Genomic DNA, 82787 nt, shown 5'->3' on the forward strand with positions numbered 1-82787 from the left:
AGTCAAGGAGGAGGCCGCAGGCCGGGGGACATGAGAGAGACCCCTTTCCCCCACCTCGCCTCAACCACATCTGCGGGAAACGACTGCCATGGGCAGCTGTCAGCCCTCCGCCAACGCCTCGGTCGCCAGCAACTGCTCGTACAGCGCCCGCCGCGCATGCCAGCCGGGACCGGCCCACAAGGGATCGGCCTCGTTCTCGAAGGCCAGCACGGCGCTGGACTCGTCGGGCCAGACCCGGATCTCGTGGCCGGGTGGGCCGCCGACGGCGTCCAGCTTGGCCCGCAGGTCGTCAGCGTCGAAGGCGAACCAGCAGTGCGGGGGCGCGCCTACGGGCAGCTCGAGCAGGTAGATCACTCGGCGCCCTCTGCGAAGACCTTCTTCCAGCTGGCCTGGCGCAGGCGCTCGGCCACGGCCAGGGGCGAGCCGTCGAAGCGATCATGGAAGCGCCGCAGCGCCGCCTGGGCCACGGAAGCCTCGGCCAGCGTCAGCGGCAGCCGCCCGGCCATGTGCGTGGCCTTGGGGCAGGCGCGCAGGATGGCCTGGCGGTTGGGGTGCTCGTCCAGCACCACCAGTTCGTCGGTCTCGGGCACGCCGGCCAGGCACAGCCAGCCGTCGATCACCTCCACCGGACGACCGTCCAGCGTGGTCTTCACCAGGATCGCGTCAGGCATGTCGGGCCTCGCTCAGAAAGTGACCAGGATGTCCTCGTTGCGGACAACGAACTGGCAGGCCAGGCGCCAGGGCGGCGGCATGTCCTTGGTCTCGGCGTCCTCGATCTGCTGCGCCGTGATCTTGCCGGCGAAGCGCAGCACCGTCTTCTCCTTCTCGGTCAGGGCCAAGCCATAGGGCGCCTTGTCCGACAGGATGCCGACCTGCACCGAGCAGGACCCGCATTCGCCGTTCTCGCACTCGAAGTCCAGCGGAATCGCATGCGCCTTGGCCACCGCCAGCAGCGTCTTGGTGTCGCCCGCCACCGCATAGACCGTCAGGTCCTTCTTCATGCGCGGCGAGGTGAATGTCACATTGGCCATGATGGGATGTTCCGTGTGTCACTCCGACGGATAGGGTGCTGCAGCCGCCGTCGCGAGCGGGTCGAGCCGGGGATCGAGGCGCGCAGCCGTACACCCGTACGGCGAGCACCGCAGACCCCGGATCGGCCCGCGCAGCAGGCGGATGCAGTGCCCTATCGGATGATGTCGTAGGAGTAGTCGGTCTTGCCGGGGATGATGGTGTTGGCGTCCAGCGTCTCGAAGAACTCGTCGAGCAGCATGATCAGCGTGCGCATCGCCCCGTCGTAGCCCCAGGTGGGGTAGCGGTGGTAGTGGTGCCGGTCGAAGATCGGGAACACCATGCGCACCAGCGGCGTGTTGGTGTCGCGCTCCAGGTACTTGCCGTAGGTGTTGCCGATCAGGAAGTCCACCGGCTCCACGTTCAGCAGGCTGCGCATGTGCCACAGGTCGCGCTTCGGGTAGGCCTTGCAGCCGGTGCCGTAGGGCGAGCTGTCGAACAGCGCCTGGACCTTCTTCGCCCAGTCCTCGGTGCCGTTGGTGGACAGCACGTGGGCCGGCTCGGCGCCCAGCTCCAGCAGGAACTCGGTCAGGCCCAGCATCTGGTCCGGGTCGCCGTACAGCGCGAAACGCTTGCCATGCAGGTGGGCCTGGCTGTCGGCCATCGCGTCGACCAGCTGGCCGCGCTCCTTCTCCAGCTGCGCGGGCACCGGTTTGCCGGTCAGCTCGCTGATCGCCATGATGAAGCGGTCGGTGCCGGCCACGCCCACCGGGCAGTTCAGCACCACCACCTCCTGGCCCTTCTCCTTCAGGTACTTGATGGTCTTCTCGGAGCAGTACTCCTGGAAGACGATCGTCGCCTTGGCGTTCAGGGCCTTCTCCACCTCTTCCTTGGTGGTGCCGCCGGCGTACATCCGGAACTCGCCGTCAGTGGCGGTGTTCCAGACCTCGGACGGGTCGCACAGCAGGGTGTAGTCGACGCCGAACAGGTCGAAGATGCGGCGCACTTCCTTCATGTTGCCGACGACGAAGCCGTCGAAGCCGCCGATGAAGTTGATGCTCTCGCCGGGCACGCGGGTCAGCGGCTCGGTGGTGCCGGCCTTGCCGTCCCAGAAGTGCTTGAGCACGCCCAGCAGCGCGTTGTCGTAGCCGGTGATGTGGCTGCCGACGAAGGCCGGGGTGTGGGCGAAGGGCACGTCGAACTCGGCCGGGACCGAGCCTTTCTGCTTGGCGTTCTTGATGAAGGCGTCCAGGTCGTCACCGATCACCTCGGCCATGCAGGTCGTGCTGACCGCGATCATGTCCGGCTTGTACAGGTTGTAGGTGTTGGCCAGGCCGTCGATCATGTTGTTCAGGCCGCCGAAGACCGCGGCGTCCTCGGTCATCGACGAGCTGACGCAGCTGGTCGGCTCCTTGAAGTGGCGGCTGAAGTGCGAGCGGTAGTAGGCCACGCAGCCCTGGCTGCCGTGCACGAAGCTGAGCGTCTTGGCGAAGCCGTTGGCCACGTAGACGGCGCCCAGCGGCTGGCAGGCCTTGGCGGGGTTGACCACCAGCGAATCGCGGGCGAAGTTCTTCTCCAGGTAGTCCTTGGACTTGGTCCAGTCACGGATCTCCTGGACCTTGGCGTCGGCATGGTTGAACTCGAAGTTCTCCTTCTTGTTCTTGAACAGCGCCTGGTATTCCGGCTCGCGGAACAGCATCTCGTGGTCGATGACCTTGTCGGCGTTTTGAGGCATGGTGCTCTCCAGTCGAATGGTGTTGCGGGGGACTCAGGCGGCCTTCTTCCACGGGGCGGACTTGGCCAGGGCCCAGATCGGGCTGCTGATGGCCATGTCCATGTCCCGGGCGAAGATGGCGAAGCCGTCGTAGCCGTGGTAGGGGCCGGAGTAGTCCCAGCTGTGCATCTGGCGGAAGGGCACGCCCATCTTCTGGAAGACGTACTTCTCCTTGATGCCCGAGCCCACCAGGTCGGGCTTGATCGCCTCGGCGAACTTCTCGAACTCGTAGCCGGTCACGTCGTCGTAGATCAGCGTGGAGTCCTTGATGTAGTGGGTGGTGCGCTGGTAGTCGTCGTTGTGGGCGAACTCGTAGCCGGTACCCACCACCTCCATGCCCAGGTCCTCGTAGGCGCCGATCACGTGGCGCGGGCGCAGGCCGCCCACGTACAGCATGACCTTCTTGCCCTGCAGGCGCGGCTTGTACTTGGCGATGGTGGCTTCCACCATCGGGCGGTACTTGGCGATCACCTCCTCGGCCTTGGCCTTGATGGTGTCGTCGAAGTGGCTGGCGATCTCGCGCAGGCTCTTCTCGATCATCGTCGGGCCGAAGAAGTTGTATTCCACCCAGGGAATGCCGTACTTCTCTTCCATGTGCCGCGAGATGTAGTTCATCGAGCGGTAGCAGTGCAGCACGTTGAGCTTGGCCTTGGGGGTGTTCTCCAGCTCGGCGATCGTGCCGTCGCCCGACCACTGGGCGATCACGCGCAGGCCCATCTCTTCCAGCAGGATGCGGCTGGACCAGGCGTCGCCGCCGATGTTGTAGTCGCCAATGATCGCCACGTCATAGGGCGTGGAGACGAAGTCCGGGCGCTTGTTGGGGTCGGTCTTGTCGAAGACCCAGTCGCGGATCGCGTCGTTGGCGATGTGGTGGCCCAGCGACTGGCTGACGCCGCGGAAGCCCTCGCAGCGCACGGGCACGATGGTCTTGCCACCGTACTCCTTGCTCTTCTTCTTGCTGACGGCCTCGATGTCGTCGCCGATCAGGCCGATCGGGCACTCGCTCTGCACCGAGATGCCCTTGTTCAGCGGGAACAGAGCCTCGATCTCGTCGATGATCTTGTCGAGCTTCTTGTCGCCGCCGAAGACGATGTCCTTCTCCTGGAAGTCGGAGGTGAACTGCATCGTCACGAAGGTGTCCACACCGGTGACGCCGATGTAGTAGTTGCGGCGCGCGGCCCAGCTGTACTGGCCGCAGCCCACCGGGCCATGGCTGATGTGCACCATGTCCTTGATCGGGCCCCAGACCACGCCCTTGGAGCCGGCGTAGGCGCAGCCGCGGATGGTCATCACGCCGGGCAGCGACTTGATGTTGCTCTTGACGCCGCAGTCGGGCTTGCCGTCCTCGAAGACGCCAAGGTGCTTGGCGCGGCGCTTGGCCATCTTCTCGGGATAAGCCTTCAGGACTTCGTCGATCAGGGCCTTGTTCTCGGCCTTGCGGTCTTCAACGGTCATGCTCATGGGGTGACTCCATCAAGGATGGTTCGGGGGTGTTCGGTGGGAGCGACGCTTGGCCGGGGGCCTTGTCGTGGTGGGGAGCGTGGCGGGCGCCGCGGCGCCCGCCACGGGCTCATCAGGCGGCCAGTTCCGCGGCGGTCTTGCCGACCTGGCTTTCGTCGATGGTCTTCATGATCCCGTGCTCCATCAGCAGGTCTTCCAGCTCATCCATGGTGATGGGGGTGGGGATCTTGCCGTTGCCCGCGTTGGCGTGCACCTTCTGCGCCAGCGTGCGGTACTCGGCGGCCTGCGCGCTCTCGGGGGCGTACTCGATGACGGTCATGCGGCGCAGTTCGGCGTGCTGCACGATGTTGTCGCGCGGCACGAAGTGGATCAGCGTCGAGTTCAGCTTGGCGGCCAGCGACTGGGCCAGTTCCAGCTCCTTGTCGGTCTGGCGCTCGTTGCAGACCAGGCCACCCAGGCGCACGCCGCCCGAGTTGGCGTACTTCAGGATGCCCTTGGAGATGTTGTTGGCCGCGTACATGGCCATCATCTCGCCCGACATGACGATGTAGATCTCCTGCGCCTTGTTCTCGCGAATGGGCATCGCGAAGCCGCCGCAGACCACGTCACCCAGCACGTCGTAGGACACATAGTCCACGCCGTCGTAGGCGCCGTTCTCTTCGAGGAAGTTGATCGAGGTGATCACGCCGCGGCCGGCGCAGCCCACGCCCGGCTCCGGACCACCCGACTCCACGCAACGGATGTCGCGGTAGCCGATCTTCATCACGTCTTCCAGCTCCAGGTCCTCCACCGAGCCGGCTTCGGCGGCCAGCGAGAGGATGGTGTCCTGCGCCTTGGCGTGCAGGATCAGGCGGGTCGAGTCGGCCTTGGGGTCGCAGCCGACGATGAGGATCTTCTGACCCATTTCCGCCAGGGCGGCCAGGGTGTTTTGCGAGGTGGTGGACTTGCCGATGCCACCCTTGCCGTAGAAGGCGATTTGACGCAGTGCAGCCATTTCAGTTCTCCAATCCAGGTATGAAGTTGGTCCAGCGAAACCGTTGAGGTCCGGTTCAAGCGTTCGTCGCGATCTCGATGCAGCCTTGGGTGCCTCTGTGGTCTTCTTCTGAAGCCCTGGGGGCGATACACGGGTGCCGCGCAGACCCCTTACTGCAACGGCCGTGCCATGTCGCTTGAGATCACTCAAGTGCTTGTTTTTCCGAGGGAAGTGCGCCTGAAGGGGCGCTGGGCGGGGTCGGCTGTGGCGTGTGCGAAACCCGACAAAACCCGGTCGGCGACACGACAGCCGGGCCGCCCTCGTGCGCGCGGGCGGCGCGTCGCGCGTGGGCGCATCGCTCACCCTTGACGCCCGGTGCCGGTGGTCATGCGATGGCCCGTCCAAGCCGGGTGGTATGGCCTTTGCAGACAGGGCTGTCCATGAGCACCGCCCTGCCCATCGTCAGCGCCCCGCCCGCCAACCCGCATTACGCGCGCATCGGTGGGCACGAGGCGATCGTGCGCCTGGTCGAGGCCTTCTACCGCGCGATGGACACGCGCGCCGATGCCGGCGTGATCCGCGCGATGCACGAGCCCGACCTGGCGCGGACCCGGCAGGTGCTGGTGCAGTACCTCAGCGAATGGATGGGCGGGCCGCGCGACTACTCGGCCCAGCGCGGCACGCCGATGCTGCGCCGCCGCCACCAGCCCTTCGACATCGACGCCGCCGCGCGCGATGCCTGGATGGCCTGCATGCGCCAGGCGCTGGCCGAGTGCGTGCCGGACGAGGCGCTGCGCGCCGAGATCGACGCTGCCTTCTGGAAGATCGCCGATTTCATCCGCAACACCGAGGGCGGCGGCCAGCCGCGCCAGCACCCCGGCCGACCGATGGAGGTCGCGCCCCACACCACCCCGGCCACGCACGCCAGTGCGGCCGCCACCGTTTCATCCCCCCACCGGAGTTCGACATGACCGCGATCCAGGACACCGCCTTCGCCCGCCTCGACGCCGAGGGCCGCTTGCTCAACAGCGTGCTGAAGGCACCCACCAAGAAGGCCGGCCGCTTCGGCTTCCGGGGCGACATCGCGCTGAAGTTCCAGGCCAAGCTGGCCGACGAGGCGCGCCCGCCCGAGATCAGCAGCGACCAAGTCATCGCGGTGGCCGAGGCCGGCTCGCCGCACATCAGCTTCCTCACCGGCTTCCTGCTGAGCTTCGAATACGTCAAGCTGCTGGCCGAGGTGCTGGGCGATGCGCTGTCGCCCAGTGGCGTGTACATCCTCTTCTGCGACAACATCGACATCAGCAAGAAGTACACGATGGACTACGCCGGCACCACCTTCGTGATCCTGCCGATAGACGAGGCCACCGTCTACAACGAGCTGCTCGAGCTGCTGTACCTGGAAAAGGGCGACCTGAAGAAGCTCGACACCGCCGGCAAGACCGACGCGATTGCCGACAAGGCCGCCAGCTTCAAGGCCAGCTTCCCGAAGATCACCTACGAGGAAGGGCTGGCGCTGATGGGTCCGGTCCGCAACCTCTACGAAAACCGCCCGGTTTGAGCCCCGTCTTCCTGCTGCGCGGGCCGATCTGGCGGCTGTGATGCTCGCCGTACGGGTGTACGGCTGCGCTTCTCGCAGCCAGCTCGACCCGCTCGCGACGGAATCCGGGACTCAAACCCATCATGGCGCCTGATGAGTGCGATCAGCCGCAGCACTGGTACAGCACCAATCTGGTCGGCGTGCCGGCCCCGGTGCTGGCCAGCGCGGCCTACAACGCGCACCCGGTGCCGCTGCGGATTGCGGGCGCGCGCGAGACCCATGGCGGGCTGTTCGCGTTGCTCGGGCGCTGTGGTGAGCTGAGCGAGGCGCGCGAGGTGTTCGTGCATTACCTGGCCATCGTCTTCGGGCTGCAGCGGCCCGATGCGGACGATCACAGTCTGAGCGCGGCCGAGCGGCAGCGCTGGCGGCGCAGCTGGCGCGCGCTGCTGCAGGGCTGGGGCATGGATGCGAACGGTCCGGCCGGCGCGGTGCTCAAGGGCTGGGTGGAGAGCCGCTTCGGCCTGGTGCCGCGCTTCCATGGCGCGCCGCTGCGGCGCTTTCCGTCGCCGGCCTGGGTGGGCTACCTGGAGCAGAAGGTGGCCAGCCGCTACCACGGCAACGCGATCTTCCAGCAGCTGGACCTGCTCTACGAGTTCTGCCAGTGGAGCCTGCAGCGCTACCGGCCGGGCGTGAGCCACCTGCCGCTGTGGCGCGGCACCAACCGCTGCGACGAGCAGATCGTCGCCGGCCGGCTGGCCGACCGCCGCTGCACGCTGGCGCTGAACAACCTGGTGTCCTTCAGCCTGTCGGCCGACGAGGCCGGCTGCTTTGGTGACCGCGTGTTCGTCGCCGAGGTGCCGCTGACCAAGCTGCTGGTGTACCCGGGTCTGCTGCCCGGCCAGGTGCTGCAGGGCGAGCAGGAGGTGCTGGCACTGGGCGGTGACTACGACGTGGTGTTGTGCGATGTCTGACACGCGCGCGCTGTTCGACAGGGCCCTGGGCGCCTACCTGGGCCTGGCGATTGGCGACGCGCTGGGCGCGACGGTGGAGTTCATGCGCCCGCGCGAGATCCGCGCCCAGTACGGCGTGCACCGCGAGATGATGGGCGGCGGCTGGCTGAAGCTGGCCCGCGGTCAGGTGACCGACGACACCCAGATGTGCCTGGCGCTGGGCGACGCCCTGCTGCTGGCCGGCGCACCGCTGCTGGCCGCGCGCGATGACAGCGCCACGCGGCAGATCGCCGAGGCCTTCGTGCGCTGGCTGCGCAGCAAGCCGGTGGACTGCGGCAACACCTGCCGGCGCGGCATCCAGCGCTACCTGAGCGATGGCAGCCTGCAGGGCCCGGCCAACGAGGGCGACGCCGGCAAAGGCGCGCTGATGCGCAACCTGCCGGTGGTGCTGGCCACGCTGCACAACGAATCCCTGCTGGCCCACTGGAGCCTGGCCCAGGCGCGCATCACCCACCACCACCCGCTGTCCGATGCGGCCACGCTGGGCCTGGCCCGCCTGACGCGGGCCGCGCTGCTGGGCGCCGACACCGCCCTGCTGGCCCACCAGGCCCAGGACTGGATCCAGGCCTGGCCCGCGTTCCGCCACCAGCCCTACCCCGGCCGTGCCAGCGCCTACGTGGTGGACACGGTGCAGACCGTGCTGCACTTCGGCTTCACCCATCCCGACTTCGAGCAGGCGCTGGTCGCCACCGTCAACCAGGGCGACGATGCCGACACCACCGGCGCGCTGGTGGGCATGCTGGCCGGTGCCCGCTGCGGCGCCTCGCGCCTGCCGCGGCGCTGGCTGCAGCGCCTGCAACCGGCCACGGTGCAGGCGGTGACCGGCCAGGTCAGCCATCTGCTGGCGCTGGCCGACGAGCTGGCGGCGCCGTCCCCCGGATGAGCCGCATCCGAACCCGAGCGACCACAGGCCCGTGATGACCCACCTGATCTTCTTCGAGAAGCCCGGCTGCGGCGGCAACGCCCGCCAGCGCGCGGCGCTGCAGGCCGCCGGCCACACGCTGGCGGTGCGCAGCCTGCTGTCCGAGCCCTGGACCGCAGCCAGCCTGCTCGCCTTCCTGGCGCCGCTGCCGGTGGCCGGGTGGTTCAACCGCGCCGCGCCCCGGGTGAAGTCCGGCGAGATCGTGCCCGAGCAGCTGGACGCCGACACCGCACTGGCCCTGCTGCTGGCCGAGCCGCTGCTGATCCGCCGGCCGCTGATGCAGCGCTGCGACGACGGCAGCCGCCGCGTGGGCTTCGACACCGCCGCCATCGATGCCTGGGTGGGCCTGGCGCCCGCGACGCTGGCACGATCCTCGCTGGAAGGCTGTGCCCACCCCGCCGAACCCTGCGCCACCCCCGGGAGCTGACCATGCCGCTGTTCGACTACCACTGCACCGCCTGCGCCGCCGACTTCGAACGCCTGGTGCGCGCCAGCGACACGCCCACCTGCCCGCACTGCGGCAGCACGGCGCTGGACAAGCGCGTCTCGCCGCTCGCGCCGGCCGGCAAGATCGAGGCGATCCGCCTGGCCCACCGCCGGGTTGCCGACCGCCAGGGCCTGTTCAACCACTACTCGCCCAGCGAGCGCGCGCGACTGCTCAAGGGCAAGACGGTCTGAGCCCTGCTCAGCCGCCGAGCGCCCGCAGGCGCAGCAGCAGGGCCAGCGCCACCAGGCTGCAGCCGCCGGTGAGCCACAGCGCCGACGGGCCCCAGGCCTCCAAGGCCAGCCCGAACAGCCAGGGCGCCAGCGCCTGCGAGACCCGCGCCGGCATCATCAGCAGCCCTTGTCGCTGGCCATAGCCGGCAGGGCCGAACAGCACCAGCGGCAGCGTGCCCTTGGCAATCGTCAGGATGCCGTTGCCGGCGCCATGCAGCAGGCCGAACATCGGCGCGGCCACCGGTCCCAGCGCCAGCAGCAGGGCCGCGCCCAGCGGGTGCAGGCCGGCGGCCAGGCGCGCCGACAGCAGCGGATGCCAGTGGCGCAGAAACCCGAACTCGGCCAGTCGCGCCGCCACTTGCGCCGGGCCGATCAGGCCGCCGATCCACACCGCGGTGGACAGGCCCACGCCGCTGGCCTGAAGCAGCTGCGGCAAATGCGCCGCCATCGCGGTGGAGTTGAACCAGGCGATGGCGAACACGCCGGCCAGCGCCAGTGTCGTGCCCAGGCCGGGCGGCGCGGGCGCGGTCGTGGGCACCACGTCCGCATCCGTCACCGACGGGTGCGCCAGCGCAGCGCTGCGCGCCCGCGGCACGCTGGCGTGCAGTGGCAGCCCCAGCAGCAGGTGCAGCCCGGCCCAGGCCAGGCAGGCGTCACGCCAGCCGTAGCGCGTCAACAGCCAGGCGCTCAGCGGCCAGGCTGCGGTGCTGGCCAGACCGCCCAGCAGCGTGATGCCGGTGATGCCGCCGCGCGAATCGCTGCCCCACAGCCGCACCAGTGCGGCAAAGGCCGACTCGTACAGTCCCAGGGACATGCCCACGCCCAGCAGCGCCCAGGCCGCGAACAGGCCCGCCGGCCCGTGCACCTGGGACATCGCCGCCAGTGCCCCCGCCAGCACGACATTGCTGGCCAGCAGCACCGGCCGGCCGCCATGCCGGTCCACCCAGGCCCCCGCGCGCGGGCCGCACAGCGCCGACACCACCAGCGCCAGGCTGAACGCGGCAAAGGCCGTGCTGACCGACAGGCCCAGCTCGGCCGCCATCGGGGCGGCCAGCACCGCCGGCAGGTAGTAGGTCGAGCCATAGGCCAGCACCTGACCCAGGCCCAGGGCGATGACGAGAGGCGCGCGCGGGTCCACCCGCGCATTGTCACTTCAGCGCATCGAAGACCCGGGTCATCTCGTCGGCCGGCACATCGTCCAGGGCCGCGCCCGACAGCGGGTCCTGGCCGGCCAGCCAGGCCGCCTCGGTCGCATCGTCATCCAGCGCCAGCAGCAGCGCCGCATTGAGCTCATAGGCACCCCAGGCCAGGCCGGCGTCGCGCAGGGCCGACTGCAGCGCGCCCTGCACCAGCGCGCGCACCAGGCGGTGGCCGGGGCTGAAGGGCACCTCGTCGCGCCGCCCCGCGGCCGCCTCGGCACAGGCCCGCAGGTCGTGCGAGGCATGGCCCCGGCAGGCCAGCGGCCGCACCGCATAGATCACGCACACGCCCTGCGCGATGAAGGGGCAGCGCTGGCGCAGCGCGACGCGCTGGGCCTCGCCCAGGCCATGGGTGGCCGCGTCGGCGGCGCGCACCTGGCCGACCAGGTCGATGCCGCGCGACAGCAACCGCGGCTGCACCGCGCGCAGGAAGGCCGCCACGGCCAGCACCTCGGGCGCGGTGGCCGACACCCGCAGCGTGCAGCAGGTGGCGCAGCCGCGGCAACAGGCCAGTGGCGGCTCGTCGGCGCATTGCTGGGCCACGTTGGCGGCGAAGCTGTCGGCCGCCTGGGCCAGCAGCTGCGCCGCCAGGGTGGCGGCGCCGGCCTGCTGCGCCAGTGTGGCGGCAAAGGCTTGCTGCTGCTGGCGGAAGAAGTCAGGCGCGCTCATCGCTCAGGGGGCGGGCTCAGTAGTGGATCTGGAACCAGTCGGGTTCGCGCCGGTGCAGCTCATCCAGCAGCACCAGCGTGGCCGGCAGCGCGGCGCTGGCCACGTACCAGACGATCTCCCGGCGCGCGGTCTGCTGACGCTCCAGCGCGATGAGCACGGCGCTCCAGGCCGACCAGTCGACCTGCGGCAGGCGCAGCATCACCACCGGCGGCAGGTGGGCCAGCGTGCGGGCGATGTCCAGCAGATGGCCCTCGACCGCGGCGCAGGTGTTGGGGCTGGCGAACAACTCGTCGGCGCCGTCCTCCAGCCCCACCAGCAGGGCCAGCAGCGCATCACCATGGCGGTGGATCAGGTCGAACAGCGCGCGGGCGTACATGGCAGGGCAACGAGGGTGGGTCCGGTTTGTCGGAAGGTCGACAGACGGCAGCGCCACGCGGCGGGCCGACGCGGGGCTGCGTGCAAGACCCGTGCTCACCGGCCCCGGGGCCGTCCGGCCAGGGCTCAGCCCGCCTCGATCAGCCAGGCGAGGTAGGCCTGCAGCGCGCGCACCTGGCGCTCGCCGTGGCGCGCCAGCACGGCGCGCAGCGCGGCCCGGCGCTCGGGCGCTGTGTCGGCGCGCAGCGACAGGCCGTAGGCCTGCAGGGGCGAGCGCAGGCCGGGCTCGTCCAGCGCCTGCGCGCCCAGCCCAGGCAGCACCGCCCGCCACAGCGCCCGGGCCGACCAGGAGCCCGCCTGGTCGGGGTGGTAGGCGTGGGCCCGCCCCAGCGCGAACACATCGACCAGGCCGGCCGCCAGCGCCTCCAGCCGTGCCGCCTGCGCCGGCACGCGCTGCGCCAGTTCACGCAGCCGGTTGCGCTCGAAGCCGGCCTGGTAGGCGAACAGCGTGCCGCCGGGCGGCAGCGCCGCCAGCAGGCGCTGGACGACCTCGGTGCGTGGGTCGGACTGGCCCTCGGCCAGGTGCTGTTGCAGCGTCCAGCCGCCATCGGCGGTGGCCTCGCCCAGCGTCCACTGGAAGGGCAGGATCTGGTAAGGCCGGGTGCCCGACCAGATCGGCACCGCCAGGCCGATGGTCTCGATGCGCAGGAAACGCCAGGGCCGCGGCCAGTGGGCGGCCAGCGCGGCCACACCGGGCTCGCGCACCGGGGCGCCCTGCTGCACGGCGCGTGCGGCGCGACGCAGGCGCGGCTGTGGCAGCGCGGTCAGCGGCACGTCGAGCACGCTGCGGTGGCCCGCCAGCCGCAGTTGCTCGGCGCGCTCGCGGCCCAGGATCTCCAGCGCCTGCGCGGGTGGCACCGCCGCAGGTGCCGGCTCGCCGGCGTGGCAGTGGTCCGCGTAGGCGCAGCCGCCGTCGGCCGCGCAGGGCGCCACCAGGGGCATCGGCGGCTCGCGGCCGTGGGCGCTGCGCTGCAGCGCCACCAGCCACTCGGCCACCGGCCGGCTGCCCAGCATCGGTCCGACGTCGACCTCGCGGAACAGGCCGGCGTAGCAGCCCAGGCCCGGGTACAGGAAGTCGGTGTCGATCAGCAGCAGGCCCACCGACTGCAGCCGCCAGCCGGCCCGCGCCGCGACATGCGCGGCCCAGGCCAGCGCATCGACATCCGGCGCGTCAGCCACCGTGCCCAGGCGAAGGCGCCACAGCCGCCAGCCCCGGGCGCCGCGCTGCATCACGTCGATGCGGCAGCGTGCGCCATCGTCGCTGGCCAGGCAGGCGCCCAGCAGCGCGGCCTCGGGGTCGGGGCGCGCGCTCAGCTCGGCCAGGGCGAGCTGGGTCTGGGCGACGGCACGGACCCAGTCGGCGTCGTCGCGGGGCGCGGCGATCTCGCGCGCGCCGGCATAGGACGCCCGCAGCGCCGCCGCCGCTTCGGCGCTGTCGCCCACCCGTGGCGGTTGGCCGGTCGGCGCCGCGCCCTGGCGGTGCAGCCAGTGCAGGCGCGGGCAGGCGCGCCAGCGGCGCAGGTCCGGCTCGTCGAGGAAGGAGATCGGTGTCATCGTGCGGCAGCCCGGGCGCGACGCGCCCCGGCCTGGTGCCCGGTCGTGTCCGCCCGGCCGCCGACCATGCAGACGGCGTGCCAAGTCGGTGCGAGATCCAGGGTTTTCCCGAGCACGCTTTTTGCAGGTGACCAGGCAGAAACGCGCCTCAGGAGATCCCGCATGGGCCGACAGCTGCACGCCTACCTCGCCCCCACGGCACTGCCCGATGCCGCCGCGCTGCAGCGTGCGCTGGACGCGCTGCAGCTGGGCCTGGAACTGCGCGGCGCCTGGCCGCCTGCCGGCCCGACCGCCGAGCTGCCGCTGTCGCTGTACGGCCAGGACGCCTGCGTGCAGGTGGACTTGCAGGCGGCGCCGCACTGGCCCGAGGGGGTGCCCTGCGAGGTGGATGTGGCCACGCTGGAGCTGATGCTGGCGCTGCGCTGGAGCGGCGGCCCGCGCGAGCACCTGGCCGCGCTGGCCCTGGCTGCGGCGCTGGCCGAGGGCGCCCAGGCCCAGGTGCTGGAGCCCGAGTGCCGGCTGGCGGTGGGGCCCAGCGCGCTGCAGACCGTGGCGCGCGAGATCCGCGACGAGCAGCTCTGATCAGCCGCTCGGCGCCGGCCTGCGGCAGCCGGTGAAGGGTGAGACCGCCCGGCGTGTCGATTGGCACCGTGGATGCGGCGTGCCACGGCCGTGTGATGCCCTTGCGCAGGTCACGAGACACCCACCTGTCGACCCGTCCCGCCGAGCGGGAGGTGACCAGAAGCCCCCGATGCCCCGTGCCACGCGCTCCCCCACCCTGCCCCCTGCTGCCGCCCCCATGCCGCCCCGCATGGCGTGCGGCAGCTGGCGCTGGTGGCGCCGGTCAGGTGCTGGTCAGCGGCCTCAGGCCGGCACCGCCAGCATCACGGCGTAGGCCTTGAAGGTGGCGGTGGCCGCCTGGCCCACGGCCAGGCCCAGCGCATCGACCGCGTCATTGGTGACACTGGCGGTGATGGTGGCGCCGCCCGGCAGCGTGACGCCCACCAGCGAGCTGACAGCGCCCTTCTGCACCCGCGAGATCGTGCCCGCCAGCTGGTTGCGCGCCGACAGCTTGTAGCCGGCGAAGTCGGTCACCAGCACCACCTCGGAGGACTTGACCAGGGCCAGCGCCTCGGCGCCCAGCTTCAGGCCCAGGCGCGAGGCCGCCGCGGCGGTCATCGAGGCGGTGACGGTCTGCCCGTGGCCGATGTCCAGCGTGGCCTGGGTGGTGGCCGGGCCGTCATGCAGCTCGGTGACCAGGCCGGCGAACTGGTTGCGGGCGGTGGCTTTCATGGACAGTCTCCGAAGCAGGTTGGACAGGTGCGATTGCTGCAGCAGCCAGGCCTCCTGCTCGGCCAGGAAGCCGGCGTGGCGGGCCTGCAGCTGGTCCCAGGTCTCGAGCAGGTGGCGGGCGGCGTAGGTCAGGCGCGAGCCGCCGCCACCGCGGCCGCCGGTCTGGCTGACCAGCAGCGGCGAGCGCGCCAGGTTGCCGGCGGTCTCCAGGATCAGCCAGGCGCCCTTGTAGCTGTAGCCCGCGGCGCGCGCGGCCTTCTGCAGCGAGCCGCTGGCGTCGATCGCGCGCAGCAGGGCGAAAAAGCGCGCGTCGAGCCGGCCGGCCAGGCGCAGTTCGCCCTGCAGCAGGGTGGTGTCGCGCCGGGCACCGGGCTCGGTCGGGGCGCCGGGCAGGCTGTCGACAGCGGCGGGAGGTGTGGTTTCCGACAAATCGGACGCTCGTGATGTGCTTGTGTACTGTACGGCGTTGCAAGCAGAAATCACGCCCGGAGGCGCCATGGCTGCCTTTCTCCCAGGGAACAGCAGGCTGGCGTCGGCGTTGGCACGATCGCTGCAACCATGTTCGTGATGTCTTCGATAACATAACGCCACGACTCCGCCCGAGGCTGGCGTTCGACCGGGAGTCCCCGATGCCACCCCTGACCCTCCTGATCCTGCTGCTGGCGGCCCTGTGGGCCCCGGCCGCGGCGTGGGCCGAGAAGATCACCATCGCGGCCGCAGCCGACCTGAAGTTCGCGATGGACGATGTGGTGACCGCCTTTCGCCAGACGAACCCCGGCGATGAGGTGGAGGTGGTCTATGGCTCCTCCGGCAAGTTCTTCGCGCAGATCCAGAACGCTGCGCCCTACGACCTGTTCTTCTCGGCCGACATCGGCTATGCGCGCGAGCTGGCCAAGGCGGGCCTGGCCGCGTCCGAGGTGCGCCCGTATGCGGTGGGCCGGTTGGTGCTGTGGAGCGCCAGCCTGGATGCGCGCGGCATGACGCTGGCCAGCCTGGCCGACCCCAGGATCACCCGCATCGCCATCGCCAACCCGCGCCACGCGCCCTACGGCCAGCGCGCCGAGGAAGCGCTGCGCGCCGCCGGCGTCTGGGCCCAGGTGGAGCCCAAGCTGGTCTACGGCGAGAACATTGCGCAGACCGCGCAGTTCGTGCAGACCGGCAATGCCCAGGTGGGCCTGATCGCGCTGGCCCTGGCGCTGAGTCCCGAGTTGTCGGCGCGCGGCGGCCATGCGTTGGTTCCCGAGCGGCTGCACCAGCCGCTGGAGCAGGGCTTCATCATCACGCGGCGGGCGGCCGGCAGCGCACTGGCGCGCCGCTTCGCCGATTTCAGCGCCAGCCCGCCGGCGCGCGCCGTGATGGACCGCTACGGCTTCGTGCTGCCGGCCGGAGCGGCGGGGCGATGAGCGATCAGGACCTGCAGGCCCTGTGGCTCACGGCCCGCCTGGCCGCCACGGTGACGGCACTGCTGCTGCTGATCGGCACCCCGGTGGCGTGGTGGCTGGCGCGCACCGGCAGCCGCTGGAAGGGCCCGGTCAGTGCGGTGGTGGCGCTGCCGCTGGTGCTGCCGCCCTCGGTGTTGGGCTTCTACCTGCTGCTGGCGATGGGCCCCGAGGGCCTGGTGGGCCGGCTGACCCAGGCGCTGGGACTGGGGCTGCTGCCCTTCAGCTTCGGCGGCCTGGTGGTGGCCTCGGTGTTCTATTCCCTGCCCTTCATGGTGCAGCCGCTGCAGTCGGCCTTCGAGGCCATCGGCGAGCGGCCGCTGGAGGTGGCGGCCACGCTGCGCGCCTCGCCCCTGGATGCCTTCTTCAGCGTGGCCGTGCCGATGGCCGCGCCGGGATTCCTGACGGCCTCGGTGCTGACCTTCGCGCACACCGTGGGCGAGTTCGGCGTGGTGCTGATGATCGGCGGCAACCTGCCGGGCGCCACGCGCGTGGCCTCGGTGCAGATCTACGACCACGTCGAGTCGCTGGCCTACCCGCAGGCGCACCGCCTGGCCGCGGTGCTGCTGGTGTTCTCGTTCACGGTGCTGCTGGCAGTCTATGCCTGGCGGCCCGCCGCCCGGCGGGAGGCCTGAGATGAGGGACATCGAGGCCCGCTTCCAGCTCGAACGCCCGGGCTTCACGCTCGATGTCGACCTGCGCCTGCCGGGGCGTGGCGTCAGCGCGCTGTTCGGCGTGTCCGGCTCGGGCAAGACCACGCTGCTGCGCTGCATCGCCGGGCTGGAGCGCGCGGCGCGCGGCCGCCTGGTGGTGGACGGCGAGGTCTGGCAGGACGGCAGCCGTTGGCGCCCCACGCACCAGCGGCCGATCGGCTATGTCTTCCAGGAGGCCAGCCTGTTTCCGCACCTGTCGGTGCAGGCCAACCTGCGCTATGGCCTGCGGCGCAGCCCGGGGGCCTCGGACACGCCGCTGACGCAGGCGATTGAGTTGCTGGGCATCGGCCACCTGCTGGCGCGCCGGCCGGCGCAGCTCTCGGGTGGCGAGCGCCAGCGCGTGGCCATCGCCCGGGCGCTGGCCGTCAGCCCGCGCGTGCTGCTGATGGACGAACCGCTGTCGGCGCTGGACCTGCGCCGGCGGCAGGAGGTGCTGCCCTACCTGGACCGCCTGCACGACGAGCTGGCGATGCCGCTGCTCTACGTCAGCCACGCACCCGACGAGGTGGCGCGTCTGGCTGACCACCTGGTGGTGCTGGAGCAGGGCCGCGTGCAGGCCCAGGGACCGCTGCGCGAGACCCTGTCGCGGCTGGACCTGCCGATCCGTCTGGGCGAGGACGCCAGCGCCATCGTCGACGCCCGGGTGACCGAGATCGACGCGGCCTGGCACCTGGTGCGCGTCGACTTCGACGGCGGCCACCTGTGGGCGCGCGATCCCGGCCTGGTGCTGGGTCAGCGGGTGCGCGTGCGGGTGCTGGCGCGCGATGTCAGCCTGGCGCTGGCGCCCGGCACCAGCAGCATCCAGAACGTGCTGCCCGGCGTGGTCGACGCGGTGGGTGACGACGAGCACCCCGGCCTGGCGCTGGTGCGCGTGCGCGTGGGCGACGCCCTGCTGCTGTCCCGCCTGACCCGGCGCTCGGCGGCGGCGCTGCAGGTGGCGCCAGGCCAGGCGCTGTGGGTGCAAGTCAAGTCGGTGGCCTTGCTGGAGTAGCCCCGGGCCCGGCCCACCCGGCATGCTGGCAGGGCCCGCGTGCAGGTCGGCGTTCAGGCCAGGCCATCTGGCGCTCAGCGCGCCGAGCGCACCAGCCGCACGTACAGCGGGTTGCCGATGCCCGTCTGGTTCTGCACATAGCTGTCCGCGAAGTCCACCGTCCAGGCGATGTTGGGGCGCTGCGCGAAGGGCGTCGAGGACCAGGCCTTGTCCTGCGGTGTGGCCGGGAACACGCTGGCGTCGATCGCCGGCAGGCGGCAGCCCATGTCGAGCAGACTGGCCAGTTCCTTCACCTGGGGCAACCGCCAGCCGCTGGGGTTGTTGCCGGGGTTGGCCTGGCGGGCCAGTCCCAGCGCGTCGGCGTGGGTGTGGGTGGTGGCGGTGCCGGTGCAGGTGCTGCCGTTCCAGGTCTGGCCGGCACTGCAGCGTTGCCAGACCAGGCCGCTGCGCAGGTCGATGACCTGGTCGTCGTGCAGCTCGAAGCGCTGGGCTGCGGGCCAGGTGGGGCAGGCGGCATGGGCGTTGCAGGCCACGGCCAGCAGCGCCAGAGTCTTGATCGTGTTCATCATCACCTCCTTGAAGTCGTGGCGTCGCACATCGGTGGGGTGCCTCAGGAGCCCCCGCGGACCAGGCGCACCTGGTGCAGGTAGCCGCCGCCGCTGACAGGGCTGAACTCCGGCTCGTAGGCCTGGCTGCCGCTGGCCATGTCCATCACCCAGCGGTAGTTGCCGGTGGCATCGACGGTCGCCGTCCAGTGGAGGCCGCTGTGGCTGCTGTTGACGAACCAGGCCGGCGGCAGCGACGAGCCGGCCGTGGTGATGCCGTAGTCGATGATCGAGCGCATCTCCTCGGCCGTGGGCAGGCGCCAGTCCGAGAAGCCGCACAGGCGCACGCGGTTGACCTCGGCGATGTAGTCGTCCTTGGCCCAGAGGTTCGCGCCCGGGTTGGTGCCGGTGCCGAAATGGATGTTGCTGTCCGTCGAGCGCTGGCCGGTGACGGTCTTGCCCTCCCACACCAGGCCGGTGCGGTTGTCCTTGACGCATTCATCCAGCGCATGGGTGCCCACCCGCGTGAAGCTCATCTTCTGCACCGCAGCGCGGTGGCCGTCCTGCTGGCCGTTCAGCGCGATCGCGTCGGCCGCCGAGCAGGCGCCCAGCGTGATGCCGCCCGTGGTCGAGTAGCACTGGCTGCTGGTGATGCCGCTGTGCGGCAGCCGGGGGGCCGGCGCCGTCACCGCGGGCACGGCCACCGGCAGCTGCCAGGCGGCCAGCTGCGGGCCGGCCGCGTCGGTGGCATGCAGCACACCGGACTGGTTGCCCGCCGGGGTGGCCAGATCGATCGTGCAGCTGAACAGACGCTGGGTGGCGCTGGGCGTGCCGGTCTCGGTGGGGGCGGCGGTGCAGCCGTCCACGGCCATGGCCAGCACCGCGTCGGCCTGCAGCGCGGTGCCGCTGACCTTGAACTGCACCGTCTCGCCAGCGGTCACGGTGCCGGTGCCGAAGCCGCTGGTGCTGGGGCTGGACCAGGTGACGCCGCTGACGTTGCTGACCACGGCCACGGTGGGCTGGGCCACGGCCTGGCCGTTGAGGGTCAGCGCCAGCTGGCGCGTGCCGGGCAGACGGAAGCTGCAGCGCACGTCCATCGTCGTGTCGGTGACGTCGGTGGGCGCGTCGCAGCGGGCATCCGGGTCGTCGCTGACGGCCAGCTGCCAGCCACTGGCCGGCCAGCCGCTGCCGGTCAGGCGCAGCGTGGTCGGCGTCATGCGCACGGCCTGGGCCGGGGTCAGCGCCTGCCAGCGCACCGGGGCCACGGTCAGCGTGAACACCGCGCTGCGCACGCCGGTCAGGCCGTCGGCCCCAACCACCTGCGCGCTCAGACGGTGCTCGCCCGCGGCCAGCGGCGTGGCCGGTGTCAGGGTCCAGGTGCGACCCGACACCGTGGGCGCGCTGGCCAGCGCCAGATCGCCGTCGTAGACGCGCAGCGTCTGGCCGGCGCCCAGCGCGGCGGACAGGGTGCCGCTGATCGTGGGCGTGGTGTCGTCGGTGCGGCCGCCGCTGGTGACCGCGCCGGGTTGCGTGGCGCTGTCCGAGCGCACGCTGTCCAGCGTGGTCGAGGGCAGCACCACCGTGCCGCCGCCGCCCTGCGCAGGGTCGCTGGGCACCTCGCCGCCACCACCGCCGCCGCCGCAGGCGCTCAGCATGGCGCACAGCATCAGGGTCAGGGCAGACCGGCCGAACGCCGGGCTGGACTGGGCGGGTGCGGCTGTCGATGGCCGCTCAGGTTGGTTCTTGGGGGCGTGCATGTCAGGTCCTCCACATCGCTGGTCCCGCCACGACACGGGGCCGGGGCGGCGCTGGCGCGACTGTAGGAACCGGCACCGGAACCGTCTTCCTCAATCCTGCGGAGTGGCCCGGCAGCGGGCGGGCTGCCTGGCGTCATGCCGATGACAGGACCCGCTTCTAGCATCGCAGCCATGCTCGAACGCCTCGTCTACCGATCCACCGCCCGCCACGACCTGGGCACGCTGGCGCTGTTCCAACTGCTCACCGCCGCCCAACTGCGCAATGAGCAGTTGCAGATCACCGGCCACCTGCTCTACCTGGATGGCCAGTTCACCCAGTGCATCGAGGGACCGCCCGAGAGCATCGAACAGCTCTGGCAAAGCCTGCAGCGCGATGAGCGGCACCACCAGATCGAGCTGCTGATGCGTGGTCCCACCGAAGCCCGTCGCTTCAGTGAATGGAGCATGGCGTTCTCCACCTACGCCAGCTTCTATGTGCACGGCCTCAAAGGCTTCTTCCCGGTGGACGACAGCGGCCAGTCGCCGCTGGTGCCGCTGTGCCAGCGGGAGCACGCGCCCGGCGCCTGAGGCCGGCTCGCGGCGCGCCTGCTCAGCGCCTCAGTGTGCCGGCCCCTTGGCGGCCCACAGCGTGTCGACCTGTTGCTTCAGCCGCGCCGCGGCCTGCAGCGCGCCTTCCAGGTGGCCGGCATGGCGCCGGGCGGTTTCGCTGCCGCCCAGCAGCAGACGGCCCTCCCACAGCGGCTGGCGCAGCCACTCGCTGGACCAGGCGGGGCCGGCGTGGGCCTCGTCGGCCAGGTCGCGCTGGCTGCAGGTCAGCGGCTCCTGCGCCCAGTCGTGGTGGTGCCATTCACCGTCACCGGCGCCGGCGCCCCACAGCTGCTCCACCTGGCTGTCCAGCAGCAGGGCCAGGCTGGCCGCGAAGCGCGGGCGCTCGGCCGCCGGCAGCGCGATGAAGCCGGCCAGGGCGTCGCCGTCGCCGGACACGCCGGCGTCGAAGACCTCGGCCAGCACCGCCTGCGCATGCGGCACCCAGGCGTTGCCGCAGCCGCCGGACTGGCGCCATGGCGCGGGCCGTCCGGTGGGCGCGGCGAGCGCGGCCTTGGCGGCGGTGGCCATCCAGGTGGGCGTGTCGGCCAGGGCCTGGCTCACCGGCGGCGGCAGTGCGGGCGTGCAGACGATGTCCTGCGCCACCAGGCGCGGCGGCAGCGCCAGCACCACCTGGCGGGCGGACCAGACGTGGCGCTGTCCGCCCTGCATCACGGTGGCGCGGACATGGTCGGCCGCGTCGTCCAGCGACAGCAGCGTGCTGCCCAGGTGCAGGCGCTCACGCGGCAGCAGGCCGGCCAGCGCGGTCACCAGGGCCGCCATGCCATCGACCAGGCGCTGCGCGCCGCCATGCAGCGCGCCGGGCTGGGGCTGATCGGCCGGCGCGGGCTGGCCATCGGCGCCCAGCGCCATGGCCTGGCGGCGCGGGCCCTGGGCGGGATCGTCCAGCCACTGCAGCCAGCCGTCGTCGGGCTGCGGCAGCGTGGGCAGGCCCAGCTGGCGCACCACCTGGGTGATCGCCGGCTGACTGGCCGGCCAGAACCAGGTGGGACCCAGGTCCAGCGCCGGACCGGCCGAGGGCAGGCGCGTCAGCACCCGGCCGCCCAGGCGCGGGCGCGCCTCAAGCAGCTGCCAGTCCAGGCCGCGCGCCTGCAGGCCCTGGGCCAGTGCCAGGCCGCAGACACCGCCCCCGACGACCAGGACGTCGATCATGGCCCGGTGCCGCTCAACCCGACAGCGCGCCCAGCAACTCCACCGTCACCGGCTCGCTGCCCAGCGTGACCTGACAGGCCAGGCGGCTCTTGCTGCCCACGCCGACCAGGGTGTCGAGCTTGGCGTTCTCGGCCGGGGTCAGCCGGCTGATGGTCTTGCGGCCTTCGGTGACGAACAGGTGGCAGCCGCCGCAGCTGGCGTTGCCGCCGCATTGGCCGGCCAGCTGCAGGCCGGCGTTGATCAGGGTCTGCAGCAGGTTGGCGCCGGCGGCGAATTCGACCGTGGTGCCCGCGGGCAGGACGGTGAGCGTGGTCATCTCAAGACTCCTTCAAGGTTCGATGAAAGCCGGCGTGCGGCCGGTGAGCTGCGCGGCCACGTCGGCCAGCGGCAGCGCGATGCGGGTGATGCCCTGCTCCTCCAGGAAGCGGGCCTCCATGCGGGTGGGCTCGTCGGGCAGCACCGCGTAGTGCGGGCCGGCCGAGCGCTTCATGATCTGGCGCGCGAAGCTGCGCGGCAGCTGGTCGTTGAAGCGGCAGCCCAGGAAGACGAATCCCAGGCTGGCGCGGCGCTGCTGCACCAGGGCCGGGATCGGCGTCTGGATGTCGATCTCGGTCAGCACCTCGACGTAGTCCGAGTCGCTGACCAGGTAGTTGGACGCCGGCGCGTGGCCGCCCCAGGGTTTGTAGAACACCGTGCGCACGTCCACCGGCTCGTCGGCCAGCGCAGCGCCGTCAGCGCCGTACCAGCCGCACCAGGTGCCGAAGTGCTCGCTCTGCGACAGGCCCTGCACCTCGGCGAAGGAGGCAGCGGCATCGACCAGCGCCGTGCGCATCGTGTCGTCGTACCAGCCCGCCACGATCAGCGGGCTGCGCAGAGCCGCCAGCCAGCGGTGCAGCGCGCTGGGCAGCGGCTGCGCGGTGAACGCCGCGTCCATGCCGGCCACCAGGGTCTTGCGGTGCTTGAAGTTCTCGATGAACTGCGCCGCCTGCGTCAGCCGGTTCCTGATCTTGCCCGGCACGCTGTTGCGCGCGGTCAGCAGCGCCGCCAGCGCCAGCGGCTCGGCCGGCACCGGCGGGTTCTCGACCAACCCCAGCATCGCCGGCCCCAGATACGGCGCCAGCGTGCCGCCGGCCAGGCCCTCGCCCACGGCCTCGGGCAGATGTTCCAGTGTGTCAAAGCTCATATCGATCAACCTCGCTCTCGTGTACTGACTTCGCTCGACCAGCACCGCGACCCCATCCAGTCCCTGGCGCGGATCCGGCTTCGCCGGTCCGCTGCCAGAGCCCCCTCGGGGGGTGGCGAGCGCCAGCGAGCCTGGGGGCACCAATCAGCGAGCCTGGGGGCACTAATAGATCGCGGCACCCGCGCCGATGTTGGTGGCGGTGTCCTGCAGTGTGGCGACGATGAACTTCACCTCGTCGTCGTCCAGGTGGGCATGGAAAGGCAGGGCCAGCGCGCGGTCGCCGATGCGTTCGGCCAGCGGCAGGTCCCCGCGCTGCCAGCCCTGCTGCTGGTAGAAGAACTGCTGGTGCAGCGGCTTGCAGTAGGGCGCGGCCTCGATGTGCTCGGCGGCCAGGTCCTCGACGATCTGCTTGCGCGCGCTGGCCGTGAAGCGGGTGCCCAGGTGCACCACCCAGACCATCCAGTGCACGACGTCGACGCCCTCGCCGATGTAGGGTGGCTTGATGCCCTCGAAGCTGTTGGTGTGCTGCCGGTAGCTGCGCTCCACCGCCTGGCGCCGCTCGAGCAGGCCGTCGATGCGCGCCAGCTGCGCCACGCCCAGCGCCGCGCCCAGTTCGCCCATCGCCGCCTGCAGCGGCACGCGTGCACCCACCGCCACCGCGTTGCGGTCCTTGATCGAGCGCTGGCGCAGGTAGCGCAGCTCGATCGCCAGGCGGTCGTCGTCGGTCACCACCATCGCGCCCTCGCCGCAGCACAGCGCCGAGGGTTGCGAGAAGTCGAACACCGCCAGGTCGCCGAAGCGGCCCACCGGGCGGCCGCGGTAGCGCGAACCGATGGCTTCGGTCGAGTCCTCGATCAGGCGCAGGCCGTGGCGCTCGGCCAGCGCGCGCAGCGCGTCCCAGGCGGCCGGATGGCCGTTGACGTTGCCCGCCAGCAGGGCGCGGGTGCGCGGCGTGATGCGCGCCTCGGCGCGCGCGGCATCCAGGCAGCCGGTCCAGTAGTGGATCTCCGAGAACACCGGCGTCGCGCCGGCCAGCGTGATGGCCTGCGCCACCTGGTGCCAGCCATGCGGCGAGCAGATCACCTCGTCGCCCGGCCCGATGCCCAGCGCCCGCAGCGCCAGCCAGGTGCCCAGCGTGCCGCTGGCCACCGCCACCGCATGGCGCCGCCCCAGCCAGTCGGCAAAGGCGCGCTCGAAGCGCTCGACCATCGGCCCGGCGCTCAGGCGCGAGCCGCCCAGCGCGGTCTGCACCAGGGTCTGCTCCAGCTCGGAGAAGTCGGGGTCGGACAGCGGGATCCAGTCGTCGCCGAGCAGTTCGTCGGTCTGCGGCGTCTCGCCGGCCACCAGGCCGTCGGGGCCGATCAGGGCCTCGTCGGCATCGGGCCCCTCGGCGGCGGCGCCGGCGACCGTCCTGACGGCGGCCGTGTGAAGGGCGGCGTCCATCTCAGACATCCGCCAGGTAGAGGCCGGCCAGCGCGCCGGGATCGTGGCTGACGCTCCAGCAGTGGCCATCACTGGCCGCACCCCACAGCGCGCGGCGCGCACCCTGGGCCAGCGGCGCCTCGCCGCGCATGTCGAAGGCGTCCACCACCATCACCCGCAGCGGTGCCAGCTGCTGGCGCAGCACGGCCGCGGCCTCGCGCACCGTGGGCTGGGCCTCGGCCAGGCTCAGGGCCTCGTCAACGGTGGCCATCTCAGTCACCACTGAGGCGGCGCGCCTCGACCGTGATCGGCAGCGCGGTGCCATCGGGCATCTCGGGCAGGGCCAGCACCCAGTCGTTGCCCAGCGTCACCGTGCCACCCCACAGGCCCGGCTTCTCCTGCGAGACGATGGGCTCCTCCAGGTCCTTCTTGGCGACATAGGCCGACAACGCGCCGGTGGAGGTCTTGCGGATCATGACTTTCATGGGGTTCTCCAGGAGGTGTTCAGGCGGCGGCGGCCAGCTCGGCCAGCAGCGGCACGATGGCGCGCTCAACGGCGGCCAGCGTGCGGGCGATGTCGGTGTCGGTGGTGTCGCGGCCCAGCGAGAAGCGGATGCCGGCGCGCGCCTCGTGCGGCGTGCAGCCCATGGCCAGCAGCACGGCGGAGGGCTCGGTGCCGCCCGCCGCGCACGCCGCGCCGCTGCTGGCGACGATGCCCTCGCGCTCCAGCGCATGTAGCAAGCGCTCGGCGTCCAGCGTGCCGAAGCGCAGGCCCAGCGTGTTGGGCAGGCGCGGTGCGCCCTCACCGAAGACCACCAGCGCCGGCACGCGCTGGCGCAGCCCCTGCGCCAGGCGGTCGCGCAGGCCCTGGATGCGCGGCAGATCCGCCTCCAGCGTGGCGGCCACGCGGGTGGCGGCGGCGGCGAAGCCGGCAATGCCGGGCGCGTTCTCGGTGCCACCGCGCCGGTGGCGCTCCTGCCGGCCACCGATCAGCGGCGGCCAATCCAGGCCCTTGCGAATCACCAGCGCACCCACCCCCTTGGGGCCGTGCAGCTTGTGGGCCGAGACCGACCACAGGTCGGCCCCGCTGGCGTCAAAACGCAGCGTGCACTTGCCCAGCGCCTGCGTGGCATCCACATGGAAGGGCACGCCGTGCGCGCGCGCCAGCACCGACAGGGCCTGCAGCGGCATGCACACGCCGGTCTCGTTGTTGGCGGCCATCACCGACAGCAGCGCCACGTCGGGCCCGATCAGGCGGGCGGCAGCGTCGACATCCACCACCCCCCGCGCATCCACCGGCAGCAGATCGACCGGCGTGCCCTGCGCGCGCAAGCGTTCAGCCAGGCCCAGCAGGCCGGGGTGCTCGACTGCGGAGAGCAGCAGCCGCGTGCGGCCCAGCGACCGACCTCGCGCCAGCGCGCCCAGCACCGCCGCGTGGTTGGACTCGGTGGCGCCGCTGGTGAAGACCAGCTCGGCCGGCTGGCAGCCGATCACCCGCGCCAGCGCCGCGCGCGCGGCCCCCAGCCGCTGGCGCGCCGCCTGGCCGGGCGCATGCATCGACGAGGGATTGGCCCAGTCCTGGCGCAGCGCCTGCAGCATCGCCTCGACCGCCTCCGGGGCCGGCGCGGTGGTGGCGTTGTGGTCCAGGTAGACCGGCGACGCCACGCTCATTGCCAGAACTCCTTCAGCGGGTCGTCGACCAGCCGTGCGAGTGCCTCGGCCAGCGTCGCGGCGCGCAGCTTGAAGACCCAGGCGCGCCGACGGTGGTCGTGCGCGTGCAGGTGCCACTGGCCCGCCACCGGTTGCAGCCAGGCGATCTCGATGATGCCGCCCAGCGGGTCCACGCTGCGCGAGCAGTTGGGGCTGAGCACCTGCCAGCCCACGCCGCCCGGCCCGGGCTGGACCTGCGGCTGCACGTACTTGTAGCGGTGCCGGGCTTCCAGCGCGACCTCGATGCGCGCGCGGTCGAGCACATAGACCGCCGCCGGCTCGAAGCGGCCGGCAGGGGGCTGGAGCTGCCCGGCGGCCATGGCTCAGGCCTCGGACACCGCGGCGGTGGCCGGCGCGGCGCGCTCGAGCTCTTCCTCGAGGCAGCCCACCACCGTGCGGCCGAACTCGACCATGTAGACCGGCAGATTGGCCTCGGCATGGTGGCCGACCTGGACCACCTCGCCCAGGCTGCCGGCGCGCACCAGCAGCGCGCCCTCGTCGACATCCGGGTAGCTGCCGTCGTTGAACAGGTCGACCGTGGCGCGCACGGGCTGTCCCCAGGCGTAGATCGGGGCGCGGGGTTCGATCATCAGAGCTCTCCTGTCGGAACGGTTCAGCGCAGCGCGCGCAGGGAGTCGGCCCGCGCGCCCAGGCGCGCCAGCACCTCGTCGGGCAGGTGGTCCAGCGTGCACAGCTCCTTGGCCCGCATGCCCACCTGGTGGCCGCTGGCCGGGAACTCCACCGCGTAGATGTAGAACTGCTGCAGGAAGGTGCCGATCGAGCGCACGTAGCCGATGTCGCCGCGCTCGACCAGCACGTCGCCAATCGCCTTGCCGGGGTAGGTGCCGTCGTTGCGGATCACGCTGCGGCTGGCCACCCGCTCGCCCATCGCGTAGCGGGGCGGATGGGCCAGCTCGACCGTGTCGTCGTCACGCGCGATGTCCGCCATGAAGGGCCTCCAGTGGTTGCAATCCCTGCAGCCGCTCGCGGGCGCGGCAGCGCACCTCGGCGTCCTCATCGGCCGCCAGCTCCTGCAGCAGGCCGCGGTGGCGGCGCTCGTCCAGGCGGTCGGCCAGCACCCAGCGCACCGACCAGTCGGGGTCTTCGCTGAATGACACCAGCAGGTCCACCGGCGCGCGCTGGGCCACGGTGTGGCGCACCCGGGGCGACGCATCGTTCGCCAGGCGCCACAGGGTCGGCATCTCCAGCCGCTCGGCCACCACGCGGCGCACCTGCTCGTCAGGGTCACGGGCCAGCAGCGGCAGCAGCGCCGGCGGCAGACGACGTGCCACGGCGCTGCGGACCTCGTAGTCGGGGTCGTCCACCAGGGCGCTCAGGGCCGAGGGGTCCAGGCGCTGCGCGACGCGGATGCGCACCTCGCGGTGGGGATCGGCCACCATCGCGGCCAGCTGGCGCAGCGGCAGGCGCAGCGCCACCTGCAGGCGCACGGTCTCGTCGGGATCGTCGCGCAGCCGGGCCAGCTGGAAGACATCGACATGGCGCGCGGCGATCGCCCGCACCTCGAAGTACGGATGCGCCAGGTGGCGGTCGGCCAGCGTGGGATGGGCCCGGAAGAAGCGGTCGATGCGGCGCGCGTAGGCGTCCTGCATGCAGCTGTGGCCAGGCTCGCAGGCGCCGCTTCGGCGCAGCGCCGCGTGCGGGCAGTGGGCACAGTCCAGCGCCTGGCCTTGCCAGTCCAGCACCGGGATGTCGCCGGCGGGCGCACGCACGCGCAGCGCCAGTGGCGAGCGGGTGGCGACGGCGCTGTCCATCGTCCCTGTCCTCAGGCCGGGGCCAGGCGGGCCCAGGCCGCCGCGCCGGTCACTGGCGGCGCGCCAGCGTCGTCCGGGTCCTCGCCGACCAGCGCGCGCTGGCGCACCGCCTCGACCAGCGCGCCGCCGACCCGGTCGTCCGGGTCCAGGTGGCGCAGCAGCGCCAGCGCGTCGCGCGCCTCGACCGGGTCGTCCAGCCGCAGGCTCAGGTAGGCATAGCCCTTGAGCGTGAACAGGTAGAAGCGGGTGACCGCGTCGTCCTGGGCGCCGGGCAGCGGCTGGCGCGGCACCTCGCGCCAGGCCGCGGGCAGGCCCAGCGCCTGCGCCCCCACCAGCAGCGCACGACGCGCCACATCGCGCGCCAGCGACAGGCGGTGGCCGTAGAAGTGGTGGCGGTACAGCGCGATCAGCACCGCCGGGTGGCCCGGGGCCAAGGCCTGCGCACGCATCAGCGCAGCCATCGCGGCGGGCGGGTCGGCGCGCAGCCGACCGGCCTCGGCCAGCGCCGCCTCGGCCGCGCCGGGCAGGCCGCGGCCCAGCACCGCATCGTCGAAGCCGCTGGCGTCCACCACCGGCTCCGTCAGTGGCGCTTCAGCGAGGACAGCGGCACCGTGGCGGCCGCGGGCGGCGCGGCGTCGCTGGAACTGCTGCAGGCGCAGGGCCCGGCCGAGGGGTTGAAGAAGGTCAGGCCCGACGAGGTGGGCGTCTCGGCGAAATCGACCGTGACGCCGTCGAGCACCAGGCGGCTCTCGGCCGGCAGGAAGACCCGCACGTCGCCGAACACCATCTCGGCATCACCCGCGGCCGGCGACTCGGCCACGGTGAATTCCGACGCATAGCCCGAGCAGCCGCCCGGCGTGACCGTCAGCCGGAAGCCGCCAGCCGGGTGCGACGAGAAGCGCACCATGCGGCGCATGAACTTCGCCGCAGCCGGCGTGACGGTCACATTGGGAAGAATCATTCCAGTCTCCATGTGCAGAACAAAAGGGCCTGGGCAGTCAGCCGACCGAACCCAGTCGCGACGTGGATCCGGCTTTGCCGGTCCACAGACGCGGCCCCCCTGGGGGGGAGGCGCCGCAGGCGCTTCGGGGGGGTGGTCAGACCTTCTTGATGCAGCCGTCGACGGGGCAGACCGACACGCACTGCGGCGCGTCGAACTGGCCTTCGCACTCGGTGCACTTGGCCGGGTCGATGATGAAGGTGCCGCCCTTTTCGCGGATGGCAACGTTGGGGCATTCGGGCTCGCAGGCGGAGCAGCCGGTGCACATCGAGGCAATGATCTTCAGGGCCATGGTGAGTTCTCCTGGCGGGGTCGGGGAAAGGGCCATCAGGCGGCGAGTTCGGCCGCGTCGCCGGCAGCGCCGGTGAACGCGCCCTGGCGGATGCGCGCATCGCCGCGCGCCTGGTGGGTGATCTGGCCGGCGGCCACGCGGCCGCAGTAGTCGGTGAACCAGCTCAGCGCGGCCTTCTCGATGAACTCGTGCGCGTACTGGTCGACCGGCTCGATGCCGGCGGCCGTCAGCTCGTCACGCGGGCAGGCGCCGATCTTCGAGACCAGCACCGCATGGCAGTCGTTGATGGCGCCGACGATGCTGGGCAACTGCTCGTCTTCGCCATAGCCGCCCTGGCAGTACAGGTCCACGCGGCGGTGGCCCACAAAGAGCGCCTCCTTGCGGCTGACCTCGAAGATCTGGAACTCGGTGGCGTGGCCGAAGTGCTGGTTGACGCGGCCATGGCCCTCGGTGGCCACCGCCACCAGCACCTTCAGGTCCTCCTGGCCGGCGATCAGGGCGGCGTCCAGCGCGGCATCGAGCGCATCGACCTTGGCCTGGTGCTGGGCCTGGCGCTCGGCCTCGACCTTCTGCTGGTAGGCGCGGCGCTTATCCAGGTCGTAGTGGATGTCCATCGCCTCGATCTTGTCGAGCGTGAATTCCTCCGAGCGGTCTTCACCCAGCAGGCCCACCGCATCCGCGCGGCACTGGCGGCAGTGGCGCATCAGGTTGGCGCCACCCATGCAGGCGTCCTGCACCGCCTTGAGCTCCTGCGCGGTGGGGCCGCGCTGGCCGGTCAGGCCGAACACCGTGCCGTGCTCGGGCTCGGAGATCAGCGGCATGATGTTGTGCAGGAAGGCGCCGCGCTTCTTGACCTCGCGGTTCACCTCGATCAGGTGCTCGTCGTTGATGCCGGGAATCAGCACCGAGTTGATCTTGGTGAGCACGCCGCGCGCGGTCAGCATCTCCAGGCCCAGCATCTGGCGCTCGTGCAGGATCTTCGCCGCCTCGACGCCGGTGTAGCGCTTGTGGTTGTAGAAGATCCAGGGATAGATCTTCTCGCCCACCGCCGGGTCGACCATGTTGATCGTGATCGTGACGTGGTCGATGTTGTACTTGCAGATCTCATCGACCATGTCCGGCAGCGCCAGGCCGTTGGTCGACAGGCACAGCTTGATGTCGGGCGCCTGCTCGGCGAGCTGGCGCATGGTGTCGAAGGTCTTCTTCGGGTTGGCCAGCGAATCACCCGGGCCGGCGATGCCCAGCACCGTCATCTGCGGAATCTCGCTGGCCACCGCCAGCACCTTCTTCACCGCCTGGTCGGGCGTCAGCTTCTGGCTGACCACGCCGGGGCGCGATTCATTGCTGCAGTCGTACTTGCGGTTGCAGTAGTTGCACTGGATGTTGCAGGCCGGGGCCACCGCCACATGCATGCGGGCGAAGTGGTGGTGGGCCTCTTCCGAGTAGCAGGGGTGGTTCTTGACCTTCTCCCAGATCTCGGGCGGCATGTCATCGGCACCGGCCGAGGAGCCGCAGCTGGCCTTGCCCTCGCCGCCGGTGGTGGAGCAGCCGCCACCGGTCTCGATGACCTCACTGATGGCGCTGCGACCTTTCTTCAGGTCGGCGATCGAGACGAAGGCGGCGTTGGCAGACATGGGCACCTCGCGGTCGTGGGTTGAGTCCCCTATTGCGAGAGCCGTGCCAGTCAGAAAACACTGAAAAATCAAGCACTTGGATTGGCGCGTCGGCTGTGCCGGTCACGACAAAAGCGACAAGGCCGCCCGCCGGCGGCCTTGTCGACGTCAGCGCCGGGCGGCGCTCACAGCTTGCGCACCTCGATGCGGTGCTTCTGCAGCGCATAGCCCAGTTGGCGCGGCGTGACCTTCAGCAGCCGTGCGGCCTTGGCCTGCACCCAGCCGCACTGCTCCATCGCCCAGACCAGGCGATCACGCTCGCCGGCCGGGGCCTCGGGGCCGAAGTGGCGCGGCGGCACCGCGCCCGACTCGGCCAGGCGTTCGGCCGGGCCGATGGTCAGCACCTCGTCGTCGTCGGGCAAGGGGCTGCTGTGGCCGTTGACCCGGCCGGCGAAGTGGACCACCGCCGGCGCCACCGCATCGGCCTTGTCGATGTGGTGCAGGGTCTGGGTGAGGCAGCGGTTGGAGCGGCAGGGGAAGGCCAGGCCGTTGATCGAGCCGCCCTCCACCATCGTGGCAGTGCGCTCGATGCAGTTCTGCAGCTCGCGCACATTGCCCGGCCAGTAGCAGTTGGTGAGCACCTGCATGGCCTCGGGCGTGACCTTGACGTTGCGCCGGTTCTCCTTGTTGTAGCGGTCCAGGAAATGGGCCACCAGCGGCGGGATGTCCTCGCGCCGCTCCCGCAGCGGCGGCAGGAAGATGCTGACCACGTTGATGCGGTAGTACAGGTCGGCGCGGTACTCGCCACGCTGGACCATGCGCTCGAGGTCGCGGTTGGTGGCGCAGATCAGGCGCACGTCCACCTTCACCGGCCGGCTGCCGCCGACGCGCTCGAACTCGCGCTCCTGCAGCACCCGCAGCAGCTTGGCCTGGAAGCCGGCCGAGATGTCGCCCACCTCGTCCAGGAAGAGCGTGCCGCCATGCGCCAGCTCGAAGCGGCCCTTGCGCTCGCCCACCGCGCCGGTGAAGGCGCCTTTCTCGTGGCCGAACAGCTCGGACTCCAGCAGCGATTCGGTCAGCGCCGCGCAGTTGACCTTGATGAAGGGCGCTTCCTTGCGCGGGCTGAGGAAGTGGATGGCACGCGCGATCTCTTCCTTGCCGGTGCCCGATTCGCCGCGCAGCAGCACGGTGGCGCGCGAGGGCGCGGCCTGGTGCACCTCGGCGAAGACGCGCTGCATCTGCCGGCTCTGGCCCACCACGTTGTCCAGCGAACGCCGGCGCGGGATGTCCGCGGTCAGCGCCTTCTGCAACCGGGTGGTCTCCTGCTGCAGGCGCTGGTGCTCGGCGCTGACCGAATGGTGCAGCGCCACCGACTGCGCCAGCAGCGTGGCCACCATGGTCAGGAAGCGCTGGTCGTCGGACAGCCGGGCCACGCCCTGCAGCTCGCGCTGCGCCGCCAGCACACCCACGGCGTTGTGATCCGCGCCGGTGCGCAGCGGCACCACGATGAAGGACAGGCGCTTGCCTTCCTGGGGACCGAAGGCGCCGGTGCGGTCGATGAACTCGTCGCTGTCCTCGACGTTCGTCACCACCACCGGCAGGCCGGAGAAGTGCACCCGGCCGATTACGCCCTCGCCCGGCTGCCACTGGCCGCGTTCCATCTCGTCGCGGGTCAGCCCGACGGCGCTGTGCACGCGCAGCTGGCCGTCTTCGCTGACCGGCAGCACCACCATCGCGCGCAGCAGACCCAGCTGGGCGGCCAGGGTGTTCAGCGCGGCGCGGAAGGTGCGCTGCAGGTCGAGCGAGTCGCCCAGGATGCGACACACTTCATAGATGGTGGAGAGCTCCAGATGGGAGCGCTCCTGTGCGATGCGGCTGATCACGGTGCACCTCCTGTGTCCGGGGGCGCGCCGAGACGGTGCATCCGCCGCGGCGACCCGGTTGGAGGCGGTTCAGTGCAAGAAGCGCGCCGGTGGCGCGCGCTCACCAGACCGTGGCCGGTGCGCGCAGCCGCGCCACCGGGGTGCCACCCAGCAGGTGGCTGTCGAAGAGCTCGCCGATGTCGGCCACTGTGACGCCCTGGTACAGCACGCCTTCGGGGTAGACCAGCACGTTGGGGCCACCGTCGCAGGGGCCGAGGCAGCCGGAGTAGGTGACCGCCACCTGGTCGTAGCACTGGCGCTTCTGCACTTCGGCCCAGAAGGCCTGCAGCAGCGGGCTGGCGCCCTGGGCGGCGCAGCTGCCGCGCGGATGGCCGGGCGGGCGCTGCTGGCTGCAGACGAAAACGTGGCGGGTCGGCTGGGGCATGGCGTGATGAATCGGTGGAAAGAACGGTCAGGCGACGTGGGCGGCGATCAGCGCCTGCAGCTGGCGCAGGTGGTCGGCCTCTTCCTCGGCGAACTCGGCGGCCAGCGCACGCAGCTCGGGGTCGATCGTGCTGGCGGCCACCGCGGCGTACCAGGCATGGCCGCGGCGCTCGCTGTCCATGGCCAGCGCCAGCGCCGCGGGCGCGTCCAGCAGCGCGTCGACGCCGGCCCAGTCGGCCACCTCGGGCGAGACGCCGTCGGGCCACTGGAAGTCCTGCGGCGCGATCACCGGGATCTCGCGAAAGCCCCCGCGGGCCATCGCGTCGGCCAGGTGCAGGCGCGAGTATTTGGCCATCAGCGCGAAGAAGGCCTTGAGGTCGGCATTGCCCTCCGTCGCCAGTGCGGCGGAGAGCTCCTCGTAGCGGCGGGCGGCTTCGCGCTCCAGCTGGATCGCGTGGGCCAGGAAGGTCTCGACATTCATGGGTGCTTCATCGTGAGGTCTATCCACGGCCTCGCAGAGCTCGGCCGGTTCGGCAGGCGTTCGACCGTCCGCAGGGACGGTCTCACGTCCGGCCTCACCCAAACTTGAAGAGGATGCCGTGCCCGCCACGCGGGTACTCCCACGCGACGTTGGCGTGCTCGGTGCAGATCACCCGGCAGCTGCCGCACTCCAGGCAGCCGTCGGTGATCAGCGTCACCGAACGGTTGCCCTCGGCCTTGTAGCAGCTGGCCGGGCAGACGAAGGTGCAGCTCTGGTCCTTGCAGTCGTTGGCGCAGACCTCGGGCTTCCTGATCTGGATATGCGGGCGGCCGTGGTCGACCTTGTAGCGGTTCTGGAAGAGCTTTTCTTCGACGTTGACGACGAGGCTCATGATGGCTCCTTCGGGCGAGGGCGGGCAAAGGGTGTGCAGCAGCGGCTGGCGCGCTCAGCGCGAGGCACGCCAGAGCTTGAAGGCATCGCCCATCAGGCCGGTCAGGCTGCGCTTGCTGCGGAAGCTGCCCAGGATTTCCTTTTCCTTGGAGTGCTTGTCCACACCGTCGACGGTGAAGAAGGTCTTGGCGGCGCGGTTGACCAGCTCGGGGTAAGCGGTGAAGAACTGCGGACTGCTGTGCAGCACCTCGGGCAGCTTGCGGTACTTCTTCAGGTCCTTCATGACGAAGGACTCGTCCATCTTGTCCTTGTAGAGCTTCAGGCGGGCGGCCGAGGGTTCCTGGCCGGCGGCCTTCAGGGCGATGACCGTCTCGCCGGCCAGGCGGCCGCTGGTCATGGCCAGGTTGGAGCCTTCGCGGTGGGCGGCGTTGACGAAGCCGCCCGAGTCGCCCACGATCAGCCAGCCCGCGCCATAGATGCGCGGCACGGCGTTGAAGCCGCCTTCCGGGATCAGGTGGGCACAGTACTCCTTCATCTCGCCGCCTTCGATCAGCGGGGCGATGCTGGGGTGCTTCTTGAGCTTCTCCAGCAGCGTGTAGGGGCTGGTGCGCTGGGGGTTGGCCTTGAAGTCGCTGAGCATGCAGCCCACGCCGATGGTCAGCGACTCCTTGTTGGTGTAGAGGAAGCCGGTGCCCACCATGCCCTCGGTCACCTTGCCCATCAGCTCGATGACCACGCCCTCTTCGTCCTTGACGTTGAAGCGCGCCTGGATCACTTCTTCGGGCAGGAAGAGGATTTCCTTGACCGCCAGGGCCACGTTGCCTGCGTCCAGCTCGCCATGGAAGCCGGCCTTGCGCGCCAGCGTGCTGTTGACGCCGTCGGCCAGCACCACCACGTCGGCATAGACCTCGCCGCCCAGGCGGTCACAGCGCACGCCGATGACCTGCTCGCCGTCGAGCAGCAGCTCCTCCACCGTGGTCTCGCAGATCAGCAGCGCACCCGCCTCGCGGACCTTGGACGAGAACCACTTGTCGAACTGCGCCCGGATGATGGTGTAGCGGTTGTACGGCGGCTTGTTGTAGTCGTCGCTGCGGTAGTGGGTGCCGACGAAGCTCTCGTCGTCCATCATCCACATGCGCTGTTCGATGATGTGGCGCTCCAGCGGCGCGTCCTCGCGGAAGTCCGGGATGATCTGTTCCAGCGCATTGCTGTACAGGATCGCGCCCTGCACGTTCTTGCTGCCGGGGTATTCGCCGCGCTCGATCTGCAGCACCTTCAGACCCGCCTTGGCCATCGTGTAGGCCGCGGCATTGCCCGAAGGGCCGGCACCGACCACGATCGCGTCGAACTTCTCTTTGCTCATGACAGCCCCTCGTCCGACGGGTACGTCGCCCGATCCCCCAAGGGGATGCGGGCCGGCTTGGGAGCGGCCCGGCGCTCGGCCCGCCACGTCGATGTCGTGATGTCGTTCATCATGGCTCCTGGTGTTCAAGCGACCTTGCGGATGCGCTTGTCGAGGTGGGAACGGAAGGCGGCTGTCAGCACCGGCAGCACCTGCATCGCGTTGCCGACGATGCCGTGGTGGGCAAAGTCGAAGATCGGGGCGTTGGGGTCGGTGTTGATGGCCACGATCACGTCGGAGGCCTCCATGCCCACCCGGTGCTGGATCGCCCCCGAGACGCCGGCGGCGATGTAGAGCTTGGGGCGCACGGTCTTGCCGGTCTGGCCCACCTGCCGCTCGGCCTCCATCCAGCCGGCCTGGGTGACGGCGCGGGTGGCGCCCACCTCGGCGCCCAGCACGCGGGCCAGGTCCCACACCAGCTTGCAGTTGTCGGCGTTCTTCAGCCCTTTGCCGGCGGTGACGATGATGTCGGCATAGGCCAGGTTGATGTTGTTGCTGGTGGCGTCGGGGATGAAGCCCAGCAGCTTGGTGACGATGTCGGTCTCGATCATGCCGAGCGGCATCGTGATGATGTCGCCGGTGCGGCTCTCGTCACGCGGCGGCATGGGCGCGGTGCGCGGGCGCATGGTGGCCATCTGCGGCCGATAGGCCAGGGTCATGATGGTGCACAGCAGGCTGCCGCCGAAGGTCGGGCGGGTCGCGGCCAGCGCGCGGCCGTCGATGTTCAGCTCGGTGCAGTCAGCGGTCAGGCCGGTGCCCAGCGTCGTGGCCACCGAGCCGGCCAGGTCGCGGCCCATGGTGGTGGCGCCCAGCAGCAGGATCTCGGGCTGGTGGGTGTTGACCAGGTCGGTCAGGCCCTTGGTGAAGGGCTCGTTGCGGTAGCCCTGCAGCACCGTGTCGCGCATGATGTAGCAGTGGTCGGCGCCGTAGGTGTAGGCTTCCTTGGCGTAGTCCTCCAGCTTGTCGGCCGGGCCGCCGAGCAGCACGCCGCTGACGTCCACGCCCAGCTTGTCGGCCAGCTTGCGGGCCTCGCCCATCAGCTCCCAGCTGACGCTGTGCACCTGGCCGCGGTCGTGTTCGATGAACACCCAGACGCCCTTGTAGACCTTCAGGTGCTCGGGCAGTTCGGTGCTGCGGCCACTGCGGCCGGCGGTCCGGGCGGCACCAGCGGCCGCGGCGGCGGCCATCTGGGGAGCATTCGCGGGTTTGGCGGCGTCACTCATGGCGTGGCTCCTCAGGCGGACAGGCGATCGACGGTCTCTTGCTCGAGCGTCGGGTGGGTGGTGAAGATCTTCTGCAGCAGGTTCAGGCAGACGTCGTTGACGCTGGTGCCGTCGCCCACTTCCTGCATCTCGGCGCGCACGCTGCGCGCCTTGGGGGCAAACACCTTGCTGACGATGGTGGGGCTGCCCTTGAGGCCGATCTTGGCGATGTCCTCGATGCCGGCGTCGTCCTTGTTCCACTTGCGGATCTGGCAACGGCCGGCGCGCAGCATGTCGTCCATGGTGGCGAAGCGCATCGTGTTCGTGCCCTCCAGCATGGTGATGAGGCTGGGCAGCGTGGTCTGCAGGCGCTGCACGCCGCCTTCGGCCCGGCGTTCCACCGTCAGGGTGCGGCCGTCGAGGTCGACCTCGTTGATCTTGCTGACATAGGTCAGCAGGTTCCAGCCCAGGCGCTTGGCGATGCCGGGGCCGACCTGGGCGGTGTCGCCGTCGATCGTCTGCTTGCCGGTGAAGACCAGGTCCACCGCCTGCTCCTCGCCGATCTTCTTGATGGCGGAGTACAGCGCGTAGGAGGTGGCCAGCGTGTCGGCGCCGGCGAAGGCGCGGTCGGTGATCAGGATGGCGTCGGTGGCGCCGAAGCTGATGCACTTGCGCAGCGCCTCCTCGGCCTGCGGCGGGCCCATGCACAGCACGGTGACGCGGCCGCCGAACTGGTCCTTCAGCCGCAGCGCCTCTTCCAGCGCGAACAGGTCGTAGGGGTTGACGATGGCCGGCACGCCCTGGCGCATGATGGTGTTGGTCACCGGGTGGACGCGGATCTGCGCCGAGTCCGGGACCTGCTTGATGCAGACGACGATGTGCATGGAAGGACTCCTGCGGTGAGGGGGTCAGGCGCGCGCGGTGCGCCGCTCGGCCAGGCTGTCACGCAGGCGGCTGACCTGCACGTGCTGGGTGCCGCCAGCGTCCTGGAAGACCTTGAAGACCTTCTCGGTGGCAGCGTTGGAGGCGGTGAAGTCCTGGTAGGCGCGGGTCAGCAGCTCGCGGTAGCGGGTGAACATCGCCACCTCGTCCAGGCCGGCCAGGCCGTCGGCCTGGCGCAGGTACTGGTAGAAGCGCTTGAGGATGTGCAGGCGGTTCACGTTCACCACGTGCTCGTCGTAGGTGATCCCGAAGAACTCCAGGAACTCGTTGGCGCTGGACAGCGCCTTCAGGCGGGTGGTCAGGTCGTTCATGGCGTGGTCCTTCAGGCGGCCAGCGGGGTGGGGAAGCGGGCGAACAACTCGCGGTGCAGACGTCGCAGCTCGTCAGGTCGGGGCGAGCACTTGGTGGCCAGCACATGCCGGCGCACCGCGGCCAGCAGCACGGGTGCCTGGGCGTCGCCCAGCGGCAGGCCCAGGCTGTCGCAGACGGCGCGCAGCGCATGCGTGCCGCTGTGCTTGCCCAGCACGGTGGTGTGGCCGCGGCCCAGCTCAGCGGGGTCGAAGCCCTGGTAGTTGCGGGCGTCCTTCAGCAGGCCGTCCACATGGATGCCGGACTCGTGGCTGAAGACGCCCTCGCCGACGATCGCCTTGCCCACGGCCACCGGCCGGCCGGCGGCCTGGGCCACCAGGCGCGACAGCGCCGGCAGCGCCCGTGTGTCGACGCCGCACTCCACGCCGTGCAGGTGGCGCATCGCCATCACCACCTCTTCCAGCGCGGCATTGCCGGCGCGCTCGCCCAGGCCGTTGACGGTGGTGCTGGCGTGGGTGGCGCCGGCGCGCCAGGCGGCCAGGGTGTTGGCGGTGGCCAGACCCAGGTCGTCGTGGGCGTGCATCTCGATCGCGATGTCGACCTCGGCGCGCAGCTCGCTGATGCGCTGCCAGGTCTCGAAGGGATCCAGGATGCCCAGCGTGTCGGCATAGCGCACCCGCGACGCGCCGGCCCATTGGGCGGCGGCGGCGCAGCGGCGCAGGAAGCCGCTCTCGGCGCGCGAGGCATCCTCAAAGCCCACGCTGACGGTGGCACCGGCGTCCAGCGCCGCCAGCACGTGGCGGGTCAGGGTGTCCAGCACCCAGGCGCGGTCGCGCTGCAGCTTGCGCTCGATCTGCAGGTCAGACACCGGCACCGACAGGTGGACGATGTCGGCGCCGCAGGCCAGCGCGTCCTGCAGGTCGGTGCCGTGCATGCGCGCCCAGACCATGGTGCGGGCGCGCAGGCCCAGGCCGGTGATGGCGCGGATCAGCGCGCACTCCTCGGCCCCCATCGCTGGCACGCCGATCTCCAGCTCGGGCACGCCGGCCGCATCCAGTGCCCGGGCGATGGCCAGCTTCTCGTCGGCGGTGAAGGCCACACCGGCGGTCTGCTCGCCATCGCGCAGCGTGGTGTCGTTGACGGTGAAGGGCCAGGTGGGGTCGGCGCGCATGGGGCGGTCCTTGCGGGGCTGTGGGCAGGACTTCGCAAGCGCTGTGCCATCCCGGACCGACCACTCAAGTCATTGATTTGCAAAGAAAAAGCCCCGAACGGCGGCCTGCCGTCGGTGCTGTGGGAATTGTCGGGTTGCGCACAGGCGGCGCGCAGCCCGTGGGGCGGTCAGCCGCCGTCGGAGCGGTTGGCCGAGACCATCACCGCCACGTCCTCCCAGGGCATCACGAAGGCCATCTTGTCCACCGGCGTGCGGGTGACCGGGTGCCAGGAGCGGAACTCCAGCCAGCCCCCGCCCTGGTCGGCGATCGCCAGCGTCTGCTGCACCACGGCCTGCACGTCGACGCCCGGGGGCAGCACCGCCGGCTTGTTCGCCTTGCTGGGGTCGGCGCCGAAGGCACGGAAGTGGCCCTGGCGGTCCAGCACGATGACGAACAGGTCGCGGTCGATGAAGCCGCCGGCCTTGTCGTGAAAGCGCTGCACCGCGCGCGACAGGCCGTCGCTGCGCAAGGCGGCCACGGCGCGCTCGCACAGCGCGCGTGCCTCGTCGGCACAGCCCTGGCGCAGGCGCATCGTCAGCACGCCCTGCTTGAGGTTCGCGGCCTGCTGGCGCAGCTGCTCGGCCGCGCCGACCGAGTTGTCGACCATGATCATGTTGCGCTGGGTCAGCTGCTCGATGCCGCCCACGGCCTGGGCGATCTCGCCCACGCTGTGGCTCTGCCGCGCGGTGGAGGTGGCCACCTCGCGCACCCGGTCGGCCACCTGGCGCACGCCCTCGGCCATCTCGCCCAGCAGCTGGTCGACCTCGCGGATGCGCTGCACGCCGGCGCCCACCTCACCGGCCGAGGCCTGGATCAGCTGGCGCACCTCGGCCGCGGCGCTGGCGGTGCGGCCGGCCAGCGTGCGCACCTCGGTGGCGACGACGGCGAAGCCGCGGCCGGTCTCGCCGGCGCGGGCGGCCTCGACCGCGGCGTTCAGGGCCAGGATGTTGGTCTGGAAGGCGATGCCGTCGATGACGCCAATGATCTGGCTCATCTGCTGCGAGCGTTGCTCGATGCGCGAGACGGCCTCCACCGCCTGCTGCACCGCGCCAATGCCCCGCTCGGCGTTGTGGCGCACGCCGCTGGCCAGCTGGTCGGCCTCGCCGGCCGCGGCCGCGTTGCGCTGCACGCTGCCGGTCAGCTCGCTGACGCTGGCGCTGGTCTGCTCCAGCGTGGCGGCCTGTTCCTCGGTGCGCTGCGACAGCGCGCGGGCGTCGGCCGACAAGCGCTCACCCGCCAGCGCGGCCAGCTCGGCCTCGCTGCGGATGTTGGCCACCAGGCGCGACCAGGCGCGCTGCATGGCCTCCAGGCGCTCGCCCATCGGGCCCAGGCCGCCACGCACCGCCTGGGCGTCCAGCGTATGGGTCAGGTCGCCCGCGGCCACGCGCTCCATCGCGGCATGCAGATCGGCCAGCGCGGCACGCTGGCGGCGCTGCTGCCACGCGGCCAGCGCCAGCGCCGCCACGAGCAGCAGCGTCGCCGCGGGCAGCGCCGCGGCGCTCAGCCAGGGCAGCAGCGCGGCGCTCAGCACCAGGGTGGCCGGCAGCCAGGGCGAGGTGGCGCCCAGCCGCAGGGTCGACAAGCGAGGGACAGCGTTCATCGTGGGCAGTCGGACAGGGCCCCGGCGATCACCGGGGCAACACCGGCGAGTGTGGCCAGCCGGCGCGCCGATGAACGCTGGAACAGACCGGCTCCCGTGCCGCTGATCCGGCGCGGCGCTCAGCGTTCGCGCGCGTGATTCTTGGTATAGCGCGGCAGCTCGATCGTCAGCGGTGCCTCGCGCAGGGTCACGCAGCAGGCCAGGCGCGACTGGGCGTCCAGGCCCCAGGCCTCGTCCAGCTGGTCTTCCTCATCGGGGCCAGGCGTTTTCAGCGAGGCACCGCCGCTGCGCACATGCACATGGCAGGTGGCGCAGGCGCCGACCTTCTCGCAGGCATGCTCGATCGCAATGCCGTGCGCCAGCAGCGCATCCACCAGACTGGCGCCCGGCTGGGCCTCGATGCGGGCACCCTGCGGGCACAGCACGGCGTGCGGCAGCACGGTGATCAGCACGGGCGCGCTCATGGCTCAGGCCGACACGTGCGAAGGCGCGGGGGCGGCAGCCACCGCACTGGCCAGCGTGTCCAGGCGCTGGCCGGCCAGTGCCTCGCGCACCCGGGCGTCCATGCGCCGGCCGGCGAAGGCGGTGGTGGCCTGGTTCAGGCCCTCGGTGGCCTGGCGCAGGGTCTCGCGCAGGGCCTTGCGCTCGTCCGCATGGCCGCCCTCACCGGCGGCGCACTGCTCCAGCCCGTCGGCCACGTCCTGCATCGCGCGCAGGATGGCGAACTGCTCGCGCGGCCACAGCAGGTGGGCGTCGGCGTGCAGCGCGGCGTCCACCGCATCCAGCAGGCGGCGTGCCTCGACCTCGGCCTCGCGCAGCAGGCGCGCGGCGGCATCGGACTCGGCACTGGCGATCGCCGACTGCAGCATGCCGGCCACCGCCTCGTTGGCCAGGCCGTGGCTGGGCTTGACCTCGACATGGGCCTGCACACCGCTGGTCTGCTCCTGCGCGGTCACGCTGAGCAGGCCGTCGGCATCGATCTGGAAGGTCACGCGGATGCGCGCCGCGCCGGCCACCATCGGCGGGATGCCGCGCAGCGTGAAGCGCGCCAGGCTGCGGCACTCGCTGACCAGCTCGCGCTCGCCCTGCACCACGTGCAGCGCCATCGCGGTCTGGCCGTCCTTGAAGGTGGTGAACTCCTGCGCCCGCGCGGTGGGCACGGTGGAGTTGCGCGGGATGATCTTCTCGACCAGGCCGCCCATGGTTTCCAGGCCCAGCGACAGCGGGCACACGTCCAGCAGCAGCAGGCCATCGTCGCCGGCGGCGCGGTTGCCGGCCAGCTGGTCGGCCTGGATGGCGGCGCCCAGCGCCACCGCCTGGTCGGGGTCGATGCCGGTGTAGGGCTCGCGGCCGAAGAAGGCGCTGACCGCGCGGCGCACCGCCAGCAGCCGGGTTGAGCCGCCCACCAGCACCACGCCGTCGACGTCGGGGGCCTTCAGGCCGGCGTCGCGCAGCGCGCGCCGCACCGGGCCCAGCGTGCGCTCGATCAGCGGCTGCACCAGCGCGTTCAGGCGCTCGCGGGTCAGCAGTGCGCCCTGCGATTCGCCGGCGGTGGTGCGGCACAGCATCGTGACCTGCGCCTGCTCGGACAGGGCCTCCTTGGCGGTGCGGGCCGCCGTGCGCAGCGCGCTGGCATCGTTCGGACCCCAGTCCATCGCCGGGTCCAGGGCGCAGAACCACTCGACCAGCAGCTGGTCGACATCGTCGCCGCCCAGCACCGGGTCGCCGTTGGTGGACAGCACCTCGAAGACGCCGCGGGACAGGCGCAGCACGCTGACATCGAAGGTGCCGCCGCCCAGGTCGTAGACCACGTAGACGCCCTCGCTGGCGGTGTCCAGGCCATAGGCCACGGCCGCCGCGGTGGGCTCGTTGAGCAGGCGCAGCACGTTCAGGCCGGCGGCGCGCGCGGCGTCCTTGGTGGCCTGGCGCTGCGCGTCGTCGAAGTAGGCGGGCACGGTGATCACCGCGCCCACCAGCGGGCCGCCCAGCGCCGCCTCGGCGCGCAGGCGCAGCGCCTGCAACACCTCGGCGCCCACGGCCACCGGGCTCTTCACGCCGGCCACGGTGCGCACGCCCACCGCGCTGGGGCCCAGGGCCTCCAGCGCATAGGGCACCAGGCCCGGCGTGATGTCGGCCGGCGCGCGGCCGATCAGGCGCTTGGCCGAGGCGATGGTGTTGAGCGGGTCCTCCGCCGCCAGCGCCTGCGCGTCGGTGCCCACGGTGACGGCGCCGTCGGCCGCGTAGTGGACGACGCTGGGCAGCAGCAGCCGGCCGTGTTCATCGCCCAGCACCACCGGCACGCCGCTGCGCAGCGTGGCCACCAGCGAGTGGGTGGTGCCCAGGTCGATGCCCACCGCCAGCCGGTGCTGGTGCGGCGCCGCCGCCCGGCCGGGTTCAGCAATCTGCAGCAGCGCCATTCATCGCTCCAGAAGAAGAAGAGGGATGTCCCGCCGGCCACATGCCGCGCCGCCGCCTCCCCAACCCGGACCCAGCCGTGGATCCGGCGTCGCCGGTCCACCGGCTGAGCCCCCCCGGGGGGTGGCGAGCGCCAGCGAGCCTGGGGGCTCCATCACACGGCGAAGGACTCGCCACAGCCGCAGTTGGCGGTGGCGTTGGGGTTGTGGAACTTGAAGCCTTCGTTCAGGCCCTCGCGCACCCAGTCGAGCTGGGTGCCGTCGACCAATGGCAGGCTTTGCGCGTCCACCAGCAGCGCCACGCCCTCGGTCTCGAAGACCTGGTCGTCGGCGCCGGCGGCGTCGGCGAACTCCAGCGCATAGGCGTAGCCCGAGCAGCCGCTGGTCTTGACGGCGATGCGCAGGCCGACGCCGCTGCCGCGCTGCGTGAGCGCCTTGCGGATCTGGGCAGCGGCCTTGGGGGTGACGGACAGCGACATGGCCGGCCTTTCGGGGAAGTCAGACCGAGAACGAACTGCCGCAGCCGCAGGTGCTGCTGGCGTTGGGGTTGCGGATGACGAAGCGCGAGCCTTCCAGGCTGTCCTCGTAGTCGATCTCGGCGCCCACCAGGTACTGCAGGCTCATCGCGTCGACCAGCACGCGGATCGCGCCGCGCGTGACCTCGACATCGTCGGGCTTGGGCGCGTCGTCGAAGGCGAAGCCGTACTGGAAGCCCGAGCAGCCACCGCCGGTGACGAAGATGCGCAGGCGCAGCTCGGGGTCGTTCTCCTCGGCCAGCATCGCGCCGACCTTGTCGACCACCGCATCGCTGAGGTTCAGCGGCGGCACGCCGTCAGCAAAGCTGGGCAGCACCGGCGGCGGGGTCATCGTGGCGGACGAGGCGCAGCTGGCGCCGTTGGGCTGGGATTGGCAGGCCATGACGGGTTCTCCGGACAGGTTCAGTGGGTGGGGGCGCAGGCGGGGTGCTCGACCGGCTCGCCGAGCTTGGCGCGGTAGTCGTTGACGGCCGCCTTGATCGCGTCCTCGGCGAGGATGGAGCAGTGGATCTTCACGGGCGGCAGCGCCAGCTCCTCGGCGATCTGGGTGTTCTTGATGGCCAGCGCCTGGTCCAGCGTCTTGCCCTTGACCCACTCGGTGACCAGCGAGCTGCTGGCGATGGCCGAGCCGCAGCCATAGGTCTTGAAGCGGGCATCCTCGATCACGCCGGTGGCCGGATTGACCTTGATCTGCAGCTTCATCACGTCGCCGCAGGCCGGTGCACCGACCATGCCGGTGCCAACGCCGGCGTCACCGGTCTCGAAGCCACCGACGTTGCGCGGGTTCTCGTAGTGGTCGATGACCTTGTCGCTGTATGCCATGGGGATCTCCTGAAAATCAGTGTTCTGCCCACTGCACGGACGCGAGGTCGATGCCGGCCAGGTGCATGTCCCACAGCGGGCTCAAGCTGCGCAGGCGCTCGACCGTGGCACGCACCCGCGCGGCAGCGGTGTCGATCTCGGCCTCGGTGGTGAAGCGGCCGATGGAAAAGCGGATCGAGCTGTGCGCCACCTCGTCGGACAGGCCCAGCGCGCGCAGCACATAGCTGGGCTCCAGGCTGGCCGAGGTGCAGGCCGAGCCGGAGGACACCGCCACGCCCTTGATGCCCATCAGCAGCGACTCGCCCTCGACAAAGGTGAAGCTGATGTTGAGGTTGTGCGGTACGCGCTGGGTCAGGTGGCCGTTGACCAGCACCTCGGGGATGTCCTGCAGCTGGCCCAGCAGGCGCTGCTGCAGCGTGCGGATGCGCTCGTTCTCGGCGGCCATGCCGGCGCGCGCCAGGCGGTAGGCCTCGCCCATGCCGACGATCTGGTGGGTGGGCAGCGTGCCCGAGCGCATGCCCCGCTCATGGCCGCCGCCGTGCATCTGGGCCTCGATGCGCACGCGCGGTTTGCGCCGCACATACAGCGCACCGATGCCCTTGGGCCCATAGGTCTTGTGCGCCGACAGGCTCATCAGGTCGACACACTGCGACGCCATGTCCAGCGCGATCTTGCCGGGGGCCTGGGCGGCATCCACATGGAAGAGGATGCCGCGCTCGCGCAGCAGCGCGCCGATCGCGCTGATGTCCTGCACCACGCCGATCTCGTTGTTGACGGCCATCACCGAGACCAGGATGGTGTCCGGGCGGATCGCGGCTTCGAGCACGGCCATGTCCAGCAGGCCGTCGGCCTGCACCGGCAGGTAGCTGACCTCGAAGCCCTGGCGCTCCAGTTCGCGCATCGTGTCCAGCACGGCCTTGTGCTCGGTCTGCACGGTGATCAGGTGGCGGCCCTTGGCCTGGTGAAACTGGGCGGCGCCCTTGATCGCCAGGTTGTTGGACTCGGTGGCGCCGCTGGTCCAGACGATCTCGCGCGGGTCGGCGCCGATCAGTGCGGCCACCTGTTCGCGGGCGATCTCCACCGCCTCCTCGGCCGCCCAGCCGAAGGCATGGCTGCGCGAGGCCGGGTTGCCGAACTGCTCGTACAGGTAGGGCAGCATGGCCTGCACCACCCGAGGGTCCACCGGCGTGGTGGCGGCGTAGTCCAGGTAGATCGGCTTGGCGGTGTCCATCGTGTCGACTCCAGGGGCCAGAGGGCCTATGTCGACCGATGCCTCGCAACCAACGTGCCAGGGGTTCAGACCAGCGCCAAGCTGTTGATCTGTGAGGAAAAATCAGTGAACTTGGCGGCGGACGGACGGTCGTCGCAGCCTGTGGCGTTTGTCGAAACCACGACGTGCGGGCCCAGAGGTCATCGTTGTGACAACACAACTCTGATGCGCAACCCATCAGCCGACGGCACAATGGGCAACCTGCCCATTGCATCCGCCGCATGATCGATTTCCTGGCGAGCCTGCCCGTCGAAGCCTGGTCCGTGAGCAGCGGGGTGGGCGCCGTGCTGCTGCTGGCCATGGGCGGCACCTGCCTGCACCTGTGGCGGCGCGACCGCGAGCCCGGGCTGTGGCAGCTGGGCGTGGCGGCGCTGGCCATCTCGCTGTTCTATGCGCTGGATGCCACGCACCTGAACAAGCCCCAGGGGCCGATGATCCAGCCGATGCTGTGGCTGCCGGTGCTGATGATGGTGGCGATCGGCTTCTGGACCGCCGGCATGTCCAAGGTGCTGGGCCTGCGCGGCGGCTGGCGCAGCCCGCTGGTACCGGTCCTGCTGGTGCCGCCGCTGCTGGTCAGCCTGCCCCTGATGGCCGGCATTCCGCTGCCCCGCAGCACCGGCAATGTGGTGCTGACCGCCGTGTTCATTGGCGTGGCTGGCCTGGCCTGGCGCCAGCGCCAGCGCGAGCCGGGCGCCGGCCACGGCTGGGTGGCGCTGTCGGTGGCGGCGATTCCCGCACTGGCCCTGCTGGTGCATTTCAGCGGCGCGGTGTCCTTCGCGCTGCGCTACCTGGTGATGGCGCCGCTGGCGGTGTCCTTCCTGACGGTGCTGATCGTCACGCTGCGGCGGCGCACCCAGGCACTGCAGCGCGAGGTCGAGCGCCGCCGCAGCGCCGAGGTGGCGATGGAGACGCTCAACGCCTCGCTGGAGCGCAGCGTGCAGCAGCGCACCGCCGACCTGCGCGACATGGTCGCCGGGCTGGAGAGCTTCAACCGCAGCGTCTCGCACGACCTGCGCGGGCCGCTGGGCGGCATCGAGGGCGCGGCGCGCCTGGCCGACGAGGCGCTGCAGCGCGGCGACACCGCGGCCGCACGCACGCTGCTGGGCGCGATCGGCAGCCAGGCCCAGACCTCGCGCGCGCTGGTGGCCTCGCTGCTGGAGCTGGCGCGGGTGGGCGATGCGCGACTGGCGCGGCGCAGCGTGTCGCTGGAGTCGCTGGCGCGCGAGGCGATCGCCGACATCCAGCGCCAGTCGGCCGGGCAGCGTCTGCCGGTCTTCAACCTGCACGACCTGCCCACCGTGCAGGCCGATGCCGACCTGCTGCGCCCGGTGCTGGTCAACCTGCTGGGCAATGCCTGCAAGTTCAGCGGCGGCCAGGCCGAACCGCGGGTGGAGATCGGCGCCGAAGCCCACGACGCGCAGCTGACGGTCTTCGTGCGCGACAACGGCGTGGGCTTCGACCCCGATCGCGCGCGCGAGCTGTTCCAGCCCTTCCGCCGCCTGCATGGCCGCGGCTTCGATGGCCATGGCGTGGGCCTGAGCATCGTGCGCCGCGCGGTGGAGCGCCACGGCGGCCAGGTCTGGGCCGAGGGCCGCCCCGGCGAGGGCGCCTGCTTCTACTTCACGCTGCCGACGTCGGACTCGCCGTAGCCGCGTCGGCGCCCGACAGGCGCAGCGATTCGGCCCGGCCGCGGAAGATCAGCGGCTGCTCGGGCAGCCGTCCGGCATCGGCCGCGGCCACCGCCGCCTGCACCACGCCGTGCTGCGGGCTCTTGGCGCAGACCGGATCGGCGGCGGCGGCATCCTTGGCCAGCATGTAGGCCTGGCAGCGGCAGCCGCCCAGGTCCTGCTCCTTCTGGTCGCAGCTGGCGCAGGGCTCCTTCATCCAGCCGGTGCCGCGGTAGGCGTTGAAGCCCTCGCTGTCGTACCAGATCGACTTCAGGTCGCGCTCGCGCACCGTGGGAAAGCTCAGGCCCGGCAGCATGCGCGCGGTGTGGCAGGGCAGCGCAGCGCCGTCGGGGGTGATGGTCAGGAAAACATTGCCCCAACCGTTCATGCACTTCTTGGGCCGGGCCTCGTGGTAGTCGGGCGAGACGAAGAACAGTTTCATCTTCCCGTCGAGTTTCTGGCGCCACTCGTCGGTGATGGCCTCGGCGCGCTGCAGCTGTTCGCGGCTGGGCATCAGGTGGCCGCGGTTCTCCAGCGCCCAGGAGTAGTACTGGCTGTTGGCCAGCTCCAGGTACTCGGCGCCCAGCTCGTGGGCCATCGCGATGATGCGGTCGATGTGGTCGATGTTCAGGCGGTGGATCACCACGTTCATCACCATCGGCCAGCCCTGGGCCTTGAGCATCTCGCCCACACGCTGCTTCAGCGCGAAGGTCTTGGTGCTGGAGAGGAAGTCGTTGACCTCGCGGCTGGAGTCCTGGAAGGACAGCTGGATGTGGTCCAGGCCGGCGGCCTTCAGCGCCGCGCAGCGCTCTTCGGTCAGGCCCACGCCGCTGGTCAGCAGGTTGGTGTAGAAGCCCAGGCGGTGCGCCTCGGCGACCATCAGTTCCAGGTCCTCGCGCAGCAGCGGCTCGCCGCCCGAGAAGCCGCACTGCACCGCGCCCAGCGCGCGTGCCTCGCGCAGCACGCGCAGCCACTCGTCGGTGGACAGCTCGTCCTCAACGCGCGCGTAGTCGGTCGGGTTGTAGCAGAACACGCAGTGCAGCGGGCAACGGTACGTCACCTCGGCCAGCAACCACAAGGGCGGGCCGACCACGGCGCTCTTCAGGCCCGACAGCGCATTCATGCCAGCGTCACCCAGCGGTTGCCGCTGGCGATCTCCAGGAACTTCTCGACATCCGGCCGCAGCCCCGTGGCGCTGAACGCGGCTTCCAGGCTGGCGACGATGCCGGCCAGGTCGGTGGCGCCGTCACAGCGGCTCATGATCTCTCCGGCGCTGCGGTTGAGCTTGACCATGCCCTCGGGGTAGAGCAGCACATGGCAGCCCTGGGCCTCTTCCCATTGAAGGCGAAAGCCGTGGCCCAGGCGCGGGGTGACCGAATCGTCCATCAGGTATTGACACCGTAGCGTGTCGCCATCGCATCGTTCATCGCCCACAGCACATCGAGCTTGAACTTCAGGATGTCCAGCGCGCGCAGTTGCAGCGGCTTGGTGTTGAAGTAGCTCAGCGTGACCTCCAGGCCTTGTTCCACGTCGCGCCGCGCCTGGGTGACGCGGTTGCGGAAGTATTGCAGGCCGGTGGACTCGATCCAGGGGTAGTGCTCGGGCCAGGTGGCCAGGCGCTGCTTGTGGATCTCGGGCGCGAACAGCTCGGTCAGCGACGAGCACACCGACTCCTGCCACGGCCGCTGGCGGGCGAAGTTGATGTAGGCGTCGACCGCGAACTGAACCGCCGGAATGATGTGGCGGCCGTCGGTGATTTCCTCGCGCGTCAGGCCGCAGGCGATGCCCAGACGGATCCAGGCCTCGATGCCGCCTTCGTCCTTGACACCACCGAGCTCGTAGCCATCGTGGTCCAGGATGCGCTGGATCCAGCCGCGGCGGACCTCGCGGTCCGGGCAGTTGGACATCACCGCCGCGTCCTTCACCGGAATCGCGATCTGGTAGCTGAAGCGGTTGGCCACCCAGCCGCGGATCTGCTCCGGCGTGGCCTTGCCGGTGTTGAGCATCACGTTGAACGGGTGGTGGATGTGGTAGGCCTTGCCCTGCTCGCGCAGGCGGGCTTCGAACTCGGTGCGCGACCAGGCGCTGCCGCTGTCAGAGAGGATGGCTGTCACAGGTCGATCTCCAGTCCGTCATGGCTAACCTCGACGCCTGCGGCGGTGCAGGCGGCGCGCTCGGGCGAGTGCTCGTCGAGGATGGGGTTGGTGTTGTTGATGTGGATGAGCAGCTTGCGGGTGCTGGCGGGCAGCTTCGAGAGCCACTCCAGCATGCCGCCGGCGCCGGACTGCGGCAGGTGGCCGATCTCGCTGCCGCGCTTGGACGAGATGCCCAGGCGGATCATCTCGTCGTCGGTCCAGAAGGTGCCGTCGACCATCACCACGTTGGCGGTGTTCATCACCTCCCACACCGTGGGGTCGATCTCGGCCAGGCCGGGCGCGTAGAACAGCGTGCGGCCATTGGCGGTGTTTTCGAACAGGTAGCCGACGTTGTCGCCCACCACATTGTGTTCGCGGTGCGGCGAGAAGGGCGCGGGCTTGCTCCACAGCGGCAGGGCGCGCACGCGCAGACCGGCCACGCCGGGCACCTCGAAGGGCGCGCCGTCGGGCGTCACGGTGTGGCGATCCACGCCGCAGAAGTGGCCCAGCACGCGCAGGATCGGATTGCCCTGGGTCAGGTCGTCGTGGACCGGGTCGGTGCACCACAGCGGCAGCGGGCTGCCGCGCTCGCGCAGCATGAACAGGCCCGTGGTGTGGTCGATCTGGCCGTCGACCAGCAGCACGCCACGGATGCCGGTGTCGCGCAGCTGGCGTGCCGGCTGCAGCGCCGGCGTGGCCTGGATCTGCTGCAGGATGTCGGGGCTGGCATTGACCAGCACCCAATCGGCGCCATCGCCGACGATCACCGAGCTCTGCGTGCGGCGGCGCAGCCCGGGCCGGCCGGCGCGCACGCCGGCGCACTGGGTGCAGTTGCAGTTCCACTGCGGAAAGCCACCGCCGGCGGCGGCACCCAGCACGATGAGCTTCATCAAGACTCGCGACGAGGGAGGGGGAAACAGACGGGGCCGTGCATGCACGGCCCCGGGGCGAGGATGCAGCCGATCAGCGGGCCGCGATGTACATCGTGATCTCGAAGCCGAAACGGAAGTCGCAGGCGCTCGGGGTTTCCCAGGTCATGAAGGTCTCCTTGGTGGATGCAGTGCCGGGATGGCACCGATGGCGAAGTGTGGTCCTGAGGGTCGCGCCGGTCATCGCCCGGTCCATGAAACGGGGCTCATGATTTTCATGAACCGCTGTGCGGGTTCACCCCAGGCCGGATGGCAGCCCCCTCGGCGCGGCCGACAATCCGCGCATGGACACCCTGCCCCGCCCCGCCACCGGCCCCAGCCTGCGGCTGCAGCTCTACGTGATCGTGCTGGCGATGATGCTGCTGTTCATCGGCGCCCTGCTGTGGCTGCGCATTGACGCCACGCGGGCCAGCGTGCGCGAGGAGATCACCGGCTCCAACCGGGTGGCGGCGCAGTTGCTGGAGCGGGTGAGCTGGATCTTCGCGCGTGGCGGTCCGCCGGCGATGCTGGAGTTCCTGGACCGGCTGGGCCGCGTGCGCGCCAACGAGATCACGCTGGTCGACACCGACGGGCGCGAGCTCTACCACTCGCCGCCGTCCAGCTACAAGGAAGGCCGCAGCGCGCCGGACTGGTTCACCGACCTGGTCACGCCACCGCTGCAGCGCCAGCAGATCCGCATGCCGGGCGCCACGCTGACGATCGAGTCCAACCCCTCGCGCGCCATCCTCGACGGCTGGGACGACCTGTGGCAGCTGGCCGGTGCCACCGCGCTGGCGCTGGCCGCGGTGCTGGCGGCCGTGGTGGGGGCGGTGCACCGGGCGCTCAAGCCGTTTGGCCAGATCGTTGCCGGCCTGCAGCGCCTGCAGCAGGGCGACTACGCCGCGCGCCTGCCGGCCCTGCCCGGCCGCGAGGCGGCGCTGATCGGCGACGCCGTGAACCGCCTGGGCGAGGCGATCGAAACCACGGTGCAGCAGCGCATCGCCGCGCATGCCGCCGAGCAGCGCCTGGCCGACAGCCGCGACTGGGCGCGCCGGGTGGAGCAGCGGCTGGAGGCCGAGCGGCGCGAGATCGCCGCCGAGCTGCACGACGAGCTGGGCCAGTCGGTCACCGGCATCCGCTCCCTGGCGCGCTCGCTGGCCACCCGCCTGCCCGAGCATGACACGATGGGCCGCGACGCCGCCCAGCTGATCGACACCGAGGCCGCACGCCTGTACGACGCCATGCACGGCCTGATCCCCCGCCTGACCCCGCTGACGCTGGGGCCGCTGGGTCTGCCCGATGCGCTGCAGGACCTGCTGGCCTCGCTGCGCGCACGCCACGCCGGCACCGAGTTCGCGCTGCAGATCGACGGCGCCGACGGCCCGGTCGACCCCGAACCGGCCCTGGCCGCCTACCGCACGGTGCAGGAAGCGGTGAACAATGCGCTCAAGCACAGCGGCGCACAGCGCATTGCGGTGGCGCTGCGCCGCGACGGAGAACGAATGCACCTGACGATCACCGACAACGGCCGCGGCCTGCCCGCCACCGAGGGCCCCGCCGGGCGCTTCGGCCTGCGCGGCCTGCGCGGCCGCGTCGAGGCCCTGGGCGGCCGCTTCGAAGCCCGCAATGCCGAGGGCGGCGGTGCCTGCGTGCAGGTCGAGCTGCCCGTGCGGGCGCCGGAGGCCGGCGCATGATCCGCGTGGTGCTGGTCGACGACCATGCGGTGGTGCGCATGGGCTTTCGGATGCTGTTGCAGGCGCCGGGCAGCGACATCGAGGTGGTGGGCGAGGCCGCCGACGGCGAGGCCCTGCTCAAGGGCTTGCCGCAGTGGCAACCCGAGGTGGTGGTGATGGACCTGACCATGCCCGGCCTGGGCGGTCTGGAAACCCTGCGCCGCCTGCGCGCGCGCGACGACGCGCCGCGCGTGCTGGTGCTCTCGGCCCACGAGGACACCGCCTACCCACGCCGTGCGCTGAACGCCGGCGCCCAGGGATTTGTCAGCAAACGCAGCGCCCCCGAAACCCTGCCCGAGGCGATCCGCGCGGTCGCCCAGGGCAAGCGCTACCTGGATGCGCAGACCGCGCAGGCGCTGGCGCTGTCGCAGCTGGACGGCTCGGCCAGTCCCTTCGATGCGTTGTCCGAGCGCGAGTTCGAGGTCTTCACGCGTCTGGCCCGCGGCAAGAGCGTGGCCGAGATCGCCGAGGCGCTGAGCCTGTCGCCCAGCACCGTGGGCACCCACCTCTACAACATCAAGCAGAAGCTGAACGCCGGCAACCAGGCCGAGCTGACGCTGCTGGCGCTGCGCTGGGGCGTGATCGAGGCCTGAAATGTGGGCCCCCAGGCTTGGCGCTGCGCGCCGTCGCCACCCCCCAAGGGGGCTCCGCGGGCCTTGGGACGGCCCGGCGGCCCGCGGGTGGGCCCCCAGGCTTGGCGCTGCGCGGCTTCGCGCCTTGCAGGCCGCAGCCGGCCTGGCGGCCGGCCCGCTCGTCAGGCGCGAGGTGTCCGCTGGACACCTCACGTCCGGACTCGCCCCCCCAAGGGGGCTCCGCGGGCCTTGGGACGGCCCGGCGGCCCGCGGTGGCGCCCATGGAGCTGCCGCTGCGAATCAGGCCTCAATGGGCCTGAGGCCACCTGAGGCGGCCCAGCGTTTCCTCACAGGCCCAGGTCACAACCCGGTGCTCAGCACCACCGAGCCGAGCTGGCGCGTGAAGTCGAAGCCGCTGATGCTGGAGCGCCGCTGCAGCCAGCCCAGGTTCAGGCCGATCTGCCAGTGGCGGCCCAGGTCGTGGCGCAGCGACAGGTCGGCCGAGCGCAGGCGGTCGTCGCGCGGCTGGAAGCCGTTGACGTAATGGCTGCGCACCTGAGCCAGCGTCAGGCTGGCGCGGGTGGCGCCCCACTGTTCGTTCCAGCCCAGCTGCCAGCGGCTGCCGACCACCGCATCGGCACCGTCGCCGGGCACGTCGCTGGCCTCGCGCTGGCCGCCCAGCACCAGGCTGCGCAGCGGCGTGGCCTGCCAGCGCAGTTCGCCCGACCAGCTCAGCAGGCCCTGGGTGGGGCGCAGGCGGTCGAAGCGGCGCTGCTGCGGCCCGGCCTGCAGCTGGCCGCTCCACTCGGCCGTGGGCTCCCACTGCAGCAGGCCCAGCAGCCGCACGTCGGTGTGCGACAGCGACTGGTAGCTGTTGGGGTAGCGCTGGCGCAACCGGCGCAGTTCCACGCCGGCGCGGCGCTCGGGCTCGGCCAGCGGCACCAGCACGCGGCCGATCAGGCTGGCGCTGTCGGCGTCGGCCAGGATGGTCAGCGCGCGCTGCGTGCGGTAGCGCTTGCGCGACGCGCTGGCATCGAGCTCCAGCCGCGGCGAGGCGCCCTGGGCCAGCGCCAGGTCGTGGCGCCAGACCAGGCCGGCGGCGGCGGCCAGGTAGCGGTCGGGCGGCGCGGCCGGCTGCGACGGATCGGGCTGGCCAACGCTGTCATGCCACTCCTGCCCCGCAGCACGCCAGGCGACGGCACTGCGCGGACCCAGCAGGTGCAGGCCGTCGGCCGACAACTCGGTGTTGGTGCTGTCGTCCAGCCGGCTCGACAGGTAGGTCGTGCGCTCGGCGCGCCAGCCCAGGTTCAGCCGGCTGTCGCCATCCTGGCGCTGCAGCTGCAGCGTCGGGAACAGCGCGACGAAGGCCGAGCGGCGCTGGCCGGCCGACTGCAGGCGCAGGTTGTCGTTGTGGCCGGCAGCCACCAGCAGCTGCGGCTGCAGCGTCCACGCGTTCCAGCGCAGGCCGGGTGGCGCGAAGGCCTCTTCGGAGGACTCAGCGGTGGCCGCTTCGTCAGCCGCCAACGCAGCGCCCGCGCCGTGCACCAGCATCAAGCCGGCGCACAGTGTGGGCCACCAGGGCAGACCCCTCAAGGCAGCATCGCGCCGCGCGTGCGCACGTCGGCGCCGCGCAGGTCGCCCGGCGTGCGCGTGGCGGCCTGGCCGGCGGTGGCCGGTGCCGGCGTGCGGGGGGCCGAGCCGCCGGCCAGCGTGGAGCCGTTCATCGAGGGCTGCAGGCCGCTGGCGATCGCCGGCGCCGACGCCTGCGCGCGCAACTGCGCCATGGCCTGGTAGGCCGCGGCCCAGTTCTCGGTCAGCTGGGCCTGGCGTTCGGCGGCGCTGGCGGGCGGTGTCCACAGCGCCGAGCCATTCGGCCGGCTCAGCAGGTAGCTGATGTCCGAGCCCTTGCTGGCGCTGGCGGTCAGCGTGTAGGTCAGCAGCACCGTGTTGTTGCCCGCGACAAAGCCGGTCAGCGTCTTGGACTTGTCGGTGAAGTAGGCCTGGGCGTCGGGCAGCGTGGCGAAGTTGGCGTTCAGCACGGTGGTGCCGCCCCGCTTGACCTTGAAGTTCAGCGTGTCGAAGCCGCCGTTGTAGGCGCTGATATCCAGCAGGCCCAGCGTCAGGTCGGCCGCGGTGTTCAGGTTGAAGCTGTAGAGCGCGCTGGCCGTGTAGGTGCGGGTGCCCGTACCGCCGGTGTAGTTGGCGCCCAGCGACCCCAGCCCGATCACCACGCCCGAACCCACCGCCGCCGCCACGGTGGGGTGCGCGCCCAGCAGCGTGTTCAGCGACGAGGCGTTGGGCGCGCCATTGGCGAACGAGAAGGCCTGCATGCCGTTGCTGCCGCCGTTCAGGTTGGGGAAGTTCAGGCCGGTGGCCGGGTTGTAGGACGACGAGGCCTGGCTGATGGTGGTGGCCTTGACGTCCGCCTCGGCACTGGTCTGGATGCTGCTGGTGCCGCTTGTGGCGGTGCTGCGCGCCGTGGCCAGGCCGGCCGCGCCATTGGCCCAGGCGTAGGACGACAGGTCGGCCGCATCGATGCCGGTGGTCACCGCGGTCGCGTTGGCCGTGCCCGCTACCGAGGTGGCGCGGGCATTGGCCGTGGACGCACCCGCCGCCGCGGTGGTGTTGGCCGTGGCCGAAGCGTCGGCCTGGCCGGCGCTGGCGCCGGTGCCGCCGTTGGCATAGGCGTTGACCGTGGCGGTGCGGGCCGCGGTGCCGTTGCCGCGCGCATCGGCGCTGCCCCCGGTGCCGGCGCCCACGCCATTGCCGGCGGTGGCGGTGGTGTTCAGCGTCAGCGTGCCCAGGGTGTTGACCGTGGTGATGCCGGTGTTGGTGCCGGCATTGCCGCCGCTGCCACCGGTGCCGGTGCTGGTGCCGCCACCCGCGCCGCCATTGGCGTTGTTGGTCACGGTGATCGCGCGGCCCTGCAGGTTGTTGCGGATCAGGTTGGACTGCGCGTTGCCGCCCTGGCCGCCCTGGGCGGTGTAGGAGTAGCCGCCCGCGCCGGCCGTGGCCGTCTGGCTCAGGTTCAGCGCGCCGCGCGTGACCCCGTTGACCGCGCCGACCAGCGTGACCGAGGCGCCCTGGCCGCCATTGGCGCCGGTGCTGCCCGTCCCGCCGGCACCCGCATCCGCCAGGGCCGTCACCGACACCGCGCCGGTGCTCGAGGTGGCCTGGGCCGAGGCCGTCGCCGTGGCACCGGCACCGCCGGTCTGGCCGACGCCCACGGCCGAGCCGCCGTTGCCGCCATGGGCCTGGACATCCACGGTGGCGGCGCGTGACAGCACGGTGGTGGCGCTGCCACTGGCCTGCGCGCTGCCGCCGCTGTTGCCCGACGCGGTGGAGGTGCCGCCACCGCCCGTGGCGCCGGTGGCGTACGAGCCCACCGACAGCGTGCCGCTGCCGCTGGCCGTGACCGAACTGGTGGCCTGGCCGCCGGTGCCGCTGGTGCCTGCGGCGGTCTGTCCGCCGACGCCGCCATTGGCCGCCGCGACCACCGACGCCGACGCCGCCGACCCGGTGTTCAGTGTCAGCTGCGAGCCGGCATTGGCGCCGTTGCCGGCGACACCGCTGTCCGTGCTGCCGCCAGCGCCGCCATAGGCGTTCTGCGTGGCCGACAGCGCGCCCAGCGTGCTGCCGCTCACCGCGTTGACCAGCGAGGTGGACGCGCCCTGCCCGCCGTTGGCGCCGTTCAGGCCGTCACCGCCGGCGCCGCCGTAGGCACGCACGATGACGGTGGCGTTGCCCGTGCCGCTGCTGGCGTTGGCGCTGCCGGTGGACGAGGCCCCGGCGCCCCCGACCTGGCCCACGCCGCGGCCGGTGCCGCCGGCGCCGCCGACGGCCTGGGCCTGGGCCTGGGCGTCGAAGTCCAGCGAGCTGCTGGCGCTGACCTGGGACGAGGCCGAGGCGCCATTGCCGCCACTGGCCACGCCGCTGCCGACCGATCCGCCGGCGCCGCCGTTGGCGTAGCCGACCAGGAAGGTGCGGCCCGGCGCCGTGCCCGACAACTGGGACGAGGCCTGGTCACCCTGGCCCGCCAGGCCACTGCTGGTGCTGCCGCCCGCGCCACCGTTGGTGGTCATCGAGATGTTCAGGTACTCGGCATCGACCAGCGACACCGTCAGGTTGTTGGTGGCGCTGCCACCGTTGCCGGCCTGGCCGGTGTAGGAATAGCCGCCAGTGCCACCCGCCACGTTCTGGGTCAGGTAGATCGTGCCGGTGGAGGTGCCACCAACCGCGTTGGTCGCCGACGCGTTGGCGCCGGCACCGCCGCTGGCGCCGACATAGCCGGTGCCCCCATCGCCGCCGTTGGTGGCGGCCGTCAGCGTCAGCGTGCCGTCCTCGGACTGGCCGGCGACGCTGGTGCTGGCGCTGCCCCCTGCGCCGGCCGTGCGGCCCGCCCCGGAGGCCTGGCCGCCACGCCCGCCGGTGGCGGTGCCGGTGACGCGCACCGCCGCCGTGCCGAGGCTGCGTCCCACCAGCGTGGTGCTGGCATTGCCGCCCTTGGCGCCGCTGGCATCGGTGCCCCCGGCACCGCCGGTGCCGCCGGTGGCGGCGCCGTCGAGGTTGAGGGTGTTCACCGCGTCGATCGTGGCCTGCGTGGTGGCCGTGCCGCCGCCCAGCGTGCTGCCCAGCGACGAGGTGCCGCCAGCCCCGCCGTTGGCGGTGACGTCGACATTGAGGGTCGAGGCCAGCAGGTCATTGCGCGTCAGGCTGCTGCTGGCATTGCCGCCCTTGCCGGCCACGCCGCTGGCGCTGTTGCCGCCCGTGCCGCCCTGGGCCAGCTGCGCCATCGTCAGGATGCCCGAGGTGCCGCCGCCCACGCTGTCGGTCAGCGTGACGGCCGCCCCCGCGCCGCCAGTGCCGGTGTCCGAGGCCGCGCCGCCTGAGCCGCCGTAGCTGCGGCTGGTGACGTTGACCGCGCCGCTGCCGCTGGTGCCCGACGCCGACGCGCTGGCGCCACCACCGGCGCCCGCCGTGCCGGCGCTGCTGGTGCCGCCCGTGCCGCCATTGGCCTGGGCCAGCACCGACACCGGCGCGGACAGCACCGCATCGGCCACGGCCGTCGAGGCCGCCGTGCCGCCATTGCGGCCATTGTTCGTGGAGCCGCCGCCCCCACTGCCACCGGTGGCATAGCTGCTGGCCTGCAATTGGCCGACGCCGCTGAGGTCCAGCGCCGAGCTGGCATTGCCGGAGGCGCCGCCGGTGCCGCTGGTGGTGCCGCCACCGTTGCCGGCGTCCGCCCGCAGCGTGACCGTCAGACGGGTGGCGGTGGTGTCGTCACGCAGCAGATTGCTGGTGGCATTGCCGCCGCTGCCGGCCGTGGCGGTGTAGGAGTACCCGCCGCTGCCGCCATTGGCCGTCTGGTTGATCGTCGCGATGCCATTGGTGGTGGCCGACACCGCGTCGACCACGCTGATCGACGCGCCATTGCCACCGCCGGCTCCGGCGTAACCCGTGCCGCCTGAGCCGCCGGTGGCGGTGCCCGTGGCAATGACCGTGCCGTTGCCGGAGGCGCCACTGCTGGTCAGCGCGGCCTGGCCGCCGTTGCCGCCCGCCCCGCTGCCCGAGGCCGAACCGCCGGTGCCGCCGGTGGCGGTGGCGGTGACGGTGGCCGTCTTGTTGGCCACGGTGCTGCCGCTGGCGTTGGCCGTGCCCTTGGCACCGGCGCTGCCGCTGCCGGCGCCGTCGGCGCCGCCGGTGCCGCCCAACGCATCGATGTTCAGGGTCAGGTTGCCGACCGCGGTGACCGTGGCCTCGCTCAGCGCCGTGCCCGACGCGCCGGCGGTGCCGGTGGTGGCCCCACCACCATTGCCGCCGCGGCTGTAGAGGTTGACCGTGTGCTGGCTGGCGAAGGTGTCGTTGCGCGTCAGGCGCGAGGTGGCGTTGCCGCCGTCGCCGGCGATGCCGTCACTCGCCGTGCCGCCATGACCGGCATAGGCCTCCTGGTTCAGGTTCAGCGTGCCGGTGGTCTTGCCGACGGCGGCGTCGGTGACCACCTGGTTGGCCCCGTCGCCCGCGTCAGCGCCAGTGCCGCCCGTGCCGCCGCTGCCGGCCGTGGCGCGTGCCGTCACGGTGACCGTGCCGCTGCCGCTCTGACCGTTGGCCGAGGTCACGCCATTCGCGCCGGACCCCGCGATGCGGCCCGCCCCGCTGGCCGAGCCGCCGTTGCCCCCGGTGGCATAGCTGCCCACGGTCACCGTCGCCGCGCCGGCGGTGGTGGCGCGGGCGGTGCTGGTGCCGCGGGCACCGGCCGCCCCGTGGGCACTGCCGCCAGCGCCGCCGTCCCCGCCATTGGCGTAGCCATTGACATTGAGCGCGCCGCTGCCGGTGATGCGGACATTGGTGGTGGCCTGCGCACCAGCGGTGGTGGTGCCGCTGGTGGTGCCGCCGCCGGTGCCGCCGTTGGACCGCACCGTGGCATTGATCGTGGACGGCGTGTTGTTGGTGTAGAGCAGCGTGCTGCTGGCGGCGCCGGCGGCGCCCGCGTTGGATTCGTAGGAATAGCCGCCGCTGCCGCCGGTGGCGTTCTGGTTCAGCGCCAGCGTACCGGTGGTGTTGCCGCTGACCGCGCCGGTCACCGACACCGCCGCGCCGTTGCCACCCTGGGCGGTGGTGAAGCCGGTGCCGCCATGACCGCCGTACACGTTGACGGTGGCCGTGGCCGTGCCGCTGCCGGAGTTGGCGGTGGCGGACGCACTGGCCGTGGCGCCATTGCCGCCGACACGGCCGCTGTCGCGGCCGGAGCCGCCATTGCCGCCGCCGGCCGACGCGGTGGCCGATCCGGCCGAGGCCCCGACGCCGGTGGCCACGGCCGTGGCCGTGGCGCTGGCACCGCTGCCACCGCTGCCGCCCAGGCCGGGCCCGGCGCCACCGTTGCCGCCACCGCTGCCGCCGGCGCCGCCACTGCCGCCGTTGGCGGTCGCGGTGGAGGTGGCAGAACCCGCGGCGGGCGCCGTGGTGGCGCTGGCCGTGGCCGATCCGCCGTCGCCGCCGTTGCCACCGGAGCCACCCTGGATGACCGCGGTACCGCCGCCGCCGTTGCCGCCGCTGCCGCCGTTGCCGCCATTCGCATTGGCCGCGTTGCTGCTGTCACCATTGGGGCCGGCCGCCGCGTTGGCACTGCCGCCGGTGCCGCCATTGCCGCCAGCGCCGCCTGGTGAGGAGCCGGGCGTACCGGTCGTGCCGGCGGTCCCGGTGTCGTTGACCGTGGTCGCCCAGGCCTGCTGGATCGCGGTGCTGAGCAGCAGCGGCACCAGCACCGCCCCCATGGCCAGCGGACGGGTCATGCCGCGGGCGCGGCGGGCAGGGGTGGGTCGGTTCATGGCAATCCTCCAGAGGGCAGCGCACCATCCCTTCCGGCGCGCCGCATCTGAGGATGCTGCCAGCCGCCGGGCGTGCGCACCCTCCCTCGGATCAAGGTTCAGTCGTTCGCGCGCCCCTTGACCTAGGGGTGCGCAGGCGCCACCGGAATCCGTGCCGCCACGGCGGCGGCGACGTGTTCAGCCCCGCCCGACGAAGGGCATGCCGGTGGCCATCACCGTCATGAACAGCACATTGGCTTCCAGCGGCAGGCCGGCCATCTGCACCACCGCGTCAGCCACATGGCGCACGTGCATGCGGGCTTCGGCGCGCACGCTGCCGTCGGCCTGCGGCATGCCGGCGGCCATGGCGGTGGTCATGTCGGTGGCGGCGTTGCCGATGTCGATCTGGCCCACCGCGATGTCGAAGGCCCGGCCGTCCAGCGCACAGGACTTGGTCAGCCCGGTCATCGCGTGCTTGGTGGCGGTGTAGGCCGCCGAATTCGGCCGCGGCACGTGGGCCGAGATCGAGCCGTTGTTGAGGATGCGCCCGCCGCGCGGCGACTGCGCCTTCATCAACCGGAAGGCGGCACGGGTGCACAGGAAGGCGCCGGTCAGGTTGGTGTCCACCGCCGCGCGCCAGGCGGCCACCGGCAGGTCTTCCAGCGGCACGCCGGCGGTGAACACGCCGGCGTTGTTGAACAGCAGGTCCAGCCGGCCGAAGCGCTGCTGGATCTGCGCGAACAGCGCATCGACCGAGGCCTCGTCGGTGACATCGGCGACGATCGCCACACCGCGCTCCGGCGTGGGTGAGGTGTTGATCGCGGCCTGCAGCTTGTCGGCCGAGCGGCCGCTGAAGACCACGGTCCAGCCGGCGGCCATCAGGGCCAGCGCGCAGGCCTGGCCAATGCCGGAGCCGGCGCCGGTGACGAGAGCGATGCGGGAGGCAGCCATGTTCATGCCGCCGAGTCTGCCACCAGTCGGAGCCAGTCCTGCGGCTGGTCGAACCAGTGGGTGGGCGACTCGGCCGCCAGCTCGTCCTGGCTGCCATGGCCCCAGCGCACTGCGCCGCTGTCCAGGCCATTGCGGTGCGCGGCGATCAGGTCCACCGCGCGGTCGCCGATCATCACCGCGTGGTCAGGCACGCGCCCGGCGGCACGCAGCTCGCCCAGCTGCTGCCACTTGTGCAGGCCGTCGCGGCCGCCGCTGAGCCAGGCGAAGTGCTCGCGCAGGCCAAAGAGGCGCAGGATCTGCTCGGCGAAGTCCACCCGCTTGGAGGTGCACAGCACCAGCGTGGCCCCCGCCCCGGCCAGCGCGGCCAGGGCCTCGGGCACGCCGGCATACAGCGTGTTCTCGGCGTAGCCGATGGCGCCGTAGCGCGCGCGGTAGGCGGCCAGCAGCGCCTGCACCGTGGCCTCGTCGGCGCCGGGCACCAGTTCGCGGAAGGACTCGGACAGCGGCGGGCCGATGTAGCGCGTCAGCGCCGCCTCGTCCTGCGTCGCCTGCCCGATCGAGGCCAGCGCGTGGTTGATCGAGCGGGCGATGCCCTGCTGCGGGTCGCTCAGCGTGCCATCCAGATCAAGCAGCAGAAAGGGCCGGGACATGCGCTCACTGTACCGCCCCGGTGCCATAGCCTGCGGTGGCCAGCACTTCGCCGCCGGCGCTGACCCGCACCGCGCAGTACTTGAATTCCGGGATCTTGCCGAAGGGGTCCAGCGCCGGGTTGGTCAGCAGGTTGGCCGCCGCCTCGGCGTAGGCGAAGGGGATGAAGACCGTGCCCTCGGGCGTGCCGTCGTCGCGCCGCGCATGCAGCGTGACGCTGCCGCGGCGCGAGGCCACCGTCAGCGCATCGCCGGGCTGCAGGCCCAGGCGCTGCAGATCAGCGCCGCACAGGCTGGCGGTGGCCAGGGGCTCCACCGCATCCAGCACCCGGCTGCGCCGCGTCATGCTGCCGGTGTGCCAGTGCTCGAGCTGGCGGCCGGTGATCAGCACGAAGGGGTAGTCGGCATCCGGCGGCTCGTTGCCCGGCACCAGCGAGGTGGGCACCAGGTGGACCTTGCCGTCGTCGGTGGGCACGTCGTCGGTGAAGACGATGGGCTGGCCGGGGTCGTCTTCGCTCATGCAGGGGTAGGTGACCGAATCGGCCTGCAGCAGCCGCTCCCAGCTGACGCCGGCGATCACGCCGTGCATGGCCTGGCGCATCTCTTCAAAGACCGCGGCGACACCGTCGTCCGGGCCCTCGTAGCGCCAGTCCAGGCCCATGCCGCGCGCCAGCTGCTGCAGGATCCACAGGTCGCGCCGCGCATCACCCGGCGGTGCCACGGCGGGGCGGCCCATCTGCACCATGCGGTCGGTGTTGGTGGCGGTGCCCCACTTCTCGGGCCAGGCGCTGGCGGGCAGCACCACGTCGGCCAGCCAGGCGGTCTCGGTGAGGAACAGGTCCTGCACCACCAGGTGCTGCAGCGAGGCCAGGCCTTCGCGCGCATGGTTCAGGTCGGGGTCGGACATCGCCGGGTTTTCGCCCATCACATACATGCCGCGGATCTTGTGCGGGTCGGTCTCGGGCGCCTTGGCCTTGTGCAGGATCTCGACCACGGTGTAGCCCGGTGTGGCGTCCAGCGGCGTGCCCCAGAAGCGCTCGAACCAGGCATGGGCCTCGGCGTTGTTCACCCGCTGGTAGTTGGGGAACATCGTCGGGATCAGGCCGGCGTCGCTGGCCCCTTGCACGTTGTTCTGGCCGCGCAGCGGGTGCAGGCCGGTGCCGGGCCGGCCGATCTGGCCGGTCAGCGTGGCCAGCGCGATCAGGCTGCGCACGTTGTCGGTGCCGTGCACGTGCTGGCTCACACCCATGCCCCACAGGATCATCGAGCCCTTGCTCTTCGCGTAGGCGCGGGTGACCTCGCGGATGGTCTGGGCCGGGATGCCGCAGATCGGCGCCATGGCCTCGGGGCTGAAGCCCTGGACGCCGTCGATCACCGCCTGCAGGTTGTGCGCGCGCTGGGCCACGAAGGCGTGGTCGATCAGGTCCTCCTCGACCACCACGTAGAGCATGGCGTTGACCAGGGCCACGTCGGTGTCGGGGCGGAAGTTCAGCACTTGCCAGGCGTCGCGGGCCAGCTCGGTGCGGCGCGGGTCGGCCAGCACGATCTTGGCGCCGCGGCGCGCGGCGTTCTTCATCCAGGTGGCGGCCACCGGGTGGTTGGCCGTGGGGTTGGAGCCGATGACGATGAACAGCTCGGCCAGCTCCACATCGCGCACCGGGTTGCTGACCGCGCCCGAGCCCACGCCCTCGAGCAGTGCCGCCACGCTGGAGGCATGGCACAGCCGGGTGCAGTGGTCGACGTTGTTGCTGCCGAAGCCCACCCGCACCAGCTTCTGGAACAGGTAGGCCTCTTCATTGCTGCCCTTGGCCGAGCCGAAGCCGGCCAGCGCCTTCGGGCCGTGCTGGTCGCGCAGCGACTTCAGGCCGCCGGCGGCCAGCGCCAGCGCCTCGTCCCAGCTGGCCTCGCGGAAGACCTCGGCCCACTGGTCCTGGCGCCAGGGGATGCTGGGGTCCTTGGCCACGCCGGCGCGACGCACCAGTGGCCGGGTCAGGCGCTGCGGATGGTGGATGTAGTCGTAGCCGAAGCGGCCCTTGACGCACAGCCGCCCGCCATTGGCCGGGCCGTCGCGGCCGGTGACGCCGACGATCTGCTCGTCCTTGACATGCCAGGTCAGCAGGCAGCCCACGCCGCAGAAGGGGCAGACCGAGTCGACGCTGCGGTCGGGCGTCAGGCCCGGCGGCATGGTCTTGGCCGACAGCGCGCCGGTCGGGCAGGCCTGCACGCATTCGCCGCAGGCCACGCAGCTGCTCAGGCCCATCGGGTCGCCCAGGTCGAAGGCGATCTGCGCGTGGGCACCGCGGTGCAGCACGCCGATGACGTCGTTGTTCTGCGTCTCGCGGCAGGCGCGCACGCAGCGGGTGCACTGGATGCAGGCGTCCAGGTTCACCGCCATCGCCGGGTGGCTGAGGTCGGCGGCGGGCGCCGGGGCGCGCAGCGCGGTCAGCGCCTCGCGCGGCTGCACGCCCAGGCGAGCGGCCCAGTCGGCCAGCTCGCCCAGCGGGCGGCCACTTTCGCGCGCATCGGGGCGGTCGGCCAGCAGCAGCTCCAGCACCATCTGCTGGCTCTTGCGCGGGCGCTCGCCGCTGGCGTTGACGTCCATGCCGGGCTGCACGCTGCGGCAGCACGAGGCGGCCAAGGCGCGCTCGCCCTTGACTTCCACCACGCAGGCGCGGCAGTTGCCATCGGGGCGCAGGCCGTCGCTGTAGCACAGGCGCGGCACGTTCACGCCGTGGCGCTCAGCGGCCTTCAGGATGCTCTCGCCTTCGAAGGCCTCGGCGGGTTGGCCATCCAGCACGAACGAGATCATGCGCGGCAGATCAGTCATGGCGTTCACAGACCCACCTCCTGCGGGAAATGCCGCTGCACGCAGCGGATCGGGTTGGGGGCCGCCTGGCCCAGGCCGCAGATCGAGGCATCGGCCATCACCGTGGCCAGGTCGGCCAGCGTGGCGTGGTCCCAGTCGGCGCGGGCCATCAGCGCGGCGGCCTTCTCGGTGCCCACGCGGCAGGGCGTGCACTGGCCGCAGCTCTCCTCGGCGAAGAAGCGCATCGCGTTGAGCGCCGCCTCGCGCGCGGTGTCGTGCTGCGACAGCACCACCACCGCCGCCGAGCCAATGAAGCAGCCGTGCGGCTGCAGCGTGTCGAAATCCAGCGGCACATCGGCCAGCGACGCCGGCAGCAGGCCACCCGAGGCGCCGCCGGGCAGGTAGCCGTAGAGCGTGTGGCCGTCCAGCATGCCGCCGCAGAACTCGTCGATCAGCTCGCGCAGCGTGGTGCCAGCCGGCGCCAGCTTGACACCCGGGCGCTTCACGCGACCGCTGACCGAGTACGAGCGCAGCCCCGTGCGGCCATGCCGGCCGTGGCCGCTGAACCAGGCGGCGCCACGCTGCACGATGTCGCGCACCCAGTACAGGGTCTCGAAGTTGTGCTCCAGCGTCGGCCGGCCGAACAGGCCCACCTCGGCGATGTAGGGCGGGCGCAGCCGCGGCTCGCCGCGCTTGCCTTCCAGGCTCTCGATCATGGCCGACTCTTCGCCGCAGATGTAGGCGCCGGCGCCGCGGCGCAGCACCAGGCGCGGCAGCGCGCAGGGCGGGTCGGCCTGCAGCTCGGCCAGTGCGTGCTCCAGCACCGCGCGAGCGCCGTGGTATTCGTCGCGCAGGTAGAGGTAGGCGGCCTCGCAGCCCACCACCTGGGCGGCCACCAGCACGCCTTCCAGGAAGCGGTGCGGGTCGCGCTCAAGATAGGTGCGGTCCTTGAAGGTGCCGGGCTCGCCCTCGTCGATGTTCACCGCCATCAGCCGCGGGCCCGGGAAGCCGCGCACGATGCGCCACTTGCGGCCGGCCGGGAAACCGGCGCCGCCCAGGCCGCGCAGACCGGCGTCGGACAGCGCCGTGAGCACCGCCTCGGCGTCGCGCTCGCCATTCACCACCTCGGCCGCCAGCGCGTAGCCACCGGCCGCGCGGTAGGCGGCGTAGCCGACATGCGCGGGAGCGATGTCAGAGGCGGGGCCGGTGACCTCGTGCGGGCCATGGGCGGCGGGGTCGAAGGCGCCGTCGCCCGCCGACAGCGCATGGCGGGTGTCGCCTGCCGCGATGGCGTCCTGCACGCTGGCCAGCGTGGCCTGCGGCAGCGCGCGCTGGCCCAGCACCGCCACCGGCGCCTGCTCGCAGCGGCCCACGCAGGGCGCGGGGATCACCCGCACCTCGGGGCCCACCGCGGCGGCCAGCGCGGCCATCAGCGACGCGGCGCCAGCCATGGCGCAGCTCTGGCTGTCGCACACGCGCAGCGTCATCGCGGGCGGGGTGTCGTCGTCGGCGCGGATGTCGAAGTGGTGGTAGAAGCTCGCGACCTCGGCCACCTCGGCGATCGCCAGGCCCATCTCGGCGGCCAGCGCCACCAGGTGGCCCTCGAACAGCGCGCCGTGGGTGTCCTGCAGGCGGTGCAGCTGCTCGATCAGCGTGTCGCGGGCGTGCGGGCCGGGGCCGATCAGCGCGCGCACCGCGGCGCGGGCGGCGTCGCCCGGCTGGCGGCCCTTCAGGCGGCTCTTGCGCTTCAGGCGCTGGCGCAGGTCGTCAACGCTGACGGTGGTCTCCGGAGGATGTGCTGGGCTCATGGCGGCGCCTTGTCGCGCGGGGGATCCGCGGGTGCTCGGCACACTGTACGCAGCGCGCCGCGGCGGCTCAATATGCGGCGCACGGCGGGCAGCATGTGCTGGCCAGTGCATAAATCGTTTACCCTGCCCCATCGCCATGAAACGCATCACGATCCGCCCCACCTGGACCGTCCAGGACCCTGACGGCCCGGCGCTGCCGGTGCGCCTGGTCGAGCTGCTGGTGCAGGTGCAGGCGCAGGGCAGCCTGCTGTCGGCCTGCCAGCAGCTGGGCATGTCCTACCGCCACGCCTGGGACCTGGTGCGCCAGGGCGAGGCGCTGTTCGGCAGCACGCTGCTGCACATGGAGCGCGGCAAGGGCTCCACCCTCAGCGCGCTGGGCGAAAAGCTGGTCTGGGCCGACCACCGCATCACCGCCCGGCTGGGGCCGGTGCTCGATTCACTGGCCTCGGAGCTGGCCGCCGAGATCGGCCGCGTGGTCGAGCAGGTGCCGCCGGTGCTGCGGGTGCACGCCAGCCACGGCTTCGCGATCGAGGCGCTGTTCGAGCAACTGGGCCGCCAGGGCCTGGTGGTGGAGCGCCGCTACGGCAGCACCACCGCTGCACTGGCCGCGCTGCACGACGGCGACTGCGACGCCGCCAGCCTGCACATCCCGCAGGGCCCGCTGCAGGCCGCAGCGCTGGCGCACTACGCGCGCTGGCTGGACGGCGACGACCTCAGTGTGCTGGACATCGCCGTGCGCCGCCAGGGCCTGATGGTGCCGGCCGGCAACCCCAAGAAGCTCTACGAACTGCGTGACCTGGCGCGGCCCGATGTGCACTTCATCAACCGCGAGGCCGGCTCGGGCACGCGCTTCCTGCTGGAAGGCCTGCTGCGGGCCGAAGGCCTGGCGCCGGAGGCCATCGCCGGCTTCGAACGCGGCGAGTACACCCATGCCGCGGTGGCCGCCTACGTGGCCAGCGGCATGGCGGATGCCGGCTTCGGCCTGGAGCCACCGGCGCGGCAGTTCAAGCTCGACTTCATCCCGCTGGCCAGCGAGCGCTACTTCCTGCTGTGCCGCGCCAGCACGCTGGCCACGCCGGCCATGCAGCGCTTGGTGGACACGCTGCGCGACCCGGCTTTCCACGCCGCGGTGGACGCCCTGCCTGGCTACCACGCCGCCGACACCGGCCGCGTCTGGCCGCTGCGCGAGGCCTACCCCGAGGCCTGATGGACAGCGTCGACACCGTCGTCATTGGCGCCGGCGTGGTGGGCCTGGCCTGCGCCCGCGCGCTGGCCCGCACCGGCCGCGAGGTGATCGTGCTGGAGAGCGAGAACGCCTTCGGCACCGCCACCAGTGCGCGCAACTCCGAGGTCATCCACGCCGGGCTGTACTACCCCGCCGGCTCGCTGCGTGCGCGGCTGTGCGTGCAGGGCAAGCACCAGCTGTATGCCTTCTGCGCCGAGCACGGCGTGGCGCACCAGCGCTGCGGCAAGCTGGTAGTAGCCACTGAGGCCGAGGAACTGCCAGCCTTGCGACGCCTGCAGCGGCACGCCGCCGACAACGGCGTCGACGATCTGCGCTGGCTCAGCCGCGAGGAGGCGCAGGCGCTGGAGCCCGCGCTGCGCTGCGAGGCGGCGCTGCTGTCGCCCTCCACCGGCATCGTCGACAGCCACGGCCTGATGCTGGCCTTGCTGGGCGAGGCCGAGGCGCACGGCGCGATGCTGGCGCTGTGCTCGCCGCTGCAGCGCGCCCGCGTGCTGGACGACGGCCTGGCGCTGCAGGTGGGGGGCGACACCGCCACCACGCTGCATGCGCGCCAGGTGGTCAACGCAGCCGGCCTGAACGCCTGCGCGGTGGCCGCCGCGATCGACGGCCTGGCCCCGACCCATGTGCCGCGCCCGTACTACGCCCAGGGCGCCTACTTCACCCTCAGCGGCCGCGCGCCGTTTCGCCACCTGGTCTACCCGGTGCCCGGCGAGAGCAGCCACCTGGGCGTGCACCTGACGCTGGACCTGGGCGGCCAGGCGCGCTTCGGGCCCAGCTTTCGCTGGGTGGACGCGGTGGACTATGTCGTCGACCCGGCCGATGGCGCCGGCTTCGCCGACGCAGTGCGCCACTACTGGCCTGGCCTGCCCGAAGGCGCACTGCAGCCCGGCTATGCCGGCGTGCGGCCGAAGATCAGCGGCCCGGGCGAGCCGGCCGCCGACTTCCGCATCGATGGCCCGGCGGTGCATGGCGTGCCGGGGCTGGTCAACCTGTTCGGCATTGAATCGCCGGGGCTGACGGCGGCGTTGGCGATCGCCGACGAGGTGCTCGCCCACCTGCGCCCCTGACCCCCTCGGGAAACCTCTGCCGCGGGCCCCCTGGCCGACCTCACCGGCGGCACTTACAATTCGTTAACAAAACCGCAGGACGCGCGTCGCCGCCCACCTGTGCGCCTGACCGGGAGGAGGCGATGCCTGCGCCGCGCGCGCAGTGCCGTGGTTCACCCTGCCTGCGCGCTCAGCCCGGTGCCTGGTGCTCGTCATGACGGGACATCCCCACCCGCCTGACACCAGAGCAGACCCATGGCCACGCTGACCGCCGAGAACAACTTCAATCCCCTGGTCCAGGTCACCTGGACGGTCTTCCGGGCCACCGGCACGGCGTCGTGGTTCGAGATGGAAGACAGCGTGAAGCACCAGACCTTCCTGGGCAGCTTCACCTACCCGGACGCCACGCATGTCAAGGGCGTGGTGAACGAGATCCGCCTGTGGTCTCCGCTCGACCCGACCCAAGGCTTCACCATTTCGGGCCTGGCCGCCGACGCCGCCGCCGTGCAGACCAAGGTGGTGGCCGGCGCCGGTCTGTACAGCTACCTGCTGTCGGGCAATGACACCATCAGCGGCGGCCTGCGCCAGATGGGCTTCGCCGGCAACGACGTGATGCAACCCTCGACGAAGCTGGGCGGCATGGTCTGCGACGGCGGCGACGGCAGCGACACCGCCGAGAACGCGACCTCCACCGGCATGGCGGCCAGCCTGCTGACACAGCGCATGGGCCTGCCGGGCAGCCAGTACTACGTCACGCTGGTGAATATCGAACACCTCCGGGGCGGCTACGGCAGCGACACGCTGACGGGCAACGCGGGTGACAACCGGCTCGATGGCAACCTGGGCATTGACACCGTCAGCTACGACGGCGTGACCACTGCGGTAAACGTCAACCTGGCCACCGGCGTGGCCACCGGCCACGGCCGCGACACGCTGGTCGGCATCGAGAACATCACCGGCACCCGCCAGGCCGATGTGCTGACCGGCGACGGCCTGGGCAACGTGCTCAACGGCGGCCTGGGCGCTGACACGATGAGCGGCGGCCTGGGCAACGACACCTACATCGTCGACGCCAGCGATGTGGTCACTGAAGCGGCCAACGCCGGGATCGACACGCTGGTGGTCGCGACCGACTGGACCCTGAGCCGGCCCAACATCGAGAACCTGCAGCTGACCGGCGCCGCGCTGCGCGGCACCGGCGACGCAGGCGCCAACCGCATCACCGGCAACGACCTGGCCAACGTCCTGGATGGCAAGGCGGGTGTGGACACGTTGGTCGGCGGCAAGGGCAATGACAGCTACCTGGTGGATGTCAGCGGCGACATCGTGATCGAGGCGCTGAACGAGGGCACCGACACCGTCACCAGCCTGGTGACCCGAACGCTGGGCGCCAACCTGGAGAACCTGGTGCTGGGTGGCAGCGCGGCAATCAACGGGACGGGCAACAACCTCTCCAACAGCATCACCGGCAACGCCGCCGCCAATGTGCTGAGCGTCGGCGCCGCCGGGGGACTGGACACCCTGACCGGTGGCGGCGGCAACGACCAATACCTGCTGGGTCACGCGCATTGGACGACGGTTGTCGAGGCCGCCAATGGCGGCTACGACTCGGTGACCGTGTCATACAACTACACGCTGACGGCAAACGTCGAAGCTTTGACCCTGACAGGATCGGAAGCCATCACCGGTGTCGGCAACAGCCTGAACAATGCCATCGTTGGCAACACAGGCGCCAACACGCTGAACGGCGGCGCAGGCAACGACACGCTCAAAGGCGGCCTGGGCGCGGACGTGTACATCGTCGACAGCGTGCTGGACGTCGTGGTCGAACTGGCCGGTCAAGGCTATGACCGGATTGAGGCCAGTGCGAGCTGCGTGATGGGCGACAACATCGAGACCCTCACTCTGGTGGGAGGCGCCGGCATCAACGGCACCGGCAACGCTGCCGCCAACAGCATCACGGGCAACAGCGGCAACAACCGACTCAATGGCGGGGGCGGTGCCGACACGATGTCAGGCGGCGCCGGCAACGACACCTACGTGGTCGACAACGCCGGTGACAGGATCATGGGCGAGGACACCGCCGGGGGCGTCGACACGGTGGAAACCGGGCTGTCATGGACACTTCAACGGGGCCTGGAGAACCTGCTGTCCACGGGCTCGGCCTCAGTCTCGCTCACAGGCAACGACGTCGCCAACCGATTGACCGGCAATGCGGGCAACAACCTGATCGACGGTGGCGCGGGCAATGACACGATGACCGGTGGCGCTGGCAACGACACCTACCGCGTGAGCGGCCCGCAGGACGTGGTGGTCGAGGTCAATGGTGGCGGGACCGATACCGTGGTGGTGGTGGCCGGAGGGGACTACACACTGTCCGCCTTTGTCGAGAACCTGACCGGTTCCGGACGACTCACCGGCAATGCGCTGGCCAATCAAATCGTCGGCGGTTCCGGCAACGACACCATCAATGGTGGCGCCGGTGCGGACAGGATGGAAGGAGGATCCGGAGACGACACGTACTATGTCGACAACGTGGGTGACGTCATCATCGACGCCTGGGGCCTGAGCACCATCTGCAGCAGCATCAGCTACACCGCCGGGCCCAATATTCATGCGCTCATCAAGCTTCAGGGCAGTGCCAACCTGAACGCCACCATCGAAGCGTATTCCGGCAGCATCTGGGGAAACAGCGGCAACAACACGCTGACCTGTGCGCACGGCGGGGGAGGAGAACTGTACGGCGGGGCGGGAAACGACACCTACGTCATCGGCGCCAACATGAGGGTGTGGGAAAACGGTGGTGACGGCTATGACATCGTCCAGACCGTTGACTGCGGCTTCAACCTGGACACCTACTGCTCGATCGAGGAAATTCGGTTGGGCAATGGCAACTTTGACGCCAGAGGCAACTTGTCGAGCAACCTGCTGCTGGGAGGCTCGGGAAACAACCGTCTGGACGGTGGCGCAGGCTTGGATACGGCGTCATTCAGCAACGCCGCGTCGGGCGTCAATGTCGACATGGGCGCCGGGACGGCCGTGGGTTTTGGCAACGACACGCTGGTGAACATTGAGGCCGTGATTGGTTCGGCCTGGGCCGACACCTTGCGCGGCGGCGACGGTGCCGACACACTGACCGGCGGCGCCGGCGCCGACACCTTCGTGGTCGACAACCTGTTGGCGGCCGACCTGATCACCGACTTTTCAGGCGGCCAGGACCTGCTGCAGTTCGTGCAGGCAGGCTGGTCGATCGGCAATGGCGATGCCGTGGTCGATGGCGGTGTGGCGATCAGCGGGCCCGGCGGCTTTTCGGCGGCGGCCGAACTGGTGGTGGTCGATACCGCCATCACCGGCGACCTCACCGCCACCGCGGCGGCGGCCGCGATCGGATCGGCCACCGAGGACTACACCGTCGGCCAGACCGCCCTGTTCGTGGTGCACAACGCCAACGAGGCGGCGGTGTTCCTGTTCACCTCCGGCGGCACCAATCCCATCGTCGACGCCGCGGAACTGACCCGCCTGTGCACGCTGGACCACGGGCTGGTCAACCTGAACAACATCGGCTTCATCACCGGCTGAGCACCGGTTCAGCGGCACCGCCCGACCCGGCCCCCAGGCCAGGCGGGCTGGGGCTTAGCTGGCCGATGCAGCCGACGCGGCCACCGGCGCAGCCGCCGGCTCACTGGCCGCGGCGCTGGCCGGCGCACTGGCGGCCTCAGGCGCATGCACGGCCTCGGAGCCGTGCTTCTCGCCGCTCATGTCGAGCTTGTCGCCGCCCTTCATGATGATGAACATGGCCAGGCCGGCAAAGACGATGAAGCCGAGGGCGATCTTCCACATGGTGTTGAGTCTCCTGAGGGAACAAGGGGGAATGAAGGCATTGTGGGGGCCGCGACTGACGCGACCCCTTCACTGAAAGGACAAGGCCCGCCGGGCGGCGGGCCTTGGGGCGCCGGGGCCCGGACTGCCAGGCAGCCCGGCCCGGTCACGGGGCTCAGTCGCCCGCGTAGATGTCGACGTCCTTGGTCTCCTTGACGAACAGCATGCCGATGACGAAGGTCATCGTGGCGATGATGATCGGGTACCACAGGCCGTTGTACATGTTGCCGGTCTGCGCCACGATCGCGAAGGCGGTGGTGGGCAGCAGGCCGCCGAACCAGCCGTTGCCGATGTGGTACGGCAGGCTCATCGAGGTGTAGCGGATGCGGGTGGGGAACATCTCGACCAGCATCGCGGCGATCGGGCCGTAGACCATGGTGACGTAGATCACCAGGATGGTCAGGATGCCGACGATCTTCACCTTGTCGAGCTTGGCCGGGTCGGCCTTGGTCGGGTAGCCGGCGGCCTTCAGCGCGGCCGACAGGCCGGCCTTCATCGCGGCGTCCTTGGCCTTGACTGTGGCCGCCTTGGCGTCCTTCTCGAAGCCGGCGACGGCCTCGGTGGCCTTCTTGATGTCCTCTTCCTTGCCGCCGGCGGCCTTCAGGTCCTCCAGCTTCTTGGTGGCGGCAGCCTTGGCGGCGGCGATGTCCTCGTCGCTGACCTTGGCGGCGTTGTAGCTGCTGACCACGGTGTCGCCCACCTTGATCACGGCGGTCGTGCCAGCCGGCGCGGCCACGTTCTCGTAGCTCACCGAACCCGCGGCCAGCTGCTGCTTGGCGATGTCGCAGGAGCTGGTGAACTTGACGGTGCCGGTCGGGTTGAACTGGAACGAGCACTCGGCCGGATCGGCTTCCACCACCACCTTGTTCGCGGCCTGGGCCTTGGCGAGGTCGGGGTTGGCGGCCTCGGTCAGCGCCTTGAACAGCGGGAAGTAGGTCAGCGCGGCGATCAGGCAGCCGGCCATGATGATCGGCTTGCGGCCGATCTTGTCCGACAGCGTGCCGAAGACCACGAAGAAGGGCGTGCCGATGATCAGCGACGCGGCCACCAGGATGTTGGCGGTGGCGCCGTCAACCTTCAGGGCCTGGGTCAGGAAGAACAGGGCGTAGAACTGGCCCGTGTACCAGACCACGGCCTGGCCGGCGGTCAGGCCGATCAGCGCCAGGATCACGATCTTCAGGTTCTTCCACTGGCCGAAGGACTCGGTCAGCGGCGCCTTGGAGGTCTTGCCCTCTTCCTTCATCTTCTTGAAGGCGGGCGACTCGTTCATGCTCAGGCGGATCCACACCGAGATGCCCAGCAGCACGATCGAGACGATGAACGGCACGCGCCAGCCCCACTGGGCGAAGGCTTCCTCACCGGTGAAGGTGCGGGTGCCCAGGATCACCATCAGCGACAGGAACAGGCCCAGGGTCGCGGTGGTCTGGATCCAGGCGGTGTAGGCGCCGCGCTTGCCGTGCGGCGAGTGCTCGGCCACATAGGTGGCGGCGCCACCGTACTCACCGCCCAGGGCCAGGCCCTGCAGCAGGCGCAGCACGATCAGGATCACCGGGGCGGCGACGCCGATCGAGGCGTAGTTGGGCAGGATGCCGACGATGAAGGTCGACAGGCCCATGATCAGGATGGTCACCAGGAAGGTGTACTTGCGACCGATCATGTCGCCCAGGCGGCCGAACACCAGCGCACCGAAGGGGCGCACGATGAAGCCCGCGGCGAAGGCCAGCAGCGCGAAGATGAAGGCCGAGGTCGGGTCCAGACCCGCGAAGAACTGCTTCGCGATGATCGCCGCGAGCGAGCCGTAGAGGTAGAAGTCGTACCACTCGAACACCGTACCCAACGACGAGCCGAAGATGACCTTCTTCTCCTCGGCGGTCATGGGCGCATTGGACGCCGTTGCCATATGTTGTCTCCTGTTGATGCGGGCGGACCACCACACTGACCGTGGCCCGTGGAAGGCGACTGTGTTCAGGGTCGCTGACCGCGATCTGACGCGAGGCTGAACGAAACCTGACAAAGTCAGGAGCAACCCGGACGCGCCGTTTCGCACGGTGAGATGGTGACCGGGTGTACGGGAAAATCCCGACGATCGCAGTCAGGTTCAACCGGGGCGATCACGTGCGCTGCAGGCTGGGTCAATGGCCGGCGAGCGCGGCCATCGTCGGCCTCAGACGGGCGACAGCTGCGGCGCGCAGAATCGCCCGCTCCCGCATCGACGAGCCGCCCGACATGAACACCCACGCCACCCTCATCATGGCCATCCCTGCGGGCGTGGCGGTGGCCGGCGGCGCGCTGGCCGCGCTCTGGCGTCCGTCGCATCAGCTGCGCAGCCTGATCCAGCATTTCGCGGCGGGGGTGATCCTGGCGGCGCTGGCGGTGGAGCTGCTGCCCGACATCGGCAAGGAGCACGCCACCAAGGCGGTGGTGCTGGGCGCGTTTGCCGCCGGCAGCCTGTTCATGTATGCGCTCAACCTGTGGACCGAGCGGCTGGAGCAGGCCGCCCAGGGCGCGGCCGTGGGCCTGCTGGTGGCGACCTTTGTCGATGTGGCCACCGACGGCTTCATCATCGGCGCAGGCTTCGCTGCCGGCGGCGAGACCGGCACCGTGCTGGCGCTGGGGCTGTCGGTGGAGCTGCTGTTCCTGGGGCTGGCGGTCACCTCGGAGCGCATCGCCGGGTGGCGCATCGTGGCCGTGACGGCGGCCCTGGGGCTCACCGTGATGGGCTGTGCGGTGCTGGGCAGCGCGCTGCTGGCCGGGGCCTCGCCGGCCCTGCTGGCGGGCACCTTGTCATTCAGCGCCGCGGCGCTGCTCTACCTGGTGACCGAGGAGCTGCTGATGGAGGCCCATGAGGTGGAGGAAAAGCCGATCGCCACGCTGGTGCTGTTCGGCGGCTTCCTCACCTTCTGGGGCATCCAGCTGATGGGGCATTGAAGGCGGCGCGTGGCCAGCACGCGCCGCAGCGACGCGCGTCAGGTCGCCTTGCAGGCGGTCGGGCGCCACTTGTTCGGCACGGTGGTGCCGGTCACGCATTCCCAGGTGGTGCCGTTGTCCGCCGACTTGAAGACCACCACGTAGGTCTTGGCCTGGCCTTCCTGCATGCTGTACTGGATGGCGATGTTCGGCAGGGTGCCGGTGACCGAGTCGAACTTCGAGTAGCGGCCCTTCAGGGTGGCGCTCAGTTCGGTCGGGCCCGGGCTGGCCGGCGGCGCCACATAGGCGGAGGGCAGCGTGTTGCGGTCGATCACGTAGTCGGTCAGTGGCTGCTTCAGCCCGCCGCCCAGCTCCACCGCCTCCGCCACCTGGGCGCGGGTGGTGTAGTCGTTGTAGGCGGGCAGCGCGACGGCGGCCAGGATGCCGATGATCGCCACGACGATCATCAGTTCGATCAGAGTAAAACCTTGGTGGACTCGTTGCATGGAGGTGCTCATGGTGGTTGGGTAATGCCAGGGAGCCGTTGATCGGCCCCGTCCTCCTGTTGCGAATCGCGTGCCCGGTCCCGGGACGGCCGTTCGGGCCGCGCGCACCGCTGTGACTGACCACGCGTGTCAACTGGATGCGACCAAAGCTGTCAGATGGGCACACCCTGTGACAGGTTTGGTCGGTCCGCGCGTTACCGCGTGAGGGCCTGCGCGCCACAGGGCGCGCGCTGTGGCGCCACGCCCCTCAGCCGGCGGCCAGCAGGTCCTCGCGCAGCATCGGCAAGGCGTCGACACCCCAGTAGAGGCGCCCGTCGACCTCCACCGTCGGCACGCCGAACAGGCCGCGGGCCACCGCCTGGTCGGTCAGTGCGCGCAGCTCGGCCTTGACCTCGTCGCCTTGCGGGTCGCGCAGCGGCTCAAGGTCGGCCTGCAGCGCCTGCAGGCGATGCGGGTCGTTCGGATCGGCGCCGTCGGCACACCAGGCATGGCGGAACAAGGCCTCGACGATGCGCCGCCCCGGCATCTGGCCGGCCGGCACGCACGCCAGGCCCAGGCGCAGCAGCGCCAGCGGGTTGAACGGATGGGGCTGCGGCAGTTGCAGCGGCACGCCCAGCTGGCGCGCCAGCCAGTCGACCTGGCGGTAGGTCCATTCGCGCTTGCCCGGGATCTCGGCCGGGCCCTTGTGCCCATGGGCCTTCAGCAGGCCGGCGAACAGCACCGGGCGGTAGGCCACCGCATGGCTGATGCCTTCCATCGCCTGGGGCAGCCGCTCGAAGGCCAGCCAGGCGTAGGGCGAGACCACGTCGTAGTGGAAGACCAGCGACTTCACGCGCGGGCGCTCATTCGTTGTGCACGCGGGCGCGGCGGCCGGGCAGCAGCATCCAGACGTCCATGCGCTGCTCGTCGGTCATCGTCGACCACGCCGCGATCTCCTGCAGCGTGCGGTGGCAGCCCTGGCACCAGCCGGTGTCGGGGTCGGTGCGGCAGATGCTGATGCACGGCGAAGGCACGCCGCCGGCCGGGCTGTGCGAGGTCTGCGGGGCCACGGGGTCGGTCATGGAGGGTCTCCTGGGTCAGCGGGCCTGCACGACATCGGCCACCGGCGCCGCGGTCAGGCGCGCCAGGTCGGCGAAGCTCAGGCGGAAGACGCCATTGGGGTGTCCGGCTGCGGCCCAGATCTCGTCGAAGCGGGCCAGGTCGGCGTCGATCAGCGTCACCGGCTCGGTGGCGTGGCCGATCGGGGAGACACCGCCGATCGAGTAGCCGGTGCGGGCCTTGACGAAATCGGCGTCGGCACGGCCGATGGCCCCGACCAGCGCCGCCACCTTCTTCTCGTCCACGCGCCGGTCACCGGAGGTGATGACCAGCACCGCGGCCTCATCGGACTTGCGCCGGAAGATCACGCTCTTGGCGATCTGCCCGACCGTCACGCCCAGCGCGTCGGCCGCCTCCTGGGCGGTACGCGCGGGCACGCTCAGCCACTGCGGGGCATGCGGGTGCCCGCGCTCGGCCAGCAACCGGGTGACGGCGGCAAAGGCCTGGTGCGGGGCGTCTTGCAGGGAGGTGTCGTCGGCCATGGCGGCGATTGTCGCCAAGTTCGCCACACCCCTGTTTCAGGCGGTGGCGATGGCGCCGCGGCGCAGCTGGTCGCGCTCCAGGCTCTCGAACAGGGCCTTGAAGTTGCCTTCGCCAAAGCCCTCGTCGTTCTTGCGCTGGATGAACTCGAAGAACACCGGGCCCAGCAGCGGCTGGCTGAAGATCTGCAGCAGCAGGCGCTTGTCGCCGCCAGCGGTGGAGCCGTCGACCAGGATGCCGCGGGTCTTGAGCTCGGGCACCGGCTCGCCGTGGCCGGGCAAGCGCTCCTCGAGCATCTCGTAGTAGACGTTGTTGGGCGCGGTCATCAGCGGGATGCCGGCCAGCTGCAGCTTGTCGACGGCGGCGATCAGGTCGTCGCACAGCAGCGCCACGTGCTGGATGCCCTCGCCGTTGAACTGCATCAGGAACTCCTCGATCTGGCCGCCGCCCTGCTTGGCTTCCTCGTTGAGCGGGATGCGGATCAGGCCATCGGGCGCGGTCATCGCGCGGCTGGTCAGGCCGGTGTACTCGCCCTGGATGTCGAAGTAGCGGATCTCGCGAAAGCCGAACAACTTCTCGTAGAACGCGCCCCAGTGGGCCATGCGGCCGCGGTAGACGTTGTGCGTCAGGTGGTCGACCACCTTGAAGCCGTGGCCTTCGGGGTGGCGGTTCGCCGGGTCGGCGAAGGCGGGCAGGAATTCGAAGTCGATGTCGTAGATGCTCTTGCCGTCTTCGAAGCGGTCGATCAGGTACAGCGGCGCACCGCCGATGCCCTTGACCGCCGGCAGGCGCAGCTCCATCGGGCCGGTGGGAATCTCGATCGGCTGCGCACCGCGCTCCAGCGCCAGCGCATAGGCCTTGTGCGCGTCCTTGACGCGGAAGGCCAGGCCGCAGGCTGACGGGCCGTGCTCGGCGGCGAAGTAGGCCGCCTGGCTCCGGGGCTCGCGGTTGACGATGAAGTTGATGCCGCCCTGGCGGTACAGCAGCACGTCCTTCGAGCGGTGCCGGGCGACGAGCGAGAAGCCCATCGCCTCGAACAGCGGCTCCAGGACATTCGGGGTGGGGGATGCGAACTCGACGAACTCGAACCCCATCAGGCCCATGGGGTTGTCAAACAGATCAGCCATGTGCGGCTCCTGCAGAAAGAAACGATGAACACAGGCTCCGGGCGCGGCAGGCGGCCAGGCCGGGGGCAATCAGCGCGTTTCGCAGGTTCCAGGCGGCGAGCAGGGCACGCCCCGCACGCTGCGTGCGAGGTGATCGCCGATCACACCCTGGAAGACGGAGGTCGTCATGGGGGCGCATCGTAGCCGTCGGGCCCCGCAGGCGCCAGTGGCGAAACTGCTTAACCCCAATCAAGGGTATTCCCGGAGGGTTCTGACTTGCGTCAAGCCACGCCGGAAATTACATTGACCGACCGGTCGGTCGAATAACTCGATCCGGCCCTCACCGGAGATCCCCCGCATGTACACCCAAGCCATGGACACCATGGGCAAGGACGGCGAAAGCGCCGCCGGCAAGCCCGTGCGCTCGGCCGAGGAGATGCACCTGGAACAGCGCTTCGAGGCCCGCATCGACGACGGCGGCTTCATCGAAGCCAAGGACTGGATGCCCGAGCACTACCGCAAGACGCTCACCCGCCAGATCAGCCAGCACGCGCACAGCGAGATCGTCGGCATGCTGCCCGAGGGCAACTGGGTGACCCGCGCGCCGACGCTCAAGCGCAAGGCCATCCTGCTGGCCAAGATCCAGGACGAGGGCGGCCACGGCCTGTACCTGTACGCCGCGGCCGAGACCCTGGGCACCAGCCGCGACCAGCTGCTGGGCGCGCTGCACAGCGGCAAGGCCAAGTACAGCTCGATCTTCAACTACCCGACGCTGACCTGGGCCGACGTGGGCGTGATCGGCTGGCTGGTCGACGGCGCGGCGATCATGAACCAGGTGCCGCTGTGCCGCTGCTCCTACGCGCCCTATGCGCGGGCGATGGTGCGCATCTGCCGCGAGGAGAGCTTCCACCAGCGCCAGGGCTATGACGCGCTGCTGGTGATGATGCAGCAGGGCACGCCCGAGCAGAAGGCGATGGTGCAGGACGCGGTGAACCGCTGGTGGTGGCCCTGCCTGATGATGTTCGGTCCGCCCGACGCCGAGAGCGTGCACAGCGTGCAGAGCATGCGCTGGGGCATCAAGCGCATCAGCAACGACGACCTGCGCCAGAAGTTCGTCGACGCCACCGTGCAGCAGGCCGAGGTGCTGGGCGTGACGCTGCCCGACCCCGAACTGAAGTGGAACGAACAACGCGGCCACTGGGACTTCGGCACCATCGACTGGGACGAGTTCTGGCGCGTGGTGGGCGGCGACGGCCCCTGCAACCGCGAGCGCCTGGGCATGCGCGTGAAGGCCTGGAACGACGGGGCCTGGGTGCGCGAAGCCGCCCTCGCCCACGCCCGCAAGCAAGCAACCAAGCAGGAGGCCGCATGAGCGCCGACAACACATCGAAGGAATGGCCTCTGTGGGAGGTGTTCGTCCGCAGCAAGGCGGGCCTGGACCACAAGCACTGCGGCAGCCTGCACGCAGCCGATGCGGCCATGGCCATCCAGATGGCGCGCGACGTCTACACCCGGCGCCAGGAAGGCACCAGCGTGTGGGTGGTGCTGTCCAGCCAGATCGTCGCCAGCGACCCGGGCGACAAGGACATGTTCTTCGACCCGATGGAGGACAAGGTCTACCGGCATCCGACCTTCTACAAGCTGCCCGCCAGTGTCGACCACATGTAAGGCCATGACTGCCCCTTCCGTCACCCCCAGCCGCGCCCCCGCGGTGCGCTACCTGCTGCGCCTGGCCGACCTGTGCCTGATCCACGCCCAGCGCCTGGGCGAGTGGTGCGGCCACGCGCCCATCCTCGAAGAGGACATCGCGCTGACCAACCTGTCGCTGGACCTGATCGGCCAGGCCCGCGCGCTCTACACCCATGCCGGCCGGCTGGGCGCCGCCGACACCGGCGGCCAGGCGCTGGACGAGGACCAGCTCGCCTTCCTGCGCGAGGAGCGCGACTACCTGAACCCCACGCTGGTCGAGTTGCCGCACAGCGCCGACGGCAGCCCGCGCGGTGAGCGCGACTTCGCCATCACCACGCTGCGCAACGCACTGGTCGCCACCTGGCTGCGCCTGGCCTGGGAGCGGCTGATGAACTCCTCGGATGAGGAAGTCGCCGCGATCGCCGCCAAGGCGGTGAAGGAAGCGCGCTACCACCAGCAGCACTCGGCCGACTGGGTGGTGCGCCTGGGCGACGGCACGCCGGAATCGGCGCGCCGCATGCAGAACGCGGTGGAGCAGCTCTGGCGTTTCGTGCCCGAGCTGTTCGAGGACGACGAGGTCGACGCCCACGCCGCCGCCAGCGGCCTGGGCCCGGCCGCCTCGTCACTGAAGGAAGCCTTCGACGCCGAGATCGCCGAGCTGCTGGCCGAGGCGCAGCTGAAGGCGCCCGCCGACAGCGTGTTCCGCAGCACTGGCCGGCGCGGCGTGCACAGCGAGCACCTGGGCTTCATCCTGGCCGAGATGCAGCACCTGCAACGCGCCTATCCCGGGGGCGCGTGGTGACGGTTGACCCCTCGCCCGGCGGGTACACCGGTCGGTCCTGCGGACCGCGCCCTCACGTCCGGTCGGGCTCCTCGTCAGGCGATGACTGTCCCCCGGACAGCCATCGTCCGGCCTCGGCCCCCGAGGGGATGACGCCGGGCTTGGGGCGGCCCGGCGCTCCGGCGTCGTCCGCGTCCGAGACCGCTGAGCGCATCCAGCAAGCCTGGACCGTGCTCCAGCAGGTCCCTGACCCGGAGGTTCCCGCGATTTCGGTGTGCGAACTGGGCATCGTGCGCGCGGTTCAGGAGGCCACGGACGGCACGCTGGAGGTGGTGCTCACGCCCACCTACTCGGGCTGCCCAGCCACCGAGGTGATCGAGCGCAGCGTGCTGGATGCGCTGGCCGCCGCGCAGCTGGGCCCGGCGCGCGCACTCACCCGCCGCCACCCCGCCTGGACCACCGACTGGATCAGCGACGAAGGCCGGCGCAAGCTGCGCGAGTACGGCATCGCGCCGCCGGGCTGCACCACGGCGGCCGACACCGCGCCGATCCGCATCGTGCGCCGCCAGCGTGAGCCGGCCGTGCCCTGCCCGCGCTGCGACAGCGCACAGACCGAGCGCCTCTCCGCCTTCGGCTCCACCGCCTGCAAGGCGCTGTACCGCTGCCTGGCCTGTCGCGAACCCTTCGAGCACTTCAAGCCGATCTGAACCTGGAATCTCTCCGATGAGCACACCGCTGTTCCATTCGCTGCGCGTGCGCGCGATCGAGCCCGACACCGCAGAAGCGGTGGTCGTCAGCTTCGACGTGCCGCCCGAGCTGCGCGAGACCTTCGCCTTCACCCAGGGCCAGTACCTGACGCTGCGCGCCACCGTCGACGGCGAGGACCTGCGCCGCTCGTACTCGATCTGCGCCGGTGTCGACGACGGTGAGCTGCGCGTGGGCGTTCGCCAGGTGAAGGGTGGCCGCTTCTCGAACTGGGTCAACCAGCAGCTCAAGGTGGGTGACCCGGTGCAGGTGATGGCGCCGCAGGGCCGCTTCTTCGTGCAACTGCAGCCCCAGGCGCGCCGGCACTTTGTGGGTATCGCCGGTGGCAGTGGCATCACGCCGATCCTGTCGATCATGAAGACGGTGCTGGCGCGCGAGCCGCTGAGCCGCTTCACGCTGCTGTATGCGAACCGCGCGCTGGCCTCGACGATGTTCAAGGAAGAGATCGAGGACCTGAAGAACCAGTACCTCACGCGCGTGGTGCTGCACCATGTGTTCTCCGACGAGCCCACCGAATCGCCGATCAACCACGGCCTGATGAACCGCGACAAGCTCGCCGAGTTCCTGAGCACGCTGGTGCCCGCCGCCACGATCGACCACGCCTTCGTCTGCGGCCCCTTCCAGATGAACGACGAGGCCGAGGCCGCGCTGAAGGCCGCCGGCGTGCCGGCCGAGGGCATCCATATCGAGCGCTTCGGCGTGCCGCAGGACAAGAAGGTGGACGCCATCGTCCACCAGGCCCAGCCCGGCGACGCCGAGCAGGCCCGCGTCACCATCGTGCGCGATGGCCTCAAGCGCGAGATCGCCTTCCACAAGGACCAGCCCAGCATCCTGGACGCCGCCAGCGCCGCCGGCCTGGAGGTGCCGTTCTCGTGCACGTCTGGCGTCTGCGGTACCTGCCGCGCCAAGGTGCTGGAGGGCCAGGTGCGCATGGAGCGCAACTTCGCGCTGGAAGCCGCCGACGTGGCTGCCGGTTTCGTGCTGTGCTGCCAGGCGCACCCGCTCACGGAACGTGTCCTGCTGAGCTTCGACGAGAAATGACGGCACCCGGCGCCGGAGTACCGGCGCCACCCTCCGAGAGGGTGCCGAGGCCGCTTGGGAGCGGCCCGGCGCTGGCCTCG

The 82787-nt window shown here is 71.1% G+C and carries 85 protein-coding genes; 23 read left to right on the forward strand and 62 right to left on the reverse strand.

What is annotated here, in order from left to right:
- Positions 1-99: 99 nt before the first annotated feature.
- The 6 genes from KAK03_RS21395 to nifH form a co-directional block, all read right to left on the reverse strand.
- Complete coding sequence (locus KAK03_RS21395) at positions 100-354, reverse strand: hypothetical protein (protein WP_210856738.1); 255 nt, start codon at positions 352-354, stop codon at positions 100-102.
- Complete coding sequence (locus KAK03_RS21400; protein WP_210803807.1) at positions 351-671, reverse strand: hypothetical protein; 321 nt, start codon at positions 669-671, stop codon at positions 351-353. The genes KAK03_RS21395 and KAK03_RS21400 overlap by 4 nt, the downstream gene beginning before the upstream one ends.
- A gap of 12 nt (positions 672-683) precedes the next feature.
- Positions 684-1031 (reverse strand): 2Fe-2S iron-sulfur cluster-binding protein, encoded by a 348-nt coding sequence (locus tag KAK03_RS21405; RefSeq protein ID WP_210856739.1) that lies wholly within the window; start codon positions 1029-1031, stop codon positions 684-686.
- Positions 1032-1183: 152 nt separating this feature from the next.
- Entirely contained in the window at positions 1184-2743 is a 1560-nt protein-coding gene (gene nifK / locus KAK03_RS21410; protein ID WP_210856740.1) for a nitrogenase molybdenum-iron protein subunit beta, read from the reverse strand.
- A gap of 33 nt (positions 2744-2776) precedes the next feature.
- Complete coding sequence (nifD, locus tag KAK03_RS21415) at positions 2777-4243, reverse strand: nitrogenase molybdenum-iron protein alpha chain (protein ID WP_210856741.1); 1467 nt, start codon at positions 4241-4243, stop codon at positions 2777-2779.
- A 112-nt stretch (positions 4244-4355) separates the two neighbouring features.
- Entirely contained in the window at positions 4356-5237 is an 882-nt protein-coding gene (gene nifH / locus KAK03_RS21420) for a nitrogenase iron protein (RefSeq protein WP_210856742.1), read from the reverse strand.
- Positions 5238-5656: 419 nt separating this feature from the next.
- Here nifH and KAK03_RS21425 point away from each other — a divergent pair, with 419 nt between their 5' ends.
- From KAK03_RS21425 to KAK03_RS21450, 6 genes are all read left to right on the forward strand, one after another.
- The gene (locus tag KAK03_RS21425) at positions 5657-6187 is read left to right on the forward strand and encodes a group II truncated hemoglobin (protein ID WP_210856743.1); all 531 of its coding nucleotides are present in this window, start codon (positions 5657-5659) and stop codon (positions 6185-6187) included.
- Complete coding sequence (locus tag KAK03_RS21430; RefSeq protein WP_210803813.1) at positions 6184-6774, forward strand: hypothetical protein; 591 nt, start codon at positions 6184-6186, stop codon at positions 6772-6774. Before KAK03_RS21425 ends, KAK03_RS21430 begins: the two co-directional genes overlap by 4 nt.
- 122 nt (positions 6775-6896) lie before the next feature.
- Positions 6897-7724 carry an NAD(+)--dinitrogen-reductase ADP-D-ribosyltransferase gene (locus KAK03_RS21435; protein WP_210803814.1) on the forward strand — a complete coding sequence of 276 codons (828 nt, stop codon included), beginning with the start codon at positions 6897-6899 and terminating at the stop codon, positions 7722-7724.
- Positions 7717-8646, forward strand: a complete 930-nt coding sequence (gene draG, locus KAK03_RS21440) for an ADP-ribosyl-[dinitrogen reductase] hydrolase (protein ID WP_210803815.1) — start codon at positions 7717-7719, stop codon at positions 8644-8646. The genes KAK03_RS21435 and draG overlap by 8 nt, the downstream gene beginning before the upstream one ends.
- 34 nt (positions 8647-8680) lie before the next feature.
- Positions 8681-9112, forward strand: coding sequence for an ArsC/Spx/MgsR family protein (locus tag KAK03_RS21445; protein ID WP_210803816.1), 432 nt, complete (start codon positions 8681-8683; stop codon positions 9110-9112).
- A 2-nt stretch (positions 9113-9114) separates the two neighbouring features.
- Entirely contained in the window at positions 9115-9363 is a 249-nt protein-coding gene (locus KAK03_RS21450) for an FmdB family zinc ribbon protein (protein WP_210803817.1), read from the forward strand.
- Positions 9364-9370: 7 nt separating this feature from the next.
- Here the strand turns inward: KAK03_RS21450 and KAK03_RS21455 are convergent, their stop codons facing one another.
- The 4 genes from KAK03_RS21455 to KAK03_RS21470 all read right to left on the reverse strand — a co-directional run bounded on the left by KAK03_RS21455 (position 9371) and on the right by KAK03_RS21470 (position 13259).
- Positions 9371-10540 (reverse strand): MFS transporter, encoded by a 1170-nt coding sequence (locus tag KAK03_RS21455; RefSeq protein ID WP_210803818.1) that lies wholly within the window; start codon positions 10538-10540, stop codon positions 9371-9373.
- A 10-nt stretch (positions 10541-10550) separates the two neighbouring features.
- On the reverse strand, positions 10551-11270 hold the full coding sequence (locus KAK03_RS21460) for a YkgJ family cysteine cluster protein (RefSeq protein ID WP_210803819.1): 720 nt from the start codon (positions 11268-11270) through the stop codon (positions 10551-10553).
- Between the two features lie 16 nt (positions 11271-11286).
- On the reverse strand, positions 11287-11646 hold the full coding sequence (locus KAK03_RS21465; protein ID WP_210803820.1) for a hypothetical protein: 360 nt from the start codon (positions 11644-11646) through the stop codon (positions 11287-11289).
- A gap of 125 nt (positions 11647-11771) precedes the next feature.
- Positions 11772-13259, reverse strand: a complete 1488-nt coding sequence (locus tag KAK03_RS21470; RefSeq protein WP_210803821.1) for a DUF2779 domain-containing protein — start codon at positions 13257-13259, stop codon at positions 11772-11774.
- Between the two features lie 162 nt (positions 13260-13421).
- Here KAK03_RS21470 and KAK03_RS21475 point away from each other — a divergent pair, with 162 nt between their 5' ends.
- A complete protein-coding gene (locus KAK03_RS21475) occupies positions 13422-13841 on the forward strand; it encodes a hypothetical protein (RefSeq protein ID WP_210803822.1) in 420 nt (139 codons plus the stop codon).
- Between the two features lie 282 nt (positions 13842-14123).
- Here the strand turns inward: KAK03_RS21475 and KAK03_RS21480 are convergent, their stop codons facing one another.
- Positions 14124-14900: a TOBE domain-containing protein gene (locus KAK03_RS21480; RefSeq protein WP_247652995.1), complete on the reverse strand. Its 777-nt coding sequence runs from the start codon at positions 14898-14900 to the stop codon at positions 14124-14126.
- Between the two features lie 281 nt (positions 14901-15181).
- On the opposite strand from KAK03_RS21480, the gene modA reads away from it, so the two are divergent.
- From modA to modC, 3 genes are read left to right on the forward strand one after another with little or no spacing between them, the layout of a single operon-like run.
- Entirely contained in the window at positions 15182-15955 is a 774-nt protein-coding gene (gene modA, locus KAK03_RS21485; RefSeq protein WP_210856744.1) for a molybdate ABC transporter substrate-binding protein, read from the forward strand.
- Positions 15952-16626 carry a molybdate ABC transporter permease subunit gene (gene modB / locus KAK03_RS21490; protein ID WP_210803825.1) on the forward strand — a complete coding sequence of 225 codons (675 nt, stop codon included), beginning with the start codon at positions 15952-15954 and terminating at the stop codon, positions 16624-16626. Before modA ends, modB begins: the two co-directional genes overlap by 4 nt.
- A gap of 1 nt (position 16627) precedes the next feature.
- Entirely contained in the window at positions 16628-17695 is a 1068-nt protein-coding gene (modC, locus tag KAK03_RS21495) for a molybdenum ABC transporter ATP-binding protein (protein WP_210803826.1), read from the forward strand.
- Between the two features lie 74 nt (positions 17696-17769).
- Here the strand turns inward: modC and KAK03_RS21500 are convergent, their stop codons facing one another.
- A complete protein-coding gene (locus tag KAK03_RS21500) occupies positions 17770-18261 on the reverse strand; it encodes an Lcl C-terminal domain-containing protein (protein ID WP_210803827.1) in 492 nt (163 codons plus the stop codon).
- 44 nt (positions 18262-18305) lie between these two features.
- Positions 18306-19997 (reverse strand): Lcl C-terminal domain-containing protein, encoded by a 1692-nt coding sequence (locus KAK03_RS21505; protein ID WP_210803828.1) that lies wholly within the window; start codon positions 19995-19997, stop codon positions 18306-18308.
- 171 nt (positions 19998-20168) lie between these two features.
- Here KAK03_RS21505 and KAK03_RS21510 point away from each other — a divergent pair, with 171 nt between their 5' ends.
- A complete protein-coding gene (locus KAK03_RS21510) occupies positions 20169-20564 on the forward strand; it encodes a BLUF domain-containing protein (RefSeq protein WP_210803829.1) in 396 nt (131 codons plus the stop codon).
- 30 nt (positions 20565-20594) lie between these two features.
- Here KAK03_RS21510 and KAK03_RS21515 read toward each other — a convergent pair whose 3' ends face one another.
- The 31 genes from KAK03_RS21515 to KAK03_RS21665 all read right to left on the reverse strand — a co-directional run bounded on the left by KAK03_RS21515 (position 20595) and on the right by KAK03_RS21665 (position 45593).
- A complete protein-coding gene (locus tag KAK03_RS21515) occupies positions 20595-21755 on the reverse strand; it encodes a flavin monoamine oxidase family protein (RefSeq protein WP_210803830.1) in 1161 nt (386 codons plus the stop codon).
- Positions 21756-21768: 13 nt separating this feature from the next.
- Positions 21769-22071: a 2Fe-2S iron-sulfur cluster-binding protein gene (locus KAK03_RS21520; protein WP_210803831.1), complete on the reverse strand. Its 303-nt coding sequence runs from the start codon at positions 22069-22071 to the stop codon at positions 21769-21771.
- Positions 22072-22083: 12 nt separating this feature from the next.
- A complete protein-coding gene (locus KAK03_RS21525; protein WP_210856745.1) occupies positions 22084-22938 on the reverse strand; it encodes an SIR2 family NAD-dependent protein deacylase in 855 nt (284 codons plus the stop codon).
- A 162-nt stretch (positions 22939-23100) separates the two neighbouring features.
- A complete protein-coding gene (locus KAK03_RS21530) occupies positions 23101-24381 on the reverse strand; it encodes a DegT/DnrJ/EryC1/StrS family aminotransferase (protein WP_210856746.1) in 1281 nt (426 codons plus the stop codon).
- 1 nt (position 24382) lies between these two features.
- On the reverse strand, positions 24383-24631 hold the full coding sequence (locus tag KAK03_RS21535) for a hypothetical protein (protein ID WP_210856747.1): 249 nt from the start codon (positions 24629-24631) through the stop codon (positions 24383-24385).
- 1 nt (position 24632) lies between these two features.
- Entirely contained in the window at positions 24633-24845 is a 213-nt protein-coding gene (gene nifT, locus KAK03_RS21540) for a putative nitrogen fixation protein NifT (protein WP_210856748.1), read from the reverse strand.
- A gap of 19 nt (positions 24846-24864) precedes the next feature.
- Positions 24865-26031, reverse strand: coding sequence for a cysteine desulfurase family protein (locus KAK03_RS21545; protein WP_210856749.1), 1167 nt, complete (start codon positions 26029-26031; stop codon positions 24865-24867).
- On the reverse strand, positions 26028-26390 hold the full coding sequence (locus KAK03_RS21550; protein ID WP_210856750.1) for a DUF3024 domain-containing protein: 363 nt from the start codon (positions 26388-26390) through the stop codon (positions 26028-26030). The genes KAK03_RS21545 and KAK03_RS21550 overlap by 4 nt, the downstream gene beginning before the upstream one ends.
- A 3-nt stretch (positions 26391-26393) precedes the next feature.
- Complete coding sequence (locus KAK03_RS21555) at positions 26394-26660, reverse strand: nitrogen fixation protein NifZ (RefSeq protein ID WP_210803838.1); 267 nt, start codon at positions 26658-26660, stop codon at positions 26394-26396.
- Between the two features lie 23 nt (positions 26661-26683).
- Positions 26684-27019: a nitrogen fixation protein NifZ gene (locus tag KAK03_RS21560; RefSeq protein ID WP_210803839.1), complete on the reverse strand. Its 336-nt coding sequence runs from the start codon at positions 27017-27019 to the stop codon at positions 26684-26686.
- On the reverse strand, positions 27000-27842 hold the full coding sequence (locus KAK03_RS21565; protein ID WP_210803840.1) for a 4Fe4S-binding leucine-rich repeat protein: 843 nt from the start codon (positions 27840-27842) through the stop codon (positions 27000-27002). The genes KAK03_RS21560 and KAK03_RS21565 overlap by 20 nt, the downstream gene beginning before the upstream one ends.
- A gap of 11 nt (positions 27843-27853) precedes the next feature.
- The gene (locus KAK03_RS21570) at positions 27854-28411 is read right to left on the reverse strand and encodes a hypothetical protein (protein WP_210856751.1); all 558 of its coding nucleotides are present in this window, start codon (positions 28409-28411) and stop codon (positions 27854-27856) included.
- An 11-nt stretch (positions 28412-28422) separates the two neighbouring features.
- A complete protein-coding gene (locus KAK03_RS21575; RefSeq protein WP_210803842.1) occupies positions 28423-28803 on the reverse strand; it encodes a HesB/IscA family protein in 381 nt (126 codons plus the stop codon).
- A 136-nt stretch (positions 28804-28939) separates the two neighbouring features.
- Entirely contained in the window at positions 28940-29134 is a 195-nt protein-coding gene (locus tag KAK03_RS21580) for a 4Fe-4S binding protein (RefSeq protein WP_210803843.1), read from the reverse strand.
- Between the two features lie 35 nt (positions 29135-29169).
- Entirely contained in the window at positions 29170-30768 is a 1599-nt protein-coding gene (gene nifB / locus KAK03_RS21585; RefSeq protein ID WP_210803844.1) for a nitrogenase cofactor biosynthesis protein NifB, read from the reverse strand.
- Between the two features lie 164 nt (positions 30769-30932).
- Positions 30933-32630, reverse strand: coding sequence for a nif-specific transcriptional activator NifA (nifA, locus tag KAK03_RS21590; RefSeq protein ID WP_210856752.1), 1698 nt, complete (start codon positions 32628-32630; stop codon positions 30933-30935).
- A 100-nt stretch (positions 32631-32730) separates the two neighbouring features.
- The gene (locus tag KAK03_RS21595; RefSeq protein ID WP_210856753.1) at positions 32731-33054 is read right to left on the reverse strand and encodes a (2Fe-2S) ferredoxin domain-containing protein; all 324 of its coding nucleotides are present in this window, start codon (positions 33052-33054) and stop codon (positions 32731-32733) included.
- A 27-nt stretch (positions 33055-33081) separates the two neighbouring features.
- Positions 33082-33534 carry a ferritin family protein gene (locus KAK03_RS21600; protein WP_210856754.1) on the reverse strand — a complete coding sequence of 151 codons (453 nt, stop codon included), beginning with the start codon at positions 33532-33534 and terminating at the stop codon, positions 33082-33084.
- 94 nt (positions 33535-33628) lie between these two features.
- The gene (locus tag KAK03_RS21605) at positions 33629-33928 is read right to left on the reverse strand and encodes a ferredoxin family protein (protein ID WP_210856785.1); all 300 of its coding nucleotides are present in this window, start codon (positions 33926-33928) and stop codon (positions 33629-33631) included.
- Between the two features lie 51 nt (positions 33929-33979).
- Positions 33980-35287, reverse strand: a complete 1308-nt coding sequence (locus tag KAK03_RS21610) for an FAD-dependent oxidoreductase (RefSeq protein WP_210803848.1) — start codon at positions 35285-35287, stop codon at positions 33980-33982.
- A 125-nt stretch (positions 35288-35412) separates the two neighbouring features.
- Positions 35413-36513, reverse strand: a complete 1101-nt coding sequence (locus KAK03_RS21615) for an electron transfer flavoprotein subunit alpha/FixB family protein (protein WP_210803871.1) — start codon at positions 36511-36513, stop codon at positions 35413-35415.
- Between the two features lie 47 nt (positions 36514-36560).
- The gene (locus KAK03_RS21620; RefSeq protein WP_210803849.1) at positions 36561-37412 is read right to left on the reverse strand and encodes an electron transfer flavoprotein subunit beta/FixA family protein; all 852 of its coding nucleotides are present in this window, start codon (positions 37410-37412) and stop codon (positions 36561-36563) included.
- Between the two features lie 24 nt (positions 37413-37436).
- Entirely contained in the window at positions 37437-37781 is a 345-nt protein-coding gene (gene nifW, locus KAK03_RS21625; protein ID WP_210856755.1) for a nitrogenase stabilizing/protective protein NifW, read from the reverse strand.
- A gap of 11 nt (positions 37782-37792) precedes the next feature.
- A complete protein-coding gene (nifV, locus tag KAK03_RS21630) occupies positions 37793-38950 on the reverse strand; it encodes a homocitrate synthase (protein WP_210856756.1) in 1158 nt (385 codons plus the stop codon).
- A 167-nt stretch (positions 38951-39117) separates the two neighbouring features.
- Positions 39118-40590 (reverse strand): methyl-accepting chemotaxis protein, encoded by a 1473-nt coding sequence (locus tag KAK03_RS21635; RefSeq protein WP_210856757.1) that lies wholly within the window; start codon positions 40588-40590, stop codon positions 39118-39120.
- A gap of 119 nt (positions 40591-40709) precedes the next feature.
- Entirely contained in the window at positions 40710-41054 is a 345-nt protein-coding gene (locus KAK03_RS21640; RefSeq protein ID WP_210856758.1) for a 2Fe-2S iron-sulfur cluster-binding protein, read from the reverse strand.
- A gap of 3 nt (positions 41055-41057) precedes the next feature.
- Positions 41058-43007 carry a Fe-S protein assembly chaperone HscA gene (gene hscA / locus KAK03_RS21645; RefSeq protein WP_210856759.1) on the reverse strand — a complete coding sequence of 650 codons (1950 nt, stop codon included), beginning with the start codon at positions 43005-43007 and terminating at the stop codon, positions 41058-41060.
- A 152-nt stretch (positions 43008-43159) separates the two neighbouring features.
- Positions 43160-43483 (reverse strand): HesB/IscA family protein, encoded by a 324-nt coding sequence (locus KAK03_RS21650; RefSeq protein WP_210856760.1) that lies wholly within the window; start codon positions 43481-43483, stop codon positions 43160-43162.
- A gap of 19 nt (positions 43484-43502) precedes the next feature.
- Positions 43503-43871 (reverse strand): iron-sulfur cluster insertion protein ErpA, encoded by a 369-nt coding sequence (gene erpA / locus KAK03_RS21655; RefSeq protein ID WP_247661337.1) that lies wholly within the window; start codon positions 43869-43871, stop codon positions 43503-43505.
- Between the two features lie 71 nt (positions 43872-43942).
- Positions 43943-44362, reverse strand: a complete 420-nt coding sequence (iscU, locus tag KAK03_RS21660; protein ID WP_210856762.1) for a Fe-S cluster assembly scaffold IscU — start codon at positions 44360-44362, stop codon at positions 43943-43945.
- A 16-nt stretch (positions 44363-44378) separates the two neighbouring features.
- Positions 44379-45593 (reverse strand): IscS subfamily cysteine desulfurase, encoded by a 1215-nt coding sequence (locus KAK03_RS21665; RefSeq protein ID WP_210856763.1) that lies wholly within the window; start codon positions 45591-45593, stop codon positions 44379-44381.
- Between the two features lie 260 nt (positions 45594-45853).
- Here KAK03_RS21665 and KAK03_RS21670 point away from each other — a divergent pair, with 260 nt between their 5' ends.
- Positions 45854-47281, forward strand: a complete 1428-nt coding sequence (locus tag KAK03_RS21670) for a sensor histidine kinase (protein WP_210856764.1) — start codon at positions 45854-45856, stop codon at positions 47279-47281.
- Here KAK03_RS21670 and pqqE read toward each other — a convergent pair.
- From pqqE to pqqA, 5 genes are all read right to left on the reverse strand, one after another.
- On the reverse strand, positions 47253-48422 hold the full coding sequence (pqqE, locus tag KAK03_RS21675) for a pyrroloquinoline quinone biosynthesis protein PqqE (protein ID WP_210856765.1): 1170 nt from the start codon (positions 48420-48422) through the stop codon (positions 47253-47255). The genes KAK03_RS21670 and pqqE overlap by 29 nt on opposite strands.
- Entirely contained in the window at positions 48419-48685 is a 267-nt protein-coding gene (pqqD, locus tag KAK03_RS21680; protein ID WP_210856766.1) for a pyrroloquinoline quinone biosynthesis peptide chaperone PqqD, read from the reverse strand. Before pqqD ends, pqqE begins: the two co-directional genes overlap by 4 nt.
- On the reverse strand, positions 48685-49413 hold the full coding sequence (gene pqqC / locus KAK03_RS21685; RefSeq protein ID WP_310738698.1) for a pyrroloquinoline-quinone synthase PqqC: 729 nt from the start codon (positions 49411-49413) through the stop codon (positions 48685-48687). The genes pqqD and pqqC overlap by 1 nt, the downstream gene beginning before the upstream one ends.
- Positions 49410-50324: a pyrroloquinoline quinone biosynthesis protein PqqB gene (pqqB, locus tag KAK03_RS21690; protein ID WP_210856767.1), complete on the reverse strand. Its 915-nt coding sequence runs from the start codon at positions 50322-50324 to the stop codon at positions 49410-49412. Before pqqB ends, pqqC begins: the two co-directional genes overlap by 4 nt.
- 73 nt (positions 50325-50397) lie before the next feature.
- Entirely contained in the window at positions 50398-50472 is a 75-nt protein-coding gene (pqqA, locus tag KAK03_RS25565; RefSeq protein ID WP_510587267.1) for a pyrroloquinoline quinone precursor peptide PqqA, read from the reverse strand.
- Positions 50473-50647: 175 nt separating this feature from the next.
- Between pqqA and KAK03_RS21700 the strand changes: the two genes are divergently transcribed.
- Together KAK03_RS21700 and KAK03_RS21705 are read left to right on the forward strand one after the other, a co-directional pair.
- The gene (locus KAK03_RS21700; RefSeq protein ID WP_210856769.1) at positions 50648-52036 is read left to right on the forward strand and encodes an ATP-binding protein; all 1389 of its coding nucleotides are present in this window, start codon (positions 50648-50650) and stop codon (positions 52034-52036) included.
- A complete protein-coding gene (locus KAK03_RS21705; RefSeq protein ID WP_210856770.1) occupies positions 52033-52668 on the forward strand; it encodes a response regulator in 636 nt (211 codons plus the stop codon). Before KAK03_RS21700 ends, KAK03_RS21705 begins: the two co-directional genes overlap by 4 nt.
- 339 nt (positions 52669-53007) lie before the next feature.
- Here the strand turns inward: KAK03_RS21705 and KAK03_RS21710 are convergent, their stop codons facing one another.
- From KAK03_RS21710 to KAK03_RS21735, 6 genes are all read right to left on the reverse strand, one after another.
- Positions 53008-54198, reverse strand: coding sequence for an outer membrane beta-barrel protein (locus KAK03_RS21710; protein WP_210856771.1), 1191 nt, complete (start codon positions 54196-54198; stop codon positions 53008-53010).
- A gap of 38 nt (positions 54199-54236) precedes the next feature.
- Positions 54237-59972 carry a beta strand repeat-containing protein gene (locus tag KAK03_RS21715; protein ID WP_210856772.1) on the reverse strand — a complete coding sequence of 1912 codons (5736 nt, stop codon included), beginning with the start codon at positions 59970-59972 and terminating at the stop codon, positions 54237-54239.
- A gap of 177 nt (positions 59973-60149) precedes the next feature.
- Entirely contained in the window at positions 60150-60902 is a 753-nt protein-coding gene (locus KAK03_RS21720) for an SDR family oxidoreductase (RefSeq protein ID WP_210856773.1), read from the reverse strand.
- Between the two features lie 2 nt (positions 60903-60904).
- Complete coding sequence (locus tag KAK03_RS21725; RefSeq protein ID WP_210856774.1) at positions 60905-61552, reverse strand: HAD hydrolase-like protein; 648 nt, start codon at positions 61550-61552, stop codon at positions 60905-60907.
- Between the two features lie 4 nt (positions 61553-61556).
- Positions 61557-64376, reverse strand: a complete 2820-nt coding sequence (fdhF, locus tag KAK03_RS21730) for a formate dehydrogenase subunit alpha (protein WP_210856775.1) — start codon at positions 64374-64376, stop codon at positions 61557-61559.
- 5 nt (positions 64377-64381) lie between these two features.
- Positions 64382-66163, reverse strand: a complete 1782-nt coding sequence (locus KAK03_RS21735) for an NADH-ubiquinone oxidoreductase-F iron-sulfur binding region domain-containing protein (RefSeq protein ID WP_210856776.1) — start codon at positions 66161-66163, stop codon at positions 64382-64384.
- A gap of 136 nt (positions 66164-66299) precedes the next feature.
- Here KAK03_RS21735 and KAK03_RS21740 point away from each other — a divergent pair, with 136 nt between their 5' ends.
- The 3 genes from KAK03_RS21740 to KAK03_RS21750 all read left to right on the forward strand — a co-directional run bounded on the left by KAK03_RS21740 (position 66300) and on the right by KAK03_RS21750 (position 72034).
- Complete coding sequence (locus KAK03_RS21740; RefSeq protein WP_210856777.1) at positions 66300-67370, forward strand: substrate-binding domain-containing protein; 1071 nt, start codon at positions 66300-66302, stop codon at positions 67368-67370.
- Positions 67370-68476, forward strand: a complete 1107-nt coding sequence (locus tag KAK03_RS21745; protein WP_210856778.1) for an NAD(P)/FAD-dependent oxidoreductase — start codon at positions 67370-67372, stop codon at positions 68474-68476. The genes KAK03_RS21740 and KAK03_RS21745 overlap by 1 nt, the downstream gene beginning before the upstream one ends.
- A 234-nt stretch (positions 68477-68710) precedes the next feature.
- A complete protein-coding gene (locus KAK03_RS21750; RefSeq protein WP_210856779.1) occupies positions 68711-72034 on the forward strand; it encodes a beta strand repeat-containing protein in 3324 nt (1107 codons plus the stop codon).
- A 54-nt stretch (positions 72035-72088) separates the two neighbouring features.
- Here the strand turns inward: KAK03_RS21750 and KAK03_RS21755 are convergent, their stop codons facing one another.
- Positions 72089-72295 carry a hypothetical protein gene (locus KAK03_RS21755; protein ID WP_210856780.1) on the reverse strand — a complete coding sequence of 69 codons (207 nt, stop codon included), beginning with the start codon at positions 72293-72295 and terminating at the stop codon, positions 72089-72091.
- 154 nt (positions 72296-72449) lie between these two features.
- Positions 72450-74234, reverse strand: coding sequence for an MFS transporter (locus tag KAK03_RS21760; RefSeq protein WP_210856781.1), 1785 nt, complete (start codon positions 74232-74234; stop codon positions 72450-72452).
- A 326-nt stretch (positions 74235-74560) separates the two neighbouring features.
- Between KAK03_RS21760 and KAK03_RS21765 the strand changes: the two genes are divergently transcribed.
- Entirely contained in the window at positions 74561-75262 is a 702-nt protein-coding gene (locus KAK03_RS21765; protein WP_210802022.1) for a ZIP family metal transporter, read from the forward strand.
- Between the two features lie 38 nt (positions 75263-75300).
- Here KAK03_RS21765 and KAK03_RS25150 read toward each other — a convergent pair whose 3' ends face one another.
- From KAK03_RS25150 to hppD, 5 genes are all read right to left on the reverse strand, one after another.
- Entirely contained in the window at positions 75301-75747 is a 447-nt protein-coding gene (locus KAK03_RS25150) for a pilin (RefSeq protein ID WP_310738700.1), read from the reverse strand.
- Positions 75748-75994: 247 nt separating this feature from the next.
- Entirely contained in the window at positions 75995-76579 is a 585-nt protein-coding gene (locus tag KAK03_RS21775) for a 2-hydroxychromene-2-carboxylate isomerase (protein WP_210802020.1), read from the reverse strand.
- A 10-nt stretch (positions 76580-76589) separates the two neighbouring features.
- Complete coding sequence (locus KAK03_RS21780) at positions 76590-76808, reverse strand: DUF1289 domain-containing protein (RefSeq protein ID WP_210802018.1); 219 nt, start codon at positions 76806-76808, stop codon at positions 76590-76592.
- Positions 76809-76823: 15 nt separating this feature from the next.
- Positions 76824-77327: a YbaK/EbsC family protein gene (locus KAK03_RS21785; protein WP_210802016.1), complete on the reverse strand. Its 504-nt coding sequence runs from the start codon at positions 77325-77327 to the stop codon at positions 76824-76826.
- Between the two features lie 36 nt (positions 77328-77363).
- On the reverse strand, positions 77364-78452 hold the full coding sequence (gene hppD / locus KAK03_RS21790; protein ID WP_210802014.1) for a 4-hydroxyphenylpyruvate dioxygenase: 1089 nt from the start codon (positions 78450-78452) through the stop codon (positions 77364-77366).
- 337 nt (positions 78453-78789) lie between these two features.
- Between hppD and paaA the strand changes: the two genes are divergently transcribed.
- The 5 genes from paaA (at position 78790) to paaE (ending at position 82707) form a co-directional block, all read left to right on the forward strand.
- On the forward strand, positions 78790-79803 hold the full coding sequence (paaA, locus tag KAK03_RS21795) for a 1,2-phenylacetyl-CoA epoxidase subunit PaaA (RefSeq protein ID WP_210802012.1): 1014 nt from the start codon (positions 78790-78792) through the stop codon (positions 79801-79803).
- A complete protein-coding gene (gene paaB, locus KAK03_RS21800; protein WP_210802010.1) occupies positions 79800-80099 on the forward strand; it encodes a 1,2-phenylacetyl-CoA epoxidase subunit PaaB in 300 nt (99 codons plus the stop codon). Before paaA ends, paaB begins: the two co-directional genes overlap by 4 nt.
- Before the next feature lie 4 nt (positions 80100-80103).
- Complete coding sequence (gene paaC, locus KAK03_RS21805) at positions 80104-80922, forward strand: 1,2-phenylacetyl-CoA epoxidase subunit PaaC (RefSeq protein ID WP_210856782.1); 819 nt, start codon at positions 80104-80106, stop codon at positions 80920-80922.
- A 128-nt stretch (positions 80923-81050) separates the two neighbouring features.
- The gene (paaD, locus tag KAK03_RS21810) at positions 81051-81608 is read left to right on the forward strand and encodes a 1,2-phenylacetyl-CoA epoxidase subunit PaaD (RefSeq protein ID WP_210856783.1); all 558 of its coding nucleotides are present in this window, start codon (positions 81051-81053) and stop codon (positions 81606-81608) included.
- A 16-nt stretch (positions 81609-81624) separates the two neighbouring features.
- The gene (gene paaE / locus KAK03_RS21815; RefSeq protein WP_210856784.1) at positions 81625-82707 is read left to right on the forward strand and encodes a 1,2-phenylacetyl-CoA epoxidase subunit PaaE; all 1083 of its coding nucleotides are present in this window, start codon (positions 81625-81627) and stop codon (positions 82705-82707) included.
- Positions 82708-82787 lie beyond the last annotated feature (80 nt).

This window comes from Ideonella alba (genome assembly GCF_018069845.1).
Lineage (GTDB): Bacteria > Pseudomonadota > Gammaproteobacteria > Burkholderiales > Burkholderiaceae_C > Ideonella > Ideonella alba.

Bases quoted from the DNA above. Each gene is read 5' to 3' on its own strand.
- pqqE (WP_210856765.1), bottom strand. From the start codon at position 48,422: ATGAATGCGCTGTCGGGCCTGAAGAGCGCCGTGGTCGGCCCGCCCTTG.
- erpA (WP_247661337.1), bottom strand. From the start codon at position 43,871: ATGACCCCGCCGCCGGTGCTGCCCAGCTTTGCTGACGGCGTGCCGCCG.
- KAK03_RS21745 (WP_210856778.1), top strand. From the start codon at position 67,370: ATGGACAGCGTCGACACCGTCGTCATTGGCGCCGGCGTGGTGGGCCTG.
- KAK03_RS21720 (WP_210856773.1), bottom strand. From the start codon at position 60,902: ATGGCTGCCTCCCGCATCGCTCTCGTCACCGGCGCCGGCTCCGGCATT.
- KAK03_RS21555 (WP_210803838.1), bottom strand. From the start codon at position 26,660: ATGATCGAACCCCGCGCCCCGATCTACGCCTGGGGACAGCCCGTGCGC.
- KAK03_RS21550 (WP_210856750.1), bottom strand. From the start codon at position 26,390: ATGGCCGCCGGGCAGCTCCAGCCCCCTGCCGGCCGCTTCGAGCCGGCG.
- KAK03_RS21465 (WP_210803820.1), bottom strand. From the start codon at position 11,646: ATGTACGCCCGCGCGCTGTTCGACCTGATCCACCGCCATGGTGATGCG.
- KAK03_RS21460 (WP_210803819.1), bottom strand. From the start codon at position 11,270: ATGAGCGCGCCTGACTTCTTCCGCCAGCAGCAGCAAGCCTTTGCCGCC.
- KAK03_RS21600 (WP_210856754.1), bottom strand. From the start codon at position 33,534: ATGAATGTCGAGACCTTCCTGGCCCACGCGATCCAGCTGGAGCGCGAA.
- KAK03_RS21450 (WP_210803817.1), top strand. From the start codon at position 9,115: ATGCCGCTGTTCGACTACCACTGCACCGCCTGCGCCGCCGACTTCGAA.
- KAK03_RS21500 (WP_210803827.1), bottom strand. From the start codon at position 18,261: ATGAACACGATCAAGACTCTGGCGCTGCTGGCCGTGGCCTGCAACGCC.
- KAK03_RS21760 (WP_210856781.1), bottom strand. From the start codon at position 74,234: ATGGCAACGGCGTCCAATGCGCCCATGACCGCCGAGGAGAAGAAGGTC.
- KAK03_RS21715 (WP_210856772.1), bottom strand. From the start codon at position 59,972: ATGAACCGACCCACCCCTGCCCGCCGCGCCCGCGGCATGACCCGTCCG.
- KAK03_RS21575 (WP_210803842.1), bottom strand. From the start codon at position 28,803: ATGATTCTTCCCAATGTGACCGTCACGCCGGCTGCGGCGAAGTTCATG.
- KAK03_RS21545 (WP_210856749.1), bottom strand. From the start codon at position 26,031: ATGAGCGTGGCGTCGCCGGTCTACCTGGACCACAACGCCACCACCGCG.
- modC (WP_210803826.1), top strand. From the start codon at position 16,628: ATGAGGGACATCGAGGCCCGCTTCCAGCTCGAACGCCCGGGCTTCACG.
- KAK03_RS21710 (WP_210856771.1), bottom strand. From the start codon at position 54,198: ATGCTGGTGCACGGCGCGGGCGCTGCGTTGGCGGCTGACGAAGCGGCC.
- nifK (WP_210856740.1), bottom strand. From the start codon at position 2,743: ATGCCTCAAAACGCCGACAAGGTCATCGACCACGAGATGCTGTTCCGC.
- KAK03_RS21725 (WP_210856774.1), bottom strand. From the start codon at position 61,552: ATGTCCCGGCCCTTTCTGCTGCTTGATCTGGATGGCACGCTGAGCGAC.
- KAK03_RS21425 (WP_210856743.1), top strand. From the start codon at position 5,657: ATGAGCACCGCCCTGCCCATCGTCAGCGCCCCGCCCGCCAACCCGCAT.
- KAK03_RS21620 (WP_210803849.1), bottom strand. From the start codon at position 37,412: ATGCACATCGTCGTCTGCATCAAGCAGGTCCCGGACTCGGCGCAGATC.
- KAK03_RS21565 (WP_210803840.1), bottom strand. From the start codon at position 27,842: ATGGACAGCGCCGTCGCCACCCGCTCGCCACTGGCGCTGCGCGTGCGT.
- nifB (WP_210803844.1), bottom strand. From the start codon at position 30,768: ATGTCTGCCAACGCCGCCTTCGTCTCGATCGCCGACCTGAAGAAAGGT.
- KAK03_RS21735 (WP_210856776.1), bottom strand. From the start codon at position 66,163: ATGAGCCCAGCACATCCTCCGGAGACCACCGTCAGCGTTGACGACCTG.
- KAK03_RS21530 (WP_210856746.1), bottom strand. From the start codon at position 24,381: ATGGACGCCGCCCTTCACACGGCCGCCGTCAGGACGGTCGCCGGCGCC.
- KAK03_RS21475 (WP_210803822.1), top strand. From the start codon at position 13,422: ATGGGCCGACAGCTGCACGCCTACCTCGCCCCCACGGCACTGCCCGAT.
- KAK03_RS21755 (WP_210856780.1), bottom strand. From the start codon at position 72,295: ATGTGGAAGATCGCCCTCGGCTTCATCGTCTTTGCCGGCCTGGCCATG.
- KAK03_RS21400 (WP_210803807.1), bottom strand. From the start codon at position 671: ATGCCTGACGCGATCCTGGTGAAGACCACGCTGGACGGTCGTCCGGTG.
- pqqD (WP_210856766.1), bottom strand. From the start codon at position 48,685: ATGGACGATTCGGTCACCCCGCGCCTGGGCCACGGCTTTCGCCTTCAA.
- KAK03_RS21520 (WP_210803831.1), bottom strand. From the start codon at position 22,071: ATGACCACGCTCACCGTCCTGCCCGCGGGCACCACGGTCGAATTCGCC.
- KAK03_RS21640 (WP_210856758.1), bottom strand. From the start codon at position 41,054: ATGAGCGCGCCCGTGCTGATCACCGTGCTGCCGCACGCCGTGCTGTGC.
- draG (WP_210803815.1), top strand. From the start codon at position 7,717: ATGTCTGACACGCGCGCGCTGTTCGACAGGGCCCTGGGCGCCTACCTG.
- KAK03_RS21595 (WP_210856753.1), bottom strand. From the start codon at position 33,054: ATGCCCCAGCCGACCCGCCACGTTTTCGTCTGCAGCCAGCAGCGCCCG.
- modB (WP_210803825.1), top strand. From the start codon at position 15,952: ATGAGCGATCAGGACCTGCAGGCCCTGTGGCTCACGGCCCGCCTGGCC.
- KAK03_RS21750 (WP_210856779.1), top strand. From the start codon at position 68,711: ATGGCCACGCTGACCGCCGAGAACAACTTCAATCCCCTGGTCCAGGTC.
- KAK03_RS21700 (WP_210856769.1), top strand. From the start codon at position 50,648: ATGGACACCCTGCCCCGCCCCGCCACCGGCCCCAGCCTGCGGCTGCAG.
- paaC (WP_210856782.1), top strand. From the start codon at position 80,104: ATGACTGCCCCTTCCGTCACCCCCAGCCGCGCCCCCGCGGTGCGCTAC.
- paaE (WP_210856784.1), top strand. From the start codon at position 81,625: ATGAGCACACCGCTGTTCCATTCGCTGCGCGTGCGCGCGATCGAGCCC.
- KAK03_RS21765 (WP_210802022.1), top strand. From the start codon at position 74,561: ATGAACACCCACGCCACCCTCATCATGGCCATCCCTGCGGGCGTGGCG.
- KAK03_RS21670 (WP_210856764.1), top strand. From the start codon at position 45,854: ATGATCGATTTCCTGGCGAGCCTGCCCGTCGAAGCCTGGTCCGTGAGC.
- hscA (WP_210856759.1), bottom strand. From the start codon at position 43,007: ATGGCGCTGCTGCAGATTGCTGAACCCGGCCGGGCGGCGGCGCCGCAC.
- iscU (WP_210856762.1), bottom strand. From the start codon at position 44,362: ATGGCATACAGCGACAAGGTCATCGACCACTACGAGAACCCGCGCAAC.
- KAK03_RS21635 (WP_210856757.1), bottom strand. From the start codon at position 40,590: ATGAACGCTGTCCCTCGCTTGTCGACCCTGCGGCTGGGCGCCACCTCG.
- KAK03_RS21445 (WP_210803816.1), top strand. From the start codon at position 8,681: ATGACCCACCTGATCTTCTTCGAGAAGCCCGGCTGCGGCGGCAACGCC.
- KAK03_RS21615 (WP_210803871.1), bottom strand. From the start codon at position 36,513: ATGGCCGCCGCCGCGGCCGCTGGTGCCGCCCGGACCGCCGGCCGCAGT.
- paaD (WP_210856783.1), top strand. From the start codon at position 81,051: ATGACGCCGGGCTTGGGGCGGCCCGGCGCTCCGGCGTCGTCCGCGTCC.
- nifW (WP_210856755.1), bottom strand. From the start codon at position 37,781: ATGAACGACCTGACCACCCGCCTGAAGGCGCTGTCCAGCGCCAACGAG.
- KAK03_RS21650 (WP_210856760.1), bottom strand. From the start codon at position 43,483: ATGTCGCTGTCCGTCACCCCCAAGGCCGCTGCCCAGATCCGCAAGGCG.
- KAK03_RS21470 (WP_210803821.1), bottom strand. From the start codon at position 13,259: ATGACACCGATCTCCTTCCTCGACGAGCCGGACCTGCGCCGCTGGCGC.
- KAK03_RS21505 (WP_210803828.1), bottom strand. From the start codon at position 19,997: ATGCACGCCCCCAAGAACCAACCTGAGCGGCCATCGACAGCCGCACCC.
- KAK03_RS21610 (WP_210803848.1), bottom strand. From the start codon at position 35,287: ATGAGCAAAGAGAAGTTCGACGCGATCGTGGTCGGTGCCGGCCCTTCG.
- KAK03_RS21535 (WP_210856747.1), bottom strand. From the start codon at position 24,631: ATGGCCACCGTTGACGAGGCCCTGAGCCTGGCCGAGGCCCAGCCCACG.
- KAK03_RS21430 (WP_210803813.1), top strand. From the start codon at position 6,184: ATGACCGCGATCCAGGACACCGCCTTCGCCCGCCTCGACGCCGAGGGC.
- fdhF (WP_210856775.1), bottom strand. From the start codon at position 64,376: ATGACTGATCTGCCGCGCATGATCTCGTTCGTGCTGGATGGCCAACCC.
- KAK03_RS21560 (WP_210803839.1), bottom strand. From the start codon at position 27,019: ATGGCGGACATCGCGCGTGACGACGACACGGTCGAGCTGGCCCATCCG.
- KAK03_RS21740 (WP_210856777.1), top strand. From the start codon at position 66,300: ATGAAACGCATCACGATCCGCCCCACCTGGACCGTCCAGGACCCTGAC.
- KAK03_RS21515 (WP_210803830.1), bottom strand. From the start codon at position 21,755: ATGATCGACGTCCTGGTCGTCGGGGGCGGTGTCTGCGGCCTGGCACTG.
- nifT (WP_210856748.1), bottom strand. From the start codon at position 24,845: ATGAAAGTCATGATCCGCAAGACCTCCACCGGCGCGTTGTCGGCCTAT.
- nifD (WP_210856741.1), bottom strand. From the start codon at position 4,243: ATGAGCATGACCGTTGAAGACCGCAAGGCCGAGAACAAGGCCCTGATC.
- KAK03_RS21580 (WP_210803843.1), bottom strand. From the start codon at position 29,134: ATGGCCCTGAAGATCATTGCCTCGATGTGCACCGGCTGCTCCGCCTGC.
- KAK03_RS21510 (WP_210803829.1), top strand. From the start codon at position 20,169: ATGCTCGAACGCCTCGTCTACCGATCCACCGCCCGCCACGACCTGGGC.
- KAK03_RS21705 (WP_210856770.1), top strand. From the start codon at position 52,033: ATGATCCGCGTGGTGCTGGTCGACGACCATGCGGTGGTGCGCATGGGC.
- paaB (WP_210802010.1), top strand. From the start codon at position 79,800: ATGAGCGCCGACAACACATCGAAGGAATGGCCTCTGTGGGAGGTGTTC.
- paaA (WP_210802012.1), top strand. From the start codon at position 78,790: ATGTACACCCAAGCCATGGACACCATGGGCAAGGACGGCGAAAGCGCC.
- hppD (WP_210802014.1), bottom strand. From the start codon at position 78,452: ATGGCTGATCTGTTTGACAACCCCATGGGCCTGATGGGGTTCGAGTTC.
- KAK03_RS21780 (WP_210802018.1), bottom strand. From the start codon at position 76,808: ATGACCGACCCCGTGGCCCCGCAGACCTCGCACAGCCCGGCCGGCGGC.
- pqqB (WP_210856767.1), bottom strand. From the start codon at position 50,324: ATGAAGCTCATCGTGCTGGGTGCCGCCGCCGGCGGTGGCTTTCCGCAG.
- KAK03_RS21525 (WP_210856745.1), bottom strand. From the start codon at position 22,938: ATGAGCTTTGACACACTGGAACATCTGCCCGAGGCCGTGGGCGAGGGC.
- nifV (WP_210856756.1), bottom strand. From the start codon at position 38,950: ATGCGCGCCGACCCCACCTGGCCCTTCACCGTCAACGACACCACGCTG.
- KAK03_RS21665 (WP_210856763.1), bottom strand. From the start codon at position 45,593: ATGGACACCGCCAAGCCGATCTACCTGGACTACGCCGCCACCACGCCG.
- nifH (WP_210856742.1), bottom strand. From the start codon at position 5,237: ATGGCTGCACTGCGTCAAATCGCCTTCTACGGCAAGGGTGGCATCGGC.
- KAK03_RS21405 (WP_210856739.1), bottom strand. From the start codon at position 1,031: ATGGCCAATGTGACATTCACCTCGCCGCGCATGAAGAAGGACCTGACG.
- modA (WP_210856744.1), top strand. From the start codon at position 15,182: ATGCCACCCCTGACCCTCCTGATCCTGCTGCTGGCGGCCCTGTGGGCC.
- KAK03_RS21785 (WP_210802016.1), bottom strand. From the start codon at position 77,327: ATGGCCGACGACACCTCCCTGCAAGACGCCCCGCACCAGGCCTTTGCC.
- KAK03_RS21435 (WP_210803814.1), top strand. From the start codon at position 6,897: ATGGCGCCTGATGAGTGCGATCAGCCGCAGCACTGGTACAGCACCAAT.
- KAK03_RS25150 (WP_310738700.1), bottom strand. From the start codon at position 75,747: ATGCAACGAGTCCACCAAGGTTTTACTCTGATCGAACTGATGATCGTC.